This is a genomic window from Pseudomonas sp. RIT-562 (genome assembly GCF_026241895.1).
Taxonomy (GTDB): Bacteria; Pseudomonadota; Gammaproteobacteria; order Pseudomonadales; family Pseudomonadaceae; genus Aquipseudomonas; species Aquipseudomonas mandelii_F.
In genome coordinates, this window is the sequence record NZ_JAPJIV010000001.1 from 512,313 (window position 1) to 610,092 (window position 97,780).

Sequence of the window (97,780 nt, forward strand, 5' to 3'; positions counted from 1 at the left end):
GGTGACGCTTTGCGCCTGGCAATGCGTTATCCAGCGCTGTTGGGAACACTTTTCGAGCTGAGCCTGGAGGACGACGGCGAGCGCGCCTGGTTCGTCGCCGCCGACTACCGGGAGAGCCCGTCGATGGCGGTGTTCAATGCCGAATTCTGCCTGGTGTCGTTGAAAGTCATCTGCGACGACCTGCTCGGCCACCCACTGCCGTTGATCGCCGGGCGCTTCGAACACTCTGCGCCGGACTATCAAGCGACCTACGCCGAACACTTCAACTGCCCGCTGCACTTCGACGCGCAAAACAACGCCTTCGCTTTCGACAAGCGCTGGCTCGACCAGCCCCTGCCGCTCGCGGACGCCATCACCCATCAGGCCATGGCCGAGCGCTGCCGCAAGCAGAACACCGAGTTCACCGGGCGCCAGGCGTGGCTGGGGCGAATTCGCCAACTGCTCAGCGCTCAACTGAATGCGGCGCCAGGCCTCGAAGGGTTGGCCGAGCAGATGAATTGCTCGGCGCGGACCCTGCGCCGACACCTCAAGAATCTGGGGTGCAGTTATCAGGAGTTGCTGGATGAGCTGCGGTTCGAACAGGCCAAGCACATGCTCTGCGAAGACCAGATGCCGATTTACCTGATCGCTGAAGCACTCGGCTTCAGCGAGACCGCAAGCTTCCGTCATGCGTTTGTGCGCTGGAGCGGTGTGGCGCCGAGCCAGTTCAGGCCTTGATTAATACGGTGTTTGGATACCGCCTTCGCGAGCAAGCCCGCTCCCGCAAGAGGGGGCGAATTTCGGTCAGCTATTTTGGCCATATCGATCTCCTTTTGGCCTTTCCTGCCGTTCTCTGAATTGCCATCCGCCGCAAGACTGTAGCGAACCGAATCAGCCTGCGGAGAACAAGAAATGCTGACCATCTACTCGGACGACCATCATCTGCACCACGGCCGCTGTGAACTGATCGACGGGCAACTCAAGCCGTGTTTCGAAATGCCTTCGCGGGCCGATCACGTGTTGGCGCGGGTGCAAAACCAGAACCTCGGCCCCGTGGAAGCACCGAAGGATTTCGGCATCGACCCGATCGCCCGGATCCACAGCCGCGACTATCTGGACTTCTTCAAAGGCGCCTGGGCACGCTGGACCGAATTTAATACCGACGGCGACTTGCTGCCCTACACCTGGCCTGCCCGCACCTTGCGCGCCATCAAACCCACCAGCCTGCATGGCCAGCTCGGCTATTACAGCTTCGACGGCGGCGCGCCGATTACCGCAGGCACCTGGCAAGCGGCGTATAGCGCAGCGCAAGTGGCGCTCACCGCACAGGCAGAAATTCAGCGCGGCGCACGCAGCGCCTTCGCTTTGTGCCGCCCGCCGGGACACCACGCCGCCAGCGATTTGATGGGCGGTTATTGCTACCTCAACAACGCCGCCATCGCCGCTCAAGCCTTCCTCGATCAGGGCCACAAGAAAGTTGCGATCCTCGACGTCGACTACCACCACGGTAATGGCACCCAGTCGATTTTCTACGAGCGCAGCGACGTACTGTTCACCTCGATCCACGGCCATCCGGAAGCCGAGTTTCCGTTCTTCCTCGGCTACGACGACGAGCTGGGTGAAGGCGCAGGCGAAGGCTTCAACTTCAACTACCCACTACCCGCCGGCAGCGGCTGGGATACCTGGAGCGCTGCACTGGAACAAGCCTGCAAGGAGATCGAAACCTACGGTGCCGACGTCGTGGTGGTCTCCCTGGGCGTTGACACGTTCAAGGACGACCCGATCTCCCAATTCAAACTCGACAGCCCGGATTACCTGGCGATGGGCGAGCGCATCGCGAAGCTCGGCGTGCCGACGTTGTTCGTGATGGAAGGCGGTTATGCAGTGGAAGAAATCGGCATCAACGCCGTGAACGTCCTTGAAGGTTTTGAAGGCGCTCAATGAGGAAACAATGAACAGACTCAAGCATCCTATCTTCGCCACCTGAAACATCACCGGAAACCGAAGACCCGCATAACCCGCGGGTCTTTTTTTTGCGATATCTATCTACCACCTTCAGTCCTCGATGGCCCTCTACCTTGCCCGTATACAGCGCTACCCCACTGCGCTTCATCGACAAGGAAAGGTAATGTCCGACACTTCCGCCAAAATCTCCGAAGATATATTGACCCAGCTGGTAACCGGTCCTTCAATCAGGGAGGTCGCGTTCACCTCGTTGCGTACTGCCCTCGAAACCGACTATCCGCAACTGCACATTGACCCGAACCAGGCGATGGTGGTGACTCCGGTCTGGACTATCGTCGATGATCGGGTCATACCGGGCAAAAGCCGATTCGAATCCCTGACCGACGTACTGGTACGGCTCGGTTTATCGGGCATGACGGAGAACTACGTCGACGGGGAACACTTTCTGACCCTGCAACCGGGTGTCGAACCGGTGAAACAGCTACCGGTCAAAATCGACGCCCTGGGGTGCCTGCTCAATAAATTGGCCCGCGAGCTGTTTGTCGCCTATCAAGAACAACAACTTCAGTATTGGAGCGAGCCTGTCGACCCCTTGACGCCTCGCTGGCATCAACTCTCCAGCTCACTGAAGGATCTTTGGAGCGGCGGCAAGATGACCGATTGGGACGAAGACCAGCGGGCCATGGCGCTGTCCCTTTACGACTACCCTGATTCGGATAAACGAAAGGCTGACGACAAGTACGCGACCAAGGCGTGCCTGATCGATATCGACAATCAGGCCGACGAACATGTGCGAGTCCTGGATATTGCGGTACTGGTGGGCACCCTGGAAGAACGCACGCTCATCATTACCCATTCGATCGCTGAAGGTTTCAAGCGTTACGACTCACTGGAAGAACTTGGCGACACGTTGTCCGGTAACGTATCGATGACCAAGATTGATGGCGAGATGAAATGGCGGCTTTTTGAACCCTCCGGGAATTTTTTCGACCATCAGGCCTGGGTGCTGATCGCTCTTGAGATCGACGCCATCGGCGCCATCGGTGACCTTACAACCTCATTGCAGCGACCGCTTGCCCCGCAGGTTGGTGCTGCGGCAACCCATTTCACTGACTTTCACGACCAACCCTCTTCACGCTACACGCAGATTCAGAGCCTGTTGCCGGACTGGCTGGCAAAAGCCACGCCTTCCGACCTAACGCGCTACAGCCGTCACTTGATGGACCTGGCGCTGCTGCGTGAGCAAAGTGTCGGAAAACCCTTTGATCAGGGCATCCTCCCGCTCCCCGCCTTTGCCCTGCAAGCGCTGACCGACCAGATGATCAAAGACAAGAACATCGACGATCAATCAGCCGCAACAAAACTTAACCTGGGGGACATCGAAGTCAGCATCACCAGTCTCGTCGTCCTCGGTGCTGTCATCGTGCCCGGCCAGACGCAGACTCTCTCGCTATCACTGGTCGACTTCGCCCTGCAAAACCTGATGGGCATGCCGCTGGGTAACAAGACAGTGCGATACAAAAGTGGTGAGGTGGCGCCCGCGTGGATGACACCTGCCTACCTGGAAACGGTGGTTACCCAAGTGAACATCGGCGACACCTACCCTCGCCTGATCAAAAGCAAATTTTTCGACGACCTCAAGGAAAGCGTGTGGCGGCAAAAACTGTATGCCAGCCAATTGCGCATCCAACTTCCGCTGCAGGCACTTCAACTGAAGATCCGCGGACAGGCCGGCATCGATGAGTATGGCTATCGCTACGTTGCTGCGGCCATGCAGGAGAAGGCGGCCGATCGATATGTCGACGGGCTGGAAATTATTATTCGCCCGCTGGCATTCATTCCGGGCGGGAGCACCGACAACAAAGCCGATGAAGTCGCCAACATGTTCGTCATCGGACCGCGACTGGTCGATAAAGGCCCCTGCCTGCTATTCCGGCCGCTGCTGAACCATCCGCTGCTGCAATATCCCGGTGAGGCAAACTTGCTCTACGCGATCAAAAATAGCAGGACGCTTCGCCAGTCGGTCCTGGCGTGGCTGCCGGAGGACTTGCACTTCAACTACTCGCAGTACGTGTTTCCAGGCGAGTTACCCTCTGTCTGGACGCTGTCGCAGTGGCTGACCGACCCGAAGTCGGCTCTAGGCATGATGGGAGCGGTAAGCCTCAGCGCGACGCCTTTGACAGAGCCGCCCCTGCAAGCTCTGTTTACCGCTAACGCAAACGCGATGATCACCCTGGCCGACCAGCAGTCGGTTTCCAATTCAGAACGGCGTTGGGCAACGCTCAAACAGGGCGGGTGGATGCTGTTCAATATTGCCCTGCCCTTCCTTGGAGGCACCGCAGCAACAGCCGCCTGGATCTGGCAAATCATGGACGACCTGCACCAGGCCAACGAGGCTCGGGAGAGGGATGACTCAGAGGATCAATGGGCGGCATTGACCGACCTGTTTCTGACGTTGGGTATGGTGCTTGCCCATCAGGCGGCCGCTCGCAACAAACCTGTGGCGCTTGCCCACGAGACAGTTTCGATTGCCAGCGAAAAACCGCTGCCTGCGGCAAAGATCACTGTGACTCAACTGCCCGATCTTGCTGCCGATCAATTGCCTGCAAAGCACGAAACTTCCGTTGACACCAAAGGCTTGCTGCCGAAGGTACCCCTGGGCATCTTTCTGGACGGTCTGGAGATCCCAAAACCTTCCGCATTGGAAGCCAAGCCTGTCGCTTCCGGGCCTTACCGCTTTCTGTTCCTGCTTAACCAGAAATGGTATGCCAAGGTCGGAAAGCGCTGGTTCGAAGTCATGCTCAATGACTATGGTGACGCGCAGATCATCGACTCACGGCAAACCCCAGCAAAAACGGGTCCCTTGCTGATTCATTCTGCCAAGGGAGAATGGTTCATCGACCTACGCCTTCGGCTGCGTGGCGGAGGCCGCAATCGAAAAGATATTCAGCGTGAAAACCAACAACGCCAAACCGATCTGAAGCAGCAACTGACTACGTTCGAGAGCACAAAGCCTGAGCTTAAAAACAACTTGGAAGCCGCAGAAGCCACCGCCACTGATACCAATCACCAGCCGCTGATCGAGATAGTGGAATCACAGTTGTCGACCTACAGCCTCTATGTCGAACAAGTCAAAGCCTATAACGCAATCGAGCCAATCGCCAATTACCGCCCGGTCATCGTCAGTTGCCTGGATTATCAGCTGTCACTCACGCAGACATGGTTCAAATGGCAAAACACGGTTTTCGGTGAACAACTGCAGCAATCTCTAGACTTGTTTGAAAATGAGGCGATCACCAGCACCAAGACACCCCGGCAGATTCACCAACTCACCAACGACTTGACCCAGGCCATGATCGATAAGATCGAGTTCACCCAGGCTCGTATCGACGAGCTGCCCCGACTGGGCAGAGAGGCGGCAGAAACGGCGCGGGAGTACAAGACGACCCTGCCGACCTACGATCTGCAGGATCTGAAGTTGCTCCAGATCAGTCTTGCACAGGAGCTTTGCCTCAACGACAGCGCAACAGCCGCCACCTCGCAAACTCGTCAGGCACTGGAAGGGCTCGTTGAGGATGCCGGTCTCACCATTCAGTCTTCACTCGACCTGGCCGCCGACGACAATGTGCTTGCATTGTCGGAACGGATCGATGGTTTTAATGATCTTGTTGAGCAGTTCGAAACACTCGACCAACGGATTGTCGACCTGCCCGACGAATTCCCCGATCATCTGCTGAAGACTCCGCTGGATCTTATGCGGCAGCGGATCGAAGTATTCAAAGAGCGCACCGTAAATCATCTGGCAGAACTGCTGCGCGAGCGAAGGATCCTTGAGCCTACACCGGGCCCTTCCCGACCTGCCCCGGCCCCCCGGCGCATCATCAAGACGCGTTTCAAGGGCACGGTTGTCGGCAGGCTACGTGAGCGCGCCGTCGGTACCGATACGGATTTTGTCGATGTGACATCGCCCCTCAGTGGAAAAGTTATCGCGACGTTTCACGAAAAAACACCCGGCAACTGGGTTGAACACGTTGCAACCACTTCGGGGTTACCGCCAACCAAACGCCCGGATCTGAAGATCAGTATCCAAACGGGCCAGTCATTGCTGGATCAACTACAGCCCTTTACTCGCCGCACCGAGGCACACTCAAGAAAGAAGGGGCGTATCCCGGTGGAAATCGAGGAAATGTTCCATCAGCAGGCCCGTCAAATGGAAGCGGCAGCCGCTGCAATCGAACAGGCCCTGATTGATCAGAACGTCACCGATGCAGGGCCGGGATCAGGTGTCAATCTGGTCAAGCAGCTCAATGAAGGGGCAGCCCTCCTTCATGAAAAGGGCCGTCTCACCCGAATCAGCATGACCAAACAACAACTTCCCACCGCCGCCCGTGTTGAATGGCTGCACGGCAAAGGCCTGGTGGAGATCGTCAAGACACCGGGTCGAAGCCTGCTCAAAGGCAAAAAGGACTACCTGGAGGAGTATGAGATTCGTGAACAGCCCTCCCAGGAGGTGCTGTGGTACGCCCACTTCCACTACCCGGCCGCCAACACCCCCGCTGCCGATTACTCCGTGGCGCACCTGAAAACCAAATCGCAACGCCTGTTGGGCGGTGCGTTGGACCTGCGAAAAGCAACCTCCAACGACGAGTTGATCAAGATCTATCGCAGCGAGATCAGCCCCCATCTGGCCAGGTCGCTGTTTTTGTCGAAACCGAAATCCGCAGCCCCGAAACAGTGAACGGGTGCAAGGCCCGGGACCCGCGGTGACGCGGGTCCGTTTCAACGCCTACATAGTTACCACCTGGGGCAGTTAGCGCCCCTTTACCTTCGGTGTATCAAGAGGCTTTGACCTCGTCTACGCGAAGGCATCCACCATGAGCAACATCACTTCACCCGCCCCCCGGAATGATTCGACACCCTTGCTGGATAAAAGTGATCTGGTCAGCCAGACCAGTCACAGCCCAGTACTCCATGAAGTCGCTTCGCTGCTGCTACGCAAGACCTTGGAGGAGCTCTACCCGGAACTGAACATCGACCCTGAAAACACCTTTGTCGCCACTCCGCAGTGGTATGCCGTGAACGACCAAGTCGAAGCAGGCTCAACAATATTCGAATCCCTCACTTACACACTCACCCGTCAAACCCTGGACGGCACGAAGGCCGATTACCTCGAAGGGGAACAATTCCTGACACTGCAGCCAGAGGCCGCAAACCCGGTCCACCTCGCGGTCAGCATCGAACAGATTGCCGAAGTACTTAACAATGCAACACCCCGGCTGCTCGGCGAAATGCAGGTACAGCAACTGGATTACTGGAATAGCACTGGACACAAAATTGCTCGCTGGCAAGAGCTCTCCGACTCACTGCGCAAAGCGCTGAATGTGTCGAAAGTCAAAGGCTGGGACGCCGATGAGTGCGCGATGGCTCGTGAAGTGTTCAACGATCCTGATCGAGCCACACGGAAAAACTCGGACGAGGATTTGTCAGTTATCCAGGCAGGCCTGATCGATATCGATGTCGTCGACAATGGAGTTCCCAGCCACCTTTTACTCGGCGGCGCGCTGGTACTCAAGGCGACGTATCGCAAACGCCAATTGCTGGTGATGTACACGATCGAGCACGGTTACGAGTCGTTCAGCTCGCTGGAACAACTAGGCAGCTCGCTACCCGCCCGCCTGGAAGAAGAGTTAGCCGGACGTAGCCTGACATGGCGGCTTTTCGAGCCTGACGGGAATGTTTTCGACCATATGGCCGGGGCCCTGGTGGCGTCACAGCTGGATGCCATAGGCTCGATAATGTCGGTCGCGGCTACTGACGACAATGATGTTGAGCCTGAACTGGGGCTCGACAAAACGGAACAGAAGCGACTCCAGCAACTGAATGCGGCGATCCCGCAATGGCTGCGTAGCGCATCGGCCAACGATATTCAGGATTACGGTCGCTACATTACTGGGCTGGGCAAGCTTTATCGGCAACCCGAGCGCAAGAAGGCCCGGGACGAGATACCTTCCATCACCGATTACGCACAGCGTCTGATGCGTGAGGCGATCATCGCAGACGTAAGCGCCACGGGTGCGGCGGATCTCCCGCTGGACAAACTGCAGATCAAGATCACCGCAAGCTTTACCGCTGACAATCTCACCCTGCCCAACCCACTCGACCGCCACACCGAGACACTTGCCGAATTCGCCTTGGAGAACGAAGCGCCCTACATGGCGACCGTTTCGTTCACCAGCGGCGAGGAAGTTCCGGATTGGCTCACGCCGACCTTCCTCACGGCTGTGGCGGCACAGGTCAATATTGGCGACGCTTACCCGAATCTGATCAAAAGCAAGCTGATCGACGACCCTGTCGAGTCCCTGCTTCAGGAACGCTTTTACTCTGACCAGTTGCGGTGGCTGTTACCGCTCCAGGCGCTTGAGGGCAAAGTCAAACAGGAGGCAGGGATCGACGAACAGGGCTACCGATACATTTGCGAATTGTTAGAACCTGGCACCGGTCATGCAAAATCCGTCGCCATCTGCCCCCTCTCTCTGAACCCGCAGCATCGCTTGATCAGCAGCAGTGACACGGTCGAGAACATGTACATCATCGGCCCTCGAAAAGCCGATAGCGGCCCTTGCCTGCTCTATCGCCCGATGCTCGATCAACCCTTGATGCAGTTTCCCTCGCGCCAGAATCTTTTATACGCGTTGCACCAAACCGGCGAACTCAGGGACTCGGTGCTGGCATGGCTGCCCGACAAAACCCTGAGCTTTGAGTACGCTCAATATGTGTTTCCCGTGGGCCTGCCATCGCCCTGGGCGGTGGTCGAACAACTGGTCAACCCACTTCAGCGAATGGAAAATGCCGGCCGCGTGATCGTCGGGAATGAAGAGATAACCGGCGACATCCTGTCGAGACTGTTCAAAAACAATGCGCAGGCGTTGGTCGATCTGGCTGACCGCCAGTCACAATCCAACGCCGAACAACGCTGGGCACTATTGAAAGACAGTAGCTGGGCACTGTTCAACGTCGCATCGAATTTCCTCAGCGGCGCGGTCGGAGCCGCCGTCTGGGTATGGCAGACCATTAATGAAGTCCAGCAGGCACTCGACGCCGGCGATCGGGGCGACAGCTTCGTTGAGTGGAGTGCGGTATCGGACATTCTGCTGACGATAGGGATAATCCTCAGCCACCACGCGGTGATGCGCCGTAAAGTCTTGCCCGGCAGACCGCAGCTTCCACGGCCCCCCCTCGAAACGCAAATAACCCCGAGCATTGAACCGCTCACCATCACGCTCGACCCCGTCCCAGTGACCGCGGAACTCCCACCCACCCATGGCTCTTTCCTTGATGTGGCTGGCTCGATTCCGCGTAGAAATCCTGCGGCATTGGGTACTTACCTGGATACCTTCGCCGTTGCGGCACCGGACATCACCGGCGAGAACGTAACAAAAGTGAATGCAACGCCTCCTCACCTCTATCAGATCGACCAAGAAAGTTTTGCACAGGCTGACACTCGCTGGTTCAAGGTCATGTTGGTCGGTGAAGAGCAAGTTTACATCGTCGACACTCACGACCCGAGCCGAGCCGGCCCGCAGCTGATCCGCAATGCCAAGGGGCAGTGGTTGATCGACCGCAGCCTGCGTTTGCGAGCAGGGGCCGGGAATGCTCTCAGTCGTTTTCAGGACGCCGCAAACGCGCTGCGCAAAGAAAAACTGGAAAAAATACTGAAGTCTTTCAAGGACCAGAAAGCCTCGAAAGAAGCAGCGCTAACAAAAATGCAAACCGATATTCAGAAGGCCAGTGGCGAAGACTTCGATCGTTTATCCAGTTTGTATGCGACACAACTCGACACCACCATCGGTGAATACCAGAAGGCTCTTGTACAGCTTGGGGAATGGCGGACCTTGGGCGGAACAGAAAACTATGTCTATGAACTGCTGCGCATAAGCACCGAGCTGCAGAAAAATCTGTCGTTATGGTTTGTCATCAAGAAAAACGAGTACGCCAGGGCGACCCGATTGCTGATCGACCCCGACCAGACAACCCCGCCGAGGCAAAGCTTGGTAGACCGCGTCCAGCAGGCCACCGATCTGAGTCACGAGATGTGCATAAAGCTGATGATTTCCGACTCGACGCTTTCAGGAATGCGCGCTGGGGGCAGACCTGGTGTTGAGAGAGCATTGGAAATCAGGAAGTTCGCACCGTCGTTTACCGCACTGGACCTTAAAACCAACGAAATCGGCATGGCGCAGGAATTGTGCCTGAACGAACAGGCCGACCCGCTGATGCAGCAAGCCCGTAACGCGGTGGGCGAAATTGTCGTGAGTGCCGCAACAGCCGCCGGTGAGGTGACGGACCTGACAAAAGGCACAGACGACAACCGCCCAGTGCAGGCGCGTATCGAAGAGTTGAACAGACTTGTGGATACCCTTGCCGATGCCGACCAGCGCATCCAGGAGTTGCCAGCGAATTACCCCGGCCTGATCAAAAAAAATCAACTCGATCGTCTGCGGGCGCTGATCGAGGAGTTCGTGGACCTGGCCCAAATCCGCCTGCAACTACTGTTGCCGGAGTCTGACTTTTTTCCTGCACAGGGTGCGACTCAATCAGAGCACCAGGGACCTTCACGACAACCGATCAAAGTGCGCAAGACCCGCCCTCGCGCCCCCTCCCAAAAAGAGCCCGAATTAACCAAGGACGAGCCCCTTAAGCGATTCAAGCCAATCGTCCACCAAGACCCTGCCCCGATATTGGAAGACAGTGAGATTGTCGAGGCCGCCCTTGAACTGAACCGCAACACCCATAAATTCATCGAGCGCACCAAAAAAGACGCTCTGCGCCCACGGCGAATACCCGCTGATATGCAGGACTTGTTTGATCAAAACGCACTCAAGCTGGAACAGAGTGCCATGAGCGTTGATCAAGCTATCAAGAGAACAAGCGACACCGGCGGAGAACCTCTGCCGATCGCCAATTTGAGTCGCGAACTGCGTGACGGTGCCGCCCGGATGCGCAAGGCAGGTATCAGCGTCCGGGCAAGCCTGTACAAATTACGCAAACCGACCCAAAGCGCTTTCACGTGGATGCATGACAACTCGCAAGTTGAAATCAGCCGGGATGCACGAGGCCGTATCCAGACCCGACAGCTCGGCGATTATTTCCAGGAGTACCGGATAACCGACAAGTCCGATAACAATGCGTTATGGGTTGCGCATTTTCACTATGAGAAGCTCGACAGTCCTGTTGATAAACCGACAGCAGCGCACTTGAAGGTTGCAGATGATTACCTGAAGACACTCACGGCAGAACAGCAACAAACATTGAACACTTTCGAGCCTATAGATGGCGTACTGCGCAAACTGACCGATCCGGCGGTGCGCAAGCTGTTTCTGGACCTGTAGCCGAACGCAAAACCGCAATGCAAGGCGTCATCCACGCCAGATCGCCTGCAACCGCCCGAGCGCGGCGCTGATCGCCGCCTCGGGCACCGCTGCAAATCCGAGAACCAGCCCGGCGCGCTGGTCCGCAGGGGTTGGCGAATCCGGTAACCAGTAGCTGCTCAGGGCGTTGATCTCGACATCGACACTGGCGGCTTTTTCGACCAGCTCGAGCTCGCGAGCCTGGGTGTCGACGGCCACGGTCATGTGCAGCCCTGCCGCGACACTCGGCAGGCTGCCGATGCCGGGGATGTTCTGAGGCCAGCCCGCCAGCAACGTATTGCGTCGACTAAGGGCTGCGCGGCGCATGCGGCGGATGTGCCGCTGGAAATGCCCGGCCGCCATGAACTCGGCCATGACCGCCTGGGTGCTGACTTCAGAATGTCGAACATCAACCGCACGGCGTTGCGAGAAGGCCTGGACCAAACCGGGCGGCAATACCAGATAACCCAGTCTTAGCGCCGGAAAGGCGACTTTGCCAAAGGTCCCGACGTACAAAACCCGCCCCTGGCGGTCGAGTGCCGCCAAGGGTGCCAGGGGCGCGCCGCTGTAACGGTACTCACCATCGTAGTCGTCCTCGACAATCCAGCCTTCAGTGCGTTCGGCCCAGGCCAACAGCTCAAGACGTCGAGCCAGGCTCATCACCACCCCGGTTGGGTATTGATGCGAGGGCGTGACATACGCCAACCGACAATCGCCGAGCAGGGCCAGTTCGGTGCAGTCGATGCCCTCGTTATCCACCGCCACGCCATGCAATTTTGCGCCGGCCACCGCGAACGCATGACCCGCCGCCCGATACCCCGGATTTTCAATCGCCACGCCATCGCCCGGCTCTACCAGCAGCTGTGCACAAAGGCTAATTCCCTGCTGTGCGCCACTGGTGATCACTATTTGTTCAGCCGAGCACTGCATCCCCCGCGAACTGCGCAAGTATGCGGCGATCATGACGCGTAAACGCTCATCGCCCGCCGGATCGCCGTAGCACAATTGCTGCAGATCCGGTTTTCGCCAGAAAGCCGCATTCAGCTTGGCCCAAACCTCGAAAGGAAACAGATCGAACGCTGGAACCCCCACCCGAAATGCGCGCGGCGGACCACTTGGAGGAAGGGCCAAATGGTTGTGTTCGACGCGCCCTAGCGCCCCGCTGTGGATAACTTTACTGGATGGAATTACAGGTAAATCGAGCCAATTTGTGGATAAACCTGTGGGTAACCCTGTTGACAACCCTGTGGACACTTTTGTGGATAGTTTTTTTGCCGGGAGTACGCTGTGCGGTAACTGCGCGACATAGGTTCCGTCACCGACACGCCCTTCGATAAACCCTTCGGCATACAGCTGATCGTAAGCCCGCACCACACTGTTGCGGGAAATTGCCAATGCTGCCGCCAGATCGCGACTGGCCGGCAATCGCGTGCCACTGGCCAGTCGCCCGTCGAGCACACGCAAGCGCAAGGCCTGGTAGAGCTGACGACTCAGGCCCTGCCGGCGGTCAAGTTCGATACCAGCAGGGTTGAACGACAAGGAAAGTGACGTATCCGTCATGACAATGGACCTATGAAATGAGTCATTAATGGCTCTTACAACAGACCAATAGCCTGCCTAGGATGAAGCCATTCGCCAAGGAGTTTTTCCATGTACAACCCCAGCGGCTTTGCCATCAAAGATCTGGATCAACTGCAGCAGCAGATACTCGGCACCCGCCTCGCGATGGTCGTTACCCATGGTGAGCAAGGCCTGCAAGCCAGTCATCTGCCACTGTTGTTCCGCCCGGACCAGGGTCCGAATGGCACCCTCTACGGCCACTTCGCCCGAGCCAATCGACAGTGGGAAGAATTGCAGAGAGGCGCCGAAGCCCTGGTGATCTTTGCTGGCGCCGACGCGTATGTCAGCCCGGGGTTTTATCCAAGCAAAGCCGAGCATGGCAAAGTCGTGCCGACCTGGAACTACGTCGCGGTACACGCTTACGGCACGGCGCAAGTATTCACCGACGCCGAGCGCCTGCTCAACCTGGTCAGCGCACTGACCGATCGGCACGAGGCCGGTCGCGCCCAACCGTGGAAAGTTGCCGATGCACCCGCCGACTACATCGACGGCATGCTCAAGGCCATCGTCGGGTTTGCCCTGCCGATCCAGCGCCTGGAAGGCAAACGCAAACTCAGCCAGAACCGCAGCACCGCAGATATCGCCGGTGTGCGCGAGGGGCTTGCCGCCAGCCCCGATGCGCATGATCAGGCCCTCGCCCACTTGATGTATTAAGGAACCTCACATGAGCCAGATCGATATCCGCCGGGTCACCGCCGGCGATCACACAGCGTGGCTGCCGCTATGGCACGCCTACCTGCGTTTCTACAATACCGAACTGCCCGAGGTCGTGACTGACAGCACCTGGCAGCGCATGCTCGACCCGACCGAACCGACCCATTCGGCCTTGGCGTGGGTGGAGGGCAAAGCAGTCGGCATGGTGAACTTCATCTACCATCGCTCGAACTGGAGCATCGAAAACTCCTGCTACCTGCAAGACTTGCTGGTGACGCCCGAAACCCGCGGCACCGGCGTTGGCCGCCAGCTGATCGAATTCGTCTACGCCACTGCCAAAACGGACGGTTGCTGCAAGGTCCATTGGTTGACCCACGAAACCAACGCCACGGCGATCCAGCTCTACGAGCGCATCGCCGAACGTCCTGGTTTCATCCAGTTTCGCAAAGCCATCTAAGGTTCAAGGAGAACAACATGTCGACTTCACTCGCGGATTGGAAAGGCGTCCCGGCGCCCACGGTACAAACTATCGAAGGTCGTTTCATCCGCCTGGAAAAACTCGACCCGGCGCGTCACGCCGACGGCTTGTGGAAAGCCTTGCAAGGCCCCGGCGCCGACCCGAAGCTTTGGGATTACTTGCCGTACGGTCCATTCCCGGAGCGCAGCGCGTTCAACGACTGGCTAAACAACCACGCGGCCAACAGCGACCCCTATTTTTTCAGCGTGATCGACCGCGCCAGTGGCGACGTGCAAGGCATCCTGAGTCTGATGTCGATCGTTGCGGCTCAAGGCCGCATAGAGATCGGCCACGTGACCTTTGGCGCGCCGATGCAGCGCTCGCCGAAAAGTACCGAGGCGGTTTATCTGTTGGCCAAGGAATCCTTTGCACTGGGTTATCGACGCCTGGAGTGGAAATGCAACAACGGCAACGCCCGCTCCAAGTACGCAGCGGAGCGGTTGGGGTTCAGTTTTGAAGGAGTGTTCCGCCAGCACATGGTGGTCAAAGGTCAGAACCGGGATACCGCGTGGTATTCGATTCTGGATTCGGAATGGCCGACGATTGGCGCGGGATTTGAGCGCTGGTTGAGCGATGAGAATCAGGCGGGGTCGGGGCAGGTGAAAACCCTGGCCGAGTGCCGCAGGTAAATCAGCGGCGCCCTTGCGGCCGCCGTCGAGGGGCAAGCCTGCTCCCACACTAGCTATTCTGCGCACAAAAAAAAAGGGGAGCACATGCCCCCCCGAGGTTTAAAGCGTTATATCGAGGCTGTTAACTCAGCCTTCGATCTCGATCAGGATTTCGCCCGGGTTGACCCGGTCGCCCTTGGCCACGTGAATGGCGGTGACTTTGCCCGCGATGGCTGCCTGGACTTCGGTTTCCATCTTCATTGCTTCGGTGATCAGTACAGCCTGACCGGCTTTGACGGTGTCGCCTTCCTTGACCAGCACGTCGACGATGTTGCCCGGCATGGTGGTGCTGACGTGGCCCGGTGCAGTGGCTTGCTTGCGCTTGCTGCTACCGCCGCTGACGAATTCGTTGAGCGGCTCGAACACCACTTCTTCGGGCATGCCGTCGATGGACAGGTAGAAGTGACGCTTGCCTTCAGCCTTGACGCCCACACCCGTGATATCGACTCGGTAGGTTTCACCGTGCACGTCGATCACGAACTCAGTGGGCACGCCTTCGCCGCCCGCAGAGGTGACGCCGCCGGCTTCTGGAATCGGCAGCAGCACTTCTGGGGTCAGTGTCCCAGCTGCGCGCTCCTCAAGGAACTTGCGGCCGATGTCCGGGAACATGGCGTAGGTCAGCACGTCTTCTTCAGACTTGGCCACCGAACCGATTTCAGCGCGCAGCTTGGTCATTTCCGGCTTGAGCAGATCAGCCGGACGCACGTCGATCACTTCCTCGCTGCCGATCGCCTGGCGACGCAGTTTTTCATTCACGGTGCCCGGTGCCTTGCCGTAGCCGCCTTGCAGGTAGAGCTTCACTTCATTGGTGATGGTCTTGTAGCGCTCGCCGGCCAGTACGTTGAAGAACGCCTGGGTGCCAACGATCTGCGAGGTCGGGGTCACCAGTGGCGGGAAACCGAGGTCTTCGCGAACGCGCGGGATTTCTGCCAGCACTTCGCTCATGCGGTTCAGGGCGCCCTGCTCTTTCAACTGGTTGGCCAGGTTGGAGATCATCCCGCCCGGCACCTGGTTGACTTGCACACGGGTGTCGACGGCGGTGAATTCGCTTTCGAACTGGTGGTACTTCTTGCGCACGGCATAGAAGTACAGGCCGATCTCCTGCAGCAGTTCCAGATTCAAGCCGGTGTCGAATTCGGTGCCTTTAAGGGCGGCGACCATCGACTCGGTGCCCGGGTGGCTGGTGCCGGAGGCGAAGCTGGAGATCGCGGTGTCGATGTGATCGGCGCCATTCTCGATCGCCTTGAGCTGACACATGGTTGCCAGCCCTGCGGTGTCGTGGGAATGGATGAACACCGGCAGCGACTGCTCGGCCTTCAACGCACGGACCAATTCGCCAGTGGCGTACGGGGTCAGCAGACCGGCCATGTCCTTGATCGCCACCGAGTCGCAACCCATGGCTTCCATTTGCTTGGCCTGGGCCACAAACGCATCAATGGTATGTACCGGGCTGGTGGTGTAGGCAATGGTGCCCTGGGCGTGCTTGCCGGCAGCTTTTACCGCCTCGATGGCCGTGCGCAGGTTCCGCACGTCGTTCATCGCGTCGAAGATGCGGAACACGTCAATGCCATTGACCGCAGCTTTGGCGACGAACGCTTTGACCACATCGTCGCTGTAGTGGCGGTAGCCCAGCAGGTTCTGGCCACGCAGGAGCATTTGCAGGCGAGTGTTAGGCAGCGCCGCGCGCAGTTGGCGCAGGCGCTCCCACGGGTCTTCTTTCAGGAAGCGCACGCAGGCGTCAAAGGTCGCGCCGCCCCAGCATTCCAGGGACCAGTAGCCGACCTTGTCGAGCTTGTCGCAGATCGGCAGCATGTCTTCGGTGCGCATGCGGGTTGCGAGCAGCGATTGGTGGGCGTCGCGCAGGATGGTGTCGGTTACGTGGATACGCTTTGTAGGTTGAGAGTTGCTCATTGTTCTATTCCTCACAGGCCTGCGTGGGCGGCGATGGCGGCGGCGATGGCCAGGGCCAGCTCTTCGGGTTTGCGCTTGATCGAGTAGTTGGTCAGTTCAGGATGGCTTTCAACGAAGCTGGTATTGAACTGGCCACTACGGAATTCAGGGTTACGCAGGATTTCCTGGTAGTACGCGGCGGTGGTCTTGACCCCTTGCAGACGCATGTCGTCGAGGGCGCGCAAGCCACGGTCCATCGCTTCTTCCCAGGTCAGCGCCCACACCACCAGTTTCAGGCACATGGAGTCGTAGAACGGCGGAATGGTGTAGCCGGTATAGATTGCCGTGTCAGTGCGCACGCCGGGACCGCCGGGCGCGTAGTAACGGGTGATCTTGCCGAAGCTCGGCAGGAAGTTGTTTTTCGGGTCTTCGGCATTGATCCGGAATTGCAGCGCGAAACCGCGGTGCTGGATGTCTTCCTGTTTCACCGAAAGCGGCAGGCCGGAGGCGATGCGAATCTGCTCACGGACGATGTCGATGCCGGTGATTTCTTCGGTGATGGTGTGCTCTACCTGGACCCGGGTGTTCATCTCCATGAAGTACACCTCGCCCTCGGCGAGCAGGAACTCCACGGTACCGGCGTTCTCGTAACCCACGGCCTTGGCCGCACGTACCGACAGGTCGCCAATATAGGCGCGCTGTTCCGGGGTCAGTTGCGGGCTCGGAGCGATTTCGATGAGCTTCTGGTTGCGGCGCTGGATCGAGCAGTCGCGCTCGAACAAGTGCACGACGTTGCCGAAGCTGTCGCCAAGAATCTGCGCTTCAATGTGTTTCGGATTGACGATGCATTTTTCCAGAAACACTTCCGCCGACCCGAACGCCTTGGTCGCTTCGGAGATGACTCGTGGGAAGGCTTGCTCGAGTTCTTCACGGCTGTCGCAACGACGGATACCACGGCCACCGCCACCGGAGGTTGCCTTGAGCATCACCGGATAACCGATGCGGTCGCCTTCAAGCAACGCTTCCGCGATATCCGCGACATTGCCTTCAGTGCCAGGTGTGACCGGTACGCCGGCCTTGATCATGCTGCGGCGCGCTTCAGTCTTGTCGCCCATGCGCCGAATCACTTCAGCCGATGGACCGATGAACTTGATCCCACGCTCGGCGCAGATATCTGCCAGTTCGGCGTTTTCCGATAAAAAACCGTAGCCGGGGTGCAGTGCATCGCAGCCGGTTTCTACCGCCAGGTTCACCAGCTTGCGTGCATTCAGGTAGCCGGCCAATGGTTCGGCACCAATGCTGTGAGCCTCGTCCGCCCGCTTGACATGCAAGGCATGCCGATCGGCGTCGGAATAGATCGCGACCGAGCGAATGCCCATCTCGGCGCAGGCACGTACGATTCGTACGGCAATCTCACCACGGTTGGCGATCAGGATCTTTTTTATCACTTGGAATTTCCCTTGAGCCGGTGCTGCCCACAACCTGCTAGACCAGGTCGACGAGTGACCAAATGTTTCAATTTGGTCGCAAGCCCACACTAGCGCTCACAAGGGATTAACAAAAATGAATAATTATTGGGTTAGACATAAGTAAAGACTTATAGTCGTTTCATCGGCCTTGGTTCAGAGCGACTAAAAAATGCGTAAGTCCTTGATGCGTATGACATTGCGTCAACTGCAGATCTTCAATGAGGTCTGTGATCTCAGGTCTTACAGCCGTGCGGCCGAGGAAATGTCGCTCACCCAGCCCGCCGTGAGTTTGCAGATCCGCCAGATCGAAGAGCTGATCGGGCAGCCGCTGTTCGATTATGTCGGCAAAAAACTCTACATGACTGAAGCCGCCGAAGCACTTCAACGCGCCAGCCGGGACATATTCGGCCGCCTGGAAAATCTCGACATGCAGCTGTCGGACATGCAGGGATCGCTGCAGGGACAGCTCAAGCTGGCGGTGGAATCCAGTGCCAAGTACTTCGTGCCGCATTTGTTTGCTGCGTTCAAACGCCAACACCCGGAGGTGAATCTGCAGCTGACGGTGGTCAATCGCGGGCAAGTTATTCGGCGTCTGTCGGACAACCGCGATGACCTGGTGATCATGTCCATGGTGCCGCAGGACATGGGACTCGAATTCCTGCCGTTTCTGAACAACCCGATCGTCGCGGTAGCGCCACCGGATCATCCGCTGTGCCATATGGGTCCGCTGCGCTTGCAGGATCTGGAACCTTATACCCTGCTGCTGCGCGAATCAGGCTCCGGTACTCGCCTGGCATGCGAGGAATACTTCAAGGAAAAACGCGTGCACTTCAACCAGACCCAGGAAGTCTCGTCCGCCGAAGCCCAGCGCGAATGTGTCCTGGCAGGGTTGGGCGTGGCGTTGTTGACGCGTCACGCCCTGAACCTGGAGCTGGCGACCGGCGGCCTGGTCGAGCTGCCGGTTGAAGAATTGCCGCTGTACCGCAGCTGGTGCCTGGTGCAGGCCAAGGCGAAACGCCTGTCACCGGTTGCTCACGCATTCCTTGCGTTTATCCGCAGCGAACGCGTGCAGATCAGCGCCCTGGTTGAGCGTTTCGACGGGAAGTTGCGGGCGCGGCCTGCCAGTAGTTGAGTTCCAGCTCGTCAGGGAAGCCGCCGATTTCGGCCAGCAACTGACGTCGCTCGCAGCGGTCTTCGATAGCGCGGCGAAACTCCATGCGGCGCTGGTCTTCCTGCTGACGACGGGTTTTGACGGCGCTGTTGCGTTCTTCGTAGGGCTGGGCCATTTCGAGTCTCCCAAGGCGATTACGGGAGTTTCAAGATAGGCGTGGGGGATGACGGTTTGGCGGCTGGGGCGTTACAGGGATGTGAATATTGGCAGATCAAAAGATCGCAGCCAGTGAACACCCGTAGGAGCTGCCGAAGGCTGCGATCTTTTGCTCTTAATCATCCAGCGCTTTTACCGACTTGGGCGACAAGCGCAAGCTGCGCAAACTGCGCTTCACGCTCTTGAGGTGGTTCACCAGGCTCGGCCCGCGCGCCATGGCTACGCCCATCGCCAAGACATCGATCACCACCAGGTGAGCAATCCGTGAAGTCAGCGGCGTATAGATTTCAGTGTCTTCGTGTACATCGATCGCCAGGTTGACTGTCGACAACTCCGCCAACGGGGTCTGGCTCGGGCAAAGGGTGATCAGCGAAGCTCCGCTTTCACGGACCAGGTTCGCCGTGATCAGCAAGTCCTTCGAACGCCCGGATTGGGAAATGCAGATCGCGACATCGGTCGGCTTCAGGGTCACCGCCGACATGGCCTGCATATGCGGGTCGGAATACGCTGCCGCCGTCAGCAGCAAACGAAAGAATTTATGCTGGGCATCTGCCGCCACTGCGCCCGATGCACCAAAGCCGTAGAACTCTACCCGCTGGGCCTGGGACATGAGCGTCACGGCGCGCTGCAACTCGATCGGGTCGAGCCGCTCGCGGACCTCCATCAGGGTGTGCAGGGTGGTGTCGAAGATTTTCAGGCTGTAGTCGGCGACCGAATCGTCTTCATGAATCGCAAACTGTCCAAAACTCGCGCCCGCCGCAAGGCTCTGCGCCAGCTTGAGCTTCAGGTCCTGGAACCCGGAACAGCCGATGGCACGGCAGAACCGCACGATGGTCGGCTCGCTGATGCCCACGCTGTGGGCCAGGTCGGCCATGGAGCTGTGCATCACCGCCGCCGGGTCAAGCAGCACGTGGTCGGCGACCTTGAGCTCCGACTTGCGTAAGAGGTGGCGTGACTGGGCGATGTGTTGCAACAGATTCAAAGGTCAGGACTCTTTGTTATTGGCAGGCGCCGTGATGTAGCGAGCTTGTAGTTATACTACATGAATCGGCTTTTTGCCTGCTCAATCCGTAAGCGAATCCCTCGTTTTCAGGCGCGCGCGTCCGATGTAGCAGTGATGGCATTGCCCTGCGGTATCGGCGCACCCGTCCCAAGGTGATGGCGGCAAACCCTTTAAAATTCCCAAAGTTGTTAACTTCGATTGTTGATTAAAAACAATTAACACTCGACCTTACAATTACAATCGAGGCTCTCATCACAAATTAAAGTTGGCTCCGATACAATATTTGAGCAGGACGCAATCAAATTAACTACAGGAGTTACACAACATGAGTATTCAAACCAAAAACTGGACCGCGCAAATCAACCGCATGCCAGGTGATAGCTTTTTTCGTACTTCCGGTATCGTAACCGTTGCTCACCCAGGCGTTACGCCCAAGCTTGTGATGACGCAGGTGCAAGACGCTTCCCACCACTTGCGACTGGAGTTGATTCTTGAAAACTCCAATGAAAACACACTGCAAGTATTAACTGAAAAAGCCGTCGAGTATAAAACACTGGGCAACTCTGATGTGACCGGTGTGAGCATTTATTATAAAAACGAAAGAATTAGCCACATAACAAACATTACGATTACCCACTAACGTCAATAGCACCTTCCCGTCATTGTTAACGGCGGGAAGGCGCTATGGTGCAGATTCAGTCGCTGCATTGCGCCCGGAGCAGGTCTGCCAGCCCATCGGCCTCAATTGGCCGGCTTACCAGGTATCCCTGCACCTCATCACACCGCTCAGCCTTCAAAAACTCCAGCTGCTCTGGCCGCTCGACTCCTTCGGCCACCACTTTCAACGACAAACCATGTGCCATGGCGATGATCGCGCGGGTGATTGCCGCATCCATCTGCCCCTCCCCCAGGCCGCGTATAAACGCCTGGTCGATTTTCACGTAATCCACCGGGATGCGCTTGAGGTAGCTGAGGGACGAATAGCCGGTTCCGAAGTCGTCGATCGCCAGTTTCACTCCCAGATCACGTAGCTGCTGGAACGTCGAAATGATGTGCTCGACGCTGTCCAGCAACTGACTTTCGGTCAGTTCAAGTTCAAGGTACTGAGGCGCCAGACCGGTTTCTTCCAGCACCTGCCGTACCAGGCTGACCAACTTGCCCTGACGCAGCTGATGCACCGATAGATTCACCGACACGCGGATCGGCTCGAGCCCCTGACGTTGCCACTCGCACGCTTGCCAGCAGGCTTGGCGCAAGACGAACTCGCCTATCGGACCGATCAACCCGGTTTCCTCGGCCAGCCCAATGAACTCCGCAGGCGACACCCTCCCCCTGTCGGGATGGTCCCAGCGCACCAACGCCTCTGCAGCATTCAGGCGACCCGTCGCGAGGCAGAGCTTCGGCTGGTAGAACACCTGCAGCTGCTTCTCATCGACCGCTTTGCGCAGCTGGTTTTCCAGCTGCAAACGCTCCAGGGTGCTGGCCTGGAGACTCTCGGTGTAAAACTGGAAGTTATTGCCGCCCAGGTGTTTGGCGTGCTGCATGGCCATGTTCGACTGGCTGACCAGCGCGGAGATTTCCCGCGCATTGTCCGGCAGCATGCTGATACCCATGGACGCGTTGACTACCAGTTCATGCCCGTCGATGTTCAGCGGCAGACGCAACTTGGCCGACAACCGGGTTGCCACGCGCACCAGGCTGGAGAGATTGGCGTAACTGTCGAATAGCACGGCAAATTCGTCGCCGGACAAACGTGCAATGGTGTCTGCCTCGGGCAATGCACTTACCAGCCGGCGGGCCATTTTCTGCAATAACTCATCGGCAATGTCGTGGCCCAGGCTGTCGTTGAGCAACTTGAACCGGTCCAGATTGATGTGCAGCAACGCCAGGCTCCGCCCGCCCTGACGCACCCGCTGATGCGCCTCACGCAGGCGTTCGCGAAATAGCGAGCGGTTGGCCAGGCCAGTCAGCTCGTCGTAGTGGGTAAGGAAACGCATGCGCTCTTCGGATTCGCGCCTTGCCGAAAGATCAGCGAAGAAGCCCACGATATGACTCACATTTCCCCGGTTATCGCGCACTGCACTCAATTGCAGCCACTGCGGATACAGCTCGCCGTTTTTACGGGTCTCCACCAGTTCGCCCTGCCAGCTGCCATGCTGTTCGAGTCCCTGCCGGATGGCGTTGTAGTGCCGGCGGGCGTCACGACTGCACGGCAAGTCGACCACGCTGAGGCCGAGCATGTCACCGATTTCATAGCCGGTCACACGGCAGAAAGCCTGATTGGCTGCGATCAGGGCGTAGTTTGGATCGAAAATCACAATGCCTTCGCTGGCGGCTTCGAAAACCGTCGCCGCCAGTTGCTGTTGTGCTTCCAGGTGCTTGCTGACGCTGATATTGCGGCGAGTCCCGACCATGCGCACCACCCGGCCATTCTCGCCGCGCTCCACCGCCCGCCCGCGATCTTCGATCCAAACCCAGTGACCGTCGCCGTGACGCACGCGGTATTCAATCTGATAATCATCACTGCGACCCTTCAGATGCTCAACCAGCGCGCGCTTGAGCGCCGGCAGGTCATCGGGGTGCAATCGTGGCTTGAGATGTCCGAGCATCGCCGTCACGAACTCCGGCTCCAGGCCGAATAACTCCTGAAGCTGAGTGTGGTGGACTTCGTCGGTCTGCAGGTTCCAGTCCCACAACCCAAGCTCGCTGGCTTTTAATGCCAACGCCAGGCGCGCTTCGCTTTTACTGAGGGCCTGGTTGGCCAGGTCGAGCTCAATGCTGCGCCGGGCAACACGGTCTTCCAGCCCGGCCTGGATTTGCCGCAGTTCAGCTTCGGCACAGCTACGCTGCTCGACCTCCCTGGCCAGGGTCTGATTAAGTTGATCGCTAATGCTTTGAGCCTGCTGCAGGTGCTCGATAAGTGCCTGATTCTGGAATCGGCGCAGCAGGCCTCGATCAATCAACCGGTTGACCTGCCAGGCGACCACGCTCAACGCCCCCAGCAAAATCAGGCCGAACCAGCCCCAGCCTTGGCCTTGCTCATCACCGCCCCAGAACAGATAGGCGATCGCGGGCAACAGACAGGGCAAGGTAAAGGAGAGAAACGCCGGCAGGCTTACGGCATAGGCCACGCTCGCCGACAACGCGGCGGCGCCGATCAGGCCGAATACCCAGGCTTGCTGGATGAAAGTGTCCGCCGGGACCAACGCAATGCCGGCACCTGCCAGGGTCAAGCCGGTCAGGCCCGACCCGAGCATGAACATGCGGCGCCAGACCGGATGCGCCTGGCGATTGGGAATCGCCGAATCGAACGCCGCGACCTGGATAACCCGCAGCGCCACCAGCGAGAGCAACCACACCAGCCAGACGCTGACCAGGAAGTAACGCTGTGGACTCCAGAGCAGGCCGGCGCAGACCAGGCCATTGATCAGCATGAACAAGGTAGGCAGCAGCGAACCTTGATAAAGCAGACGCGTGCGCTCCACCGCCATTTCCATGGCGTACTGTCTGCGGATAACCCGCGGCTCCACCGAGGGGCCCGACAGGTCGATGCTGAGGGTCATAGGCAATATTCTTGTTCTTATAATGGTGAGCTTGAGCCCGAATCGTCGACGGAGCATACACAAGCAAGTGCCGGGACCAAACCGTCGCAAACTATAAAAAAGATGAAATTTGCACTTGTCGCCGCCCTCGAAAAAGCCGCGAAGCACGGCCCGCCACCGCCTGCAGGCAGTGACTGACCGGTCGTCATCCGTGCGTCTTTCATCGGCTAATGCAAAGCTCGGTTTGCCCGGTGTGACGGCGCACCCTAGAATGCCCCGATGCGCGATGATCTCTCCCTTCTGCTGAACTCCCTCAACGATGCCCAACGCCAGGCCGTAGCTGCCTCCGTGGGTCGTCAGTTGGTCCTGGCCGGTGCTGGTTCCGGTAAAACCCGAGTGCTGGTGCACCGTATCGCCTGGTTGATCCAGGTCGAGAACGCCTCACCCCACTCGATCCTGTCGGTGACCTTTACCAACAAGGCCGCTGCCGAGATGCGTCATCGCATCGAGCAGCTGATGGGTATCAACCCGGCCGGCATGTGGGTAGGCACCTTCCACGGCCTGGCGCACCGCTTGCTGCGGGCGCATTGGCAGGAAGCCGGCCTGAGCCAGACCTTCCAGATTCTCGACAGCGACGACCAGCAGCGGCTGGTCAAGCGGGTAATCCGCGAGCTGGGACTGGACGAACAACGCTGGCCCGCACGCCAAGCCCAATGGTTCATCAATGGGCAGAAAGACGAAGGCCTGCGCCCACAGCACATCCAGGCCAGTGGCGACTTGTTTCTGGCAACCATGCGCAGCATTTACGAAGCCTACGAGGCCGCATGCCTGCGCGCAGGTGTCATTGATTTTTCCGAATTGCTGCTGCGCGCCCTCGACCTGTGGCGTGATCACCCGGGCCTGCTGGCGCATTACCAGAAGCGCTTCCGGCATATTCTGGTGGATGAGTTCCAGGACACCAACGCCGTGCAGTACGCCTGGTTGCGCCTGCTGGGCAAGGGCGGCGACAGCCTGATGGTAGTGGGCGACGACGACCAGTCGATTTATGGCTGGCGCGGCGCGAAAATCGAGAACATCCATCAGTATTCCTCCGACTTCCCGGACTCGCAGACCATCCGCCTGGAGCAGAATTACCGCTCCACCGCCGGTATCCTCAAGGCAGCCAACGCCCTGATCGCCAACAACACCGGGCGGCTTGGCAAAGAGTTGTGGACCGACGGCGGCGACGGCGAGGCGATCAACCTCTACGCAGCGTTCAACGAACACGATGAAGCGCGCTATGTGGTCGAAACCATCGAAAGTGCGCTGAAAACCGGCCTTGCCCGCAGCGATATCGCCATTCTGTACCGCTCCAACGCCCAGTCCCGGGTTTTGGAAGAAGCTTTGCTGCGCGAGCGCATCCCGTATCGCATCTACGGCGGCCAACGCTTCTTCGAGCGGGCGGAAATCAAGAACGCCATGGCCTACCTGCGGTTGCTGGAAGGTCGTGGCAACGACGCGGCCCTGGAACGGGTGATTAACGTGCCAGCCCGTGGCATTGGCGAGAAAACCGTCGAAGCGATCCGCGAGCACGCCCGCCACAGCGACGTGTCGATGTGGGAAGCCATGCGCCTGCTGGTCGCCAACAAGGGCCTTACCGGCCGTGCTGCTGGCGCCCTGGGGGGCTTTATCGAGCTGATCGAGAACCTCGCCGCCAAGTGCATGGAAATGCCGCTACACCTGATGACGCAGACGGTTATCGAGCAGTCCGGGCTGATTGCCTATCACGAAGCGGAAAAAGGCGAAAAGGGCCAGGCGCGGGTAGAAAACCTTGAGGAACTGGTCAGCGCTGCGCGCAACTTCGAGAATACCGAGGAAGACGAGGACCTGACGCCGCTGGCGGCATTCCTCGGTCACGCTTCGCTGGAGGCCGGGGACACCCAGGCCGACGAGCACGAAGACAGTATTCAGCTGATGACCTTGCACAGCGCCAAGGGTCTGGAATTCCCTTACGTATTTCTGGTGGGCATGGAAGAAGGCCTGTTTCCGCACAAGATGAGCCTGGAAGAACCGGGTCGCCTTGAAGAGGAACGGCGCCTGGCCTACGTCGGCATCACCCGTGCCATGCAGAACCTGGTGATGACCTACGCCGAAACCCGTCGCCTGTACGGCAGCGAGACCTACAACAAGGTGTCGCGTTTCGTACGTGAGGTGCCGAAAGGCCTGATTCAGGAAGTGCGCTTGTCGAACAGTGTCAGCCGGCCATTCGGCGGCAACCAGTCGATGAGTGGCAGCAACCTGTTCAGCGGCAGCGAAATTCCGGAAACCGGCTTCAGCCTGGGTCAGACAGTACGTCACTCGATCTTTGGTGACGGGGTGATCCTCAACTTCGAAGGCGCCGGCGCCCAGGCCCGGGTGCAGGTGAACTTCAGCGAAGGCAGCAAGTGGCTGATGCTCGGCTACGCCAAACTGGAAGCTATCTAAAGCCCCGCCGGATGGCTTTTCTGTAGGAGTGAGCCTGCTCGCGATAGCGGTCTGTCCGTCAACGAATACGTTGACTGACACGCCCTCATCGCGAGCAGGCTCACTCCTACACAGCTCCATTTCTTTCTGAACCTATCGACTTTTCCTACAGCCGAAAGTACATGTCCTTACTGCCTCGACGAAGCTGAACGGAACCTGTCAGGCAAAAGCCCGAAACACTCTGCCGCTAGCCAGTAACACTTCAGCTGTGCAACATGGCGCGCGTGCCTTCCACAAATGGGAATTCCCTTTATGAAACGTTTTCTTAGCATCGCCATGGCGTTGTGCATCGGCCTGACGATGAGCCTCGACGCCAACGCCAAGCGCTTTGGTGGCGGCAAGAGCTCCGGCGCTGCGCCGACTCACCAGACCAGCCAAATGGCTCCTTCTTCTGCTGCCGGTGGCGCTGCTGCCACTGCTGGCGCGGCCGGTGCCGCTGGCGCCGCTGCCAAAGCCGGCGGTGCGTCGCGCTGGCTCGGCCCTCTGGCCGGTATCGCGGCCGGTGGCCTGCTGGCCTCCATGTTCATGGGCGGCGGCTTCCAGGGCATGCAAATCTTCGACATCCTGATCATGGCGGTCATCGCCTTCCTGGTCTTCCGTTTCATTGCCGCTCGCCGTCGCAAGCAACAGGAGCACCTGGCTCCAGCCGGCGCGCCAATGCAGCGTGAAGTGTTCGAGCAGAAGCCTGCTGGCATGGGTTCGATCTTCGGCGGTGCAGCCGCACCCGTTGCCGCTCGTCCGGTAATCAACGCGCCAGCCTGGTTCAATGAAAAGAATTTCATCGAAGCAGCGCGCAACCACTTCCAGTCGCTGCAGCAGCACTGGGACGCCAACGAAATGGACAAGATTGCCGAATTCGTTACCCCACAACTGCTGGAGTTCCTGAAGCGCGAACGTGCTGACCTGGGCGACGGCTTCCAGTCCACCTACATTGATAACCTCAATGTTCAGTTGGACGGCGTGGATGATCGTGCGGACAAAACTATCGCTACCCTGACCTTCAGCGGTGTGTCGAAGACCTCGCGCTTCGACCAGGGCGAAGTGTTCAGCGAAAGCTGGAACATGGAACGTCCACAGGGCGAGAACCAGCCTTGGCTGGTAGCCGGTATCCGCCAGAACGGCTGATCACCTCCTGCGTTAAAAATGCTGTAATAAAAACCCCAGCCTCGGCTGGGGTTTTTCTATTTCGCGGTTGCATCTATAGCAAGCTACTGTATAAACCGCCCCAACCAAACCGCGCCAACAGCAAGAGGATCCCGGACGTGGAAGAAATTATCGAACAACTGCGTGAAGCCAACGAACCGGTACCAGTCCCCTTGGAGCTGCCTGACGAAGACATGCTGGTGGAAATCGAAGAACAATTGTTCATCGACATCCCATTCGTCTTCCGGGAATTTTTGCTGACCGTCAGCGACGTGGTCTACGGCAGTCTGGAACCGGTGACGGTGACCGACCCGCAATCCCACACCTACCTGCCGGACGTAGCCGCCAACGCCTGGGACGCAGGCGTTGATCGCAGCCTGATTCCGATCTGCCAGGACGGTGACGACTACTACTGCGTCGAAGAAGACGGCACCGTGGTGCTTTGGCAGGCCGACGAAGAGCTGATTGCCGAAGAGACCTGGGAATCGGTTTGGCACTGGGCGCGGGACGTCTGGCTAGAGAGCTGAGCTAGCCCTGTAGCAGCTGGCGAAGCCTGCGTCGGGCCGCGAAGCGGCCCCCACGCCATCAATGGCCTGACGATTCCTTGTGATTATCCAGGGTCTCGAGCAAGGCCACCTGCATCCGCGTGTGAACGCGTATGAACCAGCGCCACAACAGCGCCGCGACGGCGGCAGCCACAACGACGATCAGCACCAGTAACTTGTTGGTGGGCAAAATACTCGCCGACAAGGCTGCCAGCAGCAGGAAAATCACCAGCAGTGAAAGAATGGGGATCACTTCAGCGATCACCCGACGCACCCGCTGCGTGTGGCGCCCCGCCATCTCCGGCTTGACGCCCATTTCCGCCAGCAGCATCGACAAGGCCTTGAGCTTGCGATAAGCGGCAATCAGGAATGGCAACGACAGGATCAACGCCCCACCCCAAATCAATGCCTTCTGCCAACTTGGGTCACTGATCCATTCCTGCAGATAGGCAGACATACGCTCGGCAAAAAAAGCGCCTGAGAAGAAAATCGCAATCACCAACGCCAGGTTGACTCCGACCTGCAGCAGAATTCGCCGGATCATTGAAGCCAGCAGTGCGCCCTCACCTTGAGGCTGAATGCTGCGCAGCCATTCGCCATACATGCCCAGCACTCGGCCCAGGCGCTGTGGCATCACTGCCGCCAATTTGATCGACAGGGGGTCCGCAGCGCGAATCAGATACGGGGTCAGCAGCGTGGTGATGACCGAGACGGCAACGGCCACCGGATACAAGAAATTGCTGGTCACCTGCAGCGTCATGCCCAGCGCTGCGATGATGAAGGAGAACTCGCCAATCTGCGAAAGCCCCATGCCCACTCGCAATGAAGTGCGTCCGTCATTGCCGGCGATAAACGCTCCCAACCCGCAGGACAGCATCTTGCCCAGCACCACCGCCACGGTGATTACCGCGATGGGCCAGGCATATTGCAGCAGGATCATTGGGTCGAGCATCAGGCCGATGGCGACAAAAAATATAGCGCTGAACAGATCCCGCACCGGTTCGATCAGGCGCTCGATCTTCAGCAGTTGGCGCGACTCCGCCATGATCGCGCCAATCAGGAACGCCCCCAGCACCATGCTGTACTCGAGCTTGACCACCAGCAGGCAGAAGCCGAAACACAGCCCCAGCACGGTAATCAACAGCATCTCATTGCTTTCGAATTTGGCCACGTAAGCCAGCAGGCGTGGCACCAGTAAAATGCCGATAACCAGCGCGACAATCATGAACAGCGACAGCTTGCCGACCGTCGAGAAGACTTCGCCGGAGCTCACCGTACCGCTCACCGCAATGCTCGATAGCAAGGCGATGATGCCGATGCCGAGGATGTCCTCGACGATCAACACGCCGAAGATCAACTGCGCGAAGCGCTCGTTTTTCATCTTCAGGTCGTTGAGCGCCTTGACGATGATCGTGGTCGAGGAAATCGCCAGGATCGCGCCGAGGAATAGCGAATCCATCGTGTTCCAGTCGAACCAGCGGCCGATTTCGTAGCCGATCCAGATCATCAGCACGATTTCCAGAAACGCCGCGATAAATGCCGTGGCGCCAACCTTGAACAGCTTGCGCAGGCTGAACTCCAGGCCCAGGCAGAACATCAGGAAGATCACCCCGAGTTCGGCGAGGGTCTTGATGGTTTCTTCGTCGTGGATGAGCCCAAAGGGTGGGGTGTGCGGGCCGATGATAAAACCGGCAACAATGTAGCCCAGTACCACAGGTTGTTTCAGCCGATGAAACAACACAGTGACCACCCCGGCGACCAACATGATGACTGCCAGATCCTGGATAAAACTGATCGCATGCATGGTGTGGGGCTCCTTTGGGTGGACTTTTGGAGCGTAACACCGCGACTTCCGCCAGAAAGGCGGTGCAATATATGGAAACAGATCGGTCTGGGCGTGACGGCAGCCACCCGCCCGGCGTCCCGATAACTGTAAGTTTGAAAAAGCTGACAAGGCACCCGCAGAGGTGCGCCCCCAATTACCTGTCTTGAACCGTGAGCACCCTATGGAACCCGGAAACGCCCAACTGTCGATGACGGTATTGATGACTCCCGACATGGCCAACTTCTCTGGCAATGTTCACGGTGGCACTCTGCTCAAGTACCTCGACGAAGTCGCGTACGCCTGCGCTAGCCGCTATGCCGGCCGTTATGTGGTAACCCTGTCGGTGGACCAGGTGATCTTTCGCGAACCCATCCACGTCGGCGAGCTGGTGACCTTCCTGGCATCGGTCAACTACACCGGCAATACGTCGATGGAAGTCGGGATCAAGGTAGTCACCGAAAACATCCGTGAACGTTCGGTGCGGCATACCAACAGCTGCTTCTTCACCATGGTGGCGGTGGATGACGACCGCAAACCGGCCTCTGTTCCGCCGCTGCAACCACAGAACAGCGAAGACAAGCGCCGATATGTCCAGGCCCAGCAGCGCCGGCAGATTCGGCAGGAACTGGAGAAGCGGTATCAGGAGATCAAGGGCGACGCCTGAGGTCTGGGCTCGACCTTAGATGGCTATCGCGAGCAGGCTCACTCCTACAGGGGATCCAGTCGAATACACCTATTGTGGCCACTGGAGATCCCTGTAGGAGTGAGCCTGCTCGCGATAGCATCACGCAAAATCAAAGACTGATCGCAGCCGCCTCAAACCGCACCCGCGGATGCGCAATCCGGTCCTGGGCCCGCACCAGTTCCAGCTCATAGCTGGCACACGCCTGGGTCTCCAGCAATACTTCATGCACCGCCGAAGCCGCGAATTCAAACGCCGCCACCAGGCTGTCGCCCAACAGGATGCGCGCCAGGAACAGCCCTGAAGTGAGGTCGCCGACGCCCACCGGCTGGCGCGGGAACGCCAGCAGCGGACGGCGCAGGTGCCAGCTGTTCTCGGCCGTCACCAGCAGCATTTCGAATACATCAGCCGGCTTACCGGGATAGTCCAGGTGCTTGACCAGCACCGCCTTGGGGCCACGAGCCAGCAGCGCTCGCGCCATGCCCAGGCAGTCGAACAGCGATTGCGGGCGGCGCCCGGAAAAGCTGTCCAGCTCCAACTGGTTCGGGCACATGAAATCGGCCACGGCGGCCGCTTCCTCCAGAAGGAAATCGCTGACCTCCGCCGGGACGCTGCAACCCTTCTCCGGATGCCCCATCACGGGATCGCAGAGGTACAACGCCTTGGGATTCATCGATTTGATCCGCGCCACTCCGGTGAGGATCGCCCGCCCCTGGGCCGCACTGCCCAGGTACCCGGACAGCACCGCATCGCAATTCCCCAGCTCACCGATCGCCGCGATGCCTTCCACCAACGCCGGAATCTGCTGCGGCGACAGCACTTCACCGGCCCATTGGCCATATTGGGTGTGGTTGGAGAACTGCACGGTATTAAGCGGCCAAACATTTACCCCGACCCGCTGCATCGGGAAAACCGCGGCGCTGTTGCCGGCATGGCCGAATACCACGTGGGACTGAATGGCGAGCAGATGGGGCGTACGTTTCATGCGCTGAGTTTCCGTAAAACGAAATTCGAGCCGCGCAGTATGCGACTAAACGCAGCCTGTACGACAGACCGGCGACACAGTTAAGCTGGCACTATCTTGTTGGAGCACCCTGTTGATGCTGACCCTCGGAAATATCTTAGTGCTGATGCTGCTGGCCACCGCCGGTGCGTGGTTGTGGCATAACCATGGTTTGCGCGAGCGCGCACTGGAACGGGTCAAGCAACACTGCACCAAGCTCGGTATCGAGTTGCTGGACGGTAACGTCGCGCTGAAAAAAATCGGCTTTATCAAGGATGCCAACGACCGCCGGCGCCTGGCCCGTGTGTACAACTTTGAATTCACAGTAACCGGCGAGAGCCGTCACAACGGCACTATCACCCAGTTTGGTGCCCACAGCGCGCAAATTGAACTGGCGCCCTATCCGATGCCTTTCGACGAAGCGCCCGAGGTGGTCGACTTCGTCAAACCACGGGCTGAAGTGATTGAATTGAGCCAATGGCGCCAGGATCACAACAAGTGGCGTCCCTAGATCAAACAATCGGCCAACGCCTGTTGCAGCGCCACCTCGTTCACAGGTTCATCGAAGATTAGCTCGATGCGCGAATCCTGGCGCCATTCGCTGGGCTGCCATTGCAGTGGCGAATTATCCAGCGCATTGGCGGAGATCCAACCTGTATCGCTGTGGATAACCAGCTTTGCCCGCCGCCACTGCATCCCCTCAAGCCAGCGACTGACTTCGGCCAGTTGGAACACCTGGCCCGGGTGCCAGCGCCAGCCAATACTCCAGCTACCCTGCTGTTCCTGACTCAGGCAAATCGGCGTTGCAGGATCCGTCCACAGGGCCGGCAGCTGGCCCAGGCCCTTGGGCGTAATGAAGTTATCCACACCCGCCACCGCACGGGCGTCGAGCCCCGGCAGCGCGCTTAATGGCAGCACAGCCTGTCGGGTCCAGTACAGCGGTCGTGTCGGCAGCCCCGCGGTGATGCGCTGGCGATCAGTTTCAGTTAGTTGCTCCGACTTGTTGAGCAACAACAGTCCGGCACTACCCAGAGCCTCCTGTTGCGCCTGTGGCAAGGTTTTGCCGAGGGCGAGCGCCTGGGCATCCAACACCAGTACACACGGCTGTACGGCCAGTACACCGAGCCACGGCGGTTCACTGAGCTGCCTGAGCAACTGCGCCGGATGGCCCAATCCAGAAGGCTCAATGAATAACCGGTCGGGCCGCGCCTTGCGGAGCAAGCGTCCAAGCCCTATCTGGAACGGCGCACCGTTTACACAACACAAACACCCTCCAGCCACTTCACCCAGTGCGATACCATCGGCGTCGCGGGTTAACAGCGCGGCGTCCAGGCCGATCTGTCCAAACTCGTTGATCAGCACCGCCCATCGCTCGGTTTCGGGCCGCTGTTCAAACAGATGCTTGATCAGGCTGGTCTTACCGGCACCCAAAGGGCCAGCGATCACATGGGTCGGAATGTTCTGCAACATGATCGAAGGATTCTGAGAGGGTAAAAGATGCGATTGACGGGATTGTCGTTGCTGCTGGCGCTGACCTCGGGCGAGGCACTGGCGCAGGCCTGCGTGGTGCACAGTACCGCCGAGCGGCTGGATGTGAAAGTGTGCCAGCAGAACCGCAACATACCGGAAAAACTCTTCGCCGATGGCTTTTGCCAGCCGAACCTGCCCGGGCAAAAAGTCGAAGTGCAGTATGTGGACGAATGTCCAACCGGGGCATTTGGCGTCTGTAGCAACGCCCAGGTCGCCAATATGCCCTACCGGCAGGACATTCACTATTACGGTGTGGCGACCGATCAGGCGTACCTCAAGCCTTACTGCGAGACCCAAAGCCAGGGCAGCTGGCTAAAACCCTGAAGCCTCAAGAGACCTCTTCGTACCAGGGACCGAACGGGTCCGACAGCAGGTCCCAGCCATCCACGCCCAAGGCCATTTCATCCTCGGTTAACAAGCAGTCGTCCAGCTCGGCGGTAAGCTTTGCGAAATCGATATTCTGGCCGATGAACACCAGTTCCTGGCGGCAATCCCCTGTGTCGCCAGCCCAGTTCTTGCGAATGGCAGCAACGCTTTCGTCGTCCTGGGGCCACTGCTCCTGCGGCACATGACGCCACCAGCGTCCGGCATATCCATGACGCATCAGGCCACCCGCCTGGGACCAACTACCCGCATCCATAGGCTTGCTCGCGAGCCAGAAAAATCCCTTCGAGCGCAGTAATTTTCCGTTGTCCCAAGACCCATTGATGAAGCTGAAAAAACGCTGGGGATGAAAGGGTTTGCGCGCCCGATAGGCCGTGGAAGCGATGCCATATTCCTCGGTCTCCGGCAGATGTTGGCCGCGCATCTCTCGCAGCCAGCCAGGTGCCTGGGCGGCTTTTTCGAAATCGAAACGGCCTGTATCGAGGATTCTGCCCAAGGCAACTTCGCCCATGACCATGGGAATGATTTCCGCCTGAGCGTTGAGCCGCGCAAGAATAGCCATCAGCTCCCGGCGCTCACTGCTGCTGATCAAATCGACTTTGCTGATAAGAATGACGTCGGCAAATTCAATCTGCTCGATCAACAGGTCGGTGATGGATCGCTCGTCGCCATCACCGAGGGTTTCGCCCCGGGATGCGAGACTCTCTGCGGCCTCATAATCGAGGAGGAAGTTCACCCCATCAACCACCGTGACCATGGTATCGAGCCGCGCCAGATCCGCCAGGCTCTGCCCGTCTTCGTCGCGGAAGGTGAAGGTTTCCGCCACCGGCAGAGGTTCAGAGATCCCTGTGGACTCGATCAGCAGGTAATCGAAACGACCGTCCCTGGCGAGCTTGCTCACCTCCAGCAACAGATCTTCGCGCAGCGTGCAGCATATGCAGCCGTTGCTCATTTCCACCAGCCGCTCTTCCGCGCGGTTCAGGCTGACGTCACGCTGCACTTCACTGCCATCGATGTTGATTTCGCTCATGTCATTGACGATCACGGCCACCCGCAGGTTTTCGCGATTACGCAGCACGTGATTGAGCAGCGTGCTTTTGCCCGCGCCCAGAAAGCCAGACAGCACGGTAACGGGTAGACGATGGGGCATCCGGAACTCCTCATAGGCAATGCACGCTCTTTTGAGAAAAGGCGTGGTAGATTTAATATGTAATAACATAACATGAAGAATCTACCTCTACGATGGACTGCTCATGAGCGCGCTGACTTTGCCGGATATTGCCAACCAGGCCTCCTACCGAAACCTGCCAGTGGATTGGGTTGGCATGGCCAGGATTGCCATACCCGTTTTACTCCACGGCCAAAAAATAGCGGCAAAAGCGGATGCTGGGGTGAGCTTGGACGATGGCAGTGCGCGAGGTATTCACATGTCGCGACTCTACCTGGCACTAGAAAAGCTGGAGCACAAAGAGCTGACGCCTGCGCTTTTGCAAGAGGTACTCCAGTGTTTTCTGGAAACGCATGCGGGGTTATCTAACAGTGCCTACCTCCACGTTCGCTTCGAACTACTGGTTAAAAGGTCGGCACTCGTCAGTCACTTGTCCGGTTGGCGATCCTACCCAGTGAGCGTTCTAGCAAGCCTCAAAAACGGAGTGTTCCACGTGGAACTAAATATGGAGATGACATATTCATCAACATGCCCGTGCTCGGCCGCACTGGCGCGTCAGCTGATCCAGCAGCAATTTATCGATGATTTTGCCAACAAGGCGTTGCAACACGCTGAGGTTTTGGCTTGGCTGGGAGGCTCGAATGGCATCGTTGCGACACCTCACAGCCAACGCAGCACGGCACAACTGCACGTACGAACCCATCCGGACAGCGATGAGTTTCCAATAATCGCGATTATCGATCTGGCAGAAGCAGCGCTCGGCACCGCAGTACAAACAGCCGTGAAGCGCGCGGATGAACAAGCATTCGCACTGGCCAATGGGCGGAACCTGATGTTCTGTGAAGATGCTGCACGACGTCTGCACCTTGCCCTCAAGTACCACGATGAAATCGAAGCGTTTCAGCTATGGGTGGTGCATGCAGAGAGCCTGCATGCACACGACGCGGTAGCGCAGAGCAAATGGAATTGGGATCAAGCTCGCGGCTTGACGGTACCGCAGTCCTGACCCAGCCACACAGCGCGAGTATCGAGACTACCCTTCTGCTGGATACCGGTTGCGTTGAACGTGCCGTTGACCTTAGTGGTGAACTCACGATCGCTGAGGAAGGTGGCGACCCCAGCGCCCTGGGCCTTAGGACAGCTGAAGCGGAATTTCCACTGGTTACCGGTACGCTCGGTGATTTCCTGTTTGCAGCCCGACTGGGGGTCGGTCAGCGGGATGTTGTCGGTCTTCACCTGCTCCGGAGTCAGGCAGGCACGAATCCCCTTACCGCCCATGGTGATGCCCTGCTTCTCCAATTGAGCGCGCTGCTCCGGAGTCATCTGGCTTTGCAGCTGACCCAGAATCAGTTGCAGATCTGGCAGGTCCTGGTTATCGACCTTCATGTTGCTCGAGGTCAATTCCCACAAACCTGGCTGAAGCATCTGCGCCTGAGCGGCCACAGGAAGTGCCAAACCAAATGCCATGGCCAAACCCAGCAGACGAAAGTTCATCGTGTAACTCCTGATCAGTAGTGGCCGTTAGACGTCAGCCGCAGGCATCGGTTCATGGACCAATTAATTAGCGACATTCTGCACGGAACATGGTCTGTTAAGCATTGAATATTCAGGAGCAAGGTTGCCCCATGGATTACTTTGGACCGCATATTTTCGGCTACATGATTGCACTGCTCCATACGCTGGGTTCGATCGCGGCCATTCATGCCGTGCTCACCGTAAGGACCGCCCAAGGCTCGATTGCCTGGGCCCTGTCGTTGGTGTTCATCCCCTATCTCACACTCATCCCTTACCTGGTCTTCGGCCGCAGCACCTTCGATGGCTACATCAAGGCTCGACGGCAGGCTAACGAAGAGATGCGCAAGGCAATCTCGGAGCTCAACTGGCGGCCCTGGGTGGAAGAGGCACTGACCGCGCGCGCCTCGAACGCCTACGCATCCCTGCGAGCGATGCCAAAGCTGGGACGCATGCCGTGCCTGGCAAATAACGAGGTACACCTGCTGATCAATGGCCAGGCCACCTTCGACGCCATCTTCGCGGCTATCAGTACCGCCAGAGAGGCGGTGCTGATCCAGTTCTTCATCATCCACGACGATCGCCTCGGCCAACGCCTGCACAAACTGTTGCTGCAAAAAGCAGCTGAAGGAGTGGCGGTGTATCTGCTCTATGATCGGATAGGCAGCCACTCCCTGCCCCACAGTTTTGTCCAGCCGTTGCGCGACGCCGGAGTCGAGGTCAAGGCGTTCGCTACCCGCAGCGGATGGCTGAATCGCTTTCAGGTGAACTTCCGCAATCATCGCAAGATAGTGGTAGTCGATGGTGTGCTGGGCTTTGTCGGCGGGCATAACGTCGGCGATGAATACATGGGCGAGAAGCCACCGCTAGCCCCCTGGCGCGACACCCACGTTGAGGTCCGCGGCCCGGTGGTTGCCTGCATGCAGGAATCGTTTGCCGAAGATTGGTTCTGGGCCGCGCGTTCACTGCCACCTTTGATACTGCCGGACGTTTATCCGGAGGATGGCGTGCTCTGCCAGCTACTAGCCAGCGGCCCGGCAGATGCTTACGAAACCTGCTCGCTGTTCTTCGTCGAGGCGATCCACGCAGCGACGGAGCGGGTATGGATCACCAGCCCGTACTTCATCCCAGATGAAGCCGTTTTCGCTGCGCTGCGGCTGGCCGTGTTGCGCGGAGTCGACGTGCGAATCCTGCTGCCATCGCGTCCAGACCACCGCATCGTCTACGCCGCTTCCAGCCTTTACGCGTTCGAAGCGGTCAGGGCTGGCGTGCGGGTGTTCCGCTACGAGCCGGGGTTCCTGCATCAAAAAGTAGTGCTCATCGACAGCGAGATCAGCGCCATCGGCAGCGCCAACCTCGACAACCGCTCATTCCGGTTGAATTTCGAAGTGATGCTGCTGACGGTCGACAGTGTGTTTGCCGGCGAGGTGGAGCAGATGCTCAACGCCGATTTCGCCCTGGCCCATGAAATTGCCAAGGAAGAAAGCCGGGAGACCCACCGCCTGCAACAGATCGGCATGCGGATCGCCCGGCTTATTTCGCCGATTCTTTAAGGGGTATAGATGTCGTCACGAGTCCATGGCAGTTCATGGCTGCCGTCAGGATGGGCTTTGACGGCAAGTATCTGGTGCAGGTTGATCCAGCCCCTGGCGAATGCATAGGCGCAGCCTGCCAGATACAGCCTCCAGATGCGCAAAGCCTGCTCCGGCACTTCCTTCGCTGCGGCCTCCAGATTGTCCTCGAGCCGCTCGCTCCAGTGATCCAGGGTTCGCGCGTAATGCAGGCGCAGACTTTCGACGTCGACAATTTCCAGGCCGGCTTCACTGATCTCGGCCGAGATCATCGACAAGTGCGGCAGCTCGCCATTGGGAAACACATACTTGCCTATGAAGTCACCGGCCCCGCGTCCAACCGGGCGCCCATCGGTATGCTTCGCAGTAATGCCATGGTTCATTACCAGGCCGCCCTCCTTCACTGCACCAAAAAGCGTCTTGCAGTATTCGGCGAGGTTCGCGTGGCCGACATGCTCAAACATGCCGACGCTGACCACTTTATCGAAGCGTCCATCCTGGGGCAGATCGCGGTAGTCCAGCAGTTGCAGCTCTACCAAGTCGTCCAGACCCTCGGCAGTCACTCGCTCGCGGGCCAGCGCCAGTTGTTCCTTGCTCAGGGTGATGCCGAAAACCTTCGCGCCAAATTCCCGCGCCGCATAACGGGCAAGTCCACCCCATCCGCAGCCCACGTCGAGCAAATACTCACCGGGTTGCAGGCGCAGCTTGCGGCACAGATGGCGGAATTTGGCTTGTTGCGCTTGCTCAAGGGATTCGCTGCCGGTCTCGAAATAAGCGCAGGAGTACGCCATGTCGCTGTCGAGCCATAGCTGGTAGAAGGCGTTGGAGAGATCGTAGTGGTAGGAGATAGCCTTGGCGTCGGTTTCCTTGTCATGCACCGTGCGAACGAGCTCACCGCCCGCGTCCTCATCCAGCAACGCCTGGCTCCACTCGTCACAGACGCGGATAACGTCAGTGATCGAACCTTCAAGCTCAAGTTTGCCTTCGACATACGCTGCTCCTAACGCATCGAGGCTGGGGTGGGTGAACTGGGAAACCATTTGCGGGTCCTTGACCACAATAGTGACGCTGGGCGTCGGCCCCAGATTGAATTCATGGCCATCCCAGAGTCTCAGGCGAAGCGGTAACTGCAGATTCTGTAAGGCCGGTGGAAGTTGCGCGAGCATGGAAAATCCCCCTTGTTTCAGACGTCTGATTGAGAGGTTAGACCATCCTGGAAAAATAGCTGGCTATCGAATTAATAGGGCTTTTCTATGACCAGTGCCTTTAGTCACACGCGTCAAAACCCACCCTTTCAATCGCCCTCCCTCAGATGACTCCTGACATTTTCGGTAGTTCTGAAATTCTGCTTGCCCTGATCACTGACATTGCGACATATTATGATCATAATATTTAACTCGAACTACTTTTAACTTCCCTATAACAGCCCAGGCCCATAGCCAGGAGTACCAGCATGAGCACCTATGACATCGTGATACTGGGCGGCGGCCCTGGTGGTTACAACGCAGCAATCCGCGCCGGCCAGCTGGGCCTGAAAGCCGCTTGCGTCGAAGGTCGCGCGACGCTGGGAGGAACCTGCCTGAACGTCGGGTGCATGCCGTCCAAGGCGTTGTTGCATGCATCCGAACTCTACGAGGCGGCCAGTGGGGCGGAATTCGCCAACCTGGGGATCGAGGTCAAACCTGTGCTCAACCTTGCACAGATGATGAAGCAGAAAGACGAAAGCGTTGCTGGCCTGACCAAGGGCATTGAGTTCCTGTTCCGCAAGAACAAGGTCGACTGGATCAAGGGCTGGGGCCACATCGATGGTCCGGGCAAGGTCACGGTAACCGACGGTGAAGGCGGCAAGACCGAGCTCAGCGCCAAGGACATCATCATCGCCACTGGCTCCGAGCCAACGCCCCTTCCGGGGGTCGACATCGACAATCAACGAATCCTCGACTCCACTGGCGCGCTGTCACTGACGGAAGTGCCCAAGCACCTGGTGGTGATCGGCGCTGGCGTAATCGGTCTGGAGCTCGGTTCGGTATGGCGGCGCCTCGGGGCCCAGGTAACTGTGGTGGAGTTCCTCGACCGCATCTGCCCGGGTGTTGATGCGGAGGCAGGAAAAACACTGCAACGTTCATTGAGTAAACAGGGGATCAGCTTCAAATTGAGCTCCAAAGTCACCAGCGCCACCTCGTCCGCAACCGGCGTGCAGCTCAGCGTTGAGCCCGCCGCCGGCGGAAACGCCGAATTGCTGGAGGCCGATTACGTACTGGTGTCCATCGGCCGCCGACCTTTCACCGAGGGCCTGGGGCTGGAGAACGTGGGCCTGACTACGGATAAACGCGGGATGCTTGCCAACAAGGGACATCGCACTGAGGCCGCTGGAGTTTGGGTGATCGGCGACGTCACCTCCGGGCCGATGCTCGCACACAAAGCCGAAGACGAAGCCATGGCCTGTGTAGAACAAATCGTCGGCAAGGCTGGCGAGGTCAACTACGACCTGATCCCCAACGTGATCTACACCCGACCGGAGCTGGCCAGCGTCGGCAAGACCGAAGAGCAGCTGAAGGCTGAGGGGCGAGCTTATAAAGTCGGAAAATTCCCGTTCACAGCCAACAGTCGCGCAAAGATCAATCATGAAACCGAAGGCTTCGCCAAAGTGCTCGCGGATGAACGTACCGACGAAATTCTCGGGGTGCACCTGGTGGGTCCAAGTGTCAGCGAAATGATCGGCGAAAACTGCGTGGCCATGGAGTTCAGCGCTTCCGCCGAGGATATTGCGCTGACCTGCCATCCGCACCCTACCCGCTCCGAGGCGTTGCGCCAGGCGGCGATGAACGTAGAGGGGATGGCGACGCAGATGTAACCAGATCTAGCGCGGAAGATGCTCCAGGGGCAACGCGCCTGGAGCCTTCACCGTGTTAATGGCAAAGTTGCTGCGGATATCACTTACTCCCGGCAGTTTTAGTAGCTGGCCGGTGAGAAAGCGGTCGTAGCCGCGCAAGTCCGGCACTACCACTTGCAGCAGGAAATCCGATTCACCCGATACCAGGAACGCAGAAATCACTTCGGGCAAGGCTGTCACCGCCAGCCGAAATGCTTCGGCCTGCTCGTCATTGTGGCGTTCCACCTTGACCCCGACAAACACCGTCAATCCCAGACCCACCTCGTCACGATCCAGATTGGCCTGATAGCCCCTGATCACTCCAGCTTCTTCGAGCATCCTCACCCGACGCAAGCACGGCGAAGCGGACAACCCGATCTCGTCTGCCAGCTGCACGTTACTCAGGCGACCATCACGTTGCAGGGCAGCCAGGATCTTGCGGTCGTAAGCATCCAGTTTCATGAATTGGCATATCCAGATGGATTGGTGGCTAAAACCTGGCAGATTATGCCACGACTAGCCGATACAGCGCGCATCTACGCAAGCACCTGCCCTGGCGTTGCACCCTAAACTGGCACCACCAAATCGACTACGAATGGGGTGCGACATGGGTGAACTCTGGTTATTTGGCATGGCGTTGGCGGTGGTGTATCTGTTGCCCGGCCCGGACATGATTTTGCTGCTGCAGACGGGTGCGCGGCAGGGCAAAAGTGCAGCGCTAGCTACCGCAATCGGCTTGGGAATTGCCCGCGCCTGTCATGTAGCGCTGGCGGCGCTGGGGCTCGCAGCGTTGTTCAAGGCTGCACCCTGGACGTTTGATGCCGTGCGCCTGGCGGGGGCGGCTTACCTGTTATGGATCGGTATCCAGTGTCTGCGCACTTCCATGCTGCCAAATCTGGGTGATGCGAGTACTGGATTGAACAATTCTCGGCTACGTGAGGCAATCCAGCGCGGGTTGCTGACCAACCTGCTGAATCCAAAAGCTTTGCTGTTCTGTTCGGTGTTGTTGCCGCAATTTATCGATCCCAACGCCGGCCCTGTTCTCGGGCAATTTACGGTATTGGGCGCGATGCTGGTCAGCGCAGGGCTGTTGTTCGATAGCATTTACGCTGTGTCCGGCGCCGCCCTGGGCCGCTGGCTGCAACACAGCCCTTCGGCCCAGCGATTACAGCAATGGCTGTTTGGCAGCCTGCTGATCGGTTTTGCGGTACGCCTGACCTTTGTCCAGCAGGCTTGATCAAGCCTGCTTGCGCCGCTTGTGACGGTTGATCAGCAACAGCGCAGCCGCCGTGAAGGCGGCAACACCGCCAATTTCCAGCCACTTCTTATACGGCCGTAGAGCATTACGAACCGGACTGATGGCCTGTGTGACATAACGCTGGTCGGCCTTTTGGAAGTCTGGATACGGGCAACGCTCACCGAAGGACAAAGCCCAGTCGACATAGGGGCCTTCATTGACATACCGCTTGTAGAAAATCTGCTTAAGCTCCTGATCAGAGTTCCAGCCTGTCGCTGCGCATAAAACTGCTGCAAATGCCTGGCTGGTATGAGGCAAGTTATCGGCGGCACGGCTGGCCAGTTCATTAGCGAGATAGCGATAGTGATAACGCTGATCGGGCTGAGCGGCACTGGCTTGCTGGCGGTTGAACTCTTCCTGGGCCAGCAGCGGCCCAACTTTCAACTCGTTGCTTTGCAGGCTGTAATTACCATTGAAGGTCGCGAAGTCCGGGGACATCTCATAGCCCAGTAACTCCATACCGTAATGACGGCTCAGCTCGGCCGCATGGAAGTAAGCGAAAGCTCTCTTGCTGGGCCACCATTTCGATTCGGCGTCCTGGCGCAGCTCGCCGTACCACTTCGCCTGAATGTACAGTTTAGGGGTATCGAAATACGCCGGCGCTTCGTCGTATCGACCTTCTCGCAGCAACCGCCGACCCAGCAAATTGCGTAGTTTGCCCGAGACAGTTGGCGCAGTTGAGTCAATGTGATCGCCACCCTCAACGCGCAATCTGGCGGCGTAAGCTTCGAGGTCTTGTTGGCTGAACGGCGCCGGCACCGGTACTTTTGTATCCACATAGTGCTTGAGCTCATCGACGGTCAGCACTCGCTCGGCAACGGTCGCCGCGTCGAACCAGTAGATGTCCTGGCTGCGGTAAAGTTGATCGAATGCCTGCAGGTAATCCCCCCGCTGTAACGCGAGAATTGCGCTCTCCCCCTCGACCCGACACTTGGGTTGCAGCGATTCATAATCGAAATCCGCAGTCCTGCGCTCGCCCCACGATTCGTTTTGTGGAAAGGCCTGGGCTGCCTTGGCATACGCCGCAGTGGCAGCGACTTTGTCGCCATCTCGCAACGCCAGCTTCGCCCGCAGCCACCAGGCCAGGCCGCCATCGCCGGCGTGCTCAAGGAATGCTTTGGCGCTGGCGTAATCACCTTGTTGATAATTGACCGCCGCCAGCCGATCAGCGTTGTCGAGGGTTCCACGCGTGCTGTCGTGCAGCAGCTTTATCAGCTTCAGCTCATTCGCCGGTTGTTCACCGAACGACCAGCCAAGTCGACTGATCAGCGAAGCAGTCACCAGTTGCTGGACGGATTTGCCTTGGAGCAATTGCGCCAGGGCTGCTTCGGGCATTGCCGCGAGCTCGGCCATCAGTTGCTTCAATGAGCTGTAGCCCACCGGCGAACCATGCAGGTTTTGCGTGGCATACAGTTCGATGGCGCGATTCCAGTCGCCGGCTGTACGAACCACGCGGGCTTCTTCGCCGAGGCTGGCAACTCCCAGCTCCAACGGGTCACTGAAGCCCTCGATACTCAGTTGGCGCGCCTTCTCGAAGGCGAGTCGAGACTCGGCCAACAGGCCTGGCGCTGCATCCGCTTGTGAGCTCATGGCGAACAACGCACGCCCCAGGGAATAGGCCGCCCATGTACTGCGTAATGGACGCTGATCCGCCGGCAGCGTCAGTACTTTGTGAAAATACTCGGTCGCCAACGCATAGTCGCCAGCATTGAATGCCACCGCCCCCGCCAGATAGAGCACAAGCTCCGGCGGCAGCGCCGAGCCTTCGACTTCCACCTGATGTGCATCGGCCACGCTGCGAAGCTGTTTGACCAAGGCCTGCTGTTCCACAGACAAACCGACCAGCTCGGCCAGATCTCTAGGGCTAGGCTGGTCTTCTGCTTCGCTATAGCTGTAATCCTGATCAGCAGTGGCGGGTGCGATGTTTTTCAGACCCGGGATCAAGCGTCCGAGCCGACTGATCTCGAAGTTGAAATTGCCTTCCGGGAGCTCCGCCAGAGTCTGCCCCCGATTGTCCAATAGACGCATCGGGAAGTCCGGGCCACAGGCCAGCGCAGAACCCAGTGGCAGGCTGAGACTCAGGCACAGCAGATGACGTGGCCATTTACGGGTGAACATGTGACGCTCCTTGATCAATTTTTGCACAACGCGCCCAGCCAAGGGCGCGCTGCCCATCTGCCGCTATTCGACCCTCTCGTAAACGGCTGAAGGTCAGCGTGTCCTGAGTCTGTTGCAGTGCATAACCGGCCAACGCATCGGCACCCTCGCAATCGGTAACCGCCAGCGTCATGCGGTCTGGCCACGGACTGTCGAGATTGCCGGGGTTGATGATGCTGATATCGAACAAACCCTCATGCTCTGAGACCTGCAATTGCAGCTGGCTTCTGAGCACCTCACCACGGGCTACAGCGCGCAACGTGGTCAGGCTCCACGCCCGACGATCATGCGCCAGCGGTAATCTGAACCAGATCAAGCCCGCAAGGTGCTCGGGAGGATCGTTTCGTAAATCCAGGCCAAGGTCGCGAAGCTGCTGCGGATCAGCCAACAGCTCCCGACGCTCACCGTCGCGCTCGATGGTCACTTCGCTTTCTACGATTGGCCCGCCACTACTCGCCGGCAACAATGCCACGCCATAGGCAGGCAGTGCCAAGTAGAACGGTTTCGAAGTTAATCGTGACCACGCCTGCGTCCACTTCTTGGTTTGTTCCACGTGGAACAAACCGTTTTGCGGATTGCTGACCGCATGCACCTGCAACACGCTGCTATCGACAGCGGCTAACAATGCCGGCAGTTCAGGACTGCTCAACCATGCGGGCAGCGCGGTGATGCTCAGCGACATGGATGCCGGTAGACCCTTGCGCAACTCAGTCAGCAGGAGTCGATACTCAGGCAGTCGAGCGACTCCGGCATCATGGTCAATTTCCACTCCGGCCAAGGTTAACCCCTGCCCTTGCCAATCGATGATCAGTTGTTCGACCTGCGCCATGACTTCATGTCGATCCACAGACTGCAACTGGCCATCGAGCCGAACCACTGCAATCAAGGGACGACCATCCTGTCGCAACAGGTTGGCATCGACTCGGGCGCGGCTCCAGCCTGCTTGAGGAAATGATTGCAGAGCGAGTACACGCAGAGTGGAGAAATCCGCCCGGCTGTCGCGCAAGGCGGTCTGGTGGGCAGGTGTCCATTGACGCTGCCAGACGTAGAGTTGCTGATCGAGCGCCGTGGTCTCAGGTTGCCCGCAGCCGTAGAGCAACAGCGTTGAGACAAACAGCGATCCCAGGCGAATTGAAAACAACATGAAAACCTATCCCTTCCAACACAAGGTTGCAGGGTACACAAAATACTGTGGGATCAAGGCTTACGCGCGATTATCACCTGACTCTTCGCCACAACAGCGTCCAACGCCTGCTTGATCTGCGCTCCCCGAGGTGAAGCGAGGATCGCCTGCCAGGTATCAGCCCAGTGATTGAGCAGCGGATGATCCGCATTGCTGAAGTCCACTTTGGCTTCCCAGAACAGCAGCATCCACATCGACCAGTAGAAGCCGTACTGACTGTGGCTGATCACTTCCAGGCCTGCATCGCTGACCATCGCCTTGAACTGATCTTCACTGATGATGCGAATGTGATTGGGCTTCTGGAAGTACTCGGGTGCGGCGATGTCTTTTTGCAGGTCTTCAGAACTCGGGTGCGGCACGCTGAGCAAATACAGCGCGCCGGGCTTGCCGACTCGCACCAGTTCGGCAAGGAATTGCGCAGGGTCATCGACATGCTCAATGACCTCAGTGGACACCACCCGGGTTGCGGTTGCGTCAGCAATGGGCAGCGGGTTGCAATCGGTGACATGGCACTCAATGCTTTGTGCAGGTGTATCACCCAGGCGTAGCCGGGTCGCTTCGACCTTGGCCGCGTCGATATCGGCGATGATGATTTTCGCCCCACGCATTGCGCAGAAATGCACGTTGCCACCGTCGCCGCAGCCAACGTCCAGCAAAGTATCTTCGGGGCTGACCGGGAAACCGGTGAACAGCTCGCCGGTTTGCTGATTGAACCAGCCGCTGAGCATAGCGTCGTGCAGGCCCAGCATATACGGGTCGACTTTGTCGGGCACTGCTGCAGCTGGCGTCGGCTCCGGCAACGGTTGCGCGGGAGGAGGCGTGCCCGCCGCGAGTTTCTTCAACAGTCTCAGCATGAGGTTGCTCCAGAGGATGGGACGGCGGTTCGGGACAAGCTCAGGCGCTGCACCAGCGATACGCCACGACGGCGCATGGGCATTTCGACAAAGCGATAGTTGAGTTCACTCAGAAGCGCGATCAACCCGAAGGCGATCAACAGCGTCAAGACCGGGTGCCCCGCAGGGCTCGGCAAGTTGGCAGCCTGTAAGCGAAAAATGCCTTCACGCACCAGCAGATAGGCCGGGATGTGGATCAGGTAAATTCCATAGGAACGGCTGCCCACCCAGGTCATCAGGCTCTTGAACAGCCCGGGCGGCATCAGGTAATCACGGTTGTAGGAAGCGATCCAGACCAAAAGCGCACACAGCAGTGCAATCACGCCGATTCGGTAGTGAGTGAAGGTGAAACGATCAGTGGCGATAAAACCGAGTACCAACGACACAGCTACCAGAGCAGCCACACCGACCCAAGGACGCCGCAGAAAAGTTGGCTCCCAGCGCAAATAAGAAGGCTGCGCGCTCCACATGGCCAACAGCACGCCAAGGGCCAACGCATCAGTGCGGACCACCATCAGGATCGGCGTGCGCAACGTGAATACCTGCACCGCCACCAGCAAGATCAGCGCCCACACTAGGTATTTGCGACAGAGCAGAATCAACAAGGGAAACAACAGGTAGAACTGCTCCTCCAGCGACAGGCTCCAGTACACAAAACTGGTGCCATATTCGTAATTGTAAAAGCTGTCGGCGAAGCGGAAGTTGGCATATTGCGCAATGCCGGCCAGGGTCGCCTGCAGATTCGCATGCAGGGTGCCGAACGCGCCGGAGCGATTGAGGAACATGCACGCCAGTAACATCAGCGACAGCCACAACCAGGCTGAAGGCAACAGACGGAAGGCCCGTCGCAGCCAGAAGTTGCGAGTCTCCTGCCAGTATTCCTGCCGCGTGCTGCAAGCTTGCAACGCCGGAATCAGGCTGCGGGCGATAACAAAACCGGAAATCGCGAAGAACAGATCAACGCCCCACCACGGCTGGTTATACAGCGTGATCGCTTGCAGCAGCGGCACACCAGCGGCGAACAGGCTGTCCTGCAAGTGGTGGAACAATACCCCCAGCACCGCAATCCCGCGCAACAACTCGATATCCATGATGCGCTTGCTGCCATTCATGGTTGTCCTCCTGGACTGACTTCGCCTGGCATGGGTTTACGGGCGATGATCACCTGGCTCTTGGGCATGAATTGATCAAGCACCTGCTTGATCGCCAGACCATCGGGATGCACCAGCAAGTCCTGCCAGGTCTTGGCCCAGCTCTCCATCAGTGGTGGATAAGGTGCTTGGATACGGTCGCGAACCGCTCCACCGGGATCACGTCCTGCAGCCCTTTCGCTGGCCCAGAAAAAGATCATGCCCATCACCCAGAAAAAACCGCTGGCTTGACGATGCTCGATGACCAGCCCCGCCTCCTCCACCATCGCGGCGAACCGCTCGGGGGTAAAAACCTGCACGTGGTTGGGTGCCTGGAAATAGCTGGCGGGCGCGATGCCTTTTTGCAGATGCTCGCCCACCGGCGCAGGAACACTCAGCAGATACAACGCTCCGGGGCGGCCCATGCGCACCAGCTCAGCCATGAACGGTTCAGGCTGGTCGATGTGTTCGAGCACTTCCATACACACGACTCTGCTCGCGCAGCCGTCGGCCAGCGGCAGCGGCAAGCTGTTGCTTACCAGGCCCAGATTGGCTTGGCTCGACTGCGCGGCCACTTGCCGGGCCAGGTCACGCACCTTGTCGTGCTCACTGTCGGTGAAGATCACCGAGGCGCCCTGCCGGACAGCAAACAAGGTCGCCACGCCTTCGCCGCATCCGACATCCAGCAGGGTATCGTCGCAAGTGATGGCAAAGCCCTTGAGTAACTCGCCGGTTTCCCCGAGGAACCAGCCATCGAGTACTGCATCGTGCAAGCCGACGTCCCTGGGCGAGATCGGGTTTTGCACAACTGCCAATGGCGCAGGCGGCGCTGGCCAGAGCTTTGCCAACAGACGTCGAATCATGCGCTCGACGCTTGCAAATTCAGGGATTTGCGGCGCTCCAGCAGTTGCTCGAAAAACGCCTGCAGGCGCTGCTCGGTGCTGGCCTGGCTACAGAAGCCCTGAAGTCGGCTGACAGCATGGGCCGACATCCTTTCATACCGCCCGCCGTCGTTTTTGGCGACGTCGTAGCTGGCCCGGTAGGCGGCGCACAGCGAGTCCCAATCAGTGGTGTAACGCAGGGTACGAAATGCCACCCGGGGATCGTGCGGCCAGGCGGTCAGCTCTTCTGTCGAGTCGACGATGAACGCGTTGTCGCTGTCCACATAGTCGGCCATGGCGGTATTCAGCGGCGCGATCGCCGGTTTGCCGCAGGACATGAACTCCATCAACGGCAAGCACTGCCCTTCGCCATAAGAGCAGTTGACGACGTAACTGGTGGCCTCCCCCAGCCGCTCGTAGTCCAGGTCCGCAAGATAGCCATGGATCAACACGATGCGGCACTGATAGTTCTGGTTCTTGTAAACGTGGTGCAGCATGTCGTTGAGCGCGTCGGCTATGTCATGGTGAGTGAGCTTGAGCACCAGAGTCGCATCAGCGCAGTCACGGAATGTGGTGCAAAACGCGCTGATCATGTCCTTCCAGTTTTTGCGCCCGTCGTAGGGGTTGAATACCGAGGTGTAGACCACGCCGTCGAGCAGCAACTCGCAATCGCGCACCGGGCCGTCAAACACGATCGGCGTACCTTCGCGCAAGCGCTCCGGCCCGTAAGGGCGGACGTCGGCGGTGCGACTGTCGATCAACAGGCCGCGCAAATTCAGGCGGATCCCTTCGGCAACCGGACGCTTGAGCAGTTGCTCGCCGCGCGCGGCAAAGCGATCCCACACCGGCGCCGGAATGGCGCTGATCGGATAATCGGGCCCCATCACGTCGCGAACAGCGTTCACGGTGAAACTGGAATGAGTGATCGCCATGTCGCTGGACGCCAACACCACGCGCCAGTCATGCCGCGGTTCACCTAACCAACTTTCGGTGGGGATGGTGCTGAACTCCCAGGCAAACACCGGAATCGTCGGGCACGCATAGCTGATCGGCGTACGGTGCGGCGGCGAGAACGACAGGAACACACAGTCCTCGCCCCTGCTCTGGCAATCGAAGTAAAGCCGGTCGACCAACTCGTCCGGGTCGCTGACTTCGATCACCTGGCCCAGACGTTCCAGCACCGGGCGAAACTCCTTGAGTACGAAGTAGTAGCTGTACTCGGGACGGCCAAGGTTCTGCTGGATGTTGCTCTTGTTGGTTTCTGAATGAATGATGATCAGCATGCTGCAGTCCCTGTTTCAGCGGCCACCGGTGCAACGGCGGCTTGCGGCGCCTGCCCGAAGAACTGCGCCAGGCGTTGCTGTACCGGCGTGAAGCTGCAGTAGTCGCGCATCCGCTCGCTGGCGGCGTCGGCCATGGCATGCCAGGCCTGCGGCTGGTCTTTGGCCATGGCGTAACTCTGTACATAGGCGGTTTTCAACGAACCCCAATCCGGACGATGCCGCAGGGTGCGGTAGAGGATGCGTGCGTCTTCCGGCCAGATCGTCGGCTCGCGACTGGACTTCACGACAAAGGCCACGCGCTCGTCGATGTAGTCACGCATTGCCGTGTGGTCCGGTGCGATAACGGGCCGGGCACACGACATGAATTCCATCAGCGGCAGGCACAGGCCTTCGCAGCGCGAAGCGTTGACGTAGAAACTCGCCGCGCCATACAGCCGCGCAAATTCCTCATCCTGCAAATAACCGTGCATGACCACCACCCGACAAGCGAACGGTGACAGCTGCGAGAGCAAGGTCATGAGCTCGACGTAGTAGGTGGAGAGATCGTTCTGAGTCATCTTTAGCACGAGGGTAGCGTCTGGCTTATCGCGCAAGGCCCAGCAGAATGCAGTGATCAGATGGTGCCAGTTCTTGCGCCCGTCATCGGGGTTGAACACGCTGACATACACCACTCCGCTGACATCGATGGAGACGGTCGTGGTGGTATCGGGCAAAGCCGATTGCGCCGGTTTTTCGAGCTCCACAGGTTCGGCAACCGGTGGTGCAACTGGCACTGGTTGCGCTGCCAGTACCGGCTTGCGAAGCCTGGCCAGCAACGGGCGAACAGCTTCTGGCACCAGGTCGCGCGCGGCTTCGCGGTACCACAGCAACAGGTTGTGCTTGAGTGCCCGATAGACTTCGCGCACGTAATGCCGGGTGATGAAAGCGCGGCGGCGGATGGTCAATGGTGGTGGTGGCGGCGGCGGTACTAGTTCCGGTTCCGGTTCCGGTTCCGGCTCGGGCTCGGGCTCGATCTCCGCCACAGGCTCCACGATCTGCGGCCCAAGCAGGCCATCGGCGGACAAGCCCATCACATGGCTGTCGAGGATGCACCCTTTGATCTGCAGCGTTGCACCTGGATTCACCGGAGTGCCCGGATATTGCTGACGCACCTCGGCAAAGCGTTCCCACAAAGGCGTCGGCAGTACCAGTACCGGAAATTCCGCACCCAGGGTTCGGCGGATGGCATCGGCAGTGTGAGTGGACAAGGTGATCACCCGGCCCAGCCGCGCCAATGTCTGGCTCCAGTCCTGGCGCGGATCGTTGTCCCAGTGCTCGGCGGGGATGGTGTCGAATTCCCAGGCGACCACGCACACCATCGGGCATTGCACATTGGTCGGAGTCTTGTGCGGCGGAGCAAACGAAATGAACAGGCTGTCCTGCCCCGCCTGCTGCAACTGCCTGTAGAGCGGATCGACCTCGGCAGTCGAGGCTACGACGTGAACCTGCCCGAGGCTTTCGAACAAGGGTCGATAAGCCTTGAGCACAAAATAGTAACTGTACTCGGGACGGCCGAGACTCTGGCTGATGGAGCTGTCGTTGACGTCGGAGTAGAGAATGAAATTCATGGCATCCCATGGTCAGGTCGCCTTCCCGGCAACCTCACTCTGTGACGGAGAAGCCACGGATCAAGTCGGCTTTTGCCGGCCCTCGTCCATCGTCTTCGTGCCCGTCTTCGTTCTTGTTTTAGTGGTCAGTTTCTCGCAGTTTCACAGCGACGCTGCCGAACCCCGGGTAATCGTGACGAAGGGCATTCTAAACACATCCGTTGCGGATTCGTGAACCGCCCGGCAAGAATAAATCAGGCTACGCTGACCAGAACTGATCAGTCACGGTTGGACCTGTTGAAATTGCCGCGCAATTGGCCCAGATTGGCAGCCAAACAACTACAACAAATCTTTTCGCCAGTCTCACGACCAAGGAATATCCAACCGGTCCGTCAGACGTCTCCGACAAGCCTGTGGGGAATGGACGAAATTGTATGACCAAGGGGCTGCTGTTTGAAAAAGCGTCTGTTCGTTACGGGTCTCAGCGGATTCGTAGGACAACACATGCAATCCCGCCTGCTGGCAGATGCCGAGCAGTGGGAACTACTGACTGTCCCTGCCCGTTACGATCTCGGCGACCCGCAAAGCCTTAAAGGCCTGTGGCCGGAACTACCGGATGCGGTCATTCACCTGGCCGGCCAGACCTTCGTGCCCGAAGCCTTTCGTGATCCGGCGCGCACGCTGAACATCAACTTGCTGGGTACGCTGAACCTGCTGCAAGCCCTCAAGGCCCGCGGATTCACCGGTACGTTCCTGTATGTCAGCTCTGGCGATGTCTACGGCCAGGTCAGCGAAGACCAGTTGCCCATCACCGAACTGCAACCGCCCTGCCCGCGCAACCCGTATGCCGTGAGCAAACTATCGGCGGAATTCCTGAGTCTGCAATGGGGCCTGAGCGAAGGCTGGCCGGTGCTGGTCGCCCGCCCGTTCAACCACATCGGCACCGGGCAGAAAGACAATTTTGTCGTCGCCAGCGCCGCCCGCCAGATCAACCGGATCAAGCAAGGTCTGCAAGCACCGCAACTGGAAGTCGGCGATATCGACGTCACGCGCGACTTCCTCGACGTGAGCGACGTGATCTCGGCCTACCTGGCGTTGCTGGAAAAGGGCACTCCTGGCCAGGTCTACAACGTGTGCTCGGGGCGCGAGCAAAGCATTCGCAGCCTGATCGAACAGCTGGGCGATCTCGCCCAGGTCGACCTGCAATTGGTTCAAGACCCTTCCCGACTACGCCGCGCCGATCAGCGCCGGGTGTGCGGCAGTCATGCCAGGCTGGCCCAGTCCACCGGTTGGGCACCGCAAATTACTACACAACAAACCCTGCGGGCGATCTTGTCCGACTGGGAGATACGGGTAAGACAAGAATGACAAAAAGTGCACTGATCACAGGGATCACCGGCCAGGACGGCGCGTATTTAGCCAAACTGTTGCTCGACAAGGGCTATAAGGTCCACGGTCTGGTAGCGCGGCGTAGCAGCGACGCGCGCTGGCGTCTGCGCGAGATGGGGGTCGAGGCGGACATCATCTATCTGGACGGCGACATGGCCGATGCCTGTTCAATCCAGCGCGCAGTGATCAAGTCGGCACCTGACGAGGTCTACAACCTGGCGGCACAGAGCTTTGTCGCGGCCTCCTGGTCGCAACCCGTAACTACCGGCATCGTCGACGGCCTAGGCGTCACGCACCTGCTCGAAGCGATCCATCAGTTCAGTCCGCACACGCGTTTCTACCAGGCGTCCACCAGCGAGATGTTTGGCCTGATCCAGGCAGAGCAGCAGGACGAGAACACGCCATTTTACCCGCGCAGTCCCTATGGCGTGGCCAAGCTCTATGGGCACTGGATCACCGTGAACTATCGCGAGAGCTACAACCTGCACGCCAGCAGCGGCATCCTGTTCAACCACGAATCACCGTTGCGCGGCATCGAGTTCGTGACGCGCAAGGTCACCGACGCGGCCGCTCGCATCAAGCAGGGCAAACAGCAGGAACTGCGCCTGGGCAACATCGACGCCAAGCGCGACTGGGGGTTTGCCGGCGACTATGTCGAAGCCATGTGGCTGATGTTGCAACAGGACAAGCCCGATGACTTCGTGGTTGCCACCGGCGTGACCACCACTGTGCGCGAGATGTGCCGGATCGCCTTCGAACACGTCGACCTGAACTACCGCGACTTCGTGAAGATCGACCCGGCGTTCTTCCGCCCGGCCGAAGTTGAAGTTCTGTTGGGCAACCCGGCGAAGGCTCAACGCGTACTCGGCTGGAAACCAAAAACCGACCTGGATACCTTGATCCGCATGATGATGGATGCGGACATGAAACGCGTCGCCAAGGAGTAGGCCCATGCTGATTCCCGTGATTCTTTCCGGCGGTGCAGGCACCCGGTTGTGGCCGGTGTCTCGAGAAGGCCAGCCGAAACCGTTCATGACGTTGCCGGATGGCCAGTCGTTGCTGGGCAAGACCTATCGCCGCGCTGCCGCTTTGCTGGAAGGCTGGGGCGACATCGTTACGGTGACCAACCGCGACTACTACTTCCAGAGCAAGGATCACTATCAGGACGCACAACTGGGCAGGCATCGCGGGCACTTCCTGCTCGAACCGACGGGGCGTAATACCGCGCCAGCGATCGCGGCGGCCGCCCTGTCGCTGCAGGCACTGCATGGTGATGAGGCGATCATGCTGGTCATGCCTGCCGACCACTTGATCGTCAACGAAGAGGCCCTGAAACAGGCGGTGGCCCATGCGGTTGAACTGGCAAGGTCAGGCCATCTGGTGACGTTCGGAGTGGTGCCCACCAAACCGGAAACCGGGTTCGGTTATATCGAGACCGGTGCCGCGCTGGACGACAAAGGCGCCGCGAGCGTGCAGCGTTTCGTCGAAAAACCCGACCTGCAGACCGCCACCCACTACCTCGAAAGCGGCAACTTCCTGTGGAATTCCGGGATGTTCTGCTTCTCGGTAGCCACCCTGCTGGCCGAGTTGCAGACCCACGCCCCGACGCTGCTGGAACAGACCAGAACCTGCATGGCGGCCAGTGTTGCGGTAGAAACCGCCGGGAGCCTGCAGCAGGAGCTGTCGCCTGCGCTGTTCGGCGAAATCATGGACATCTCCATCGACTACGCGTTGATGGAGCGCTCCGACAAGGTGGTGGTGGTACCCGCTCGTTTCGACTGGAGCGACATCGGTTCCTGGAGTGCCATCGCGGCCCTGGTACCTGCGGATGCGCAGAACAATCGTGCGGCAGGCGAAGCGATTTTCATCGACAGTCAGCACAACTTCGTACAGAGCGAAGATCGCCTGATAGCCACCGTGGGCGTGGAAAACCTGATCATCATCGACACTGCCGACGCCGTCCTGGTGGCTCACGCCGATCGGGCCCAAGACGTGCGCCAGGTGGCCAAGCAGCTCAAGGACAAGAAGCACGAGGCCTATCGCCTGCACCGTACGGTCAGCCGGCCATGGGGTACATACACCGTGCTCGAGGAAGGCCCGCGTTTCAAGATCAAGCGCATTGTGGTCAAGCCTGGCGCCAAGTTGTCGCTGCAGATGCACCACCATCGCAACGAACATTGGGTGGTGGTCGAAGGCATGGCCAAGGTCACCAACAATGGCACCGGCACTCATCTGGTGGCCAAGAACGAATCGACTTTCATCGCCGCCGGGCACAAGCATCGCCTGGAGAATCCCGGGGTGATCGACCTGGTGATCATCGAAGTGCAGAGCGGCGAATACCTGGGAGAGGACGATATCGTCCGCTTCGAAGACCAATACGGCCGGACGGTTTGAATGCTGCGTAATCTTTACCAATCGATGTGGAGTTACCGGGGTTTCATCCTCGGCAGTGTCAAAAGAGAGTTCCAGGCGCGTTACCGCAATTCGCTGTTCGGTGCCTTGTGGACCGTGCTCAACCCGCTGTCGATGATCGTGGTCTACACAGTCATCTTCTCCACCATCATGCGCGCCCGCCTGCCGGGCGTGGATGATGGCCTGGCCTACAGCGTCTATCTCTGCGCCGGCCTGCTGACCTGGGGCCTGTTCGCCGAGATCACCACGCGCAGCCAGAGCATGTTTCTGGAAAACGCCAACCTGCTGAAGAAAATCAGTTTCCCGCGTATCTGTTTGCCGGTGATCGTGCTGCTCAATGCCGGGATCAATTTCGCGATCATCCTGGGGTTGTTCCTCGGCTTCCTGCTGATCAGTGGGCGCCTGCCGGGCATGGCTTTGCTGGCGCTGGTGCCGCTGCTGATTCTGCAGGTGATGTTCGCCGCCGGACTGGGGATGATCCTCGGCGTGCTCAATGTGTTCTTCCGCGACGTCGGGCAATTTTTCGGCATCTGCCTGCAGTTCTGGTTCTGGCTGACGCCGATCGTGTACCCGCTGTCGATCCTGCCGCCAGGCATTCAACGCATGATCGAGCTGAACCCGATGACTGCGTTGATGAACAGCTACCAGAACCTTTTTCTGTACAACCAATGGCCAAACTGGAACTCGTTGATTCCGCTGCTGGTGATCGGGTTGTTGTTCTGTGTGATGGGGCTGCGGCTTTTCCGCCAGCGAGTGGGTGAAATGGTGGACGAGCTCTGATGGGACATATACGCGTCAGCGGCCTGGGCAAGGCCTATAAGCAATATCCGAATCGCTGGAGCCGGCTGTTCGAGTGGCTGGTGCCGTTCTCCCCTACCCGCCATAACCTGCACTGGGTGTTGCAGGGCGTGGACTTCGAGATCCAGCCCGGCGAAGCGGTCGGTATTGTCGGGGTTAACGGCGCCGGCAAAAGCACGTTGTTGAAAATGATCACCGGCACCACCCAGGCCACCTGCGGCGAAATACATTTGCAAGGTCGAGTCGCCGCACTGCTGGAACTGGGCATGGGTTTCCACCCGGATTTCACCGGGCGCCAGAACACCTTCATGGCGGGCCAGTTGCTCGGCATGCAGGTCGAGGAAATCGAGGCACTGATGCCGGAAATCGAAAGTTTCGCCGAAATTGGCGAGGCCATCGACCAGCCGGTGCGCACCTACTCCAGCGGCATGCAGATGCGCCTGGCGTTCAGCGTAGCGACGGCGCGCCGACCGGATATCCTGATCGTCGACGAGGCCTTGTCGGTAGGTGACGCCTACTTCCAGCACAAAAGCTTCGACCGCATCCGCAACTTCCGCAAGGCCGGCACCACCTTGCTGATCGTGTCCCACGACCGCTCGGCGATCCAGTCGATCTGCGATACCGCCATCCTCCTGGAAAACGGGCGCATGGCCATGCGTGGCAAGCCCGAAGAGGTGATGGACTACTACAACGCGATGCTCGCCCAGCGCGAGGGCCAGACGGTCCGCCAGGAGATGCTCGCCAACGGCCAGGTGCAGACCATCTCCGGCACAGGCGAAGCCGGCATTCTCAGCGTCCGCCTGCTCGACCCCAAGGGCCGCTCGGTGGAAGTGGCCGAAGTCGGTCAGGCGATGGTGCTGGAGGTGCAGGTCGAGGTTCGCCAGGACATCGAGCGGCTGATCCTCGGTTTCATGATCAAGGACCGCCTCGGCCAACCCATGTACGGCATCAATACCCATCGCATCGACAAGGCCCTCACCGACCTGAGCGCCGGCGAGCGCGTGACCTACCGGTTCGCCTTCGACATGCGCCTGGGCAAGGGTAACTATTCGGTGGCCTTGAGCCTGTCGCGTCTGGACTCGCACCTGGACCGCAACTTCGAGTGGCGTGACTACGGGCTGGTCTTTCACGTGATCAACAACCGCCGCGAAGACTTCGTCGGCTGCTCGTGGCTGGAAGCCCAGACCAGTATTACCCGCTCCAGCGACAGCCCTATCGAAGCAGCCGATCCAGAGGTATCGCGATGACCCGACTGTTGGTGGAATGCACCTACGTTTTTGAACATCCTCACGCCAACTCGGGTATTCAACGGGTGGTGCGCAACGTCATCCAGCAATTGCCGGCTGCGGATGCGAACCGTGAATGCATTCCAGTGGTGATGATCAACGGCGCGTTGTTCGAGGTGAAGAGCCTGGCGCCGCTGAAGACGCCGAAGTTCGACCTGATCAGCCTGCGGGTCAAGCTCGAACAGCTGGCCAACCTGTTCTGGCTGCGCCACCGCACATTGGAGCGACGCCGTCCTTTCAGCGAGTCGAAGTTTGCTCGCAGGGTGCTTTATGTGGGGTGCCGGCTCGCAGCGTTTGCCTGCCTGAGCCTGCCCATGCGCCTACTCGACCGCGTGCTGAAAGGCCAGAAAGTGCCCGAGCGTTGCGTGCCGCTGCAGCATCGCGCCGGAGACCAACTGGTGCTGCTGGATTCGTCCTGGCACGCCAACTTTTTCCCCTTGGCCGAGCAGCTCAAGCGCGACGGCGTCGGGATAGTTTCAGTGATCTACGACCTGATTCCCCTGACCCATCCGCAGTTCTGCGACGCCGGCCTGGTGAAGGTTTTTAATGAGTGGTTCGATTGGATCGCCCGCACCGCCGATGGTTATGTAGCGATCTCCACCACCATTCGCGATCAGGTGCGCGAGGAAATGCTGCGTCGGGTTGGCCCTGAACAGGTTGCGCAGCGCTGGTTCGACTATTTCCACCTGGGTTCCGAACTGGATTTGAGCGACGCGCGTTCATCCGTCGACCAAGGCCTGCTGGACATGTTCAAAAAGCCGCAGCCGGTGTTCCTGATGGTCAGCACCATCGAGCCGCGGAAAAACCACGCCTATCTGCTGGATGCATTCGAACGCGCCTGGGCCGCCGGGTCGCTGGCGCGGTTGTGTATCGTCGGCAAGATTGGCTGGAAATGCGAGGCACTGGTCGAGCGTATCCAGCGCCATCCTGAATTGAACAAACGCCTGTTCATGTTCAACGACCTGTCGGACAAAAGCCTGGAGCACGCCTACTCCCACGCCACTTCGCTGGTATTTCCCTCTTACGTCGAAGGGTTTGGCTTGCCGCTGGTGGAGGCGATGCAACGCGGACTACCGGCCATGGCCAGCGATATACCGGTGTTTCGCGAAATCGGCGGCGACTATATGGCCTATTTCGATCTGGCCAAGCCGCAAAGCCTGGCCGACCTGGTGATCGGCATGGAAACAAACGGGGTATTCCCGGCGGCGCTGAATCTTGATGACTGGCGCTGGCTGTCCTGGCGTGAGGCCAGTGCGCAACTGGTGGAGCGCATCGAGCGCAACCTGCACAACGTGGCAAAGGTACGCGAGAGCCAGCATGCGAATTGCCCTTAACGCACGCATCCTGCAGGCGCCGCGAACCGGCATCGGCCACTACGTCGCCGAACTGGTGAACGCTCTCGCCCAGGAACCGGACGTTGATTTGGCGCTGTTCCATGGCTGGGGGTGGAGCTCGGCACTGCCCGAAGCCGCGATGCCCGGTTACTCACGGCTGACGCCATTGCTGCGCCAAATTCCCGGGGCCTACCAGGCACGGCGCTGGCTGGAGCAGAAACGCTTTGACCAGAATCACTCCAAGGACATCGACCTGTATCACGAGCCGAGCCTGTGGCCGTTGTCGTTTGACGGTCCGACGATCATCACCCTGCATGACCTGACACACCTGCACTATCCCGAAACCCAGCCACCGGCACGCCTGCGGGAAATCGAACGGCGCCTGGCCGCTGGCGTACAGCAGGCGCGACTGATTCTGACGGACTCACAATGTATTGCTGACGAGGCGCAGGATTATTTCGCACTGCCTGCGCAGCGTTTTGTCGTCGCACCGCTCGGCGTAGCAGCGCGCTTCCACCCCAGGTCGAACGAGTCCATCGATCCGGTGCTCAAAGCTCACGGCGTTGAGGTCCGGGAATATTTTCTGTGCGTCGGCACCCTGGAACCGCGCAAGAACCTGGCTTTGGCCCTGCGAGCACATGCCCGATTGCCGGAAGCTGTGCGCCAGCGTTTTCCACTACTGATCGCCGGAATGGCCGGCTGGCAACGTGAGCAGTTCAATGACGAACTGCGTGCGGCCCTCGCCGCTGGCCATGTCTGCCTGCTCGGATACCTGCCGGATGAAGACTTGGCGCAACTGTTAGCCGGAGCCCGTGCCCTGGTCTTCCCTTCCCTGTACGAAGGGTTCGGCCTGCCGGTGCTGGAAGCCATGGCCAGTGGCACCCCGGTGATACTCACCGGCGCATCGGCAATGCCCGAAGTTGCCGCCGACGCCGGCAATTACATCCAACCGGACGATCCGGATTCCTTGCGGGATGCGATGACCCGGCTGATCGAAGACTCGACGCATTGGCAGGCCTGCCGCGCGGCGGGGTTGCACCGAGCCAAGCTTTTTTCCTGGGAGCGTTGCGCAAAGGTCACGGCCCGCGCCTACCGCCAGGCCATGGGAGACTGATATGCGAGTTCTGCACTTTTATAAAACCTATTTACCCGACTCCATGGGCGGCATCGAACAAGTCATCTTCCAGATGAGCGAAAGCGGTGCCCGCCATGGGGTCGACAGCACCGTACTGACGCTGAGCAACAACCCGGCGCCAGGCGTGCTGCAGATCCGCGAGCATCAGGTGTACCAGGCCCGGATGGATTTTCAGCTGGCCTCTACGGGGTTTTCCTACAGCGTCTTCAAGCAATTTCGCGAGCTGGCAGCCGAAGCCGACGTGGTCAACTACCACTTCCCCTGGCCCTTCATGGACCTGGTGCATTTCTGCACAGCCACCAAGAAACCCTGCGTGGTGAGTTATCACTCGGACATCATTCGCCAGCGCCATCTGTTCAAGCTTTACCAACCGCTGATGCGTCGATTCCTCGACAGCGCAGACCGCATCGTTGCAGCCTCACCCAACTACTTTCACACCAGTGACGTGCTGAAGGACTACCGCGAGAAGACCAGGGTCATTACCTATGGGCTCGACAAGGCCGGTTATCCACAGCCTGACGCAGCGCGCACCGAACGCTGGCGCCAACAGCTCGGCGACAAGTTTTTCCTGTTTGTCGGGGTAATGCGTTATTACAAAGGCCTGCATATCCTGCTGGACGCCATGCAGGGTCTGAATTATCCGGTGGTGATTGTCGGCGCCGGCCCTCTGGAAAAAGAGCTGCATGCCCAGGCCCAGGCTCTTGGGCTGCGCAACCTGCATTTCCTCGGGTTCCTCGGCGACGAAGATAAGGTGGCCTTGCTGGAGCTGAGTTACGCGGTAGTGTTCCCGTCGCACCTGCGCTCTGAAGCGTTCGGCATTTCGCTGCTCGAAGGCGCGATGTACGGCAAACCAATGATCTCCAGCGAGATCGGTACGGGTACCAGTTACATCAATATTCACAACGAAACCGGGCTGGTAGTGCCGCCGAGTAATCCACAGGCGTTTCGTGAAGCGATGCGTACCCTGTGGGAAAACCCGGCACTGGCGGCACAGATGGGGGTGAAAGCGCAGGCGCGTTATCGGCAGCTGTTCACGGCAGATGAGATGGGGCGCAAGTGGGCGGCGTTGTATGAAGAGTTGTTGGCTGAGAAATCGTTGGCTTACGCATGACCTGGCTGATTGTCGTGCTGTTTATGACCCTATGGCCTCTTTGACCCCTGCGATCCCTGTGGGAGCTGTCGAGTGCAACGAGGCTGCGATCTTTTGATGTTGGTTTTTCAGGATCAAAAGATCGCAGCCTCGTCCCACGAGACAGCTCCTACAAGTCCAGCACCAACGGCTGTGAACCCTGCGCCGGCACCGCACAGCAAATCAGCACTTCACCTACATCCGGAATTTCTGCCGGAGCCTGTGGATAATTCACCTGACCGCTGACCAGGCGCGTCTTGCAGGTGCCACACGAGCCACCCCGGCAACTGAATTCCGGACGCAATCCGCGGCTCTCGGCTAACTCCAGCAGACTCCCGCCATCGGGTTGCCAACGCGCCTCTTTCGCCGATCGCTGGAACACCACTGCAACCGAAGTGGTCGCCGCAGGGGGCTGTTCGATAACCACAGCATCAGGGTCAGGCTGGCGCCGCAGAGTCGACGGCCCGAAGGTCTCGGCATGAATCCTCGAGTCGCGAATATCCAATTCGCGCAGGCTGTCATACAAGCCTTGAGTGAAACTGCCAGGACCGCAAAGCACAAAGTCCAGCTGATCGTAGTCCTCTACTTCGAGGATGTTTTTCAACAAACCAGTATCGATACGTCCACTCAGGTCAAAGTCCTCTCCCTCCAGCAACCCCTCTTCCGGTTGGCTGAGCAGGCGCAGCACCCGCACTGCATCTCCCGCAGTCTCCAGCAGCTGGTCCAGCTCGGCGCGAAAGGGCTGGTCGTCGAGAGTGCGCGAACTCTGGAACAACCACGTAGGACGGATGTGCCGAGTGCGCAGGCCCTGATACACCACCTCGCGCAACATCGACAGCAACGGCGTGATGCCAACGCCCGCCGCCAGCAACACCAACGGACGACGCTCGTGGGGCGCCACGGTGAAGTGCCCCTGGGGTGCACGGGCTTCCAATACATCTCCGACCTTGAGCTGGTCGTGCAGGTGCGAAGACACGAGCCCCTCGCGTTTCACGCTGATGCGGAAAAAGTCGTCCGACGGAGCGCTCGACAGGCTGTAGGTGCGAATGTAATTTTCACCACCGATAGTAAATCGCAGCGGCAGATGCTGACCGGCCTGGAACACCGGTAAACCGGCATCATCCGCAGGCTCGAAATAGATCGAACGGATGTTGCGGCTCTGCGCTTCGATGCGCACCACCCGCAAAGGGCGCCAGCGATCGCCCAACGCCTGGGCCTGTAACCGCGCCGCCGCTTGCTCCCAGGTGCCCGTCATCAGGCTGTTGGGCGAAACGCCGTCGAAGCGCCAGCGCAGTGCCAGGGCTGCAGGCCGACGCACCACGCGCTCTACCTCGAAGGTCCACATCCGTTCAGCCCCCTGAAAGGCCTCGACCTGCGGGCCCTCAAGGATAATTTCGGTGCGGCCCGTGAGATGCAGCAGATCGCCGGAACCGAAATCGATAAACAACAGGCCGGCCCGAGGATTGACCAGCAGATTGCCCAAGGTGTTGAAGTGCAGATTGCCGGCGAAGTCCGGAATGGTCAGGCGATTGCCTTGAATCTGCACAAAACCGGCCTGGCCGCCACGGTGTGAGACGTCCACCGCGCGCTCGCCGTCGATGTCCACATAACTGGCAACGAAGAACGTGTCGGCGGCAGCAATCATGGCGCGGGCCGCGTCATCCAACGAGTCGAGGTGTTCAGCGATGCGTTGCGCAGGGTCCGCCAGCGGTACTGACTGAAACTGGCGCAGCTGAATGTACTGCGGACAGTTGCCGAAGGACTGGTCCACCGTGACGTCAAAGCCATTGGCCGTCAGCTTGCCGACATGGCCATTAAGGCGATTGCGGCGCCGGCTGTGCAACTCGATACCCAGGAATCCGAGCGCTGCGCCTTGGGCCACCTGGGCCGGGTCGTCGGCACCTGGCAGGCTGTCGACATGCAATACGCCGGGCTGTGGAGAGTGGGCGAATCCAGGTGGGCCCTCGAGCACGCTGGCCCACGGATCGCCATTGGCATCCACCGCGCCGTACAGCATAAATGGCAGTTGCTGATAAAACTGGCGGTGCTGGTCCGGCATTTCGCGGCGAATGACCCTACGCCCGAATGCCTCCATGCGCTCCGCCACTCCTACATGCTCTTGCAACTTTATCTCGCCAACGTGCCACGGTGAACGGTCCATAACGGCATCTCCCGAGCATCAGGCAGTGGTTTGCAGACCGACGGCGGTGCGCGGCATCGGCACAAAACCTGGCAAGGCTTCGACCCGCGCCAGCCAGGCGCGCACGTTGGCGTAATCTTCGAGTGACACATTGCCCTCAGGTGCATGGGCGATGTAGCTGTAGGCAGAAACGTCGGCAATCGTAGGCTCGTTACCGGCCAGCCAAGGCATATCTGCCAGCTCGTGATCCATTACTTTGAGCAAATCGTGGGCGCGAGTGATGGCTTCTTCGGCGTTGTAAGGTGCACCGAACACCGTGATCAACCGTGCACGCGCCGGACCAAAAGCAATTTGCCCCGCGGCCACCGAGAGCCAGCGCTGAACCTTGGCGGCCCCGACAGGATCCGCCGGCAACCAGCGTCCGTTGCCGTATTTCTGCGCGAGATAAACCAGAATCGCATTGGAATCGGCGAGAATCACACCCTGGTCATCCAGTGCCGGTACTTGCCCGAACGCGTTGATCGCCAGGTACTCAGGCTGCTTGTGTGCACCTTTGGCCAGGTCGACGAACACCAGCTCGGTGGGCAGTTGCAACAGGGACAGCATCAGCTCGACGCGGTGGGCATGGCCAGAGCGTGGGAAATTATAGAGTTTGATCGGTTGCATGGTGAACTCCGCTAGTGGGGCGCAGACCAGGAGCTCAGCGCCGAGGGAAGACATCCTGCGCCGCTCAGCAAACCAATAGAATCACCAGAATTCGCAATCCATTATTTCATCCAGCGCAATAAATCAGTTGCGCAGCGAGGGATGCTGTCGCAATTCATCCACGGCAAAATCCACGAAACCGCGAATTCTGGCCGGAGCCTTGCGGCCGCCTTGATAAACCACATGGATGGGTAACGGAGGCAGTTCGAACTCAGCCAGGACGATTTCCAGTTCACCTGCCGCAACCTGGTTTGCCACCTGATAGGAGAGCACCCGGGTGAGGCCCAGCCCCAGACAAGCAGCGCTGATTGCCGCCTGATTGGCCGTCACCATCAACCGTGGCTCCAACCGCACAGTCAACGGAGTTCCGGCGTCGAGAAACGGCCAGTTGCGCTGCTGTCCCGTCGCTGAAGTCGCAATGACCGGCAATTTTGCAAGATCCTGCGGGTGCACTGGCCGACCCTGAGCCTGGAGAAAAGATGGCGACGCGCAAATGACCCGACGAACTTCACCGACCCGAATCGCATGCTGATTACTGTCTGCCAACTCGCCAATACGCACCGCCACGTCGATGCCCTCCTCGACCATGCTGACGATGCGATCAACCAGTAACGCATTGATACTGACTTCAGGAAACCGGGTCAGGTAACTCACCATGATCGGTGTGACGAAAAGATCGCCGAACAGCACGGGAGCCGTCACCGTCAGTTGCCCACGGGGTTGGGCATGGCTGCCGGCAGCCGAATCCTCGGCTTCCTGCACTTCGCCGAGAATTCTCCGACAATCTTCCAGATAACGCTGGCCCGCCTCACTGAGATGAACACTGCGGGTGGTGCGAGTGAGCAGCTGCGCGCCTATACGTTTTTCCAGCGCGGCAACTGCGCGGGTGACGCTGGCTGCGGACATGCCTAACTGCCGCGCAGCCGCCGAGAAGCCCTGGGCTTGGGCGACGGCGGCGAAAACCTGCATTTCCTGGAAGCGGTCCATGGATTGTTGCTCTGGTTAAAAAGCAAAAGATCGCAGCCTTTGATAGCTCCCACAAGGAGCACCAACGACTGCGATCTTTTGCTTCAACTGTGACGAAACAATAAAGGTTGTCACAGTATCACCCATATTCCGCGGGCTGTAGGGCACTACAGAGCTAGCTATTTGAAAATAAAGGTTGTCACAAAGCTCCAAATCCTCAAAAAAAAGGCTCCGCTGCAAACAATAAAGATTGTCACAAGACTTGAATCGTCCTTGGTTTTGTAGACACTCTCCAAGCTCGCACGGACTACCCCTCCTTAGGCCATTACTGGTAACGGCCACGTGCCATAGATATCATCGCCAGCTATTCTCGAAAGTGCGAGCTGATGTCGATTTTACAAAACCATCGGAAGGCTATGGCGCGCGTGTTGATGCGCTACCTGGTGGACCGCCAGCTGGTACCTCGCGACCTTGCCCAACCCCTGCATATCGTGCTTCCCCGCTGGGACGCCAAACTGGGCGACGCGATCGTTTCTTCATTCTTCTTTCGCGAAGTGCACAAGCTCGGTGCCCGGGTCACTGTACTCACCGTACCGGAGCTGGTTGACCTGCATCGGCTCGATTTCGGCGTCGACCGGGTCATCCCTGTCGCTTGCGCACCCACGCTGACCGGGCTGGGCCCACTCGTACGGGAATTGGGTTCGGTCGATGTATTTGTCCACCTAGTTGGCCGTATCCAACCCATCGAGATGCTGTTCATCCGCATGCTTAAGCCCGCCCGGGTCTACTCGTTGGATGATGCCTTGCACTGCGTCAGCGGCAAGCTGGGTGAAGCCACCGCGAAGCTCAACGTGGTCGAGCGCTACACCCGGGTCCTGCTCGACCTCGGTGCGACCCGGATCAACCGCGATTATATCGTCCCGCTCCCCGAACGGCAGGACTGCGACACCGTCGCGCACATCCTGGTCAACCCCTATGCCAGCAGACCTGATAAAAGCCTTGGGTTCGCCAGAGCGCTCTCGCTGGTACGTGCCCTGGCGGATGCCTGGCCGCAGCACCATATTGGTATTCTGTGCAGTCCGGCCAGCAGTGTCGAGGCACTGCAGCTCGAGCACGCCATCGCCCGCAGCAACGTCCGAACACTGGTCGAACTGGATACGCCCCGCGCGGTCGCCGGTGCCATCCAACGGGCCAGAGTGGTTGTCAGTGTCGATACTGCCATCGTGCACATGGCCGTCGGACTGAAGGCTGCATTGGTCGCGATCTATCCGGCCAGTAACTCTTCCAATCCCTGGCTGCCGCCGCTTTCCCCCCATACCCGTGTTGTCTTCAGCCGCCAGAAACCTCGTCAATACCCGCACACCGGCAGGAAAAACATGAATGAATTCTCTGATGTCGACGTGATTCAACCCATCGCCGAACTGCTCCAAGAGTCGATCGATGCGGCCCTCGCAGTGGATGCGCATATCGTTTCAGGTCTGGGCGTGGCCACTGGCACGCTGGCCCGCCAGCTGCCCTTGATCAGCCAGTCTTTTCCTGAAGTCGCCGATTGCCATCCGGGCACGCTGAACTTGCAACTGTCACGACCGCTGCGTTTGATCCATCCTCATCACCGCAGCGCTCCGCTGGCTTGGACACCGAGCGGACGTACCAGTGAGGTGTTCGACTTGCTGCGCATCGAGCTGGAATTCGACCACATTGCCCACCGCGTGCCGGCCTGGCTGTACGTCGCCCACGGCTCGCCACACCGGCAGACCCCGACGGTGCACGAGGTGATCGCGACTCGCCTGGAGCTAAACGGGGCCCAACGTTGCCGCGTGCACCTGCCGGCGCATGCGGTGGAACTGGCCTGAACACCCTCAGCCGCAGCGTTCGATCAAGCGCTCACTCTCCCCCAGCCAATAGCCACGATCGGGTTGGATATGCAGGAAGATGCGTGACAGCAGGGTACCCTCGTCAAGGAATTCCGCCACCGTTTCGTCGCGTGTCACTGTCCGCTTGAACCAGGTGTTGTACAGCTTCAGCAGGCTTACGTCGTGGAGCAGGAAATCGCTCACTGCAATGTCCGTGCGCCTCATCACCGCGCAACTGTCGAAGTTGTAAACCGGTCGATAACCCGGGTCGCATACCGAGGGCGAAATTGGCACCAGCTGATGCGGCGACCTGGCGACAAGCTCCTTGATCCCTCCCGGGTTGCCCCAGGCATGTGTCTCGACCGCGAGCCCGGTTGCCAGTGCCTCAGCGAGATCGGCGTTTCCCGGCAGTGAGGCGAACAGGCATTCGCTGTGCCAGTGCAGTCGCTCGTCGAGTCCCGTCGGGAACAACAGGGAGGTCGGGTCGCGCAGCAGGATGCTGTCCGCGTCGATCCAGGCCCCGCCATGGCGATGAACGTAGGCCATGCGGATGAAGTCGCTCCTGGCGACGATCGCCTCGATCCCCTTGTCCATGCTGAAGGTAAGCGGCTCGAAGCGCCAATCCTTGCCGAGGATAGAAGCATCTATGCAATGCTCCAGGCTGCCCGGGGTTAGCAGGGTGAAATTGTCCCCCAGCGCCCGTTGCATGGAGACCAGGGCCAAGGCGATCCACGGCGGCATGCTTTGCCCCGCCGCCGTTTCCCAGTAGCTCACGTAGTTCACACGCACAACGGGGTCCTCTCTGCCGTCACGCCGCTACTGCCCAGCAGCCCGAGGTCCTCCAGGTAGTGTCGCAGCAGCGTCAGCGAGGGTATGCATTCGACCTGGCGCAGGAACTCGTTCCCCAGAGCCGCCTTGTACAGCCGCAACCAATTGGCCGCAGGCACCCGCGCCAGAAATGCCGGCAAGGCTTGGTAATTTTCCGTCGAAAACAGTAGACGCAACGTGCGCAGGATCGGTTGGTAATCCTCGGCCCCAAGCAGTTTGGCCAATGTGTCGTCCAGCTGGTGGCTGATTTCCACCATGTTCAGGCGCTCCTCGACGGTGGCATCCGTCAGGGCGACCCGCGGATCGATGGCAACCGGGTAGATCGCCTGGAACGAGCGGGCACCGGCTAGCAGCGACTCACGCAACACCTTGTCGGCGGTTGATCCCGTCACTAGCACATCGTCACCGAAGATGACGTGCACGCCGCTCCATCGATAAAAGTTCTCCGAGGGAATCACATGGTCCTGGACAAGATTGACCCGCTCACGCTCTTCAGTACTCAGGCTTGCGTAGTTCTCGCAGGGAGGGGCGATGCGCGGCAGCTTGACGTTGATCAGGGTGGGCAGGCCCATATGAGCGAGCTTGACGTTGATCTCCTCCACCACGATGTCGTAGAGCACGTTGGCCGTCGAAGGCACGTTGCGCCAGCCAGTGGTCATCAGCACCACATTGTCGTCGTGCTCCCGCGCGCTGGTGAACAGCCGTGCCCAGTGTGACTCCGGGTCATCCAGCTGCCGCTCCAGATAGTTGATCACCAGGCCGGCGAGAAAACGGATGTCCTTCTGGCTGCCGTACTTGGCACGGCTATAGATGGCCGTAAGCTCGGAGGCGCTTGCGCCACTGCTCATGTCGCGGAATCCGTTGGTGCCGTCGGGCGTAAGACAGTTCAGTGCATGACCACCGAGCACCGCGACATAGCTGTCCATATCGATCAGGTCTTGCGCAAGCAAGCCGCCAGCGAACGCGCGCAGACCTCCATTCACGTCCTCCGCCTGCGGCCGGGCCACGGCCTCGCGAAAGCGCGCCAGCTGTTCGTTGACAGGAGCCGTGGCGAGTAGTTTCCAGTCATTCGATCGGGCGTTCACGGGACAGTCCTTGTATCGGTGCCAGACGACAGGCTGAAGAAATCCAGGGGCATGTCGATGCGCCTACGCCCTTCGAAGTAGCTGATCCGGTCCAGGCCCAGCGGTTGCAGTTCATCGACCAGGGTGCGGATGCCGGCCCCCGCGTCCAGCGGATCGTGGGCGTCGGAACCTATGGTGAAGGCCGCGCCGTGGGCGATCAATTGGGGCAGCAGGGTGCGTGATGGATAGCTCCAGACGCCCTGAACCTCACGAGTCGAACCGGGCAACAGGCTCGACTTGCGAATACCCGAGGCATTCAGTTCGTAGGCTACACCATTGCGGGCGAACAGCGGCAGCAGCGGTTCCATCCGGCGCAGCACTACGTCTTCCGCCACGCCGCGCAGCAGCGTGTCGGCATGCCCAACTGCGTCGAACAACCCGCACTCCAGTAAGGCGTGCAGTTGGGCGAAATAACGGTCGAGAAAGGCCGGCGCGGACAGCCGGGGCAACTCCCAGACCTTGGCCATGGGCTCGCCCGGCAACTCGACGTAGTGGATCGAGCCGATGGCGAAATCCAGCTCGTACCGGGCCAGTATCTCGCGGTTGTAGGCATCCGCACCCGGCATGTAGTCGAACTCCAGTCCGCGCAGGATCTTGATCTTCCCCTGGTGCTCCTGTCGTGCCCGCTCAATATCGGCGAAATAGCGCTCCAGTTCCGCCTCCAACAGGCGATTGTCGCTGTCCACCGGGAACGGCGCGTGATCGGTGATGGTGAGGATCTTCACTCCGGCGGCGATTGACGCCCGCACCAACTCATCCACCGTACCGACGGCATGCTTGGAATAAAAGGTATGGCTGTGGGAGTCGATCATGCCGGCACCATTCGTTCCAACAGACCATCGTGATTAGCCAGTTCCTTGACCAGCCAGTAGGGGTTATTCGCCTTGCGCAGGATCTTGTGCACCAGTTCGAGGTCGTCGAGACGCGCCAGCAGATCCCTCAGCGGTTGGCTGTAAAGGGCGCGGACCAGGGGCGTGTCGCGTACATGGCTGGCCAGTCGCTCCCAGCCAATCCGGTCAAAGTGGATATTGCCCAAGCGCTGGTGCTCGATGCCGTACAGGTAGACGTCACCATTAGGTTTCACCGTCAGGTCCATGCCGTTGGCGTGGGGAGGCGGGTTGAGGCTGCCGAGGGTGAAGCGCTTGTTGACCCGGGCTTCGATCGCGTCGATGTAGCCATGCAGATCCAGGTAACCCGGTGGCGTGTCGGCCGCCGGGTGGACGAGGTTCTTGTAGTCGATACCGAACCGTTCCTCGCCGACCACCAGCGTATCTTCCAGGGCATTACCCGCGACGATCCCGGCGTCGAGGCCCCAGCGCGCCAGTTCCTCCCGGAGGTAGTCGCGGGTGAACTCCCGATCAGTGTCGATCGAGCGAAACGAAAAGCTCAGCCCGGCCGGTTTGTTTCGTCGCAGGTAATCCAGGCTGAAGCCATGAGCCCGCCATTTCACCTTGTCGATATGGTGGCTGTCCGAACTCAGGCGGATATTGCAGGTGTCGCCGCGGCTGAGCACGATGCGATTGGTGTTGTCATAGAACTCCGCCATCTTCTCGTGGGGAAAGAAGCCGCTTGTGATGAACTCGAAACGCTTGCCGCCCTGGGAAAGCTCAAGAATCTCGTGGAAGACTCTGGCGTTGTTGAGGGGTTCGCCCTCTCCGCTGATAGAGATGCGCTTGACGTCGGGGGCGTTGATCAGCGCCGCCAGGTTCTCCCGGGCGAGGCTCGATAACTCCATACTCATACCCGTCTTGTGCTTGTCGGCGTACATACAGAACGCGCAACCAATGCCGCAGATTTGGGTGATGTCGATGTACAGCAGGTGGCCTTTCAGATCCATCTTTCTTGACTCGTTGCTAGCCTGCGCGAGCGCGCAGGCGTGGGTTGCGCATGACCGGTGGTCACCGGTCGCGTATGTTGGCGCCGACGCCGAATTGATCCAGTTGCCGAGATGTCAACGTGTGCGGAAGGGCTATCTCAGAATCTCAACTAGCCCTCTTTCAACTCGGTTTACAAACTAAACCTGTATGGAAAATGCCCTGCGACCAAGGGAATGGAAATCCCTTTTCCCCGCAACAACCTGGTCATATACGCGCCCACTTTTTTGCTGCCGTAGATAGCGCTCTGTCCCACATTCTCCACAATTTGCCTTGAAGCCTGAGGGGCTCTGAAAAACCAGCTCGGTCTTTTCCTTGCACACCGGGCACTTTTCAAGAGAGATGATCTCTTCACGTAGAAGCTCCAGAACAAGCCCCTGCTGAGTTGCGTTGGCTGCTATCAAAGCTTTCTTCAATTTATAAAGGTGTTCATCGGACACTGTCTCGCGCACTTCCAGCACATGTGCCTGATGGTCGACATGTAACCCGGGGACTCCCTCAGCCATGGCAAGTACTTTTACTGGGATTTTGGTAAGCGGTTGCCCATATACCTGCAGTACCTTTTGGTACAGCACTCGATCAATTAACTGGCCAAAGCGCTCCACGCAGTACATGTCAGACGGAGAAAGGGCAATCCAGTGTCCGTGATACGCAGACTGATGTGACTCTTGGCCAATAGCCGGCCAAGCAATGAACCTATGTTCGGGCAGTTGCAGGGATTCGTCAGCTAAAGATGCACTGTTCAGCCAAGGCACCACCGAAAGCAAAACTTCCTCAGCAGGAGATCTGCCTTGGGCGACGCTGACAAGGTTCCATTCCAGCCCGCTCTGTTGCAGCCGTATCTTTCTGCCAGCCCATACACCCTCATCTTGCCCATGCAAATACGGACGTAATGCATGGAGTAACACCAGACCGGCATAACGCGAATAGGCATGCGCCAAGTACTGGTTCCGCTTGAATCGTTCCTCAGGAGTTGCTTTTGTACCTACTTTCGTCCTGTCCAAAAGCTCCCAAAGAATCGCCAGATGTCGATAATGAGGATCATGGCTGAGAATATTCGTCAGGTGGAGCGCTCCAACGACCTGCGCGTTACGGCTAACCAGCGTATACAAGCCACCTTGTTGCAGGCCCGAAACGGTCTTATGCAGAAGCTGAAGGGTTTTGAGCGTTTTGTTCAGAAGGCTCGACGTCTCACTTGTTGCATTCTGATCAAACGTATCCCCCCAAAGCTTGCAGACCTCGTTAGAGAGGCGGAAATCAATGTCTGCTGATTGGTAAAACTCCAGTGCCTGATTTAGGGTGGCCTGAAGACTCGTCAGGGTCGATAGGCGGCCTCGCAAATGGCTTTCGATCTTTTCCAATAGGCGTGCATAGACGCGGTTCTCGTAGATGCCGTAGTCATCTTCGCTAAACCGTGCCAGAACTTTCTTTGGAATTACTCCGCTAAGAGTCTGCCGCTGCCAGCATTCTGAGTGCGATGCCAGGTGCACAAGTGCGCCTTTTGCAAGGCGCCGCGCGCGCGCGATATCAGCAACTTCGTCTTCATAATGAAGATCTAGGCGCGGACGCTGTGATATTTGATGCAAGTGTCCTCGTTGCACTACATCAAGCAGACGCTCCTCAAACAATAGGAGGTGGATTTGATCATCAATAATCTCAGCAGGCATAAGGGGTGAAATCAACTCCGACCGCTGCTGCATTTCGAGGCTTATAGTCTCGATAGCCTTGAATAGTAAATCCAAGTTGCTGGCTTGAGCCTGCTTGGGCATTACAAAAGACCGCACCTCATCACCCAGTTGGCAACGCTCACCTCCATCCCCCACCAAAATGCCTGAAAACTCTGGTGTATGGCCATTAAAGATCAGGTTGGAAACACTAACTTGATAGCGCCCATGTTCAATAAGCGGTGGCAGCTGACGAAGCCGCTCACCCGACAGTCGATCAAGCCACATCAGCTAAGGCCTTCCAGGCGCCGAATATCTGCATCCAGCAGCTCAAACGATTTGCGCGGATCACCATCAAGGTCAGCCTTAATCCAGAAGGTCTCCAGAGCATCCTTCAGGTCTCTTACTGCACCTACACCTACATTATAGCGGCCGGTAACCTTGCCCGATCGCATGACACGAGTAGACAGTAAATGATCCAAGGCCTCACCGGCCGTGGCTCCAGTTGCCAACATTACTGGAATGAAATCCAGTGCCTGTTTCTCAAATCTGTTACCCCAACCCAGAGCGAACTGATTGCTGAGCTGCTCAGTGAATGCATCCTTGGTCAGCCTTTCCATCAACTCAAGCACCTCCCCTTTCCGCTCAACTCGAGCACGCTCAAAGGCTTGGCGTAAGGAACGATAGGAATAGCTCGCCTTTTCTAATTTTTTTATCTCGAAACGATGATCCTGCTTGGGCAGCGTCATCACATGGGCACGGTCATAGGTCTTATCGGCCAGTTCACTGGTAGTTTCATCGTGGTTGGCCGTACCGATAAACCAGACATTCCCTGGCACCAGGATCTTGCGCCCATCACGAAGCATTGCAGGCGCGTTAGGCAGAGCCGTTTCGGACAGGCTAATCAAACGCTTGTCCTTGTTGTTCTTCTCCATTGCAGAAAGAAATTCGGCAAAATACTGCTCAGGGCGAGACAAGTTCATTTCATCGAGCAGGATGACGTTGCAGGTATCCTGCCACCGCGGTGTCTGAGCCTGGTACAGGGCCTGTAGGCAATCCTTCTCGTAGAAGCGCCGCTCAAAAGCGTTGTAATGACCAAGCAGATCGTCCCGGTCGCGCCAGCCCGCCTGAACAGCAATATCCGTACAGAAGCCGCCCATTGCCTCAGCAAAGGCCTTTGCCAAGCTGGTTTTACCGGTTCCGCTGATACCCTGGAATACATGGAGCTGGCTCATGGCCAAACCACCGAGCAGCACTCGAATGTCTTCGAGGGGATAAAACAGTTCTACGTGCTTTTCAGCCTGGGCAATTCGATGCTGAAGCTCTTCGGCAAATTGCTTGAGGTCCGGCAGTGTTTCTAATTCCATGCTCGCGCGGTATTCCTTATCGGAGTCCATAAGCGACATAGCAGGGAATGGCGTCTGCGTTTTCTGATTGTTAGTTAGCTGTTCAATTCGGCTTTCAAGATCGTCAATATGAACAGCTAGCGTATTTTTATGCTGCTCCAGCACGCGCTTTTCGCGTGCCACAGCTTCCAATTCAGTCGCAGCGACGCGCTTGGTACTTAGTTCACGCCGAACATTGTCCAGCTCAGGCCGCAGCGTTGAAACATCACGTTCAAGATCAGACTTACTGCTGCGCAAGTATTCGTTTTCCCGCAGCAGCTCAGCAGTATCAGACTGATCTAGCGTGCGTTTCAGAGTTCTGTTTTCTTCTCGCAAGCTTTCGATTTGCTCAAGAATCTCTGCGGCTGGACGCTCACCCAGCGCATGTTTGAGATCCTGAATATCCGCCAGCTGCTCACTCAACTCCTCGGCCTTTTTCCAGGCTTTATCACGTTGGCGCTCCATTCTGACTAGCTCTTGAGCATGACTCGCACGCTCTAACTCCATTTCAGCGGCAATGCGCTGCTCAAGGCTACTCTCTGCTGTCTTGATATCCCCCCACTCTCGATTCAATCTGGAGCGATCACGATCAAGGTCTATCTTGCTTTGATTGATTTCATGCTCGCGTTGATCCAACAGCCTGGTGCGTTCGGCTTCTTCTTCAGTACAGTTGTACTTGATCTCGGCCAAGCGTCTAGCAGACTGGTTGATCTCATTATCAAGCCTGCACTTTTCTTCGTGTATTTGCTGTAGATGAGTCTGATGCTGCTTAGTCAACTGGCGCTGGCGCTCATCAAGCTGACGCAGAGCGTGCTCATTCTGCTCAGCGAAATCAGCCTCCGCGTTTGTCTCGCGCAGCTTCAACGAGCGCTCGATATCCAGCAGCTCGGACTTCTTCCGAGCTAGGCTTACTTCCTTGCCTTCCAGTTCTGCTGCCCTGTTCTCAAAAGCACTTTTGGTGCACTCGAAATCAGCCAATTGCGAGGCGAACACCCTCTCTTTTTCTTCACTGGCCAGCACAAGCTTATTGGCCTCATTCCACCGGGCTGAATATTCTTCGTGTAGTTTTTCCTTGAACTTCACAAGCTCTTTGCAAAGCTCCGCAAATTGCTCGATCCACCGAGCGAACTCTTTAGAGCCCTCTGCCTGGAGACGCTCACACACTCTACTTAGCCAGCCTTGGTCAACATCTATATCGAGACTCATGTCGAAAGACAGATAAACCTTGGATGCGCTCTCAAATGACGCACTCCAAACAGACAATTGCTTTTCAACCAACGAGCTCTGAACGCCTGCATTGGTAGCTGCTACAGCTGGCCCCTGTTGCGGGCCATACTTATTCGAAGTCTTCTTTCCCATTACATCCATTCCTTAAAGCGCGCAGTAAAGCTCAGGGCGTACTGGATGCTGTCCAGTGCCATCCGTGTAGTAAGTTGAACAGCTGTTTTTCCAGTAAAACTGCTCTGGCCGTGGCTGCTCTGATTACGCAGATCCGCGAGTTCGAGCAGTGTTGCCAACTGTAGCTCTTGATCACTCAGCATCTTAAGCGGGTGCTGCGCCGAACTAAGAACGCCCACAGCAGCAGCAAAAAGGAGGGCCTTGAGTGAGTCTGATGGGCTGGAGCAGGCCCGGACTACCTGATCGATCTTCTGCCTGGACAATAGCCTGATGACATCCTCGGTAAACGCGGGAATTTTCAGCGCAGAAAGGATTCGCTGATTTAACTTATGATCATGTCTTTGTTGTTTTGGTAGTTGTCCTACTTCGGCAGGATACGTGCGAATCAGCCATTGCATTACGACTTCCAGCAACTTCTGGCATTCCATAATCGCAGCAGCCATCTCATGCTCGCCGCTGTCACCTTGCGAGAGCTTCTCCTTCCGCACCAGAAGTGCCGCTATATAGCGTTTAAGGTCAGGCTGGCGTTCTACCCAGGGATACTCAATCAAGACCTGAAGGTCTGTCTGCTTGTGCAATGACGTCAGCCATTCCTCGACGCTCTGGTTATCACAGCGTGGCACAGCCACCAATGACTCAAGACGTCTAAGCAAATTTGAGTTACGTTCAACCATCTGCTGCAGCGAAGACTGGAGCCACCATGCGTTATCACGCAGCTCAAACGGGTCCTTTACCGACCATAGATCAACCCCTTCACTGTCCGCCGCAATCCAAACAAAAATCCGCGCAGGTTGAGGTGCATCATCCAAACGTTGCACCCCCTGAAGCTTGACTTGTTTCGGCGACTGGCTGCTTTGGTCGAGCTGCTGGCTTGAGCGAAAGTCTTCACGGTAGTCCCGATAGGTCCTCATCAATGACTCATGATCGAGTTGAGGTAACTCAATCCTGCTGCCTGCAATTAGGAACGGTTTAATCGATTTACCGGTTTTTCTTTCGGCCATGAATTCAGGGTACTTAGCCAGAGGATCCGTTGACTCAATCTGTCTCAGTTCTGCAACTAAACGAGGCCAGAACCTACCGGTTATAGCGTCCTGCAGCAGGTACCCAGACTTCAGGTTGGAAGCGTCCGAATCTTCATCATCTAACAAACGCTCACCTAGCGAGGTCAGTGCATCTGCGTTTGCAACAAGCCACCCGTTACTCACTCCCTGCGCCAAAATCAGCTTGATCAAGGTCCTATGCAACCCGGTGAGTTCAGCAATTACTTCTGATCGGACAGTGCGTGCACGAATCAAACCCAGAACAGCACGCTGGAACAAATTCAGCTGTGGACGCGTAACGTCTGGGTACAAGACCCGATGGACCATCACTGGCCAAAGCACGGGCTTGCAATTTGCTCTCGGCTTTTCTCCGAACTTCAAATAAGTGCCGGTTTCAACGAAGGATGCCATGTTCACCTCCGCACATCTGATAGAAGGCCGCCAGCGCTGGTACTGCCTTTTCTGCTTCTGGAGAAGTTGCCAACGCGGCATCGCCTACACAAATCAGCATTTGCCGCTGACGGCTCATGGCGACGTTCATGCGGTTCGGTAAGCGCAAGAACCCGAATTGGCGATTCAATTGCTTCTCGCGATCACTCTCTTCATCCTCCGAGATGGAATTTGGCTTTGCCGACTGGTAGGTCCGGACACAGGACAGCAGAACAACATCAAACTCCTTACCCTGGAACGCGTCGACAGAGCCAACACGTAGTCGCTCTTCCAAAGATACAGAGCCATCTCCCCGTACCTTTCTTACCCACTTAAACTGTTCATGCGGCTCGTATGAACCATTGCGCAGTTCCATCAACGGAACATCGTCTATCCGCGACAGAGCAAGCTTTTCCATAATCAGATCGCGCTGAGCTGCGTAGAATGTAATGACGCCAACCGAGAGGCTATCCCCGCCAGCCTGCATGAGCAGTACGACTTCATCAGCTATGCGCTCAGCCTCAATCTCCCGTACACGACTCGTCCCTCTATGCTGATCCTTGCCCAGCGCAACGGGCATATCGATCCACTGACACACTCGGTCACGGTAGTAAGCTTCATGCGCCCCTAGAGCAGCTAAAAATGTTTCATCGAAGGCAAGATCTGCAGCAGTTCGGCCAGAGAACACCTCTCCCATACCAACAGCCTCGTAGAAGTTTTTACTGACGAAATCACCCAATATCGGATGCATACGGAACTGGGTGTCCAGCATCACAACCCGGCGGAAATTGTCCTTTTTTTCAAGCTCCTGCAGCTTTACTCGCATACGTTCGAACAAGCTGGAGCGGAACGCGACCAGTTGCAGCTCGGTAAGCTGATGTTCCTCTTGCAACTGCCCTTCGATGTCTGGCTCGAGCATATGCGGCAACTGTCGGTCATCACCAACCAAAACAATGCGCCGTTTAGCCATAGCCATCGGTACAAATAGATCCAAGGGATTTGCACGCGCCGCTTCGTCGACCACTACCGTGTCGAATTCGATTTCGGAACTATCCAACCCTGCTACTGACTTCAGACTTGCCATCTGTTGTCCAGCAGCCTGCTGGCAAGTTGCCCCCACCACCATGGAATACTCGTCAACAACTGCGTGAGCAGCTGTCCGATCAATCGCAAGACTATCGGCAAGCTGCTCCAGCACCCATGCCACGCCCTGTTTCCTTTGACGTAACTTGTCCTCAAGATGCCTGTCAATTTCATCGAGAAGCGTCAATCCTTCAGGGTCAGCTTGGTATTTCAACTCCGCGGGTCGGTAATCCGGCAAGAATTGCTCGAGCAAGCGCGCCTGCCAGACCGCAAGTGCCTGCAAGGAAGGTTCCGGTAGTTGCCGGCTATCCGCAGCTTCCTGCAGCAGTGCCAGTAATTCAGCACCGCAATTCTGGCCATGACGTTTCAGCCAGTTGAGCAGATCCCAGGCGCGATCTGAGCCATCGTCATTGAAAGCCAATACATCAACTCTCAATGCGCGAATGCGCCTCAGGGCTTGCACGTCCGGTCGGCTCTCCGCCGAACTTGGCCCTCGCTGTTGTAACTGTTCGATATAATCTTCGAGCTGACTTTCGAGCTTTGGTGGCAGGACCAGGCCATTGCAATCCAAATCTCGCAACCCGTGTAGAATGCTGCCGAACGCTTCTGCTTGTTGGCTTGGTGATGCGCCAGCAACCCGAGCGAGAGCTAGCTTGTATGACAGATCCCTAATGTGCCCAAGCTCCGGGTACTTGCTGTACTCGACAGCAATCTTTTCTTGCAAGTGAGCCGAATGCCGTTCGAGCCAAGGATCGATGAGAGATTCATCATCTCCAGCTCCGCGCTTACCGCCTACACGCGCACCAGGTAAGCCGTATACATCGCTACGCTCAAGTGCGTTGTCCACAGCATCGTGCTGAAAGCTGCTGATCAGAACCTGCGCAGCAATGTTTTGATCTTGCGCTTCTTCCGCTAATCGACGCTGGAGCGCTGCAATTACTTGCGTCTTGCCCGTACCGGGTGGGCCGATAATGATGGCTAAATCCGGCGTATTCAGCGCGGCATAAAGGGCTTTCTTTTGGTTTTCAGTGGGTTTTCCGCCTTTGAAGGTTTCCTGTGCATAAGGCGTTAGTCCATTAATCGGTCGGCGCCTGGCTGCTGGTACCGGAACGCCTTCCAATAGCCATTTCAGCTGAGGCAGCCGCTTGCCCGAATCAATCGAGCGCTTTGCTGCAAGACGTCGTTTGCCCACAGTGCGATGGCCCGCTAACGAGAGATAAAGCCAACCCTCAGCTTGTTTAGGGCGAACATCGCGCCGGTTTGAAGCAGGCTTGAAGACAACACAATCCTGCTCAAAACGTATAGTGCCGCGCGGTGTGCTTACTGCCGTCTTCGCCTCATCAGTAGCCAGTTCTTCCGCCCAGTCGGGGCGCTCGTTACTCAAGTCAACTTGGGTGCTGGTAGTCAATTCGAGGTTGCGCCAACGTTCACGAAACTCTCGGTAGTCATCCTGTGATTTCGGGGTCAGGTGCCATGTGTTTTCCCGGCCATCTTCAACTCCCACGCATTGCACGAAACGCAGCGAGCGCAACGTCTCTGCCACTTTAAGAGCGCCCTGCCACTCTTTGTCGTTGTACAAATTCCATAACTCGAGGTAACCGGCATTGTCCCGCAGCGCGGCGTCCAGCAACGCTTGCTGGCTGGCACTGTTGAGTACCGCTGCGACCGAGGCATCACGAAACTCGGACTGACCGACTAGCAAAGAGTAAGCACCGTCGCGCCGCACCTGCCGGGTAACGCGCTTGACCAACAGTCCGCGATTCGCGCCTTGCTCTACATCAGCACGCCAGCCCTGGCCGAACAACTGAAAGCCACCCTTGGATGTACTGTTAGCGAAGCGTGCAACCGTGAGCCAGTCGCCCTCAGCAAGCCCTCGCACTAGAAACTTTTCGGCAAACCAACGGCAGGCAAGGTCGATGTTCATCTCCGCAATTTCATGCTTGTTGTAGATATCCTCCACAATGAGCTCGTCGACACCCAGCTCAAGTTGCATGACTGAGACTTCAACCGGCGCGCAGTACTGAACCAACAGCTTCCCGCTCTGCTTGCTGGTGAGTAGCCAGCGAACCTGGTCACGCAAAACAAGTCGGCTAAACAGCCCATAATCCGCTGGTGCACAGTTGACCCTGATGCGCGAGTCTCCCTGAACCGCCAGCCACTCATCTTGGTAGTTCTGAAGGAAAATCGCCTGTCCTGCCTGAAAGTCGTCGATGCGCTCGTCCGTGGAGAGCACCAGTACATCCACGGACAGCATGGGAAAGTCTTTAAATTCCATAAGCCATCACCACCTGAACTGCCAAACGACATGGGACTCTTCAAGCTCGCCCACATGGATCTGATAAGGCTCCACATGCTGCCCACGCAGACTTTCCTTGATACCCTGGTAGCGCTCCAGCGGCTTCATCGCCTCACCACGCTGAAGATGCAACGTGGCCTCTGGTAATGGGTGGATACCCAGCCCCTGCTCGGTGTACTCAATGCGGATATTGTCAGCAGGCCAGCGGTCATAGCTGAACGTCGGCATCAATCGCTTGAGTTCCAGATTACCTCCCGGTTGCAGCCATACCTTGCGCCCGGTCGCGACCCAGTTGCCCGGCTCACAAGACTGCCCCTGATCGCCTTCCACCAGAGCAATGAATTCCTCGAATAGCACCAGCCTGCTATCAGCGGCTTCATCGCAGAAAAAACATGACGTGTCATGGATTGAGTCCAGCTCAACAGGCAACAACGTGCTACCGCCGCAGCTCGCGCAGTCAAAAAGACGTTCATCTATTTCCGTCAGCGCTTCCAGCCACTCCGCCATGCTCGGACGCTCGCTAGCGCGATGCCGGCCCTGCTCGAAACAACGACTAAAAAGTTCGGACAGCCGACTGTGCTCGATAAGCTGAATAGGCAGGTTCGCAAAACACTGATTCGCATCGTCTTGCGATTCATAAATCCAAGGATGCGCACCACGCAGGGCTGCCTCCTCTTCCTCCGGCTCGCCTTCACTAACCAACTCACCCTTGAAGGGGTGGTTGTGTGTAAGTAACTGATAGGAAATAACCGCGAAACTCCAGCTGTCTGTCAGACTGGACAGCAGCGCATCGCCACGGACGATCTCTGGGGCACCATAGTCAGCGGTATGCAAGGTCAGGCCGCTATGCGCTTCGAGACTGATATTGTCGCAATCGATCAACCAGGTTTCCGCATAGGCCGGGTCATCCGAGACGAAGATATTGCTCGGCGACAAATCTCCATACAGCATGCCACGCGCATGCAACTGATTCAGGGTTCTCGCCAGCTGGCTCAATATTCGAACACGCCGCCGCAGACCACCCTGATGCAGATAATCGGCAACGGCCTCTTCCTCTGCATTTACAAAGCTGTCAAACAGGCTTTGCAAAGGAACCAAACCGTCCATCAGCTCCATGACATAGCCAAAGCGTGGCTCAGCCAAAAGTACCAAGGGTCTGGCCAGCTTCAGTTCACTAAGATCCTGGCGAATCAACCAGGCGATATGACTGCGCCAACGTTGACGAGCCGGCACATCTTTTTTGGTAAACCCCTTTATAAGAACCTGAGGAAACTGAGTTCGGTAGACAATTCCTTGTCCCCCTCGACTCATCTCTTCCCTCAGCTCATAAGCCGAGCCTTTCGTGTCCTGCACGCGCTTCTGTTGCGCTGTCGTAGTCGCGGTCATTTGCTTCAATCCGTTCTGAAAATTCCAACGATGGACTTGTCATCGCCATGGCGCGGCGTGGACCAGCCATTCAGTTCTCTCGTCAGCCATTGGCGCATACGACGTTTACTGCAGCGCAAGCGGCGCTGGTAAATAGCATCGAAGAAAGGCTCCAACTGCTCAGGAATCAGGTCGTCCGATATGCCGTCAGTCATCAGCAGCACACCATCTCCGGACCTGCTCAAATCAATCTCGGCGCTGTAGCATTCCTGAGAACTAGCCTGCGCCAGAGTAGCGGTCTGATTACAGAAGCCTCCACGTCGGCTTGTCAGCACCCTGAACACACCCTGACTTCTGACCAACAGCAATCCATCCCCAACCTGACCAACCACACCGCGTCCCGATGCATCTAACTTTGCCCACAGACAGGTTGTTTCGTGTGCCCTGTAACGATCACCGAAGTGCGCCAGCCAGGCATCACGCAGGGTTGAGCCGACCGTTTCATGTGACATTTCTTCTCGCTGACGGGCTAACTGCCTGAACAGTTGTACGGCTTTCTGTGAACCGATATGGCTGAGTGGGCGACTGCCCAGCCCGTCAGCCACAGCAAGACACCAACCACCGCGAATACCTCTGATACAGAAAGCATCCTGATTGGGCGTGCCCTCCTGCTGATGCGCGGGGCCTCGCACGGAGGCCCCACCCGCCAACAAACGCATCAGAATTCCCAGTCTTGATCGTCGGCGTTAGGAATCTGCAAAGGCATTGAATGATTAGGCGTAGCCGACTGGCTACGTGCACTGACACTCATGCTCACCGCACGGAAGAAACGGTGGATGTCACGAGCATTCTCGGCGCGAAACAGCGGTGCCTCAGGATCGTTGGCGAAATCGCTAAGCATGGCCTCGTCCGCATCAGCGCCAATGGCCATGGCAAAGCGAGTGGCCTTGGATGAGCGCTCGCCATTGACCAAGCGAGCAAGAGGAACTTCCCAATCATCATTGGGATAGCCATCGGATACCAGCACGATAACCGGCGTGTAGACACGGGTAGAGTCTTCGATCATCTGGCTGGCCAACGACAGTGCGCCGCCCAGAGGGGTCATGCCTTCTGCAAGCAGTGGCGTGAAACTTTGCAGTTGATGAGCCGGGGTCAATGGCAGGTTCACCTCAGCCTGACTTCCGCCAAAGGTGATCACACTGACTTGGATCTCAGCGCGCAAACGGCTTTCACCGGCAAAGCTGGCGATCATGTCCTTGAGCCCCTTATTCAGGGCTTCGATCTTGCCATCGACCGACATACTGCCGCTGGTGTCCGCCAGCACGATGATCGGCAGTGGGCGAGCAGTTTGGACTTGGAATTTTTTCAGTTCTGACATGGGTACTTTCCTTGTTAATTAATAAGAGACTCTTACCCTTAAGCGCATTTCATGCCAAAAGAATAAAATCCATAAAAATCAATAATTTAATAACTTTTACGTTACGAAGAGTTCAGAACAAAAATAAATATTCTTATCAAAAAGTAAATATATTTATCGAAAATATCAGTAGATCTTCACGCTAAAACCAAGTGCTCGGAGAGCCTTGCTGGTTCGGCCATTACGGGGTGGAACGACTTCCGGCCGGGCCCATCCAACCACCTCAGCGAAGGAGTTCAAGCCGTAACGCGAAATGCCATACTCCGAATCACGACCCGCATGGTAAAGACGCTGCCAAATCTCTTCATTTGGCCCCCCATAAAGCACGTAGTGGAGCAATTGGCGCACATCCCAGCCTTTACGGTTGCGCTGGCGTAGGATCAGCTCTGCGAAGGGATCAACGCGTGAATCCCGATCCAGTGTATTGAGCTCCGGGCGCCCGAGCACCGTCAGGGGAACCTTGATGATATGGTCCATGGTGGCGTGCGTGTTACGACACAGGGTGGCGAACTCTTCGCATGTCAGCCCCATTACTTTGTCTTGCGCCAGTAGAGCACGCACCGTCGGAGCACTATCGTAGAGCGCGTAATCCTCCCTTGAGGGGGCTTCCGGCAGTGATTTCCACCAATTCAGCTCAGTTTCCAGCGCCGCTTGTGGGTTGCCCTTGTTGCGCTGGTGATAGTCCTCATAGGGTTTATGAAGGCTGTCACCAACGTGGTTGTAGTAATACGCATGCAGGAACTGATCGACCTGCCAGGCTGCTGGAACATCGGCGCTAACCCAATTCGGGCGATAGTCACCTAGCTGTTGCTGGATGCTTTGCAAAATACCCAGGGTACTCAACCATTCGCGCTTGAAGGCCTCCTTGCGCCGATCGAATGCTGCCTTCTTCTGTACGAAGCTAGGCCCCTCCCATTCGGTATGTTGCCGTTTCTTGATGGCGTCGATATAGACACCTTTATTCAGGACATTGAGCCGTTCCATTTCAGCGATGTAATCCGCCGAAATGGGTATGGTTACATCCAGCTCTCGTAGGTATTCGAAGAAGTCCTCCAACTGGTTATCCATGCCGTTGGCTACCAACTCATCTTCCGAAAGAAAAACCCCCGCCTCGATATTCGTCAGCCAGCCGTTATCCGTGTGGTTGGCTGAGCCGATGTAAGCGCCATAGCCTTTCCACCAGATAAGTTTGGGGTGAAAGCGATCCGGGACGAATCGCGTGAAGATGTTGTTCTGTTGATGCCTGAGTAGACGCTTGAGCAACTCCACCGAGACTGGCACCGTATGGTCGTAGCGCATCCACAGGTCCAATCGCAGCTTGTTAGCCACGCAATGCCCAACCAGGTCCTGGGTTATATCAGAGGCACTGCTGCCGTAAGCCACAGCAGCCAATACGCCATCCACCTGAACCTCGGTGGACAACTCTGGCAGCAGATCGCGTAGGTGCGTTCCGTTAATTCGGTTGGCGATCAGTTTCATGCCGATTCCCTTCAATGCATTGAGTGACCGGACTGTTTATCAGCCTTTATTGAGGCGACTAACGCCAGTAGGTTCATGGCCTCGTCAATAGGGACGACGGTAGTGTCTCGGCAGCTTCGGAAATGGGTGAGTTTGAGGGACTTGAGGCGCATGGTGATGTCCTTATTAGAGCTGACCCGAAAAAGCCATATGACTTAGCGAAGAAATATTATCATTTAGCCCTACTAGGGAGGACTCCATCCCCTCACGCACACTTCTGTGCTTATAAAAGGCTTCCTCAAATTTGATCTGCAGGCTTTCAGGAGGACAGATGAACCGAACCTCTTCTAACTTGCCTTTGCTAATCATGCCTTTCATTGAGTTTGTAGAGGCTGCTTGAATTAACTTTTTGCAGTATTTAACCAACGCATACAAAAACAAACCATTGACACCAAACTTTGGCGTTAGAGCATTAATCTGCTGATTAAACGCTACCTCCCTATCCACATAGGCAGCATTACCAATGCAGTCGAAGCTCCCCGCGATACAGGTTAATAGTGTCGAACCCGCCGCCACACGGCGCCCCGCTTTATAGCCGACCTCAGACAAGTATTCAGCCGCCGGAGTCAATAAATCGCTTGGAGTATTGATATTGTCGGATTTAATCCACTCGATGAAATCACCGTAGTATTCAAGATTATCTCTCGGCGGGGTATTTCCTGTAGTCACTACAGCCATTTCTTTAATTGACTTTATCTCCCACCCCTTCGGATTGGTTACCGGGTCACCGAACATATCCAAAAACACCGCGCGGAGGAGGTCGTCGACGAATTGGATTGCCTGCTGGCGTTTGCGGCGGATAGCGTCGGCCTTGTCGAGGATGGCGGCGATGCGTTTTTGTTCAGGCAGAGGCGGGAGGGGGATTTCGAGCGCACGGATATATCCTGCTGAAAGATTTTTTTGTGCAACCCCTTGAGCATCCCGATTAAATTTGGCTTGTTGCGACCGTAGCCAAAATTTCAAATAACTTAATTCAAGAGTATTCGTCTCTGGCTTAATACCGAGAATTGCCTGATTTGTCGAAACTAAGCCCTTCACAATTGCTGTTTTACCTACAGACCCATACATCGCAAACAGCAATGTTCCTTCATCAAAAACACGCCCACGTATAGCCTCCAACCCTTCTTTCGTAATGTACTCCTCGGTGTCAGAGATATAACCATCGCCTGATGCTTCTAGATCGCTTATTTTCGCCCATGGGATACTCCCTCCCCAGTAGGATTCGGCTCCTCGGCTTGGAGTTCCACCGCTTTGAATTGAGCAAATTTCTGACAAAGTAGCTTTAATCACAGCATCCCCTCCAGCTCATCCAGATTCGCCTGAATTTCCTGCTCCAGCCCTTTAAGCCTCTGCATAATTACCTTCGGGTCTTCGTACTTTTCCTGCAGGTACATCACTTTCTTGTAGCGGTTGATGGAGAGGTCGTACTTGTTAGCTGCGATATCTTCGGCTGGGACGACAAAGGCTTTCTTGCTCTTGTCGCCGAACAGGGTGTTGATGGTGCTGTCGCTGATATTGCCGTCGACCATTTGCCGGTAAACTTGCCACTGGGCGATGGCGCCGGGCAGGTCGTTGCTACCCTCCCCCTTCAGTTCTGTACGTTTATCATCCAGAGAATACCCATCAGCCTGCACGTCATAGAACCAAACCCGTTCGGTGCTACCACCTTTTGTGAATATGATGATGGCGGTGCTAACCCCTGCATACGGTTTGAACACTCCGCTGGGCAGGCTGACAATGCCTTCGAGCTGGTTGTTTTCGAGCAGTTCCTGTCGTAGTTGCTGGTGAGCCTTGCTGGAGCCAAACACTACGCCATCAGGCACGATCACCGCGGCGCGACCGCCGAGTTTGAGCGAACGCAGAATGTGGGCGACGAACAGCAGCTCAGTCTTCTTGGTCTTCACCAACCCCAGCACATCAGGGTTGGTATTACTCTCGTCCAAGCTGCCCTTGAACGGCGGGTTGGCTAACACCACGTCAAAATAGTTCTGTTCCTGCCGTGGATAATGCTCTTTGATAGATTTGCTCAGGGAATCCTGGTAGCGAATGTTCGCGCCGTTTACCCCGTGCAACATCATGTTCATGCTAGAAACCCGCAGCATAGTGGTGTCGAAGTCAAAGCCCCAGAACATCTCCGTATTAATGTGCTGGCGGTAGGGTTCGAGCTGGTCACCGGTGAAGTGCTGATTGCCATCTTCATCGGTGAAGATACCCGACTCACTGGAGTGCTCGCGGTTGAGGTATTCCATGGTGCGGGCGAGGAAGCCCGCCGTTCCGCAGGAGGGGTCGCAGATCACGTCTGTCGGTTGTGGAGCAATCAGCTCGATCATGGCATCGATAATGTGGCGCGGCGTGCGAAACTGACCATTGATGCCGGCAGTGGTGAGCTTGCTTAGCAGGTATTCGTAGATATCGCCCTTCACATCGCTCTGAGTCAGCGGCAGGTCGTTGACCATCTCCACGGCAGAGGCCAGTACGGACTCGTTCTTGATCTCCAGATCGGCGTCCTGCATGTACTCGCTGATATGGCCAAGACCTTCACGCTCACCTCTCTCGCCGTCGGCGATGCCGAGCTTGGCGAAAAAGGGATAGACCTTCTGTTTGAGGTGCTTGTGCAGCTCCTTGCCACTCATATTGCGGAAATTTTTCCAGCGTAAAAGCTGCCCTTCCGGAGTATCGGGGAAAAGGCGGTCGAAAGCGTTGCCGCTGCGATTGGCTTTGCGCTCAGCCACGTCCTCTTGCATGTCGAGCATACGGGCGAACATCAGGTAGCTGATTTGCTCGATCACCGTCAGCGGGTTGGTGATGCCGCCAGTCCAGAACTTTTCCCAGAGCTTGTCGATATCGGTGCGGATTTTACCAGTGAGCATGCGAGGTACTTCTCTTGTTCAGAAATTTGGAGATTAGAGCTGGACAGCTAGCTCATCTTCGGATGATTGTTGGGCGAGTAGCGGCATGGCTTCAGTGGGCTCCGAAGCTTCGTCGATGGCTTCGACAATCAGTGACAGCCGTTCGCTTTCAAAGTCCATGTGAGCAGGCTCGAGCGCCGGCAAGGTTTTGCTGACCTTGGCTGAGAGCTTGTTGAAACGCTCAACTTTGCCGTAGAGACCCTGCTTACCGGCTAGAGCCTTGACGGTTTCGTTGTAGTGGTTGCTGACGGTATTAAGCGTGCCACCCAACTTACCGAGGCGCTCAGCCACAGTGCAGACCTGGTTGTAGATCTCGCCAGCCTTCTCGCTGATTTCCCGCGCCTCGGCGTTGCTGCGTTCGATCATCCAAAGGTTGGAAACCGTGCGCAGGATGGGAATTAGGGTGGTATGTGAGACCAGCACGATGCCCTTCTTGTATCCGTACTCAAACAAGTCTTTATTATGCTTCATGGCCTCGATGTAGGCCGGCTCAATTGGCATGAACATCAGCACGAAGCTGGGGCTGCGCATGCCAACGAGATTGGTGTAGTCCTTGGATGCAAGGTCATCGATATGCTTACGCACGGCTTTGATGTGTTCGGCCATAGCAAGCTGGTACGCCTCAGGTGACTCAGCGCCGACAGCGCGATCATAAGCGTTCAGTGACACCTTGCTGTCGATAATGATGTGCTTACCATCCGGTATTTTTACCAGGTAATCGGTCTGCTTACTTCTACCCTCGGCATCCTTAAAGGCGCTTTGTACCTCGAAGTGTGCTTCTTCGATTAACCCGCTCATTTCAAGCGTCCTGCGCAACTGGGCTTCACCCCAAGCGCCTCGCTGCTGCGAGTCGCCCTTGAGTGCTGAGGTGAGGTTATTGGCCTCTTTGCTCATTTGCAGACCGATATCAAGAACCTTTTTGATTTCACCATTGAGGCTGGTGTTGCCCTGCTGAGAGGCGTCATGCACGTCGTTGATACGTTTCTGGAAACCCTCGATCTGCTCGCGAAAAGGCTTGAGAAGACCGTCGATACTGGTCTGACTGGTATGGGTGAATGTCTTGCCTTTCTCTTCGAAGATCTTGTTGGCCAGGTTTTCAAATTCCTGGGTGAGCGACTTCTTGGTGTCAGACAGTTGGGTCATCTGCTCCTGAAAGTGCTCCTCGCGTTTCTGTAGGGTGGTTTTAAGCTCGGTATGGTCGGAACCGAGCTTATGCAGACGTTCCTGCAACTGGTTGAAAGACTCTATCTGCTGGGCATGCGTTTGCTTGGCCTCTGCAAGTTGCTCGCGCACTTCTCGTTCGGAGGTTTCTAGCGCCTTAGCCCGTTTGCCTTCGCTCGCCAGCTCGTCCTTCAGACCGTCGCGCTCAGTTTGCATGGACGCGTTTTTCGTTTCTGCAGCGGTAAGCCGCTCTCGCAGCTCAGCGACCTGCTCTTGAAAGCCCCGCAGTTCAGCCTGGGCCGTTTCCAAGCGTTTGGCCGTCTCATGATGATGTTGGTTCGCCTCTTCCAGTTTCAGCTGCAATGCCGCGCCTGTGTCTTTGCTTGTTAGCAGGTCAGCAGAGAGGCGTGTCGCTGTATCGGCTGCAGCGTGCAGCTGTGTCTGCAGCTTGCCTTGCTCCACCTGAAGGTTATGGCATTGCGCCTCTTCTGCTTTGAGCTGGCCTTGCAGTGCGGTCTGTTGGGCATCAGCAGACGCTTGGCCTTGCTGTGCCTGTTCTAGCTTCGCAGTCAGCATGCTGAACTGCCGCCCCTGCCGCAGGGCCGCGATGAAGTAGCCAATCACGGCACTGGCAATGGCGAGCACTGCGCTGATCACGATAATTTCCATCGTCCATTGGCTGGCTAGCATAATTGCTCCTAGAGGGCACTTGGCGGGGTAGTACCGCGCAAAAAGGGTTTGAGCACTGCCACCAACTCGGTGACATCAGTAGGTGCGAAGACGCCGTCGATACCCTCGTGTGAAATGCTGTCGAACGGTGGTTCGTAGAGTTTTTCCACTACGATGCTGCCGTGCTGAGCGATGTAGTTTTTAAGCAGGTTCATAAAACGTACCTGCTGGGCCGTGAGGCTTGGATGGGCATGGAGGAAGCTCTTGAAATGCTCCTCGATGGCTTGGGCATCCAGACCGATAATCTCGCGCACGGTTAGGTGCAGCTGATCGGCCGTGCGACCGTAGAACTCATTGAGTACTTCCAGACTGACGCCAGGGTGGCTCGTGAGGATGGTAGACGTGAGCGTTTTCAGCTCCGGTTCGGCAATGGGTTCGCCCTTGTGGATTTTCTGCAGGATCGGATTAGCCGCGAGCATGCCGTCGAGAATGTCCTTGAGGCGACGGCGATAGATCATCGCTTCGCTGGCACCGGCGATGTACACCGCTCGCTCCCCGCCCTGCACGTTGTCATCCCTGGTTTTGGTGGTGTCTATGCCGTACCCCGTGCTGGTTCCTGTTTGCCGGTATTTCATGATGCCGCGAAGTTCTTTGCGCGCGTTTTCCAGTTTGTCGATGCTCGGGTTCTGCCAGAAACCGGCGCTGCGCACTTCGGCAATCAGCACATCCTTCTGACGCACGGCCTGGATGTTGACCGCAAGCTTGTCCAACTCGGCCAGCAGGATGATCTTGCCATCATCGAAACAGCTGGCCTTCTCGACCAGGCAACGCTGAATGCCAGCAATCAACTTGTCCAACGCCGTGGCGTGTTTGTCGCGCAGCACCCGGGCCGACATCAGCGGGGCAATAGTATTGCTGAGCAGGTGCTGGGTTTTAGCATCGAACTGTTGCAGCAGATTGGTTTGCTGCAACTGGTGGACGACACGGAGTTCGCGCTTCACCGCCACGCTGTTTTCCGGCAGGTCATTGATGTCTGCACGTAGCAGTTCAATGGCTGCGTCGAACGCTGCTGCATGTTTCTGACGGAGTGCGGCCTGGGCAAGCTCCAGACGAGCTTCGAAGGTGGTTTGCAGCAGGGATTTGCCGCCTGTGTCATCCGGTTCCTGGTAATCCTGCTCGAAGAAATCGAAGTTGCCGTAGTGATCGAAGATCAGGAACTCGCTTTTATGTTTACCAGTGCCGAACAGATTAGGCCTCAGACGCGTGCCTCGACCTATCATCTGCCAGAACTTGACCCAGGATTTGACAGGCTTGGCGAATACCAGGTTGACCACTTCCGGAACGTCGATACCGGTGTCGAGCATGTCTACCGAAATGGCGATGCGGAAGTGGTTACCCGGCTTCTTGAATTCCTTGATTAGGGTGTCCACATGCGGAATGTCGTTGTGGATGACCTTACAAACCTTGGCCCCATACTGCGGGTAGAGCTTGCAGAAGAGCTTTTCCAGATGCTCGGCGTGGTCCTGGCGTTGGGCGAAGACGATGGTCTTGCCGACCAGTGAACCGGTCTCATCCTTAATGCCGTTGTTAATCAGATTTTCCAGGATAATGCGATCGGTGTCCTCACTGAAAATCTTGCGACCAATGTCCTTGCCGGCAATGGTGGTGCGCTTGGCCTCCTCCTCGCCGAGGTCATCTTCCAACTGGCGCTTCTGCTCATCGCTTAGGTCGTTGTAATGGATTCCGTCGCGCAGGAAGTCGGTGGTGAGGTCACGTACACGGAACGGTGCCAGATAAGGGGGCTCGTTGTTGATCGCGGCATCCAAACCGAACTCGAAAGTTGGATCGGTGGTTTCGCAGTCGAAAATATCAAAGGTGTTGCGGCTGATGAACTTCACCGGAGTGGCGGTGAGGCCAACCTGTAGGGCGTCGAAGTAATCGAACAGGTCGCGGTACTTGTTGTAGATGGTGCGGTGACTCTCGTCAGCAATGATCAGGTCGAAGAAGCCCACATCGAGCTGAGCGAAGCGGTTCATCATGCCCGGGTAGGTTGCGATATAGATGCGTGCGGTTTGATCCACCTTGTTGGTTTCACCGATCACGCAGCGCGGCTCACTAGGCAAATTCTGCTTGAAGGCCTCATCAGCCTGCACGCGAAGCTCCTTACGGTCGCAGAGAAACAGCACCCGTTTGGCCCAACCAGTGCGCAGAAGCAGCTCGGCCAAGGCAATGGCCACACGGGTTTTTCCTGTCCCGGTGGCCTGGATGATCAGCGCCTTGCGGCGCTGCTTTTGGAAGTGCGCAGCAACAGTTTTGATTGCTTCAATCTGGTAGGGCCGGTCGGCAATGCTCAGCTCGGGGTTGTGCTTTTCCAGCTCGGCGATGCGGTACTGACGCTGATAGTTCAGGTATTCAAGGCTGTCCTTGCTGTAGAGGCCGTACACCGGGCGATAGGTGTTGTACTGCTTGTCGTCCCAGATGAAGGTTTCGTAGCCGTTGCTGTAGAAAATCACCGGTCGCTGCATGCCCATGCGCTCGAAGCCGTCGGCGTACATACGAGCTTGTTCGCGCCCTGCCTGCAGACTGACATTGCCGGACTTCTTGGCTTCGATCACGGCCAGAGGCTGACCGTTGTCACCCCATAGCACGTAATCCGCACGCCCTTTGCCGGACGTGTTTCCGGGGAAGTCGACTTCCACCTCATGGCCGACCTGAGCCGGGTTACTGACATCCCAGCCGGCCTGCAGAAGCATGGCGTCGATCAGCAGTGCGCGGGTCTTGGCTTCATTCCATTGCAGGCTGTCGGCAACCTTCTGACTCTGCTGCTGACGCTTTTGTTGATCTGGCTTGGCAGGTTGGTCCAGCTTGTCGAGGTTGCGGGTGCGCTCCTGCTCCAGCTTGTCCATAACTCGCTGCAGCTCTTCCTGCTGCTTCTGCAGTTCTTTCTCGTAGCTGGAAACTGATTGCTGAAGCTGACTCAGCGCAGCGGTCGGATCCTTGACCTCAATGAATTCCGGCAGCGCCGCCTGAGTAACGCCGTAGTACTTTACAGCCATATACTTGGCAAGCTCATGCGCTGCATTTAAAGCCAGCTTGGCATTGCGCAAATCGCCCTCGCCACCATGAGCAGCGTCGTTACCCTGAATACGCAGGAAGTTAATCTGATAAACCAGCGATTTGCTGACGCAATCATTGAACACGGAGTCTTTCACCAGCTCATAGAAGCTCGACTGCGGCATACGCGGCAGCAGTTCTTCTTTGTAGATGGTTTTGGTCAGCTCTTCGGCAAAGCTGCGCAACCGGGTGAGGGCGCTGCCCGGATCGATGTGCAGCACCGCTTCAGCAAGGCCAGCCAAGTTGGCCAGCAGTTGGTTGCCGGTGCGAAGGAACTCGAAGTTAAGTGATTTCATAAAGGCTATTCTGTCCATATCGATCCTATAGCGAGGACCGTGCCAGTTTTATTCGATGCCGTATTTTTCCATCCAGTTGCTTAGCGTTTGCTGGCTTTTAAGGCCTAACAGACTGGCGGCCCGAGTTTTGTTGTGCCCAGTAATCGCCAGCGCCTTATGTATGTATCGGCCCGCGATTGACGAAATTATGTCTTGTATATCAATACCTTGCGAAACATCAGCGACCGATAAATCGGCCTCCGTTTGAGGTAATTTGAACAGCGCCTGTTCGATATCGCTAGCGGCTATCAGATCACCTCGACACCATAGAGCAGCTCGGAGCAACGTGGATTGCAGCTCACGGACATTGCCACGCCAAGGGTGATGAAGGATAAGATTTTTTGCTTCTGCGGAAATTTTCTTATTGCCGAGACTGGGGTCTTGGCTAGTAATACCAGACAGCACCTTCTCAGAGAGCAAAAGCAGATCGCCCTCCCGCTCCCTGAGAGGCGGGAGGTGCAAAACGCCAACGGCGATGCGGTAGAACAAATCTTCACGGAAGCGGCTTTGTGCAACTTCCTGCATTAGATTGCGGTGAGTCGCAGTGATCAGTCGCACATCAACTTTGAGTTCCTGGCTCGCTCCCACTTGGGTGAAGGTGCCTTCCTGTAGCACCCTCAGGAGGCGCACCTGCACATCTGGCGTCAGTTCCCCGAATTCATCCAGAAATAGCGTACCGCCGTGTGCCTGCTGAAAAACTCCCGCCCGATCTGCCACTGCCCCCGTGAATGCACCTTTTTTGTGACCAAACAATGTGGAATCGATCAACTCAGGCGCAATGGCACCACAGTTGACTGCGACAAAATGCTCCGCAGAGCGCGGCCCCGCATTGTGAATTGCTCTGGCAAACAACTCCTTACCGGTGCCGGTTTCGCCGTAAATCAGTACCGGAACCTGCTTCAGCGCCAGGATCTGCGCCTGCGCCTTGAGCGCCAGCATGCGCTCGTTTTGCGAGACGATACTGTCGAAGGCAGCATCCACTGGCACGTCTAGCCCTGCAAGCTGAACGAGCTTATTGGTGCTGATCGCATTGACCGCCGGGACATACTCAGCCGCGATTTCGAAGGGCACCTCAACTTGCTGAACGCCTTGCTCAAGTGAGGATTGGTAAAAAGTTGCCGGGTAGCGAGTCTTGCCCAGAAGAATCCACACCGCTTGCATAGCAGGTGTGCCGGGGCTGAGCAGGATAGACAACTGGGCACCTGGAACACTTAGACGCTTTAAATGCTGATTAGCTGCCTGGTAGATCTCCCCGAAATGGACGGGGGAAGACAATTTTTCGTAATACGCCGTGATTGGCACATCGATCTGCTCGCGGAGCCAAGCAAGATAGGGCTCAACGCGCTCCGTGGGATACGAGCAAAGCAACTGGAGACTATCGGCAGGTACAGCTTTTAGCGTGGACAGAATCGGGCCCGACTCACTGCCTGAAACTGCCTTGAGATCATTACCGCCAATCCAACTGATCAAAACGCGATGCTTTTTCACCACTGTCCCTGTACTCCCGGCCTCCCTCTTGCCGATTAGCATGAGGGGAAGATTTTTTTCTGAATTGCGGCTCAAATAATAAACCATCAGTGCGTTCGGTCTCGATGCGGCTCCCGACCTGAAGGCGACAATAGGCTTATGGCTGACGAGATGAGCACAGTACATTGAATGCTCGTGCTCCGAACCTACTTAGCTGAAGAGCGACGGTATTCTCGGTACAAGAACGACCAGAAATTGAACGAAGAATCCGCTCCTTGTGCCTCTTCAAGCTCCCATTCATGCTAATGGAGTCATTACCTCAGGGAGCCAGCTCAAAATGTCACCAGACTCACCAACCCCGACCAAGTGGCAGCGTTTTTGCTGCCGCTACCTAAGACAACACGCTTGGCAACATGAGTACGACGTCGGCGGTGACATTAACCCGCAAAAATTCTTGGTATGTATCGTTTGCAAAAAAGATGATAAGCGGAAAATTCACGACAGATACCCGCCGTCGAGATAGGCGGGATGGCCACGCTTTAGTGACACGACCGGAGCATGGTGCCGGTCTTGAATCATCAAGACCGACATCTCGCTGATTTAATCCAAATCCGAGCAGCAGACGTTTTGAGCTGTAGGGGGCCCAGACTTTTACCTGCTGTCGAGATTCCTGACGCACTTGCTCGCGAGCTAGTATTTGTTGAGCGATGGTGGCCTGGATCTCTGTATAAAGTTGCGGACGTTCATTATCACGGTCCGCACAGCCACGACCAATGCATAAGGCTCCATATCGAGCACATCGGGGTGGTTCCACTCCCTATCCGGACGAATGACCACAACAAACCATTTATCGGCAGGATTACGCTGCTTGAAGATCCATCTGGAGGATTGCACGGTTCGTCGACTTCTGAGCTGCGCCGAAATATCACGGTTAGGGACAGCGTCATCATTACGAGTCTTCTCTTCGTCCTGTTTTTCGTAGTTGAAAGACTTCTGGAGAAACTCAAGGGACTCACCTTTGACCAGACGGTAACTGATTTGAGTCGCCAAATGATCTAGCCGGGTGGTTCGAATTGCTGGTGAGTAGGCAAGGGTAACGCTTAGCTCCCTTATGCCCTTAGCCTTGCGTAGATAGGAAGCAGGCAGCGTAGTTCATAAAACTGACACGAGTCCTTCTCGATCGCTTCCTCGCATATCAAAACCACGCAATGATCAGAGTGTTGCGATTTCCTACACCTTCCTCCTCGGGCACTGTCTGTCGCGCTCGTGTTAATTTGGACAGATGCATAGGGCGTTTGCTAATGGATATCATTGAGTCAGTGGCAGTTAAAGGTGGCGTCGAACTGTTGCGTGTCCCGTCTTCGATCACCACAGAAGGCTTTTACTTTCCCCTTGAATACACAAAATTTCGGGATGAGTTTACCTAGCCGAGCATTCGATTATCATGGAAAAGAGAATGGATCAATAACTTATCTTTTCGCATCAAACGACACCTGCTGTCCAATGATGATTTCTATCGAGCGGCAACCTAGGCTCGTTTCTGCCTCGGGCTTTCAGCGCTAGTCGAAAATACTCTTTATTTTCCTGGCAGATAGATTTTTATTACTTCAGTTGTTTCTTTTGTAGGCAGCGACACTTCATCGAACGGGACAAATCTTTTCGCCAGCCCCTGATCAGTTTTGATAACCTTGTCGAAATCATATGTCAATTTCCTGGGCACTACGGTTACGGCAACTCCTTTTTCTACGTCCAATGCGAGTTGCATCCATTCGTCTCCTCTCTGAATGAAGAACGCAGTAGTTCGTTCCTTGGTATCCCAATATGCTTTCCCTTTTGTGATTGCATCAAATGCCCAGTCACGTACTGTAGTGTCGGTGACTACTTCGCCCATGCCGTCCACTCGCCACCAGCGCATTTTAATGTGTTTACTAATCTGCATAGTATGGTTCAGCAGATTTCTAACACTAGTTGCCGCATTTACCGTAGGTGCAATGCGCGAAAGAGCTTGGCTAATTGTTGAAGCCGCTCCCCCCGATACCAAGCTGACACCTAGCGATATTCCTCTCATCCATAACTCACCTTCTGCTAGCATCTTCCCAGTTAGCAAGTCTCGGCCTGTTATCAGTTCGGTTGCATCACGAGCCATTGCCGTCATTGGATTCAATCCTATGATTAAATCCACAGAGTTCATTAATATATAGGCGGCCGACTCCGCAAGTTGCCCAGCGGCCCGAGCGTCATCAACCCTTCCCTCCTGCAGATTCTTCTGCGCTTCATTTATAGCTATGATACCAGTAGCTTTAATTTGCGCATGTGCATAGGAGGCTGGATTAATTGAAGTGAGTGCGACATATGAGGACTCTAAAGAAACTTTTAGATCCCAAGGGGCGCTTGAAAAATCTGGAACTCCTGTAATATTAGTATTAGTATATGAAGGAGAGACAAAAACAGTGCCATTTGCGACCGACTTCAACTGCGCAAATGCGTCACTAGTTTGTTTTAAATTGTCTACAATAGATTGCGAGTATAGTTTAAGTTGAAATTGGTGTTTTGCTATTGCTTCCTGAAATGCCATTTCACGCGCTTTTAATTCTGCTCGCATGCTTGGAGGAACTGCAATATAACCTGCCATTGTTGTAAATGCTGCACCCAAAGCGGCGCCAGCTCCCGCGGAAAGTTTATTCTCAGATTCTAAAGTACCATTTCCTTCTATGGGTTTAGATGTATCAGGATCTACTTCGACAATTCCCTGCATCATAAATCTATCGGGCTCATTTTCTCCTCCACTTCTACGCTCACCCGAATAAACCGCCTGATATGTTTTTCCATCAAACGCTCGAAAAGTGACAATTTGTCCCGCAACAAGCTTTTCTATGTCAGCCAAAGACATTGCTGCCAAATCAACTATCTGAGCATTTTCAGCAGCGTGTACTCGATTAAAACCGTCTCCCATCAACGCTAAAACCGTGAGCCCGACATACATCAGCATTGTTGAAATTGAATACCTTATGGCGCCCATCATCTAGCTCTCCGGACTAGCATTTAACCTACTCACATTTCCAGAAATTATGGAGTTCCATATATTGATTCTTGAAAAATAAGTAGAGGAGGGGTCAATTACTTCAGAACTCATGCACATAGAGTGCTGAAATGATTCCACTCCTCGCAAATAAGCATTTAGTTGCAATGTAGAAATATGTTCATTTAGGGCGTCTCTTTGCAATATCAATTTTGCGCCTTCTCGAGCATGCTCCATCGCTGCTTCCGTGCAGGTCATTCTAATCCACTCTTCGGTTGAAAACGGTGGTTGCGATATTCCTTCCTTGTAGAGTAAATCTGCAACTGCAACTGAGTAAAAATCAATTGCCACTTTGTATCGATCCTTAGCCTCAACAAGTACAGACTCCGCTTGGGATCTTTTTTTATGTAAATCCTCTATATCAAGCCCAGGAACTTTACCTATCAAGCCAGATAAAGGCTTATTACTGCCACCCCATGAGTCAATTCCATTCACAGAGTCAATAAACAGCTGCATCGAAAATAACGCCCTGCCTAGAGCTGAAATACATGCATCAAGATCTTCAAGGTTTTTTACAATGTTCGTATCTGCGCAGTTTTTACGAAAATACTCCAAGCTATTACTATATGCCCCCAAGGACCCCGTAGACGTTGCTATTAAATATCTTAGATTGATCCATGCTACGTTATTACTAATATTTTGAATTTCTATAACTCGTGTATAATTGTCTTGGATATCGTTATATATTTCCAGCATTTTTGCTTGATGACCGGCCTGCATACCTGCTTCAAGTACCGATGCAACAAGAAGCGCCGCGGCAAGTGCAGGTGCCGCAGGTCCTCCCAGTAGTGTATATGCAGCTAAACTAGCCCTTGAGCCAGCATATGCACGTTGCTTGTCGTTATCAGCTCGCGAAAAATCGTATGCTGCCGTGCCTAAGTCGATTGATGAAAAAATTGTTGTTCCCACGCCTACAGGTAACGTTGTTGCGACTGTTTTATTAAAATATTCAGCCATTTGATTTTTCGCATAAGCTTCAGCTGACTTCAATGCAATATCCGCGGCAACCTTATCTTCATCAGACCCGGCCTGAGTTGGCTGCGATAGCAAAACTGCTGAGCAGAGTAAAACTAATCGTCGATTCATGAGAACCCCAATCTCTAATGGGATATTAAAATGCACTCCCCCCCAAACGACATGCAGACTTTTTGTTCCTTGTTAGTACTTGTTCCATCCGATATTGTATGGGTGGCGTACATTACTACTTTAAACTCTTTACCCATGGTTGCAATTGACTCGGAATTAGACGTTACATCAGGCAATTCGCTTTCGTATATTTTTGATACAGTA

General features: G+C 57.1%; 73 protein-coding genes (1 of these 73 running past the window's edge). 29 read left to right on the forward strand and 44 right to left on the reverse strand.

Translation table 11 applies throughout. The features are described 5' to 3' along the window. The 4 genes from ORL50_RS02370 to ORL50_RS02385 form a co-directional block, all read left to right on the forward strand. Positions 1 to 717: the 3' portion of an AraC family transcriptional regulator gene (locus ORL50_RS02370; protein WP_266009612.1), read on the forward strand. 276 nt of this gene lie to the left of the window's left edge; the window shows 717 of its 993 coding nt (coding positions 277-993); its start codon lies off the left edge, out of view; it ends in the stop codon at positions 715 to 717. Positions 718 to 891: 174 nt separating this feature from the next. Then, positions 892 to 1,923, forward strand: a complete 1,032-nt coding sequence (locus tag ORL50_RS02375; RefSeq protein ID WP_266009613.1) for a histone deacetylase family protein — start codon at positions 892 to 894, stop codon at positions 1,921 to 1,923. 184 nt (positions 1,924 to 2,107) lie between these two features. Further along, a complete protein-coding gene (locus ORL50_RS02380) occupies positions 2,108 to 6,682 on the forward strand; it encodes a DUF6543 domain-containing protein (RefSeq protein WP_266009614.1) in 4,575 nt (1,524 codons plus the stop codon). Positions 6,683 to 6,818: 136 nt separating this feature from the next. Further along, on the forward strand, positions 6,819 to 11,333 hold the full coding sequence (locus tag ORL50_RS02385; RefSeq protein ID WP_266009615.1) for a dermonecrotic toxin domain-containing protein: 4,515 nt from the start codon (positions 6,819 to 6,821) through the stop codon (positions 11,331 to 11,333). Between the two features lie 27 nt (positions 11,334 to 11,360). On the opposite strand, the gene pdxR is transcribed toward ORL50_RS02385, so the two are convergent. Further along, positions 11,361 to 12,911 carry a MocR-like pyridoxine biosynthesis transcription factor PdxR gene (pdxR, locus tag ORL50_RS02390; RefSeq protein WP_266009616.1) on the reverse strand — a complete coding sequence of 517 codons (1,551 nt, stop codon included), beginning with the start codon at positions 12,909 to 12,911 and terminating at the stop codon, positions 11,361 to 11,363. A gap of 90 nt (positions 12,912 to 13,001) precedes the next feature. On the opposite strand from pdxR, the gene ORL50_RS02395 reads away from it, so the two are divergent. From ORL50_RS02395 to ORL50_RS02405, 3 genes are read left to right on the forward strand one after another with little or no spacing between them, the layout of a single operon-like run. Further along, positions 13,002 to 13,625, forward strand: coding sequence for an FMN-binding negative transcriptional regulator (locus ORL50_RS02395; RefSeq protein ID WP_266009617.1), 624 nt, complete (start codon positions 13,002 to 13,004; stop codon positions 13,623 to 13,625). Between the two features lie 10 nt (positions 13,626 to 13,635). After that, on the forward strand, positions 13,636 to 14,082 hold the full coding sequence (locus tag ORL50_RS02400) for a GNAT family N-acetyltransferase (protein WP_266009618.1): 447 nt from the start codon (positions 13,636 to 13,638) through the stop codon (positions 14,080 to 14,082). Positions 14,083 to 14,099: 17 nt separating this feature from the next. Beyond that, positions 14,100 to 14,771: a GNAT family N-acetyltransferase gene (locus tag ORL50_RS02405; protein WP_266009619.1), complete on the forward strand. Its 672-nt coding sequence runs from the start codon at positions 14,100 to 14,102 to the stop codon at positions 14,769 to 14,771. A 126-nt stretch (positions 14,772 to 14,897) separates the two neighbouring features. Here the strand turns inward: ORL50_RS02405 and oadA are convergent, their stop codons facing one another. Continuing rightward, positions 14,898 to 16,721 (reverse strand): sodium-extruding oxaloacetate decarboxylase subunit alpha, encoded by a 1,824-nt coding sequence (oadA, locus tag ORL50_RS02410; protein WP_266009620.1) that lies wholly within the window; start codon positions 16,719 to 16,721, stop codon positions 14,898 to 14,900. A gap of 11 nt (positions 16,722 to 16,732) precedes the next feature. Then, complete coding sequence (locus tag ORL50_RS02415) at positions 16,733 to 18,148, reverse strand: acetyl-CoA carboxylase biotin carboxylase subunit (RefSeq protein WP_038980544.1); 1,416 nt, start codon at positions 18,146 to 18,148, stop codon at positions 16,733 to 16,735. Positions 18,149 to 18,338: 190 nt separating this feature from the next. Between ORL50_RS02415 and ORL50_RS02420 the strand changes: the two genes are divergently transcribed. Then, a complete protein-coding gene (locus ORL50_RS02420) occupies positions 18,339 to 19,301 on the forward strand; it encodes a LysR family transcriptional regulator (protein WP_266009621.1) in 963 nt (320 codons plus the stop codon). On the opposite strand, the gene ORL50_RS02425 is transcribed toward ORL50_RS02420, so the two are convergent. Next, entirely contained in the window at positions 19,243 to 19,455 is a 213-nt protein-coding gene (locus tag ORL50_RS02425; protein ID WP_266009622.1) for a PA3496 family putative envelope integrity protein, read from the reverse strand. The genes ORL50_RS02420 and ORL50_RS02425 overlap by 59 nt on opposite strands. Before the next feature lie 156 nt (positions 19,456 to 19,611). Next, positions 19,612 to 20,478, reverse strand: coding sequence for a transcriptional regulator HexR (gene hexR, locus ORL50_RS02430; protein ID WP_045060837.1), 867 nt, complete (start codon positions 20,476 to 20,478; stop codon positions 19,612 to 19,614). 346 nt (positions 20,479 to 20,824) lie between these two features. Here hexR and ORL50_RS02435 point away from each other — a divergent pair, with 346 nt between their 5' ends. Further along, positions 20,825 to 21,139, forward strand: coding sequence for a hypothetical protein (locus ORL50_RS02435; RefSeq protein WP_266009623.1), 315 nt, complete (start codon positions 20,825 to 20,827; stop codon positions 21,137 to 21,139). A 55-nt stretch (positions 21,140 to 21,194) separates the two neighbouring features. Here ORL50_RS02435 and ORL50_RS02440 read toward each other — a convergent pair whose 3' ends face one another. Beyond that, positions 21,195 to 24,062: an EAL domain-containing protein gene (locus ORL50_RS02440; protein WP_266009624.1), complete on the reverse strand. Its 2,868-nt coding sequence runs from the start codon at positions 24,060 to 24,062 to the stop codon at positions 21,195 to 21,197. 258 nt (positions 24,063 to 24,320) lie between these two features. Between ORL50_RS02440 and uvrD the strand changes: the two genes are divergently transcribed. The 3 genes from uvrD (at position 24,321) to ORL50_RS02455 (ending at position 28,213) form a co-directional block, all read left to right on the forward strand. Beyond that, complete coding sequence (uvrD, locus tag ORL50_RS02445; RefSeq protein WP_266009625.1) at positions 24,321 to 26,504, forward strand: DNA helicase II; 2,184 nt, start codon at positions 24,321 to 24,323, stop codon at positions 26,502 to 26,504. A gap of 291 nt (positions 26,505 to 26,795) precedes the next feature. Next, on the forward strand, positions 26,796 to 27,668 hold the full coding sequence (locus tag ORL50_RS02450; RefSeq protein WP_266009626.1) for a Tim44 domain-containing protein: 873 nt from the start codon (positions 26,796 to 26,798) through the stop codon (positions 27,666 to 27,668). A 137-nt stretch (positions 27,669 to 27,805) separates the two neighbouring features. After that, positions 27,806 to 28,213: an SMI1/KNR4 family protein gene (locus tag ORL50_RS02455; RefSeq protein WP_266009627.1), complete on the forward strand. Its 408-nt coding sequence runs from the start codon at positions 27,806 to 27,808 to the stop codon at positions 28,211 to 28,213. A 58-nt stretch (positions 28,214 to 28,271) separates the two neighbouring features. On the opposite strand, the gene ORL50_RS02460 is transcribed toward ORL50_RS02455, so the two are convergent. After that, positions 28,272 to 30,035: a cation:proton antiporter gene (locus ORL50_RS02460; RefSeq protein WP_266009628.1), complete on the reverse strand. Its 1,764-nt coding sequence runs from the start codon at positions 30,033 to 30,035 to the stop codon at positions 28,272 to 28,274. Between the two features lie 202 nt (positions 30,036 to 30,237). Between ORL50_RS02460 and ORL50_RS02465 the strand changes: the two genes are divergently transcribed. Continuing rightward, the gene (locus ORL50_RS02465; RefSeq protein ID WP_045060843.1) at positions 30,238 to 30,720 is read left to right on the forward strand and encodes an acyl-CoA thioesterase; all 483 of its coding nucleotides are present in this window, start codon (positions 30,238 to 30,240) and stop codon (positions 30,718 to 30,720) included. Positions 30,721 to 30,850: 130 nt separating this feature from the next. Here ORL50_RS02465 and pdxY read toward each other — a convergent pair whose 3' ends face one another. After that, the gene (gene pdxY / locus ORL50_RS02470; protein ID WP_266009629.1) at positions 30,851 to 31,723 is read right to left on the reverse strand and encodes a pyridoxal kinase PdxY; all 873 of its coding nucleotides are present in this window, start codon (positions 31,721 to 31,723) and stop codon (positions 30,851 to 30,853) included. Between the two features lie 115 nt (positions 31,724 to 31,838). Between pdxY and ORL50_RS02475 the strand changes: the two genes are divergently transcribed. Beyond that, entirely contained in the window at positions 31,839 to 32,252 is a 414-nt protein-coding gene (locus tag ORL50_RS02475; RefSeq protein ID WP_266009630.1) for a DUF3301 domain-containing protein, read from the forward strand. On the opposite strand, the gene ORL50_RS02480 is transcribed toward ORL50_RS02475, so the two are convergent. Then, positions 32,249 to 33,211: a CobW family GTP-binding protein gene (locus tag ORL50_RS02480; protein ID WP_266009631.1), complete on the reverse strand. Its 963-nt coding sequence runs from the start codon at positions 33,209 to 33,211 to the stop codon at positions 32,249 to 32,251. The two genes, ORL50_RS02475 and ORL50_RS02480, sit on opposite strands and share 4 nt — an antisense overlap. Positions 33,212 to 33,238: 27 nt before the next feature. On the opposite strand from ORL50_RS02480, the gene ORL50_RS02485 reads away from it, so the two are divergent. After that, positions 33,239 to 33,595 (forward strand): NADH:ubiquinone oxidoreductase, encoded by a 357-nt coding sequence (locus ORL50_RS02485; RefSeq protein WP_266009632.1) that lies wholly within the window; start codon positions 33,239 to 33,241, stop codon positions 33,593 to 33,595. A gap of 4 nt (positions 33,596 to 33,599) precedes the next feature. Here the strand turns inward: ORL50_RS02485 and zigA are convergent, their stop codons facing one another. After that, complete coding sequence (gene zigA / locus ORL50_RS02490) at positions 33,600 to 34,805, reverse strand: zinc metallochaperone GTPase ZigA (protein WP_266009633.1); 1,206 nt, start codon at positions 34,803 to 34,805, stop codon at positions 33,600 to 33,602. 103 nt (positions 34,806 to 34,908) lie between these two features. Between zigA and folE2 the strand changes: the two genes are divergently transcribed. Continuing rightward, entirely contained in the window at positions 34,909 to 35,829 is a 921-nt protein-coding gene (folE2, locus tag ORL50_RS02495; RefSeq protein ID WP_266009634.1) for a GTP cyclohydrolase FolE2, read from the forward strand. Here folE2 and ORL50_RS02500 read toward each other — a convergent pair. Next, positions 35,796 to 36,317 carry a DUF3617 domain-containing protein gene (locus ORL50_RS02500; protein WP_266009635.1) on the reverse strand — a complete coding sequence of 174 codons (522 nt, stop codon included), beginning with the start codon at positions 36,315 to 36,317 and terminating at the stop codon, positions 35,796 to 35,798. The genes folE2 and ORL50_RS02500 overlap by 34 nt on opposite strands. A gap of 131 nt (positions 36,318 to 36,448) precedes the next feature. On the opposite strand from ORL50_RS02500, the gene cls reads away from it, so the two are divergent. After that, on the forward strand, positions 36,449 to 37,888 hold the full coding sequence (cls, locus tag ORL50_RS02505; RefSeq protein WP_266009636.1) for a cardiolipin synthase: 1,440 nt from the start codon (positions 36,449 to 36,451) through the stop codon (positions 37,886 to 37,888). Here the strand turns inward: cls and cfaB are convergent. After that, positions 37,885 to 39,072 (reverse strand): C17 cyclopropane fatty acid synthase CfaB, encoded by a 1,188-nt coding sequence (gene cfaB, locus ORL50_RS02510; RefSeq protein ID WP_266009637.1) that lies wholly within the window; start codon positions 39,070 to 39,072, stop codon positions 37,885 to 37,887. The two genes, cls and cfaB, sit on opposite strands and share 4 nt — an antisense overlap. A gap of 287 nt (positions 39,073 to 39,359) precedes the next feature. Between cfaB and lpdA the strand changes: the two genes are divergently transcribed. After that, entirely contained in the window at positions 39,360 to 40,760 is a 1,401-nt protein-coding gene (gene lpdA, locus ORL50_RS02515) for a dihydrolipoyl dehydrogenase (protein WP_266009638.1), read from the forward strand. Between the two features lie 6 nt (positions 40,761 to 40,766). On the opposite strand, the gene ORL50_RS02520 is transcribed toward lpdA, so the two are convergent. After that, positions 40,767 to 41,240: an Lrp/AsnC family transcriptional regulator gene (locus tag ORL50_RS02520; protein ID WP_266009639.1), complete on the reverse strand. Its 474-nt coding sequence runs from the start codon at positions 41,238 to 41,240 to the stop codon at positions 40,767 to 40,769. A gap of 145 nt (positions 41,241 to 41,385) precedes the next feature. On the opposite strand from ORL50_RS02520, the gene ORL50_RS02525 reads away from it, so the two are divergent. Further along, positions 41,386 to 42,015, forward strand: coding sequence for a LysE family translocator (locus ORL50_RS02525; protein WP_266009640.1), 630 nt, complete (start codon positions 41,386 to 41,388; stop codon positions 42,013 to 42,015). Here the strand turns inward: ORL50_RS02525 and ORL50_RS02530 are convergent, their stop codons facing one another. Genes ORL50_RS02530 through ORL50_RS02560 form a run of 7 tightly spaced genes read right to left on the reverse strand, consistent with a single transcriptional unit; the run spans position 42,016 to position 51,209 of the window. Beyond that, the gene (locus ORL50_RS02530) at positions 42,016 to 44,193 is read right to left on the reverse strand and encodes a hypothetical protein (protein ID WP_266009641.1); all 2,178 of its coding nucleotides are present in this window, start codon (positions 44,191 to 44,193) and stop codon (positions 42,016 to 42,018) included. It abuts the gene before it with no gap. Further along, positions 44,180 to 45,376: a DUF3142 domain-containing protein gene (locus tag ORL50_RS02535; RefSeq protein ID WP_266009642.1), complete on the reverse strand. Its 1,197-nt coding sequence runs from the start codon at positions 45,374 to 45,376 to the stop codon at positions 44,180 to 44,182. The genes ORL50_RS02530 and ORL50_RS02535 overlap by 14 nt, the downstream gene beginning before the upstream one ends. A 53-nt stretch (positions 45,377 to 45,429) precedes the next feature. Then, complete coding sequence (locus ORL50_RS02540) at positions 45,430 to 46,269, reverse strand: class I SAM-dependent methyltransferase (protein ID WP_266009643.1); 840 nt, start codon at positions 46,267 to 46,269, stop codon at positions 45,430 to 45,432. Then, positions 46,263 to 47,420, reverse strand: coding sequence for an acyltransferase family protein (locus ORL50_RS02545; RefSeq protein WP_266009645.1), 1,158 nt, complete (start codon positions 47,418 to 47,420; stop codon positions 46,263 to 46,265). The genes ORL50_RS02540 and ORL50_RS02545 overlap by 7 nt, the downstream gene beginning before the upstream one ends. Then, a complete protein-coding gene (locus ORL50_RS02550; RefSeq protein WP_266009646.1) occupies positions 47,417 to 48,301 on the reverse strand; it encodes a class I SAM-dependent methyltransferase in 885 nt (294 codons plus the stop codon). The genes ORL50_RS02545 and ORL50_RS02550 overlap by 4 nt, the downstream gene beginning before the upstream one ends. Continuing rightward, positions 48,298 to 49,602 (reverse strand): glycosyltransferase, encoded by a 1,305-nt coding sequence (locus tag ORL50_RS02555; RefSeq protein WP_266009647.1) that lies wholly within the window; start codon positions 49,600 to 49,602, stop codon positions 48,298 to 48,300. Before ORL50_RS02555 ends, ORL50_RS02550 begins: the two co-directional genes overlap by 4 nt. Further along, on the reverse strand, positions 49,596 to 51,209 hold the full coding sequence (locus ORL50_RS02560) for a glycosyltransferase (protein ID WP_266009648.1): 1,614 nt from the start codon (positions 51,207 to 51,209) through the stop codon (positions 49,596 to 49,598). The genes ORL50_RS02555 and ORL50_RS02560 overlap by 7 nt, the downstream gene beginning before the upstream one ends. On the opposite strand from ORL50_RS02560, the gene ORL50_RS02565 reads away from it, so the two are divergent. From ORL50_RS02565 to ORL50_RS02605, 9 genes are all read left to right on the forward strand, one after another. Continuing rightward, complete coding sequence (locus ORL50_RS02565) at positions 51,199 to 51,423, forward strand: hypothetical protein (RefSeq protein ID WP_266009649.1); 225 nt, start codon at positions 51,199 to 51,201, stop codon at positions 51,421 to 51,423. The two genes, ORL50_RS02560 and ORL50_RS02565, sit on opposite strands and share 11 nt — an antisense overlap. Before the next feature lie 218 nt (positions 51,424 to 51,641). Next, positions 51,642 to 52,556: a GDP-mannose 4,6-dehydratase gene (locus ORL50_RS02570; protein ID WP_266009650.1), complete on the forward strand. Its 915-nt coding sequence runs from the start codon at positions 51,642 to 51,644 to the stop codon at positions 52,554 to 52,556. Then, complete coding sequence (gene gmd, locus ORL50_RS02575; RefSeq protein ID WP_266009651.1) at positions 52,553 to 53,524, forward strand: GDP-mannose 4,6-dehydratase; 972 nt, start codon at positions 52,553 to 52,555, stop codon at positions 53,522 to 53,524. The genes ORL50_RS02570 and gmd overlap by 4 nt, the downstream gene beginning before the upstream one ends. A 4-nt stretch (positions 53,525 to 53,528) precedes the next feature. Next, positions 53,529 to 54,971 carry a mannose-1-phosphate guanylyltransferase/mannose-6-phosphate isomerase gene (locus ORL50_RS02580; RefSeq protein WP_266009652.1) on the forward strand — a complete coding sequence of 481 codons (1,443 nt, stop codon included), beginning with the start codon at positions 53,529 to 53,531 and terminating at the stop codon, positions 54,969 to 54,971. After that, a complete protein-coding gene (locus ORL50_RS02585) occupies positions 54,972 to 55,769 on the forward strand; it encodes an ABC transporter permease (RefSeq protein ID WP_266009653.1) in 798 nt (265 codons plus the stop codon). Beyond that, positions 55,769 to 57,034 (forward strand): ABC transporter ATP-binding protein, encoded by a 1,266-nt coding sequence (locus tag ORL50_RS02590; RefSeq protein ID WP_266009654.1) that lies wholly within the window; start codon positions 55,769 to 55,771, stop codon positions 57,032 to 57,034. The genes ORL50_RS02585 and ORL50_RS02590 overlap by 1 nt, the downstream gene beginning before the upstream one ends. Next, positions 57,031 to 58,407, forward strand: coding sequence for a glycosyltransferase family 4 protein (locus tag ORL50_RS02595; protein WP_266009655.1), 1,377 nt, complete (start codon positions 57,031 to 57,033; stop codon positions 58,405 to 58,407). The genes ORL50_RS02590 and ORL50_RS02595 overlap by 4 nt, the downstream gene beginning before the upstream one ends. Continuing rightward, entirely contained in the window at positions 58,391 to 59,521 is a 1,131-nt protein-coding gene (locus ORL50_RS02600) for a glycosyltransferase family 4 protein (RefSeq protein WP_266009656.1), read from the forward strand. The genes ORL50_RS02595 and ORL50_RS02600 overlap by 17 nt, the downstream gene beginning before the upstream one ends. 1 nt (position 59,522) lies before the next feature. Next, positions 59,523 to 60,653, forward strand: coding sequence for a glycosyltransferase family 4 protein (locus ORL50_RS02605; protein WP_266009657.1), 1,131 nt, complete (start codon positions 59,523 to 59,525; stop codon positions 60,651 to 60,653). Positions 60,654 to 60,801: 148 nt separating this feature from the next. On the opposite strand, the gene ORL50_RS02610 is transcribed toward ORL50_RS02605, so the two are convergent. From ORL50_RS02610 to ORL50_RS02620, 3 genes are all read right to left on the reverse strand, one after another. Beyond that, positions 60,802 to 62,832: a pyridoxamine 5'-phosphate oxidase family protein gene (locus ORL50_RS02610; RefSeq protein ID WP_266009658.1), complete on the reverse strand. Its 2,031-nt coding sequence runs from the start codon at positions 62,830 to 62,832 to the stop codon at positions 60,802 to 60,804. An 18-nt stretch (positions 62,833 to 62,850) separates the two neighbouring features. Then, the gene (locus tag ORL50_RS02615; protein ID WP_266009659.1) at positions 62,851 to 63,477 is read right to left on the reverse strand and encodes a glutathione S-transferase family protein; all 627 of its coding nucleotides are present in this window, start codon (positions 63,475 to 63,477) and stop codon (positions 62,851 to 62,853) included. Between the two features lie 123 nt (positions 63,478 to 63,600). Next, positions 63,601 to 64,503: a LysR family transcriptional regulator gene (locus ORL50_RS02620; RefSeq protein WP_266009661.1), complete on the reverse strand. Its 903-nt coding sequence runs from the start codon at positions 64,501 to 64,503 to the stop codon at positions 63,601 to 63,603. Between the two features lie 365 nt (positions 64,504 to 64,868). Between ORL50_RS02620 and ORL50_RS02625 the strand changes: the two genes are divergently transcribed. Next, positions 64,869 to 66,335 carry a glycosyltransferase family 9 protein gene (locus ORL50_RS02625; RefSeq protein ID WP_266009662.1) on the forward strand — a complete coding sequence of 489 codons (1,467 nt, stop codon included), beginning with the start codon at positions 64,869 to 64,871 and terminating at the stop codon, positions 66,333 to 66,335. A 6-nt stretch (positions 66,336 to 66,341) separates the two neighbouring features. On the opposite strand, the gene ORL50_RS02630 is transcribed toward ORL50_RS02625, so the two are convergent. From ORL50_RS02630 to ORL50_RS02730, 21 genes are all read right to left on the reverse strand, one after another. Further along, positions 66,342 to 67,124: a glycosyltransferase gene (locus ORL50_RS02630; RefSeq protein ID WP_198799715.1), complete on the reverse strand. Its 783-nt coding sequence runs from the start codon at positions 67,122 to 67,124 to the stop codon at positions 66,342 to 66,344. Beyond that, positions 67,115 to 68,248: a hypothetical protein gene (locus ORL50_RS02635; RefSeq protein WP_266009663.1), complete on the reverse strand. Its 1,134-nt coding sequence runs from the start codon at positions 68,246 to 68,248 to the stop codon at positions 67,115 to 67,117. The genes ORL50_RS02630 and ORL50_RS02635 overlap by 10 nt, the downstream gene beginning before the upstream one ends. Then, positions 68,245 to 69,099 carry a histidinol-phosphatase gene (locus ORL50_RS02640; protein WP_198799713.1) on the reverse strand — a complete coding sequence of 285 codons (855 nt, stop codon included), beginning with the start codon at positions 69,097 to 69,099 and terminating at the stop codon, positions 68,245 to 68,247. Before ORL50_RS02640 ends, ORL50_RS02635 begins: the two co-directional genes overlap by 4 nt. Next, positions 69,096 to 70,124 carry a radical SAM family protein gene (locus tag ORL50_RS02645; protein WP_266009664.1) on the reverse strand — a complete coding sequence of 343 codons (1,029 nt, stop codon included), beginning with the start codon at positions 70,122 to 70,124 and terminating at the stop codon, positions 69,096 to 69,098. The genes ORL50_RS02640 and ORL50_RS02645 overlap by 4 nt, the downstream gene beginning before the upstream one ends. A gap of 177 nt (positions 70,125 to 70,301) precedes the next feature. After that, complete coding sequence (locus ORL50_RS02650) at positions 70,302 to 72,113, reverse strand: hypothetical protein (protein WP_266009665.1); 1,812 nt, start codon at positions 72,111 to 72,113, stop codon at positions 70,302 to 70,304. Further along, a complete protein-coding gene (locus ORL50_RS02655) occupies positions 72,113 to 74,569 on the reverse strand; it encodes an AAA family ATPase (protein ID WP_266009666.1) in 2,457 nt (818 codons plus the stop codon). The genes ORL50_RS02650 and ORL50_RS02655 overlap by 1 nt, the downstream gene beginning before the upstream one ends. Continuing rightward, positions 74,569 to 76,059: a hypothetical protein gene (locus ORL50_RS02660; RefSeq protein WP_266009667.1), complete on the reverse strand. Its 1,491-nt coding sequence runs from the start codon at positions 76,057 to 76,059 to the stop codon at positions 74,569 to 74,571. Before ORL50_RS02660 ends, ORL50_RS02655 begins: the two co-directional genes overlap by 1 nt. Beyond that, entirely contained in the window at positions 76,043 to 79,435 is a 3,393-nt protein-coding gene (locus tag ORL50_RS02665; RefSeq protein WP_266009668.1) for a DEAD/DEAH box helicase, read from the reverse strand. The genes ORL50_RS02660 and ORL50_RS02665 overlap by 17 nt, the downstream gene beginning before the upstream one ends. Positions 79,436 to 79,441: 6 nt before the next feature. Beyond that, a complete protein-coding gene (locus tag ORL50_RS02670) occupies positions 79,442 to 80,842 on the reverse strand; it encodes a protein kinase domain-containing protein (protein WP_169991130.1) in 1,401 nt (466 codons plus the stop codon). A 5-nt stretch (positions 80,843 to 80,847) separates the two neighbouring features. Further along, on the reverse strand, positions 80,848 to 81,540 hold the full coding sequence (locus ORL50_RS02675; RefSeq protein WP_169991127.1) for a PP2C family serine/threonine-protein phosphatase: 693 nt from the start codon (positions 81,538 to 81,540) through the stop codon (positions 80,848 to 80,850). Further along, positions 81,540 to 82,199, reverse strand: a complete 660-nt coding sequence (locus ORL50_RS02680) for a vWA domain-containing protein (RefSeq protein ID WP_266009669.1) — start codon at positions 82,197 to 82,199, stop codon at positions 81,540 to 81,542. Before ORL50_RS02680 ends, ORL50_RS02675 begins: the two co-directional genes overlap by 1 nt. A gap of 165 nt (positions 82,200 to 82,364) precedes the next feature. Further along, positions 82,365 to 83,717 carry a phospholipase D family protein gene (locus ORL50_RS02685; protein ID WP_266009670.1) on the reverse strand — a complete coding sequence of 451 codons (1,353 nt, stop codon included), beginning with the start codon at positions 83,715 to 83,717 and terminating at the stop codon, positions 82,365 to 82,367. A gap of 165 nt (positions 83,718 to 83,882) precedes the next feature. Continuing rightward, the gene (locus ORL50_RS02690) at positions 83,883 to 85,046 is read right to left on the reverse strand and encodes a restriction endonuclease subunit S (protein WP_266009671.1); all 1,164 of its coding nucleotides are present in this window, start codon (positions 85,044 to 85,046) and stop codon (positions 83,883 to 83,885) included. Then, entirely contained in the window at positions 85,043 to 86,626 is a 1,584-nt protein-coding gene (locus tag ORL50_RS02695; RefSeq protein ID WP_266009672.1) for a type I restriction-modification system subunit M, read from the reverse strand. Before ORL50_RS02695 ends, ORL50_RS02690 begins: the two co-directional genes overlap by 4 nt. Before the next feature lie 33 nt (positions 86,627 to 86,659). Further along, positions 86,660 to 88,516: a DNA recombination protein RmuC gene (locus ORL50_RS02700; RefSeq protein ID WP_266009673.1), complete on the reverse strand. Its 1,857-nt coding sequence runs from the start codon at positions 88,514 to 88,516 to the stop codon at positions 86,660 to 86,662. 8 nt (positions 88,517 to 88,524) lie between these two features. Then, positions 88,525 to 91,905, reverse strand: a complete 3,381-nt coding sequence (locus ORL50_RS02705; RefSeq protein WP_266009674.1) for a DEAD/DEAH box helicase family protein — start codon at positions 91,903 to 91,905, stop codon at positions 88,525 to 88,527. Between the two features lie 48 nt (positions 91,906 to 91,953). Next, positions 91,954 to 93,519: a sigma-54 interaction domain-containing protein gene (locus ORL50_RS02710; protein ID WP_266009675.1), complete on the reverse strand. Its 1,566-nt coding sequence runs from the start codon at positions 93,517 to 93,519 to the stop codon at positions 91,954 to 91,956. A gap of 582 nt (positions 93,520 to 94,101) precedes the next feature. Then, positions 94,102 to 94,461: a hypothetical protein gene (locus tag ORL50_RS02715; protein ID WP_266009676.1), complete on the reverse strand. Its 360-nt coding sequence runs from the start codon at positions 94,459 to 94,461 to the stop codon at positions 94,102 to 94,104. 526 nt (positions 94,462 to 94,987) lie between these two features. Continuing rightward, the gene (locus tag ORL50_RS02720) at positions 94,988 to 96,433 is read right to left on the reverse strand and encodes a pre-toxin TG domain-containing protein (RefSeq protein WP_266009678.1); all 1,446 of its coding nucleotides are present in this window, start codon (positions 96,431 to 96,433) and stop codon (positions 94,988 to 94,990) included. Further along, positions 96,434 to 97,576 (reverse strand): hypothetical protein, encoded by a 1,143-nt coding sequence (locus ORL50_RS02725; RefSeq protein WP_266009679.1) that lies wholly within the window; start codon positions 97,574 to 97,576, stop codon positions 96,434 to 96,436. Positions 97,577 to 97,590: 14 nt separating this feature from the next. Then, positions 97,591 to 97,780 (reverse strand): hypothetical protein (locus ORL50_RS02730; protein WP_266009680.1); only part of this gene is annotated, 190 nt, incomplete at its 5' end.

What these genes read in the sequence shown, in the direction of transcription:
- ORL50_RS02375 (WP_266009613.1), top strand. Translation starts at nt 892, where the DNA reads ATGCTGACCATCTACTCGGACGACCATCATCTGCACCACGGCCGCTGT.
- ORL50_RS02380 (WP_266009614.1), top strand. Translation starts at nt 2,108, where the DNA reads ATGTCCGACACTTCCGCCAAAATCTCCGAAGATATATTGACCCAGCTG.
- ORL50_RS02385 (WP_266009615.1), top strand. Translation starts at nt 6,819, where the DNA reads ATGAGCAACATCACTTCACCCGCCCCCCGGAATGATTCGACACCCTTG.
- pdxR (WP_266009616.1), bottom strand. Translation starts at nt 12,911, where the DNA reads ATGACGGATACGTCACTTTCCTTGTCGTTCAACCCTGCTGGTATCGAA.
- ORL50_RS02395 (WP_266009617.1), top strand. Translation starts at nt 13,002, where the DNA reads ATGTACAACCCCAGCGGCTTTGCCATCAAAGATCTGGATCAACTGCAG.
- ORL50_RS02400 (WP_266009618.1), top strand. Translation starts at nt 13,636, where the DNA reads ATGAGCCAGATCGATATCCGCCGGGTCACCGCCGGCGATCACACAGCG.
- ORL50_RS02405 (WP_266009619.1), top strand. Translation starts at nt 14,100, where the DNA reads ATGTCGACTTCACTCGCGGATTGGAAAGGCGTCCCGGCGCCCACGGTA.
- oadA (WP_266009620.1), bottom strand. Translation starts at nt 16,721, where the DNA reads ATGAGCAACTCTCAACCTACAAAGCGTATCCACGTAACCGACACCATC.
- ORL50_RS02420 (WP_266009621.1), top strand. Translation starts at nt 18,339, where the DNA reads ATGCGTAAGTCCTTGATGCGTATGACATTGCGTCAACTGCAGATCTTC.
- ORL50_RS02425 (WP_266009622.1), bottom strand. Translation starts at nt 19,455, where the DNA reads ATGGCCCAGCCCTACGAAGAACGCAACAGCGCCGTCAAAACCCGTCGT.
- ORL50_RS02435 (WP_266009623.1), top strand. Translation starts at nt 20,825, where the DNA reads ATGAGTATTCAAACCAAAAACTGGACCGCGCAAATCAACCGCATGCCA.
- ORL50_RS02440 (WP_266009624.1), bottom strand. Translation starts at nt 24,062, where the DNA reads ATGACCCTCAGCATCGACCTGTCGGGCCCCTCGGTGGAGCCGCGGGTT.
- uvrD (WP_266009625.1), top strand. Translation starts at nt 24,321, where the DNA reads ATGCGCGATGATCTCTCCCTTCTGCTGAACTCCCTCAACGATGCCCAA.
- ORL50_RS02450 (WP_266009626.1), top strand. Translation starts at nt 26,796, where the DNA reads ATGAAACGTTTTCTTAGCATCGCCATGGCGTTGTGCATCGGCCTGACG.
- ORL50_RS02460 (WP_266009628.1), bottom strand. Translation starts at nt 30,035, where the DNA reads ATGCATGCGATCAGTTTTATCCAGGATCTGGCAGTCATCATGTTGGTC.
- ORL50_RS02465 (WP_045060843.1), top strand. Translation starts at nt 30,238, where the DNA reads ATGGAACCCGGAAACGCCCAACTGTCGATGACGGTATTGATGACTCCC.
- pdxY (WP_266009629.1), bottom strand. Translation starts at nt 31,723, where the DNA reads ATGAAACGTACGCCCCATCTGCTCGCCATTCAGTCCCACGTGGTATTC.
- ORL50_RS02475 (WP_266009630.1), top strand. Translation starts at nt 31,839, where the DNA reads ATGCTGACCCTCGGAAATATCTTAGTGCTGATGCTGCTGGCCACCGCC.
- ORL50_RS02480 (WP_266009631.1), bottom strand. Translation starts at nt 33,211, where the DNA reads ATGTTGCAGAACATTCCGACCCATGTGATCGCTGGCCCTTTGGGTGCC.
- ORL50_RS02485 (WP_266009632.1), top strand. Translation starts at nt 33,239, where the DNA reads ATGCGATTGACGGGATTGTCGTTGCTGCTGGCGCTGACCTCGGGCGAG.
- zigA (WP_266009633.1), bottom strand. Translation starts at nt 34,805, where the DNA reads ATGCCCCATCGTCTACCCGTTACCGTGCTGTCTGGCTTTCTGGGCGCG.
- folE2 (WP_266009634.1), top strand. Translation starts at nt 34,909, where the DNA reads ATGAGCGCGCTGACTTTGCCGGATATTGCCAACCAGGCCTCCTACCGA.
- ORL50_RS02500 (WP_266009635.1), bottom strand. Translation starts at nt 36,317, where the DNA reads ATGAACTTTCGTCTGCTGGGTTTGGCCATGGCATTTGGTTTGGCACTT.
- cls (WP_266009636.1), top strand. Translation starts at nt 36,449, where the DNA reads ATGGATTACTTTGGACCGCATATTTTCGGCTACATGATTGCACTGCTC.
- cfaB (WP_266009637.1), bottom strand. Translation starts at nt 39,072, where the DNA reads ATGCTCGCGCAACTTCCACCGGCCTTACAGAATCTGCAGTTACCGCTT.
- lpdA (WP_266009638.1), top strand. Translation starts at nt 39,360, where the DNA reads ATGAGCACCTATGACATCGTGATACTGGGCGGCGGCCCTGGTGGTTAC.
- ORL50_RS02520 (WP_266009639.1), bottom strand. Translation starts at nt 41,240, where the DNA reads ATGAAACTGGATGCTTACGACCGCAAGATCCTGGCTGCCCTGCAACGT.
- ORL50_RS02525 (WP_266009640.1), top strand. Translation starts at nt 41,386, where the DNA reads ATGGGTGAACTCTGGTTATTTGGCATGGCGTTGGCGGTGGTGTATCTG.
- ORL50_RS02530 (WP_266009641.1), bottom strand. Translation starts at nt 44,193, where the DNA reads ATGTTCACCCGTAAATGGCCACGTCATCTGCTGTGCCTGAGTCTCAGC.
- ORL50_RS02535 (WP_266009642.1), bottom strand. Translation starts at nt 45,376, where the DNA reads ATGTTGTTTTCAATTCGCCTGGGATCGCTGTTTGTCTCAACGCTGTTG.
- ORL50_RS02540 (WP_266009643.1), bottom strand. Translation starts at nt 46,269, where the DNA reads ATGCTGAGACTGTTGAAGAAACTCGCGGCGGGCACGCCTCCTCCCGCG.
- ORL50_RS02545 (WP_266009645.1), bottom strand. Translation starts at nt 47,420, where the DNA reads ATGAATGGCAGCAAGCGCATCATGGATATCGAGTTGTTGCGCGGGATT.
- ORL50_RS02550 (WP_266009646.1), bottom strand. Translation starts at nt 48,301, where the DNA reads ATGATTCGACGTCTGTTGGCAAAGCTCTGGCCAGCGCCGCCTGCGCCA.
- ORL50_RS02555 (WP_266009647.1), bottom strand. Translation starts at nt 49,602, where the DNA reads ATGCTGATCATCATTCATTCAGAAACCAACAAGAGCAACATCCAGCAG.
- ORL50_RS02565 (WP_266009649.1), top strand. Translation starts at nt 51,199, where the DNA reads ATGAAATTCATGGCATCCCATGGTCAGGTCGCCTTCCCGGCAACCTCA.
- ORL50_RS02560 (WP_266009648.1), bottom strand. Translation starts at nt 51,209, where the DNA reads ATGAATTTCATTCTCTACTCCGACGTCAACGACAGCTCCATCAGCCAG.
- gmd (WP_266009651.1), top strand. Translation starts at nt 52,553, where the DNA reads ATGACAAAAAGTGCACTGATCACAGGGATCACCGGCCAGGACGGCGCG.
- ORL50_RS02580 (WP_266009652.1), top strand. Translation starts at nt 53,529, where the DNA reads ATGCTGATTCCCGTGATTCTTTCCGGCGGTGCAGGCACCCGGTTGTGG.
- ORL50_RS02585 (WP_266009653.1), top strand. Translation starts at nt 54,972, where the DNA reads ATGCTGCGTAATCTTTACCAATCGATGTGGAGTTACCGGGGTTTCATC.
- ORL50_RS02590 (WP_266009654.1), top strand. Translation starts at nt 55,769, where the DNA reads ATGGGACATATACGCGTCAGCGGCCTGGGCAAGGCCTATAAGCAATAT.
- ORL50_RS02595 (WP_266009655.1), top strand. Translation starts at nt 57,031, where the DNA reads ATGACCCGACTGTTGGTGGAATGCACCTACGTTTTTGAACATCCTCAC.
- ORL50_RS02600 (WP_266009656.1), top strand. Translation starts at nt 58,391, where the DNA reads ATGCGAATTGCCCTTAACGCACGCATCCTGCAGGCGCCGCGAACCGGC.
- ORL50_RS02605 (WP_266009657.1), top strand. Translation starts at nt 59,523, where the DNA reads ATGCGAGTTCTGCACTTTTATAAAACCTATTTACCCGACTCCATGGGC.
- ORL50_RS02610 (WP_266009658.1), bottom strand. Translation starts at nt 62,832, where the DNA reads ATGGACCGTTCACCGTGGCACGTTGGCGAGATAAAGTTGCAAGAGCAT.
- ORL50_RS02615 (WP_266009659.1), bottom strand. Translation starts at nt 63,477, where the DNA reads ATGCAACCGATCAAACTCTATAATTTCCCACGCTCTGGCCATGCCCAC.
- ORL50_RS02620 (WP_266009661.1), bottom strand. Translation starts at nt 64,503, where the DNA reads ATGGACCGCTTCCAGGAAATGCAGGTTTTCGCCGCCGTCGCCCAAGCC.
- ORL50_RS02625 (WP_266009662.1), top strand. Translation starts at nt 64,869, where the DNA reads ATGTCGATTTTACAAAACCATCGGAAGGCTATGGCGCGCGTGTTGATG.
- ORL50_RS02640 (WP_198799713.1), bottom strand. Translation starts at nt 69,099, where the DNA reads ATGATCGACTCCCACAGCCATACCTTTTATTCCAAGCATGCCGTCGGT.
- ORL50_RS02645 (WP_266009664.1), bottom strand. Translation starts at nt 70,124, where the DNA reads ATGGATCTGAAAGGCCACCTGCTGTACATCGACATCACCCAAATCTGC.
- ORL50_RS02650 (WP_266009665.1), bottom strand. Translation starts at nt 72,113, where the DNA reads ATGTGGCTTGATCGACTGTCGGGTGAGCGGCTTCGTCAGCTGCCACCG.
- ORL50_RS02655 (WP_266009666.1), bottom strand. Translation starts at nt 74,569, where the DNA reads ATGGGAAAGAAGACTTCGAATAAGTATGGCCCGCAACAGGGGCCAGCT.
- ORL50_RS02660 (WP_266009667.1), bottom strand. Translation starts at nt 76,059, where the DNA reads ATGGCATCCTTCGTTGAAACCGGCACTTATTTGAAGTTCGGAGAAAAG.
- ORL50_RS02665 (WP_266009668.1), bottom strand. Translation starts at nt 79,435, where the DNA reads ATGGAATTTAAAGACTTTCCCATGCTGTCCGTGGATGTACTGGTGCTC.
- ORL50_RS02670 (WP_169991130.1), bottom strand. Translation starts at nt 80,842, where the DNA reads ATGACCGCGACTACGACAGCGCAACAGAAGCGCGTGCAGGACACGAAA.
- ORL50_RS02675 (WP_169991127.1), bottom strand. Translation starts at nt 81,540, where the DNA reads ATGCGTTTGTTGGCGGGTGGGGCCTCCGTGCGAGGCCCCGCGCATCAG.
- ORL50_RS02680 (WP_266009669.1), bottom strand. Translation starts at nt 82,199, where the DNA reads ATGTCAGAACTGAAAAAATTCCAAGTCCAAACTGCTCGCCCACTGCCG.
- ORL50_RS02685 (WP_266009670.1), bottom strand. Translation starts at nt 83,717, where the DNA reads ATGAAACTGATCGCCAACCGAATTAACGGAACGCACCTACGCGATCTG.
- ORL50_RS02695 (WP_266009672.1), bottom strand. Translation starts at nt 86,626, where the DNA reads ATGCTCACTGGTAAAATCCGCACCGATATCGACAAGCTCTGGGAAAAG.
- ORL50_RS02700 (WP_266009673.1), bottom strand. Translation starts at nt 88,516, where the DNA reads ATGCTAGCCAGCCAATGGACGATGGAAATTATCGTGATCAGCGCAGTG.
- ORL50_RS02705 (WP_266009674.1), bottom strand. Translation starts at nt 91,905, where the DNA reads ATGAAATCACTTAACTTCGAGTTCCTTCGCACCGGCAACCAACTGCTG.
- ORL50_RS02710 (WP_266009675.1), bottom strand. Translation starts at nt 93,519, where the DNA reads ATGGTTTATTATTTGAGCCGCAATTCAGAAAAAAATCTTCCCCTCATG.
- ORL50_RS02720 (WP_266009678.1), bottom strand. Translation starts at nt 96,433, where the DNA reads ATGATGGGCGCCATAAGGTATTCAATTTCAACAATGCTGATGTATGTC.
- ORL50_RS02725 (WP_266009679.1), bottom strand. Translation starts at nt 97,576, where the DNA reads ATGAATCGACGATTAGTTTTACTCTGCTCAGCAGTTTTGCTATCGCAG.